Source organism: Bradyrhizobium sp. MOS002 (assembly GCF_003020115.1).
GTDB lineage: Bacteria > Pseudomonadota > Alphaproteobacteria > Rhizobiales > Xanthobacteraceae > Bradyrhizobium.
This window is the reverse complement of record NZ_PYFX01000015.1, coordinates 55,659-138,939: the sequence shown is the minus strand read 5'-3', so window position 1 is coordinate 138,939 and position 83,281 is coordinate 55,659. Positions and strand designations below refer to the sequence as shown.

Genomic DNA, 83,281 nt, shown 5'->3' with positions numbered 1-83,281 from the left:
CGAGCTCGCCTGGCTACTCGCTGCCCATCTGAGGCTCTTAACTCGCCGCTTGGCCAGACCTTGAAGACGTCTACGCTTTTTGAGTCAGGCTCTGAGGAGCGCTCGAAGAGCGCGTCTCGAAGGATGCAGGCCAAGATGCGAGAGCCGGGCCTTCATGGTTCGCCCGGCGATGCGTAGCATCGTCCGGAGACGCCACTTCGTGGCTCCTCACCATGAGGGTCTGTACGGGAAGGACAACAAGAAAATGCCACTCTCAGGTAAAGGCATGCTGCTGACGTCGATGAATGTCGACGTCTCAGATGAGGCCGATTTCAATCGCTGGTACGATCGCGAGCATCTGGAAGAGCGCGTTGCGATCGAGGGCTTTCTGGAGGCGCGGCGCTATGTCGCGCACGCCGCCAATCCCAAATATCTCTCGCTGTATTCGACCGCGACGCTCGACGTGCTCGACAGCCCCGCCTACCGGGCGCGGCTCGCCAATCAGACCGAATGGTCGCGGCGGAGCATGGCGCATTTCAAGGACATGCTGCGGGTGGTCGCCCGCATCACGATCAGCAATGGTACTGGCCGCGGCGCGGCGCTCGGGCTCGTACGGCTGCGGCCGACGCCGGACAATGCAGCCGCGTGGCGTGACGCACTGCAAGAAAGGCTGATGCCGGAAAAACACGACGGTATCATCTCGATGCATCTGCTCGAGAGCGAGCCGGAATTGTCAGGCGGGACGGCGGACATTCCGGCGGTGCGCAACGAAGGCGCGCGCGACTGGTTCGTGCTGATCGACGGCACGCAAGTCGGTGCGGTCTCGGCCGTGATCGCCGAGCGCTTCACCGGTCCTGCCGCCGCGCCATTCCCGCCACCCGTCAGCGTCGGCACGTATACGCTGATGTGGGATCTCGCGAAGAGCGATCTCGCACGGGGCTGACGTGGGGACATTGCTGCGCTGCCGCCAAACGCCGTCATTGCGAGCGCAGCGAAGCAATCCAGAGTCTTCCGCGGTGGCAGTCTGGATTGCTTCGTCGCAAGGGCTCCGAGGATAGGGCAAAGTATATATGTTGCATCGCACGCATCTCGCGCGGCCGTTAATGCTGTGTGCGCGTAGCTCCCATGAAAGGGGGGAAGCGGGAAAATTTGCCGTTGTACTTCGGAACGGTTCTAATAAGCTAACCCAATGACGTCATTCAGAAACCAGATCGCCGCGCGTTAGCGTTCGCCAAGCTCAAGAAAAGGCCGCGGGGTCTTTGAGCCTGCGCGGACAGGGTAGGAATGAAACCGACCGATATCGCGGCCCCCGACTACTTTCACAAAGTGGTCGATTGCCAATGGGCCTGTCCTGCGCACACTCCCGTTCCCGAATACATCCGACTGATCGCCCAAGGCCGCTACAGCGACGCCTACATGATCAATTGGAAATCGAACGTGTTTCCCGGAATTCTGGGACGCACCTGCGATCGTCCATGCGAACCGGCGTGCCGCCGCGGACGCGTCGAAGAGACGCCGGTCGCGATCTGCCGCCTGAAGCGCGTCGCCGCCGACTTCAAGGACGACATCACGCAACGCCTGCCGCGGCCCTCGGCCAAGAACGGCAAGCGCGTTGCCTTCGTCGGCGGCGGTCCCGCTTCGTTGACGGTGGCGCGCGATCTCGCGCCGCTCGGCTACCACTGCACCGTGTTCGACGGTGATCCCCGGGCCGGCGGCATGATGCGCTCGCAGATCCCGAAATTCCGCCTGCCCGATTCGGTGATCGACGAGGAGACCGGCTACATCCTGGGTCTCGGCGTCGACTTCAAGGGCGGCCACCGCATCGAGAGCATGAAGGCGCTGCTCGCGGAGAAGTATGACGCGATCTTCGTCGGCTCCGGCGCACCGCGCGGCCGCGAGCTCGACATCCCCGGACGCAAGGAAGCAGCCGCCAACGTCCATATCGGCATCGATTGGCTGTCCTCGGTCTCGTTCGGCCATACCGACAAGATCGGCAAGCGCGTCATCGTGCTCGGCGGCGGCAACACCGCGATGGATTGCTGCCGCACCGCGCGTCGCCTCGGCGGCGAAGAGGTCAAGGTCGTCGTGCGCTCCGGCTTCGAGGAAATGAAGGCCTCGCCCTGGGAGAAGGAAGACGCGCTCCACGAGGACATCCCGATCCTCAATTTCCTCGTGCCGACAGCTTTCGTCCACGACAACGGCAAGCTCACCGGCATCACCTTCCAGAAGGTGAAGGCCGAATACGACGCCAAGGGCCGGCGCAACCTCGTGCCCTCGGGCGAGCCGGACCAGACCATCGAATGCGACGACGTGCTGGTCGCGGTCGGCCAGGAGAACGCCTTCCCCTGGATCGAGCAGGACTGCGGCATCGAGTTCGACAAATGGCACATGCCCAAGGTCGATCCGAAGACGTTCGTATCCACCAATCCAAAAGTGTTCTTCGGCGGCGACGCCGCGTTCGGGCCGAAGAACATCATCTGGGCGGTGGCGCAGGGCCATGACGCCGCGCTGTCGATCCACAAAATGCTCTCGGGCGAGGACATCACCGAGCGGCCATTGCCCGAGGTGTACATCTCCTCGCAAAAGATGGGCATCCACGAATGGAGCTATGACAACGACATCTCCAACGACAAGCGCTACAAGGTGCCGCATCGCGACAAGGTGATCGCGCTGAAGGACATCCGCACCGAGGTCGAACTCGGCTACGACGTCAAGCTCGCGCTCGGCGAAGCGCATCGCTGCCTGAACTGCGACGTCCAGACCGTGTTCTCGACCTCGCTCTGCATCGAGTGCGATGCCTGCGTCGACATCTGTCCGATGGATTGCATCACCTTCACGGAGAATGGCGAGGAAACCGATCTGCGCCAGCGCCTGAAGGCGCCGTCACTGCATCCCGACCAGGACCTCTACGTGTCCTCCGATCTCAAGACCGGGCGCGTGATGGTGAAGGACGAGGACGTCTGCCTGCATTGCGGGCTGTGCGCCGAGCGTTGTCCCACCGGCGCCTGGGACATGCAGAAATATTTGATCGAAATGACTCAAGCGGGTTCGACATGTCCGACAAAAAGCCGATCAGCAGCGTAAACGACTTCGTCGTCCGTTTCGCCAACGTCAACGGCTCGGGCTCGGCCAGCGCCAACGAGATGTTTGCGCGCGCGATCCTGCGCCATGGCGTTCCGGTGAGCCCCCGCAACATTTTCCCCTCGAACATCCAGGGCCTGCCGACCTGGTACGAGGTGCGGGTGACCGAAGACGGCCATCTCGGCGCCCGCGGCGGCGTCGACATGATGGTGGCGATGAACCCGCAGACCTGGGACAAGGACGTCGCCGGCATCGAGCCCGGCGGCTACCTGTTCTACGATTCCACCAAGCCGATGCCGTCGACGAAATTTCGCGACGACATCACCGTGATCGGCGTTCCCCTGACCGCGATCACCAACTCGACCTACACCGATCCGCGCCAGCGCCAGCTGTTCAAGAACATCATCTATCTCGGGGCGCTCTCCGCGCTGCTCGACATGGACCCGAAGCTGATCGAGCAGCTGATCGGCGAGCAGTACAAGGGCAAGGAGAAGCTCCTGTCCTCCAACGTCCACGCGCTGCATCTCGGCCGCGACTGGGCGCTGCAGAACTTGAAATGCCCGACCGGGCTGCGGGTGAAGAAGTCCGACAAGGTCGGCGACCGCATCTTCATCGAGGGCAACAGCGCCGCCGCGCTCGGCGCCGTCTATGGCGGCGCCACGGTGTGCGCCTGGTATCCGATCACGCCGTCCTCGTCGGTGGCGGAGGCTTTCACCGCCCACTGCAAGAAGTACCGGCACGATCCGGAGACCGGCAAGGCGAAGTACGCGATCGTGCAGGGCGAGGACGAACTGGCCTCGATTGGGATCGTGATCGGCGCCTCCTGGAACGGCGCGCGCGCCTTTACCGCGACCTCCGGCCCCGGCATCTCGTTGATGACCGAGTTCATCGGCCTGTCATATTTCGCCGAAATCCCGGCCGTGATCATGAACATCCAGCGCGCCGGTCCCTCGACCGGCATGCCGACCCGTACCCAGCAATGCGACATCATCGCCTGCGCCTATGCTTCTCATGGCGACACCAAGCATGTGCTGCTATTCCCGGAGGATCCCGCCGAGGCGTTCGAGTTCGCGGCCGCGGCTTTCGATCTCGCCGAGCGGCTCCAGACCACCATTTTCCTGATGCTCGACCTCGACATCGGCATGAACCACCGGCTGTGCCGTCCGCTGAAGTGGGACGACGCCCGGCAATATGACCGCGGCAAGATCATGACTGCCGAGATGCTGGACGAAGGCCGCGATTTCGGTCGCTACCTCGACGTCGACGGCGACGGCATCCCCTACCGGACCTATCCCGGCACGCACCCGACCAAGGGCTCCTATTTCACCCGCGGCACGTCGCGTGATCGCTATGCACGTTACTCCGAGGAAGGCTCGGTCTACGCCGACAACATGCAGCGCCTCATGCGCAAGTTCGAGTCCGCGCAGGACATGGTGCCGCGGCCGCTCCAGGCCAATGCGGAACGGCCAACCAAATACGGCGTGATCTATTTCGGCTCGACCTCGCCGGCGATGGACGAGGCGATCGGATTGCTGGATGTGCGCGGGCACCAGCTCGACCGCCTGCGCATCCGCGCCTTCCCGTTTCACTCGAGCGTGGCGAGCTTCCTCGCCGAGCACGATTTCGTCTACGTGGTCGAGCAAAATCGCGACAGCCAGCTGCGCCAGCTCATCGTCAACGAGAACGGCATCGACCCCGTGCGGCTGGTGCCGATCGTGCATTACGACGGCTCGCCGATCACCGCCCGCTTCATCGCAAAAGCCATTGGCGACCACCAGGATCACCTCAAGGTGACCCCGCTCCGCAAGGCCGTGTCATGACCTACATCGCAAAGCCGAAATTTCACCATCCCGGACTGAAGAAGAACGAGCTCGGCTACACCCATCGCGACTACGAGGGCAAGATCTCGACGCTGTGCGCCGGGTGCGGCCATGACTCGATCACGGCCTCGATCATCGAGGCCTGCTATGAGCTCTCGATCGAGCCGCATCGGGTCGCCAAGATCTCCGGCATCGGCTGTTCGTCGAAGACGCCGGACTATTTCCTCGGCAATTCGCACGGCTTCAACTCCGTGCACGGCCGCATGCCGTCGGTCCTCACCGGCGCCAATCTCGCCAATCGCGACCTGATCTATCTCGGCGTCTCCGGCGACGGCGATTCCGCCTCGATCGGCTTCGGCCAGTTCGCGCATTCGATCCGGCGCGGCGTCAACATGACCTATATCGTCGAGAACAACGGCGTCTACGGCCTGACCAAGGGCCAGTTCTCGGCGACCGCCGACCGCGGTTCGAAGTCCAAGAAGGGCGTCACCAACACCGACAACGCCATCGACCTCGTCGCGATCGCGCTTCAACTCGGCGCCACCTTCGTCGCGCGCTCGTTCTCCGGCGACAAGACCCAGCTGGTGCCGCTGATCGCGGCTGCGATCCGTCACAAGGGCGCGTCGTTCATCGACGTCATCAGCCCCTGCATCGCCTTCAACAATCACGCCGGCTCGACCAAGAGCTTCGACTATGTTCGTGAGCACAATGACGCGGTGAACCGGCTCGACGTGCTGGTCGGCCGCGATCCGATTGCGGTGGATTACGCACCGGGCACGGTGCAAATGGTCGAGCAGCATGACGGCAGCAGGATCGCGCTGCGCAAGATCGACGCCGACTACGATCCGCACGACCGGCTCGGCGCCCAGACCTTCCTCGCGAGGCATGCCGCAAAGGGGCAGATCGTCACCGGCCTGCTCTATGTCGATCCCGACGCGGATGATCTGCACGAGCATCTCAACACGGTCGAAACACCGCTCAACACGCTGGAAGCGGACACGCTCTGCCCGGGCTCGGCGGCGCTGGATAAGTTCAACGCCAGCCTGCGGTGATCGCTACCGCGCCGTGGCGGGCGGCCTGACGCGTATGGTGATCTTCTCCGACACGATGGGCGGCTCGAATGGATAGTGCTTGGCATCACCCAGCACGAGTTGAAGCGTGTGCGTCCCGGGCGGAAGCTCGAGCAGCGTTTCGGTCTGCCCTGCCCCGAAATGCAGATGCGACTTGTCCTGCAGGATCGGCTCCTTGGGATCGACGGGGTCGTTGACGTCGATCAGCAGATGATGGTGGCCAGCGTTCTGGTACTCGTCGCCGGCATGGGTCACTCCCATGTTGCGCAAGCCGAACCGGACCCAGAATCCGCCGCGAACCTTCTGCCCGTCATGCGGGGTGATGAAATAGAGCTTTGCGTCCTTGGGCGCTGCCTTGCCTTGCGAAAAGGCCGCGCCCGGAAGCAATGCGAGCGCCGCCGCCAGAGCGACGCAACGAAGCATCTGCATCAAACCAACTCCTCCACTCAAGGGCTGAGCGCCACGCGGAATCCATGCGTCGGATAACGAACATTGGTGTCGTAGCCATCGCGGTTTGACGGCCGCACATATCTCGAATCGTTCTTCCAGGAGCCCGAGCGCAGGACATGAGCACTGCAGTCCCCGCTGCTCCATGCCGAGCCGTCGCCGGGCGCGCCCTGATAGGTCTTGTGCCAGCAGTCCTCGACCCACTGATCGACGCCGCCGCCCATGTCGTGGAGCCCGAACGGATTCGGCCTGAAGCTGCCGATCTTCGCCGGCTGCTCGGCCGCGAGATCACCGCAATCCTTGCAACCGGCCATGCCCGGCTGCAGCTTGTCGCCCCACCAATATTTGGTCTGCGTTCCGCCCCGCGCGGCATACTCCCATTCGGCTTCGCTCGGAAGCCGATAAGTCTTCTTCGTCGTCTGAGCGAGATAGGCCGCATATTGCTGCGCGTCGGTCCAGCTCACATTGCTGACCGGCGCATCGTCCTTGCCGATGGCCGTGAAGCCGCACGCCTTTGCAGCGGCACACTCGTTCCATTCCAGCACGGTCACCGGATATTTGCCGATCGAGAACGGCTTGACCGTCACCTGATGGACAGGACGCTCGGTCGGGTCGTCATTGCTTCCCATCGCAAAGCCGCCGCCGCGAATGGCGACCATCTCGGGTTCGCGGATGGGAACGGCCGGTTGAGTTGACGCCGGAGCGGGCGACGGAGATGACAAAGCCGACGAGGGAGAAGGCTGCGGCGTTTGCGACGCCGCCTCGCGCGGCGGAGGCTGCGGGCTCGGTGATGCGGCAAGAGAAGCGCTGGGAGAAGAGGTGGGAGAAGTGGCAGGAGAAACTGTAGTCATGGCGGCCTGCTCGCTCACCCTGCCCGGCGTCTGAGCCAGCAGATACCAAAGCACGCCGGCGGCCATCACCGACAGCGTGATACCCAGGAGAAAGATCAGGGCATTCTCGCGCCGCCCCCGCGTCCTGCCGACCGCGTCTGCATCCGGCAGCACTTTATAGACACGCACGGGATCGGTGATGTTCTTGACTTTGCGGTCCCCGAGCGACTCGTAGCCGCACACGACCTTGTGCTTGATCTGCTCGTAGATCGCGCCGGAGATAAAGACCTGGCCCGGCTCTGCGATGCCCTCGATGCGCGTTGCGATGTTGACGCCATCGCCGTAGACGTCGTCCGGCTCCACGATGACATCACCGAGATTGACGCCAATCCGGTACTCGATCCGGGTATCTTTCGGAAGCGAGGCGTTGCGGCCGATGAGATTCTGCTGGATGACGATGCTGCATCGGACGGCCTCGACCGGGCTGTCGAAAATCGCGATGAAGCCGTCGCCCGTCGTCTTCACCAGACTTCCGTGGTGCTCGACGATGCTGGGCTGGATAAGATCCCGCTCGATCCGCTTGACGCGGACGTGCGTACCCTCTTCGTCGGCCTGCATCAGGCGGCTGTAGGAAGCGATGTCACCGACAATGATGGCGGCGAGACGACGAGGCATGGGGCCGTGTGAAGGCGGCTCGTCATTCCCGGATCTGAAGTTGCGAATTTCGCCCATTGCGGGGAACTCCACACACTCACGAAGGCAGACCCCAGCCTACGACCGCCAAAGGCGATCGTGTGTGAAGGCTATCACATCGATGAAATCGGGCAATGTCGGAGGAAGCGCAGGCGTCGAGTTCCGAAGGACGAAGGCATCACATCGAATGAACCTTCGTGACGCCACCGATGACTAATGCGCGGCGTGGAACTGATCACCCCGCTCCGCTCGGCGATGATCATGTCAGACGTGCGGACGTTGAACGCGTCGCATCTGGGCCGCGTCTACAGCGTACAGCTTAGCTGCTGCATTCGAGGCCATCATGAAGCTTTCTCTTTTTGCTGCCGTCTTCCTTGCCGCGTTCGCCGGCGCCGCTCACGCCGAGGAGGCCGACGATATCCGCGAGGCCAGCAAGGCCGAAGCCGAGACCTTCAACGCGCGGATGTATGCCGGCGCACCTGGCAACAAGGCCTATGCCTGCTTCGTGCGGCGCTACGATGCCGAGCATCTGGCGCGCCATCCGAAGCAGAAGGTCGCCTCGATGAAGCTGCTGATCTCGGCGGAATTGGACACGGAAGACAAGCAGCTTCACAACTCCTTCCGCCTCGGCTTCAGATATCGTCACCGCTCGGGCGATTTCGATTCCAGCGGCTCCTGTCATCACGCCGTATTCACCAAGGACGGCAGCGAGATCCGCCTCGGCTGCGGCGTCGACTGCGAGGGCGGCGGCATCGGCGTCGCGCTCTCGAAGGACGACAAATCGGCGATCGTGCGGCTCGCGCGGGTCAGGGTCTGGCAGAACAACAAGCCGGATGAGGATGCCGAACTATCGCTGGTCGCCGGGGCCGACGACGGGATTTTCCGCCTGGATCGAACGGACAACAAGGAATGCGCCTCGCTCGTGACCGACCGCAAGGAACTCGCCGCGCTCCGCCCACAAATGATATGTGTCCGGCGCAATCGAGGGAGATCGTCATGAACCGCCGGAACATCTTGTGGAGCACCGTCTCGGCTTTGGGCGCGGCGCTCGGCGCCTCCAGCGCGAAGGCCGCGACGGAAGCCGGTACGGGCGGCAAGCTGAGGGTGGTCTATCACCTGAGCGATGCCGAGAAGGTCAATTTCGTGCTTGGCAACATCCAGAACCACATCGACGGCGTCGGCGGTCCGGACCATGTGACGATCGCACTGGTGATCCACGGGCCGGCGCTGAAGGCGTTTCACTGGGCGCAGGCCAACCCTGACATCAGCAAGCGCATCGGCGATTTCTCCAAGGATGGCGTCGAGCTCGCCGCCTGCGGCAACACGATGAAGGCGCAGAACGTCACGCTCACGGATCTCCTGCCGGGCTTCGTCAGCGCGGAGAAGGGCGGCGTGGTCCGTTTGGCCGAGCTGCAGTCGCAGGGCTATCTCTATCTGCGGCCGTAGGCGCGCGAGAGGCACCGCCACATTCTCCGTCATTGCGAGCGCAGCGAAGCAATCCAGTCCCTCCACGGAGGCAGACTGGATTGCTTCGTCGCAAGGGCTCCTCGCAATGACGGCTAAGCGGGTTGCGCGAGAGAGGGCCACACCCTCGCAACGCGCTTGACTTACCCATAACTCCACGGTTATGAATACATCCATAACTTACAGGTTATGGATTACATGCCCGCCGCCGCTCACGACCTTCTGTTCAGGACGCTCGCCGACCCCACCCGTCGGGCGATCTTCGAGCGATTGTGCCGCGAGGGCGAACAGACGGTCGGGGCCCTGACAGCACTGTCGGGCGTTTCCCAGCCGGCGGTCTCAAAACATCTCGGCGCGCTGAAGCAGGCTGGCCTGGTGCGCGACCGGCATCAAGGACGGCAGACGCATTACAGCGCCCAGCCCGGCGCGCTCAATCCGCTGGTCGACTGGACCAGCCAGATGGCCGGGTTCTGGCAGAACCGGCTCGATGCGCTCGACGATCTCCTGAAGAGGATGGACCAATGAATCAATCCGCAACCGAAACCCGATCTGTCGTCGTCGAGCGCGAATTTGCCTTTCCCGCAGAGCGGATCTGGCGCGCGCTGACGCAGCCGCATCTGATCGAGGAATGGCTGATGAAGAACGACTTCAAGCCGACCGTGGGCCACCGCTTCAACCTGCGCGGCGAATGGGGCGGCGTGCTGGACTGCGAGGTCCTCACCATCGAGCCGCAGAAGACGCTCGCCTACACCTGGAATTTCTCGCATGACGACGCGGCGTTCGACCTCAAGAGCGTCGTGACCTTCACGCTGACGCCGACGGGCGCAGGCACTCATCTGCGTGTCGAGCAAGCGGGCTTCAGCCCGACGCAGAAGCAGGCTTTTGGCGGCGCGCATGCCGGCTGGAAGCAGTTTTTCACCAAGCTGGACGAGCTGCTGGCAAGGGCAGGCTAGCTCGGCCGCCGGCCTTCATTCGATCATCTCAAGAGGAGGTTTCATTGACCGGAGATATGTGGATTCGGCAGATCCATCGCTGGCTGTCGATTGCTTTCACGCTGGCCGTCATCGCCAACATCGTCGCCCTGACGCTGCAAGTCCAGGCGACGTGGATCGGCTTGCTCGCCTTCGTCCCATTGATCCCATTGCTCGCGACCGGGCTCTACATGTTCGCGCTGCCATATCTCGGCCGCCGCCGCGGCGCCCGACAAGAGGCGTGAACATGAAGAAGGCCGTGACCGCGAAAAACAGCAGCACGACGAAGACGGATGGCGCCTCGCCCTCCAGGATGATCGACGGCAGGATCAAGGAGCTCGGCGACTGGCGCGGCGAGACGCTCGGGCGAATCCGCGGCCTGATCAAGGAGGCCGATCCTGATGTCGTCGAGGAATGGAAGTGGCGCGGCGTGCCGGTGTGGGAGCACGACGGCATCATCTGCACCGGCGAGACCTACAAGGCCGTGGTGAAGATGACGTTTGCCAGGGGCGCGGCGCTGGACGATCCCGCGGGCCTGTTCAATTCCAGCCTCGATGGAAATGTGCGGCGTGCGATCGATTTTCGCGAAGGCGAGAAGATCAATGAGAAGGCATTGAAGGCGCTGATCCGCGCAGCGGTGGCGCTGGACGCGTCCAAAGCCAAGAAGAAGCCGGCGAAGAAGCGATCGACTTAGAGCACGATTGGTTCACGTTGATCGCTTTAGCAACCGCGGACTGGCTGCGACCTCTCCCGCTTGCGGGAGAGGTCGGCGCGTAGCGCCGGGTGAGGGCTCCATCCTCTGGGGGAATCCCACTGCGGAGACACCCTCTCCCCACCCCTCCCCGCAAGCGGGGGAGGGAGCGCACCTCCCTGGCGGAAGCCATAAGGCTAATCTCGTCGCGCTCCGGAAGCTGGCCCCGGCCTCAGGCCACCGCCGAGATCGGGCGTGGGCTCACGACATATTCGCGCAGGACCTTGTCGCTGGCGTCGACCTCGATCAGCGCGACGTCGTAGGTCCAGAGATCGGCCAGATGCTGGAGCACGCGCTTGGCGTCGGTCTCGTTGAGCTGTGAGCCCTTGATGACATGGTGATGCAGGATCAGCCGCCGGTCGCCGGAAAGATCGACGTCGATCACCTCGATATTCGCGTCGATGTAGCCGACATCGTGCTGCCGGGCCAGCTCGCGCCGGACGCGGCGGAAGCCGCGCTCGTCGTGAATGGCGTCGACCCGGATGCCGGCGCGTTCCTCGGGATCGTCATGCAAATGGAACATGCGAAGGTGCCGCATCAGCGTCGGACTCAGGAACTGGGCGATAAAACTCTCGTCGCGGTAGTTGGCCCAGACGTCGCGCAGCACGCCCATCACGTCATTCTTGCCGGCGATGTCCGGGAACCACTCGCGGTCCTCGTCTTCCGGCCGGGTGACGATGCGCTCGATGTCCTGCATCATGGCGAAGCCGAGCGCATAGGGATTGAAACCGGAAAAGCGCTGGTCGTCGAATTCGGGCTGGAACACGACGTTGGTGTGCGACTGCAGGAATTCGAGGAAATTGCCGTCGCTGATGCGGCCCTGCTGATGCAGCTTGGTCATGATGCGATAGTGGACGTAGGTCGCCGTCCCCTCGTTCATCACCTTGGTCTGGCTCTGCGGATAGAAATATTGCGCGATGTGGCGGACGATGCGCAACAGCTCGCGCTGCCAGGGCGCCAGCCGCGGCGCGCTCTTCTCGAGGAAATACAGCAGGTTCTCCTGCGGCAGGCCGAGCAGCTTGCGGCGGCGTTCGATGCTGAGCGCGGACCGGGTCTTGCTCTTTCCTGCCGGCACGGTGCGCCAGAGGTCGTTGAAGACCTCCTCCTCGTGCTGGCGGCGGCGCCCTGCCCGCTTCTCTTCGGCGCGGAGGTCAAGCTTCTTCTTGCCGGGATAGCGGTCGATCCCGTGCGACATCAGCGCATGCGCGGCGTCGAGCGTACGTTCGACCTCGACGCGGCCGTAGCGATCCTCGCATTGCATGACGTAGTTCTTGGCGAAATCCAGATAGTCCAGGATGCCGTCGGCGTCGGTCCACTGCTTGAACAGATAGTTGTTCTTGAAGAAGTGATTGTGCCCGAAGGCGGCGTGCGCGATCACCAGGGTCTGCATCGTCGCCGTGTTCTCCTCCATCAGGTAGGAGATGCAGGGCGAGGAGTTGATCACGATCTCATAGGCAAGCCCCATGAGGCCCTTGCGGTATGAGGCCTCGTGATACGCAAAGTGCTTTCCGAACGACCAGTGCTTGTAGAACAGCGGCATGCCGACCGACGAATAGGCGTCCAGCATCTGCTCGGCGGTGATCACCTCGATCTGGTTCGGATAGACGTCGAGCCCGAGATCTTTCGTCGCCACCTCCTCGCAAGCATCGGTGATGCGCTGCAAGGTGTGAAAATCCCAATCGGCGCCTTCGAACAAGCGTTCCGTCATGGAGCGGCTTTCTCCTGGGAAGTTTCGCGGCGCTGGAACAGGTCGTGGAACACCGGAAAGATCTCGCTGCGCTCGCTGACCTTGCGCATCGACAGCGGCGCGCCGCTGTTGCGCAGGCGCTCGTAGAGGGTCCAGAGCGAGGAGTCGGACAGATCGAAGGCGCTGCCGCCGGACTCGCCGACCTCGAGATAGGCGAAGAACTGGCAGACCGGCAGGATCTTGTCGGTCAGCAGCATGCCCGTGAGCTCGCCGTCGGAATAGGAATTGTCGCCGTCGGAGGCTTGTGCGGCATAGATATTCCAGTCCAACGGGCTGAAGCGTTCGCGCACGATCTCGTGCATGGCCTGCAGCGCACTGGAGACCAGCGTGCCGCCGGAAGCCGGGCCGTAGAAGAAGGTCTGCTCGTCCACCTCCTCGGCGCGATCGGTGTGGCGGATGAAGACGATGTCGACATGCTTGTAGCGGCGCTTCAGGAACACGTAGAGCAGCATGTAGAAGCGCTTGGCGAGATCCTTCATGTGCTCGGACATCGAACCCGACACGTCCATCAGGCAGAACATCACGGCCTGGGCAACGGGTTTGGGCACCGCCTCGAAGCGGCGGTAGCGGATGTCGAGCGGATCGATGAAGGGAATGCGCTTGGACTTCGCCTTCAGTTTTTCGAGTTGGGCCATCAGCACCAGACGCTCGTCCTCATCCGCGCATGCGGCGATCGCGGATTCCAGCTCTTCGATCTCCTCCTTGCTGGGACGCTTGAGCGCGATACGGCGCGCCATTGCGCGCCGAACCGTCCGGCTCACCGAGATGTTGGATGGCGAGCCCGACGTGGTGTAGCCGGCGCGCTGAATGCCCTCGCTCTCGGTCTGCGCGATCTTGCGCTTGGCAAGATCGGGCAATTCGAGATCGTCGAGGAAGAGATCGACGAATTCGTCGCGGCTGAGCACGAAGCGGAAGGCGTCCTCGCCGTCGCCTTCGCCCGGACCGGAATCCTTCGCGCTGCCCTGGCCGGAGCGCTGGAGGTAGTCGCCCTCGATGAACTTCTTGTTACCAGGCAACACCATGTCGCGCGTTCCGCCGTCGCGGCGGAAACGCGGCTCGTGCATGCCGTCGAGCGCAATCGTGACCTCGCCACCCTCCAGGACGTCCTTGATGTCGCGTTCCTGCGAGGTCTTCTTGACGGCGCCCTGCACCAGGGATTTGGCCCGACGCAAGAACCGCTGCCGGTTCTCGAGACTCTTGCCGCCTGGATTCAGGCGCCTGTCAATAATGTGAATCGGCACTTTTCCATCCGCCTCAACCGGCCTGCTTCACGCGCATGTACCATTCGACGAGCCGGCGAACCTGACGCTCGGTGTAGCCGCGCTCCACCATGCGTGCGACGAATTCGCCGTGCTTCTTCTCCGTCTCGCCGTCCTTCTTCGACCCGAAGGAGATGACCGGAAGCAGATCCTCGACCTGGGAGAATATCCGCTTTTCGATCACATCGCGAATCTTCTCGTAGGAGATCCAGGTCGGATTCTTTCCGCCGTTCTGGGCGCGCGACCGTAACGAGAATTTGACCACCTCGTTGCGGAAGTCCTTGGGGTTGGCGATGCCCGCCGGCTTCTCGATCTTGGTCAACTCCTGGTTCAAAAGCTCGCGATCAAGCAGCTGACCGGTGTCGGCGTCCTTGAAATCCTGGTCCTCGATCCAGGCATCGGCGTAGTCGACGTAGCGGTCGAACAGGTTCTGGCCGTAATCCGAGTAGGATTCGAGATAAGCCTTCTGGATCTCGTTTCCGATGAACTCGGCATAACGCGGCGCAAGGTCCGCCTTGATGAACTCGAGGTAGCGCTTCTCGACTTCCTCGGGCAGCTGCTCGCGCTTGATCGATTGCTCCAGCGCGTACATCAGATGCACGGCGTCGGCGGCGACTTCCTGCGGATCGTGGTTGAAGGTCGCAGCCAGGATCTTGAAGGCAAAGCGGGTGGAAACACCGTCCATGCCCTCGTCGACGCCGGCGGCATCGCGGTATTCCTGGACGCTGCGTGCCTTCGGATCGGTCTCCTTCAGGCTCTCGCCGTCGTAGACCCTCATCTTGGCGTAGGTCGTGGAATTTTCGTGCTTGCGCAGGCGCGACATCACCGAGAACCGCGCCAGCGTTTCCAGCGTCGAGGGCGCGCAAGGCGCGGCCGCGAGCTCGGAGCCCTGGATCAGCTTCTCGTAGATCTTCTGCTCTTCCGTGATCCGCAGGCAATAGGGCACCTTGATCACGCAGATGCGGTCGATGAAGGCCTCGTTGTTCTTGTTGGCCTTGAAGCTCGACCACTCGGCTTCGTTGGAGTGGGCGAGGATGACGCCGGTGAACGGGATCGCGCCGATGTTCTCGGTGCCGATGTAGTTGCCTTCCTGCGTCGCGGTGAGCAGCGGGTGCAGCATCTTGATCGGCGCCTTGAACATCTCGACGAACTCGAGCACGCCCTGGTTGGCGCGGTTGAGGCCGCCGGAATAGCTGTAGGCGTCGGGATCGTTCTGCGCGTAGGTCTCGAGCTTGCGGATGTCGACCTTGCCGACCAGCGAGGAGATGTCTTGGTTGTTCTCGTCACCCGGTTCGGTCTTGGCGATGCCGATCTGGCGCAGCCGCGACGGCTGGATTTTTGCGACCCGGAACTGGGAAATATCGCCGCCGAAGGCTTCCAGCCGCTTGTAACACCACGGGCTCATCAGGCCGGTGAGACGGCGGCGCGGAATGCCGTACTTCTCTTCCAGCATCGGGCCGAGCTGATCCGGATCGAACAGGCTGAGCGGGCTTTCGAACACGGGCGAGAGTTCATCGCCGGCCTTGAGCACGTAGATCGGGTGCACTTCCATCAGCGACTTGAGCCGCTCGGCGAGGGATGATTTGCCGCCGCCGACCGGACCGAGCAGGTACAGGATCTGCTTGCGCTCTTCGAGGCCCTGCGCCGCGTGACGGAAGAAACCGACGATGCGCTCGATGGTTTCTTCCATGCCGTAGAAGCCGGCGAAGGCTGGATAGGTGCGGATCGTGCGGTTCAAAAAAATACGGCCAAGGCGTGGGTCCTTGGCCGTGTCAATCGTCTGGGGCTCACCGATCGCTGCTAGCAGTCGTTCGGCCGCGTTCGCGTATTTCATGGGATCGCTTCGACACGATTCCAGATATTCCGCCATCGACATGTCGTGCTGGCTTCTCGCCTCGAACGACTTAGCGAAAGCGTTGAATAGCGAATCGTTGTACATGATCCCTCTCCGCGTGAGTTCCGCTACACAATTGAACGAAAGCAGCGATCGGACCGTTCCTTAGCGCCACTCTCGAATCAGCGTGAGCACATGACGATCATTCGACACCCGGGCGCCTTCTCGGCGCAACGCACAACGTAGGCACAGGGTGAGTTACGAACAGGCACCTGCCTGATATTTGAGCGAATCTTTGTCTATATTGGCTCATTTCCAGAAAATGTCACTCGCTCGCAACATCCGGGCATTACCGGGGATGCGTTCATCCGCCGCCGCATCATAGCGGTCCGCCAACGGCGATCTTATGACGCTGGTACGGCGAAGCCTTGGGTGCCGCGTTCATCTTCCTGCTGCAATGCGGTGCGTGGACCGCCGGCGGCGTGACAGTCGCGGCAAGCGCGCAGCAGTGTGTCAAAATCGGTCGCCAGACCCTCCGACCGGATGACGATCCGGTCGCTCTGCCGATCGTCCTGCGCACAACGGGCCAAGCCGCGGGTGGTGCAGCGCTGCCGCTGCAAGGCCGGCGTCGGCGTCAGCACGATCACCTTGCGCCCGCGGCGTTCTTCAGCCGAAATCTCCGCGATCGAGTCCCACAGCAGAAATTCATTGCCGATGCGGAGATCGCGGATGCCGTAGGGGGTGAGGATCACCACCGATCCCCGCTCGGCGGGGAGCATCCAGATCAGCCGAACGGTCATCAGGGCGAACGCCACGACGCCGGCAGAGCCGACCGTCGTGTCGTAATCGCCAAAAGCATTCCACCAGCCCGACGCGAGCGTTGCGCTGAGCAGCGTCATGGCGAAGCCTGCTACCACCAGCAGCCGCGTTTGGGTCGTACATGGACCGATTTCGAGATCGTGGGACGCATCGACGCATCCGGTCGACGTGACCAATTGCGGGCTGTCTGTGACAGCGAGCGCCAAACGGTCATGATGTGCTTGCATGCTTTCCCCCAGCATGGCCATTCGCGACCGAGCCACGATGCATCAGGCGGACCGGAATCCGCTGATGAGTACTCCACGCAGCCACTAGCGGCGAGGCGAGGCAGCTGACGTTGCACAACGAGGCCTGGCCGATTTCTCACGGCCAACGACCTTTTTACGCAACTCGGCTCCCTCTACTCGGATCGCCATGATCGCGACGGAGTTACACTGGAGGATATGACGCCCATACCCTTGATTGGTTCCCTCAAGGAAGCATGTAAGCTAGAGGATAGCGCGTCAGGACCGGCGCGGAAACCCCTCGCCCGCAGGCTTGGAGATAAATTAGCATCATGAATCCCGTCAAAGAACTGGAAAAGCACGGACAGGCCGTCTGGCTGGACTTCCTGGCCCGCGGCTTCATCGCCAAGGGCGACCTGAAGCGGCTGATCGACACCGATGGCGTCAAGGGCGTCACCTCCAATCCCTCGATCTTCGAGAAAGCGATTGGCAGCTCGGACGAGTACGACGCGCCGATCGGCAAGGCGCTGAAGCGCGGCGATCGGTCGGTCGCCGACCTGTTCGAGGCCGTCGCGGTCGAGGACATCCAGAACGCCGCCGACGTGCTGCGCCCGGTCTACGACCGCCTCAAGGGCGGCGACGGCTATGTCAGCCTGGAAGTCTCGCCCTATCTGGCGATGGACACCGCCGGCACGGTCACCGAGGCGCGGCGGCTCTGGAAGGACGTCAACCGCAAGAACCTGATGGTGAAGGTGCCGGCGACGCCGGAAGGCCTGCCGGCGATCAAGCAGCTCATCGGCGACGGCATCAGCATCAACATCACGCTGTTGTTCTCCAGGGATGTCTATCTGCAAGTCGCCGAGGCCTATCTCGCCGGTCTGGAGAAATACGTCGCAGGTGGTGGCAACCCCTCGCACGTGGCCAGCGTGGCGAGCTTTTTCGTCAGCCGCATCGACGCGGTAGTCGACAAGCAGCTCGACGAGAAGATCGCCCGCGCCAACGATCCGAGCGAGAAGGAACGGCTCGCCGCGCTGAAGGGCAAGGTCGCGATCGCCAATGCGAAGGTCGCCTACCAGGATTACAAGCGCCTGTTCTCAGGTCCCCGCTGGGACAAGCTCGCGGCCAAGGGCGCCAAACCGCAGCGCATGCTGTGGGCCTCGACCGGCACCAAGAACAAGGACTACAGCGACGTTCTCTATGTCGAGGAATTGATCGGTCCCGACACCATCAACACCGTGCCTCCGGCAACACTGGATGCGTTCCGCGACCACGGCACGCCGCGCGACAGTCTGGAAGAGAATGTCGACGACGCCAGGCGCGTGCTGGAAGAGCTGGAGCGCTCCGGCGTCTCGCTCGATGCCATCACCGAGGAGCTAGTCAAGGACGGCGTCAAGCAGTTTGCCGACGCCGCCGACAAGCTCTATGGCGCGGTCGCCCATAAGCGCGCCACCGTGCTCGGGCCCGCGATCGACCGCCAGCTCCTCTCGCTCGGCGACGGTCTCGGCAAGGCGGTGGCCAAGAGCACCGAGGAATGGCGCGCGTCGGCAAAGATCCGCCGGCTGTGGCAACGCGACAAATCGGTCTGGACCGGCACCGACGAGGACAAATGGCTCGGCTGGCTCGACAGCGCCGCCAAGGCCGACGTCGCCGACTATGAGGATTATGCCAGCCGTGTGAAGGGCCAGAAATTCTCCGACGCCGTCGTGCTCGGCATGGGCGGATCAAGCCTCGGGCCGGAGGTGCTGGCCGAGACCTTCGGCAAGAAGCCCGGATTCCCGAAGCTGCACGTGCTGGATTCCACGGATCCGGCGCAGGTGCGGGCGATGGAGGCCAGGATCGACATCGCCAACACCGTGTTCATCGTCTCGAGCAAGTCCGGCGGCACCACCGAACCGAATGCGATGAAGGATTATTTCCACGAGCGCGTCGCGCAGGCGGTCGGGCCGAAGGTCAAGACCGGTCATCGCTTCATTGCGGTCACCGATCCCGGGTCATCGCTGGAGAAGGCGGCGAAGACGCTGAACTATGCACGCATCTTCCACGGCGAGCCCTCCATCGGCGGGCGCTATTCGGTGCTCTCGCCGTTCGGCCTGGTGCCGGCGGCAACCGCGGGTATCGATATCAAGACCTTCGTCAAGCACGCGCTTGCGATGGCCCGCTCCTGCGGACCGGACGTGCCGCCAGCCGAGAACCCCGGCGTGCAGCTCGGCCTGGCCATGGGCCATGCAGCGCTCGAAGGCCGCGACAAGGTGACGATCCTGTCGTCGAAGAAGATCGCCGATTTCGGCGCCTGGGCCGAGCAGCTCATCGCGGAATCGACCGGCAAGGACGGCAAGGGTCTGATCCCGATCGACGGCGAGCCGCTGGGCGAGCCCGCGGTCTACGGCAATGACCGGCTCTTCATCGACATCCGTATCGAGGGCGAGGCGGACGCGGCCCATGACTCGCAGCTTGCTGCGATCGAAGCGGCCGGCCATCCCGTCGTGCGTATCGTGATGAAGTCGATCGACCATCTCGGCCAGGAGTTCTTCCGCTTCGAGATGGCAACGGCGGTGGCGGGCAGCATCCTCGGCATCAACCCGTTCGACCAGCCGGACGTGGAAGCGGCCAAGATCAAGACCCGAGAGCTCACCGCCTCGTTCGAAAAGACCGGCGCGCTGCCGGCCGAACGGCCGGTCGTCAGCACCACCGAGGCCGACCTCTACACCGACGAGGCCAACGCTACGGCCCTGCGCGCCGCCGGCGCCAACGGCGACCTCACCTCATGGCTGAAGGCGCATCTGTCGCGCTCCAACCATGGCGATTATGTCGCCCTGCTCGGCTACATCGCCCGCGACAAGGCGACGATCGACGCGCTCCAGACCATGCGGCTCGAAGTGCGCGAGAAGCGACATGTTGCGACCTGCGCCGAGTTCGGACCGCGTTTCCTGCACTCGACCGGACAGGCCTACAAGGGCGGCCCCGACAGCGGCGTATTCCTGCAGATCACCGCCGACGACGCCAAGGACCTGCCGGTGCCGGGCCAGAAGGCCAGCTTCGGCGTCATCAAGGCGGCGCAGGCGCGCGGCGACTTCGACGTGCTCACCGAGCGCGGCCGTCGCGCGTTGCGGGTCCACCTGAAGGGCGGGCTCAAGAAGGGTCTCGCGGCGCTCAATGCGGCGCTGAACGACGCACTGAACTAAGGGAATTCCTCAAATGCAACTCGGCATGATCGGCCTCGGCCGGATGGGCGGCAACATCGTTCGCCGGCTGATGCGCCACGGCCATTCGACCGTGGTCTACGACAAGGACGCCAAGGCAGTCGCGGGCCTTGCCGCAGACGGCGCGACAGGCTCGGCGACGCTCGAAGAGTTCATTGCGAAACTGGAGCGGCCGCGCACGGCCTGGGTGATGCTGCCGGCCGGCCGCATCACCGAGACCACGATCGACACGATCGCGGGGGCAATGCAGGAAGGCGACGTCATCATCGACGGTGGCAACACGTTCTGGCAGGACGACGTCCGTCGCGGCAAGGCGCTGAAGGAGCGCGGCATCCACTATGTCGACGTCGGCACCTCCGGCGGCGTCTGGGGCCTCGACCGCGGCTATTGCATGATGATCGGCGGCGAGAAACAGGTGGTCGATCGGCTCGATCCGATCTTCGCCGCGCTCGCGCCCGGCGCCGGCGACATTCCACGCACGGAGGGACGTGAGGGGCGCGATCCCCGCATCGAGCAAGGCTACATCCATGCCGGCCCGGTCGGCGCCGGGCATTTCGTCAAGATGATCCACAACGGCATCGAATACGGCCTGATGCAGGCCTATGCCGAAGGCTTCGACATCCTCAAGAACGCCAATATCCATGCGCTGCCGTCCGATCATCGCTACGATTTCGACCTCGCCGACATCGCCGAGGTGTGGCGGCGCGGCAGCGTGATCCCGTCCTGGCTGCTCGACCTGACGTCAACCGCGCTCGCGGATAGCCCTACGCTGACGGAGTATTCCGGTTTCGTCGAGGATTCCGGCGAAGGACGCTGGACCGTGAACGCCGCAATCGACGAGGCGGTGCCGGCTGAAGTCCTGACCGCGGCGCTGTTCGCACGTTTCCGTTCCCGCAAGGAACACACCTTCGCCGAGAAAATTCTCTCAGCGATGCGAGCCGGCTTCGGTGGCCACAGGGAGCCGAAGCAGCCGGCTGCTTCGAAGCCCAAATAGCTCGAAGCGGAAGTAAAACGTAACCAAGCGAAGGCCAATAGTTCGTGACAAAAGACCCGCAGCCAAAGCGCAAGCCGGAAAATTGCGCCTTCGTCATCTTTGGCGTGACCGGAGACCTCACCCATCGACTGGTGATGCCCTCGCTCTACAATCTGGCGGCCGAGAAAATGCTGCCGGAGAAATTCTGCGTCGTCGGCGTGGCCCGCAAGGGCCAGTCGGATGACGAGCTACGCGACAGCCTGATGAAGGGCCTGCGCGAGTTCTCGACGAGGCCGGTCGACGACGACGTCGCGAAACAGCTCCTGCAATGCGTGACCTTCGTCGAGGCCGATCCGAAGGATCCGCCGTCGTTCGACCGCCTGCGCGAGCATCTGGATACGCTGGAATGCGCGCAGGACACCGGTGGCAACCGGCTGTTCTACCTTGCGACGCCGCCGGCTGCGTTCGCGCCGACCGCGCGCGAGCTCGGCCGCACCGGCATGATGAAGGAGAACGGCGCGTGGCGGCGGCTGGTGATCGAAAAGCCGTTCGGCACCGACCTCGCCTCGGCGCGCGCGCTGAACACCGAACTCCTGAAGATCATGGACGAGCACCAGATCTACCGGATCGATCACTATCTCGGCAAGGAGACGGTGCAGAACATCCTGGTGCTGCGCTTTGCCAACGGCATGTTCGAGCCGATCTGGAATCGCAACCATATCGACCACATCCAGATCACGGTGGAGGAAAAGCTCGGCGTCGGCCATCGCGGCGGTTTCTACGACGCTACCGGCGCGCTGCGCGACATGGTGCCGAACCATCTATTCCAGCTGATGTCGCTGGTCGCGATGGAGCCGCCGGCGCGTTTCGACGCCCATTCCGTGCGCTCCGAGAAGGCCGAAATTCTGACCTCGATTCAGCGCCCGAGCGAAGCGGAAGCGCTGAAGAGCTCGGTGCGCGCCCAATATCTCTCGGGGCGCATCGGCGACGATGAGATCCCGGACTATCGCAAGACCGAGGACGTCAAACCCGGCAGCACCACCGAGACCTATGTCGCGTTGAAACTGATGATCGACAATTGGCGCTGGGCCGGCGTGCCGTTCTATTTGCGGACCGGCAAGGCGCTCGGCCACAAGCGCACCGAGGTCGCGATCAAGTTCAAGCAGGCGCCGCTGTCGATGTTCTCAGGCACCGCTGTCGATCGCCTCTCCCAGAACTTCCTCACGATCGGCATCGCACCGACCGAAACCATCGAGCTCCAGTTCAACGCCAAGATCCCGGGGCCGAGCGTCACCATCGACGGCGTCGAGATGAAGTTCCGCTATGGCGACTATTTCCGGGCCGATCCCTCGACCGGCTACGAGACGCTGATCTACGACTGCATGATCGGCGACAACATCCTGTTCCAGCGCGCCGACGGCATCGAAGCCGGATGGCAGGCGGTGCAGCCGTTCCTGGACGCCTGGAAGAACGCGGGCAGCAACGGCATCGAGACCTATCAAGCCGGCAGCGACGGCCCCGCCTGCGCCGATGAATTGCTCCGCCGCGATGGCCGAAGCTGGCGTAAGTTTTCGTGACGGCGGCGGCCGGACAGCCGAAGCTGATCGTCGAGGCCGACGCCGAGTCTCTCGCGCGGGCCACGGCCGAACGGGTGATGGCGCGAATCGCGGCCAATCCCGGGCGCATTGCGATCTGCCTGACCGGCGGCTCCAGCCCAAAGAGGCTCTACCAGCTGCTGGGCAGCGACGCCTGGCGCGAAAAAATCCCGTGGGAGCGCGTGCACTGGTTCATCGGTGACGAGCGCTTCGTGCCCGAAAGCGACCCCCTCAACAACATGGCGGTCGCGCGCGCGACCTTTCTCGATCGCAACGCGCCCTCCGGCCATGTTCACCCGATCCCGACGACGGTCGACAACCCGGATCAGGGCGCCGAGGCCTATGCGCGCGAGCTGCAGTCCTTCTACGGCGCTAAAAGCCTCGATGCGGCACGGCCGCTGTTCGACATGGTTTTGATGGGCGCAGGCCCGGACGGCCACACCGCTTCGCTATTCCCGGGCTACCCCGCGATCGAGGAAACGGGACGCTGGGTGGTCGGCGTCCCCAAGGCCAATGTTGCCCCCTTCGTGCCTCGGGTCTCGCTCACCCTGCCCGCGCTGGCGTCATGCCGCGAAATGCTGTTCGAGATTGCCGGGCACGACAAGAAGCCGATCTTGACGCGCCTGCTCAATGGCGAGACTCTGCCGGCTGTACGCGCGCGCTCGAATGGCGAGACCGTCTGGCTGGTCGACCAGGCCGCGCTTCCGGAGGGAATACGTGGCGGGCGTTGAAGCACCTTGTGCATTGATCGTGATGGGCGTGTCGGGCTCGGGCAAGAGCACGGTTGCAAAAGCGCTGGGCGAGCGCCTCGGCTGGCGGTTCGAGGACGGAGACAGCTTTCATCCCGCCAGCAATGTCGAGAAGATGCGGGCCGGCCATCCCCTCACCGACGAGGACCGCTGGCCCTGGCTCAACGCCATTGCCGACGAGATCGCGCGGGTCTGTGACAAGGGCGAGCACGTCATCATCGCCTGCTCGGCGCTGAAGCACACTTATCGTGACGTGCTCCTGCGCGGACGCGACGACGTCCGCTTCGTCTTCCTGAGGGGCACGAAGGAGCTGATCGCCGCTCGCCTCGCGCAACGCAAAGGGCACTTCATGCCGCCCGGCCTGTTGACGAGCCAGTTCAACACGCTGGAGCCGCCGGAGGCTGGCGAACACGTGATCACCGTCTCGATCGACGAATCCGTGGAAGCGATCGTGGACGGCGCGGTGCGGCAGTTGAAGCTGGGCGGCGCGAAACGCTGAGGGCAAACACCCAAGAAACACCCAAGGGACCGCCATGACAAAAATCTCGCTCGTCGTCTCCGACGTCGACGGTACGCTGCTGACCAAGGACAAGACGCTGACCGACCGCGCGAGGTCCGCGGTGCAGCGCCTGCACCAGGCCGGCATCGGTTTCACGATTACGTCGAGCCGCCCCGCAATCGGCATGCGCTTCCTGATCGAGCCGCTGGCGCTCTGGCTGCCGGTCGGCCCGTTCAACGGCTCCTCGATCGTCGATCCCGAGATGAATCCGGTCGAGCAGCATCTCATCCCGGCCGGCGCGGCCGAGCGAGCCTTGCAAATTCTCCGGGACTTCGGCGCCGACATCTGGTTGTTCACTACCGACAAATGGCTAATCGACAAGCCTGATGGCCAATACGTCGCCCATGAGCAGCATACGATCCGCTCCGACCCGACCATTGTGACGGATTTTTCGCCCTACCTTGCAAGCGCCTGCAAGATCGTCGGCGCCAGCGCCGATGCAGCCGGCCTCGAAGCTTGCGAGAAGGCGATGCAGAAGGCGCTCGGCAGCGAGGCGACCGCGGTGCGTTCGCAAACCTATTATCTCGACATCACCCCACCCGGCTTTGACAAGGGGACGTTCGTGCAAGCCATGGCCAAGCGCCTCGGCATTTCGACGGACGCAGTCGCCACCATCGGCGACATGCAGAACGACCTCGCGATGTTCCGCGTCAGCGGCACCTCGATCGCCATGGGCAACGCGACCGACAACGTCAAGGACCAGGCCACCCACGTCACCGCGAGCAACGAGCAGGACGGTTTTGCGGAGGCGATGGAGATGATTTTGAAGCGGAACGAGGTCGCCTAGGTCACTGCTTCGACCGCTGCATCGCGGGCTTCTCGCTGCCATGCCTTGCCGCCGAAAGATTATGTGCGGTGTTGACCAGCGCGATATGCGTCAGCGCCTGGGGGAAATTGCCGGTCTGACGCTTGGCGCCTGAATCATATTCCTCGGCCAGCAGCCCGACATCATTGGCGATACCGACCACGCGATCGAACAGGATCTGCGCCTTGTCGAGATCGCCCGACAGCACATGGGCATCGGCCAGCCACAGAGTGCAGGCGAGGAAGGCTCCCTCGATCGGCTGCTTCTCCTCGGACACTTCGCGCGGATCGTGCCGCAGCACAAAGCCGTCAGGCATCATGTGTTTTTCCATCGCCGCTATGGTGCCGCGGATGCGCGGGTCTTCCGCCGGCAGGAAGCCGACGGCCGGCAGCAGCAGCACGCTGGCATCGAGCAGCTTCGAGCCGTAGGATTCGACGAAGGCATTCTCCTCCGCGTCGAAGCCGTTGTTGCAGACGTCGCGATGAATGGCGTCGCGCAAGGCGCGCCAATGCAAGAGCGGCGCCTTGAAGCCGAAGGTCTCGGCGCTCTTGATGCCGCGGTCAAAGGCGACCCAGGTCATGACCTTGGAGAAGACATAGTGCTTCGGCTGTCCACGCCGCTCCCAGATGCCATGATCGGGCTGGTCCCAGACCTCGGCGAGATGCTTGAGCACGGCGCATTCCAGCGCCCAGGTCGTCTCGTCGTCGAGCTTGAGCTTGGCCATGCGCGACTGGTGGAAGGCGTCGATCAACTCGCCGTAGACGTCGAGCTGTAGCTGCGCATGCGCGGCGTTGCCGACGCGCACCGGCTGCGCGCCCTCATAGCCGTCGAGCCAACCGGCCTCCCATTCCAGCAGCCGCCGCTGGCCCCAGATGCCGTACATGATCTGCATGTTCGCCGGCGACCCGGCAGCCGCACGCAACAGCCAATTGTGCCAGGCCAGGGCTTCCTCGGTATAGCCCGAATTCATCAGCGCCAGCAGCGTGAAGGTGGCATCGCGCAGCCAGCAGAAGCGGTAGTCCCAATTCCTGGCGCCGCCGAGCTTCTCCGGCAAGGAGGTGGTGGGCGCCGCGACGATGCCGCCGGTCGGACCGAAGGTCAGCGCCTTGAGCGTGATCAGCGAGCGCACGATCAGGTCGCGATAGTCGCCATCGCGATTACAGTGGCCGCACCAGTCCTGCCAGAATTTTTCCGTCTCCTGGAGCGCGAGCTCCGGGTCGATCGGCGCGGGTGGCTCCAGATGCGAGGGGCCGTAGGTCAGCACGAACGGCACGGTCTCGCCGGCCCTCACCTCGAAATCGGAAACCGTGGTCAGATCCTCGCCGCGGGTCTTCGCCGGCGTCCGCAGCACGGTCATGTCCTGCCCGGCGACCGCCAGCAGGGAATGGTCGATCCGCCGCACCCAGGGGATGTCGACGCCGAAGCCGAAGCGGATGACGAGCTCCATCCGCATCTTCACCATGCCGCTGACCCCGCGGACCAGCCGCACGATGTCGGAGGCCTTGCCGCGCGGCGGCATGAAGTCGATCAGCGCAACCGTGCCACTCTCCGTCTCAAAGCGCGTTTCGAGGATAAGGGTGTCGCCGAGATAGCGGCGCGACGTCGCGGTGACGTCCTCGCTCGGCGCGATCAGCCAGCGGCCGTTCTTGTGCGTGCCGAGGAGCGCGGCAAAGCAGGCATCGGAATCGAAGGCCGGCCAGCACAGCCAGTCGATCGAGCCGTTGCGGCCGACCAGCGCCGCGGTCTCGCAGTCGCCGATAAGCGCGTAGTCCTCGATCCTCTGAGACAATGTCGTGCGAGCCTCGAAACGGCGTCCTGGAAGACCCCGGCGATCAACGCCCGCCGGGCAACGAGCGTTCCCGCGTTGCGGCCTTCAAGGCTGCGAGATCGACCTTCGAGGCGATCTTGTCGAGCGTCACGGGCAGGCGCTGGCGCCAGTTCGGATGCTCGTCGATTGTGCCGGGAATGTTGGGCTGGTCGATCACGCCGAGCAGATCCTCCAGCGACACCGCAAGCAGCCGCGAGGGCGTGCGCGACAGGAAGGCGAGCACCGAATAGAGGTCGTTTGCACGAATGCCATTCTGGCGCAGGATCTCGTCGAGCTGGCCCAGCGCATCCCAGCGGGCCTGGTCGTTCTCGCCGGGATCGAGCCCGAGCGAGCGCTTCATCCTGAGATCGCTGAAGGAGCGCCAGCCGGCATAGGTCGACAAATCATGCGTGTTCAGCGTCACCAGCGCGTTGGGCCGGTAGTGATCGACGGCGCGGAAATGGCCGGCATCGTCGCGCTCGAACATCATGACGAGGTAGGACCAGATGCCGAAATCCTGCATGGTCTCGCGGAAACCTTCCGGCACCGTGCCGAGGTCCTCGCCGATCACGATGCACTTATGGGCCGCGCTCTCGCGCGCCACGGTGGCCAGCAGCGCCTCGAACGGCATCTGCACATAGGCGCCGTTGTCGGGCTTGAAGCCGCGCGGCACCAGATACAGCCGCTTCAAGCCCAGCACGTGATCGAGACGGATGGCCCCGGAATGGCGCATCGAAGCTGCGAGCATATCGGCAAACGGCACGAAGGATTGCGCCTCCAGGCCGCCGGCATTGAAGCCGGCGAGGCCCCAATCCTGGCCGATAGTGTTGAGCACGTCCGGCGGCGCGCCGACGGCGAGATGACGGGAGATCGCCCCCTGCTCGTTCCAGGCATCGAAGCCGTTCGACTGCACGCCGACGGCGACGTCGAGATAGAGCCCGACCCGCATGCCGAGCTGACTGGCCAGCTCCTTGGCGGCATGCAACTGGCTGTCGGCCGTCCATTGCACGAATTCGACGAACTCGACCTCGTGCTTGTCGGGCCCATTGCGCAGCTCGGCGCATTTCGTCGCGTCCGGCTGCTGCCATTGCTTCGGCCATTCCCACCACGGCGCCGCGAAGCGATGGCGGAGCACCTCAAAGCAGGCAAAACGGGACAACAGCGGCGCGCGAGCCGCGCGGAAAGCGTCGAACTCGTTGCGGCGGACACCGCTCGCGGTTTTCACGAAGCTGTCGAAGGCGGCACGCAAGGCCAGCCATTTCAAGGCCGCCATGTCCGGATAGGGCACACGATCGCCCTTACGGAGCCGCGCGGCGGTCACGGCCGCGTCGGGGACGAGGTCGGGGGAAAATTCCGGAATCGCCTCGACGTCGATGTAGAGCGGATTGAGAAACAGCCGGCTGTTCGGCGAATAGGGGCTGCAGTCGGCCGGATGGTCGTCGAACAACACATGCAGGGGATTGAGCCCGACGCCGTCGGCCCCCAATTGCTTGGCCAGCCGAACGAGACCGGCGAGGTCGGTGAAATCGCCGATGCCCCAATTACGGTCCGAGCGGACGCTGTAGAGCTGCACGGCAAGCAGCCAGCCGCGGTCGAAATCGCCGCCAAAGGCCCGCTCCGGCGCCACGATCATCGGCACCTCTTCGGTCACACCTTCGGCATCGGTCAGCGTCAGCCGGTGATAGCCGAGCGGCAGGCCGGCGGGCCAGGCGATCACGGGTTCGCGCGTCTCACCCTGCGCGATCACGTTGCCGTTGCCGGTCATCTTCCATTTGAGCGGCGGCGCACCGATCGTCGCCAATTCGGTGCGCGGATGTCCCAGGGCGCGTACCACCACGGGCCCGCTGACGAAGCGATAAACCCGCTTCTCCGGCAGGGCGTCGAGGATGGATTTGAGGGCCACGGGATCCGTGATCCGCAGCTTTCCGAGGGCATCGACGAATTCAGACTGAACGCCCTTGATACGGGCTTGAGCTAAAAGATCCATTCGGCACGCAGCTTGCAAGCCATTCTCTGGCCGGGGGAATTGATTTTAACGAGGTGACGGAAGAGGTTAGTCTGGGTTAACTCGCGAACCGCGCCTGCCGTTCCCCAGGGAACCAATGACACACAAGCGGCTTTCTATATAGGTATCAAGCGTAGGTTCCCGGCAAGGGAAACGGGCTCCTGCTTTCTTGTCAATGGCATCACCGTGAACAAGACAATTCAAACTGTCGAGAGTGCCGCAGCCGGCAGCACTTTCCTCATCGAAGACGTCTATCCCCTGATCGACGGCGGGCGCTTCGCCGTGAAGCGGATCGCGCGCGAACGGGTCGAGGTCTGGGCCGACATCTACCGCGACGGCGACGCAGTGATCGGCGCAGCGCTGATCTGGCGACAAGAACAGGACCGCGAATGGCAGAGCGAGCCGATGATCCCTCACGGCAATGACCGCTGGTCCGGCGCGTTCACACCCGTCGAGCCCGGCAAATATGTCTATGCGATCGAAGCCTGGACCGACGAGTTCGCCACCTGGTCGCACGCCATCACGCGCAAGCAGCGCTCCGGTGCCGACGTCACCCTCGATGCGATCGAGGGCGCCGGCCTTCTGACCAAGGCGCATGGCGCGCAGCAGGACGCCGCCGCCGTCATCGTCAGGCAATGCGAGGACTATCTTCAGACCGGCGACGTTGCCCCGCTGCTGGCAACCGAGCTCGGCGCAGCCATGGCCGAGAGCCAGTCGCGGCCGGACCTCACGCGCTCGGCGCTATTCCCGCTGTTCGTCGACCGCGACAAGGCGCGCTTCGGCGCCTGGTATCAGATGATGCCGCGCAGCCAGAGCATGGTGGCAGGACAGCATGGCACGCTCCGCGACTGCATCGTGCGCGTGCCCGACATCGCCGCGATGGGCTTCGACGTGCTCTACTTCACGCCCATTCATCCCATTGGCCGCACCCGGCGCAAGGGCCGCAACAACACGCCGGTAGCGAGCGAAGGCGATCCCGGCTCGCCTTATGCGATCGGCGCCATTGAAGGCGGGCACGACGCGCTGCATCCCGAACTCGGCACGATTGAGGATTTTCGCGCGCTGGTCGCGACCTGCCTGGAATACGGGCTCGAGCTCGCGCTCGACTTCGCCGTGCAATGCTCGCCGGACCACCCGTGGCTGACACAGCATCCGGAATGGTTCAAATGGCGCCCGGACCGCTCGGTGCGGACGGCTGAGGGCCCCTATTCCGACATCGTCATCCCCGATTTCACGTCCGTCGACCGGGCTGGACTGTGGAACGCATTTCGCGACGCCATGCTGTTCTGGATCGACCACGGCGTCACCATCTTCGCCATCGACAATCACGACACCGCGCCGCTCGCCTTCTGGGAATGGCTGATCCGTGACATCCGCCGCCGGCATCCCGAGGTAATCCTGTTCTCCAAGACGTTTGCGCGCCCGAAGCTGATGAAGGGGCTCGCCAAGCTCGGCTTTGCACAATCGTTCAGCTATTTCCCCTGGCGCACGGCGAAGTGGGAGCTGCAGCAATATCTCGGTGAGCTGACGCGTTATCCGGAACGTGACTTCTATCGGCCGAACCTGTTCGTGAACACGCCCGATCTTTTGCCCTATCATCTCCAAGGCGGGGAGACATGGGCGTTCAGATCGCGCGTCGCGCTCGCCGCGACGTTGTCCGGCAATTACGGCGTCTACAGCGGGTTCGAGTTGCTGGAGCACGACGCGATCCCCGGCCGCGAGGAGTATCTCGACTCCGAGAAATACCAGATCAAGCAGCGCGACTGGGACAAGCCCGGCACCATCAAGGCCTATATCACGGAGCTCAATCGCATCCGCAACGAGAATGCCGCGCTTCGGCAGACGGCGAACCTGCGCTTCCTCGGCATCGAAGACGACGAGACGATTGCCTTCGTCAAGGAAGCGACCGACCCGGCCAACATCGTCGTGGCCGTGGTCGCGCTCTCGCGCCACGTACGCGAATTCTGGTTGCCGCTCGGCGACATCACGGTTGACGCCGGCGGGCAGCGACACCACGTGTCGGCACTCGAAAACCTCCTCACCGGCGAACAGGCCCGCATCGAATGGGGCGGGATCAGGTTGCGTATCGATCCCGACCGCGATCCGGCGCTGCTGTTCCGCTGCCTGGCGTAGGGGCGCACGCCATGAACGTATTGCCTTCCGTCGACACCAAGAAAGCCGAGGCTGCCGAGATCGTGGATGAACTCTGGTACAAGGACGCCATCATCTATCAGCTCCACGTCAAGGCGTTTGCCGATAGCAATCATGATGGCATCGGCGATTTCGCAGGGCTGACCGAGAAGCTGCCTTATCTCCAGGAGCTCGGCGTGACCGCGCTGTGGCTGTTGCCGTTCTATCCCTCGCCCGGCCGCGACGACGGCTACGACATCGGCGACTACGGCGCGGTCAATCCCGATTTCGGAACGATGAAGGACTTCAAGCGCTTCATCCAGGAAGCGCAGAAGCGCGGCCTGCGCGTCATCACCGAGCTGGTCGTCAACCACACCTCGGACCAGCACAATTGGTTCAAGCGCGCGCGCCGCAGTCCTGCAGGCTCGAGCGCCCGCAACTGGTATGTCTGGAGCGACACCGACCAGAAATACCAGGGCACGCGGATCATCTTCACCGACACGGAGAAATCGAACTGGACCTGGGATCACGAGGCCGGCGCGTTCTACTGGCATCGCTTCTTCTCGCACCAGCCGGACCTCAATTTCGACAATCCGCGCGTCGTCAGCGCGCTGATCCAGGTGATGAAGCGCTGGCTGGATGCCGGCGTCGACGGCTTCCGGCTCGATGCCATTCCCTATCTCTGCGAGCGCGAGGGCACCTCGAACGAGAACCTTCCCGAGACGCATGCGATCATCAAGCGGCTGCGCCAGGAACTGGATTCCTATTCCAAGGGAAAGCTGCTGCTGGCCGAGGCCAATCAATGGCCGGAGGACGTGCAGGAATATTTCGGCCGCGGCGACGAATGCCACATGGCCTACCATTTCCCGCTGATGCCGCGCATCTACATGGCGATCGCGCAGGAGGACCGCTTCCCGATCACCGACATTTTGCGCCAGACGCCGGACATTCCGGCAAGCTGCCAATGGGCGCTGTTCCTGCGCAACCATGACGAGCTGACGCTGGAGATGGTCACGGACGTCGAGCGGGACTATCTCTGGACCACCTACGCCAACGATCCGCGCGCCCGCATCAATGTCGGCATCCGCCGGCGCCTCGCGCCGCTGATGGACAACGACCGGCGCAAGATCGAGCTGATGAACTCGCTGCTGCTGTCCTTCCCCGGCACGCCGATCATCTATTACGGCGACGAGATCGGGATGGGCGACAACATCTATCTCGGCGACCGCAACGGCGTGCGCACGCCGATGCAGTGGAGCCCGGACCGCAACGGCGGCTTCTCGCGCTGCGACCCGGCCCGCCTCTATGCGCCTCTGATCATGGATCCCGTCTACGGCTACGAATCGGTGAACGTGGAGGCACAGTCGCGCAGCCTGTCCTCGCTGCTCAGCGCGACCAAGCGCCTGATCTCGGTGCGCAAATCGACGCTCGCCTTCGGCCGTGGTACCATGACGTTCATCCGTCCCGCCAATCGCGCCGTGCTGGCCTATGTCCGCCAGTACCGCGACGAGGTGATCCTCTGCGTCGCCAATCTGTCGCGCGCGGCCCAGGCGACCGAGCTCGATCTGTCGCCATGGAAGGACCGCATCCCGCAGGAGATGCTCGGCCGCACGCGGTTTCCGCCGATCGGCGAGCTACCCTACATGGTCACGCTGGGGCCCTATGGCTTCTACTGGTTCCAGCTCACCGAGCGCGACAAGTCCGAGCCGGTGACGCCGCGCGCAGTGCCGGAATTCGAGACGCTGGTGGTGCCCGTGAACTCGACCTGGGTGTCGCTGGCGCGCGAGCGCGGCGTGTTCGAGCATGAGGTGCTGCCGGGATTCCTGTCGCGCACGCGCTGGTATCCGGAGCACAATCCCAAGCACATCAAGCCGACGCTGACCTCGGCGGTGCCGTTCTGCGATATCGGCGACAACAGGCCCTGGATCGCGTTCTTCGAGGCGGCGCAGGGCGACGTCACCACGCGCTACGTGCTGCCGATGCAGATCGAATGGGTGCGCTTCGACCGTGAACGCTTCAATCCCAGGGCGCTCGCCGCCGTGCGCCAGGGCGCCCGCGAAGGGACGCTGCTGGATGTGGCGACCGAGCAGATCTTCATTGGCCTGTTCCTGCGCAATCTGTCGCAGAACCTGGTGGTGGAAGAAAACAATCTGCGGCTGGAGTTCAAGGCGACCAGCCGGTTTGCCGAGTACACCATCAAGGAGCCCGAACGCATCCGCGCGATCGAGCAGTCGAACAGCACAGCGCTGGTCGACAACCAGTATGTCGCCAAGATCTATCGCCAGCTCGAAGGCGGCATCAATCCCGAGATCGAGATCGGCTCCTACCTCACCGAAATCGCCCGCTTTGCCAATACGCCTGCACTGCTCGGCAGCGTCGAGCTGGTCGAAGACGACAGTCGCAGCGCAGTCGGCGTGCTGCACGCCTATGTCGAGAACCAGGGCGACGGCTGGGCTGTCACCGCGGGCTATCTCGACCGCTATATCGACGAGCAGCGGGTGCTGCCCCCGGGCGAGATGCCCCGGGAGACCCAGGAGCAAGCGCCCTATCTGCACTTCATCGCGCAGATCGGCCGGCGGCTCGCCGAGCTGCATGTGGCTCTGGCCGCCGCAAAGCCAGGCGATCTCGCGCCGGAGCCTATCGGCTCTGCACACGTCAAGCGCTGGTCATCCGAGCTCAAGGCACGGGCCGAGCGCGTTTTCGAGCGCCTGGCCGCCAGCAGCGACGGCCTGCGGGAGGTGGACCGACCGCTGGCCAATCAGCTCACCGCGGCGCGCGCGTCCCTGTCCGGCCGGCTCAACGCGCTGTTGCCTTCCGCGATCGGCGGGTTGAACATCCGTCATCATGGCGACTTCCGCCTCGGGCAAACTCTGATCGTGAAGGACGATATCTTCATCATCGACTTCGACGGAGATCCGCGTTTGCCGCAGGCCGACAAGCGGCGCAAGTTGCCCGCGGCGCGCGACGTTGCCGGTCTGATCCGCTCGATTGATCTTTCGGTTAACGCGGCGCTTCACCGCGCGCTCACGGGCGCCTCCGACGAACAGGGCCGGCTTACGGCTGCGCTTGGCGAATGGCGCGAGCGCGCCACCGCGACGTTCCTCACCGCCTACCGCGAAGCCATGACCGATCGGCGGCTGTGGCCGGAGGATCGGCAATCCGCGACCGGCCTGTTAACGTTTTTCCTGCTTGATCAAGCGTTTAAGGAAGTAGAGTACGAGCTGTCCCACCGGCCTGAGGGGCTCCATGCGCCGCTGTCCGGACTGCTTCGCATTCTGTCCAGTATCGAGAGCGAAGCCCATGCCTAAACTCCCTGCCGAGGCCTATGCGATCATCGAGGGTCGCCACTCCGATCCTTTCCACTATCTCGGGCTGCATCCCGAGGGCGACAAGAGCGTGGTGCGCGCATTTCTTCCCGATGCGTCCAACGTCGAAGCGGTGGGCGAGCACGGCGAGGTGGCGAAGCTCGATCGCGTCCATGCTTCCGGCCTGTTCATAGGCGCTCTTCCGAACGGCGCGAAGCACTACCAGCTCCGCGCGAAGTTCGGCGACAACGTCATCGAATTCGAGGACACCTATCGCTTTCCGCCGATCCTGACCGATTTCGATCTCTATCTGCTCGGCGAAGGCACCCACCAGCGCCTTTACGACAAGCTCGGCGCGCATCCGATGCGGCTCGAAGGCATCGATGGCATCGGCTTCGTGGTGCTGGCGCCCAACGCCCGGCGTGTCTCCGTGGTCGGCGACTTCAACTTCTGGGACGGGCGGCGCCATCCGATGCGGGTGCGCGGCGCGGGCTATTGGGAATTGTTCATCCCGCACGCCAAGGCCGGCGACCACTACAAGTTCGAAATTATCGGACCGCATGGCCATCTGCTTCCGCTGAAGTCCGATCCGATGGCCTTTGCAAGCGAGGTGCGGCCGAAGACCGCTTCCATCGTGTTCGACGAAGCGCATCTGCCGCGGCCGCGACCGGCGCCCGACGGCATCAACGCGTTGTCCGCGCCGATGTCGATCTACGAGGTCCATCTCGGCTCATGGCGTCGCAAGAACGGTGATGAATGGCTCACCTATCGCGAGCTGGCCGAGCAACTGCCGGCCTACGCCCGCGACATGGGCTTCACCCATCTCGAATTCCTCCCCGTCAGCGAGCATCCTTTCGACGGCTCATGGGGCTATCAGCCGACCGGCCTGTATGCGCCAACCAGCCGTTTCGGCACACCGGAGGATTTTGCCGCGCTCATCGATGCCTGCCACCGCGAAGGCGTCGGCGTGCTGCTCGACTGGGTACCCGGCCACTTCCCGGACGATCCGCACGGGCTCGGCAGCTTCGACGGCACCGCGCTTTACGAGCACGCCAATCCGCTCCAGGGCCGGCACCTCGATTGGGGCACGTTGATCTACAATTACGGCCGCACCGAAGTAACGAACTTCCTGGTCTCGAACGCGCTGTTCTGGCTCGAGCGCTACGCGATCGACGGACTGCGGGTCGATGCCGTCGCGTCCATGCTCTACCTCGACTACAGCCGTCCGCCCGGCGCGTGGATTCCCAACCAGCATGGCGGCCGGGAGAACATCGAAGCGATCGCTTTCTTGCGTCGCGTCAACACCGAGCTGTTCGCGCGTTTCCCGCAGGCGACCACGGCCGCCGAAGAGTCCACCGCCTGGCCGCAGGTTTCGCGTCCGGTCGAATTCGGCGGGCTCGGCTTCGGCTACAAATGGAACATGGGCTGGATGCACGACACGCTGAACTACATCAGCAAGGACCCGATCCACCGCAAGCATCATCACGGCGACATCCTGTTCGGCCTGCACTACGCCTTCTCGGAGAACTTCGTCCTGCCCCTGTCGCATGACGAGGTCGTGCACGGCAAGCGCTCGATCCTGGGGCGCATGCCCGGCGACGAATGGCAGCGCTTCGCGAATTTGCGCGCCTATTACAGCTTCATGTTCGGCCATCCCGGCAAGAAGCTGCTGTTCATGGGCGCCGAGATCGCGCAAAGCCGCGAATGGAATCACGACCAGTCGCTCGACTGGCACTTGCTCGACTACAAGCCACATTCAGGCATCCAGGCGCTGATCCGCGATCTCAACCGGCTCTATCGCGCGGTGCCCGCCCTGCACGAGATGGATTGCGAGCAGGCCGGCTTCGAATGGCTGATCACCGACGACGCCAACCGCAACGTGTTCGCCTGGCTGCGCAAGGGATTTGACGAGCATGCCCGGTGCATGGTGATCGTCAATTTCTCGCCTAACGTCTATCGCAACTACCGCGTTCGCGCGCCCCTCGGCGGCAAGTGGAAGGAAGTGTTCAACTCGGACTCCGCCCATTACGGCGGCAGCAATGTCGGCAATATCGGCGAAGTCCACGCCGTCAATGGCGAGCTACGTCTCACCATTCCGCCGCTCGCCGCGATCTTCCTCGTTCCGGAAAGCTGAATGATGCGCCTGACTGCTGGATCGCCCGCACGCCTCGGCGCAAGCTGGGACGGACGCGGCACCAATTTCGCGCTGTTCTCCGCCAACGCGCAGAAGGTCGAGCTATGCCTGTTCGACATGCAGGGCCGCCGCGAACTCGAGCGCGTCGAGCTGCCGGAGCGCACCGAGGATGTCTGGCACGGCTATCTCAACGACGTCTCGCCCGGCCAGCTCTACGGCTACCGCGTGCATGGCCCCTACGAGCCCGAACACGGCCATCGTTTCAACGCCAACAAGCTGCTGCTCGACCCCTATGCCAAGCGGCTTTCCGGGCGGCTGGTCTGGAGCGACGCGCATTTCGCCTACCGCACCGGAAGCCCGCGCGAGGACCTGTCGTTCGACAGGCGCGACAACGCGCGCGGCATGCCCAAGGCCGTCGTCGTCGACGAGACCTTCAACTGGGGCCGCCGCGAGATCCGGCCCAACATTCCCTGGGAAGACACCATCATCTACGAGGCCCACATCAAGGGACTGACGCAGAAGCGCGACGACGTGCCGCCGAATTTGCGCGGCACCTATGGCGGCCTGTCCTCGCCGGCCATGATCGAGCACCTGAAGAAGCTCGGCGTCACCACGGTGGAGCTTCTGCCGGTGCACAGCTTCGTCGATGACCGCATTCTGGTGGAGAAGAAGCTCGTCAATTACTGGGGCTACAACACCTTGTCCTTCTTCGCGCCCGAGCAGCGCTACGCCCAGGACAACGCCCTCGATTCCTTTCGCACTACGGTCGCCCGTCTGCACGATGCCGGCATCGAGGTGATGCTCGACGTCGTCTACAACCACACCGCCGAGGGCAATCACCTCGGTCCGACGCTGTGCTACCGCGGCATCGACAACGCCTCCTATTACTGGCTGAACCGCGAGAACCCGCGCTATTACGACGACTTCACCGGCTGCGGCTCGTCGGTGAACCTCACCCACCCGCGCGTGCTGCAGATGGTGATGGATTCCCTGCGCTACTGGGTCGAAGTCTGCCACGTCGACGGCTTCCGTTTCGACCTCGCCACCACGCTGGCGCGCGGGCCGAACGGCTATGATCGCGGCAGCTCGTTCCTGACCGCGATCCGCCAGGACCCGGTGCTGGCGAGCGTCAAGCTCGTCGCCGAACCCTGGGACCTCGGCCTCGGCGGCTATCAGGTGGGCGCATTTCCCTCGCAATGGTCGGAGTGGAACGACCGTTACCGCAGCGCCATGCGCCGCTACTGGAGCGGCGAAGGCAGCCTGATCGGCGACATCTCCAGCCGCATGACGGCGTCCTCCGACCTGTTCAACCACGACGGACGGCGGCCGCGCGCCAGCGTCAACCACATCACAGTGCATGACGGGTTCACCCTCGCCGATCTCTTCAGCTACAACGAGAAGCACAACGAGGCCAATGGCGAGGACAATCGTGACGGCTCCAGCGACAACCACAGCAACAATTGCGGTGTCGAGGGCCCGACCGACGATCCCCAAATCGTCAGCTTGCGCCGGCAACTTCGCAAGAACGTGCTGGCCTGCCTCATGCTGGCGCAGGGCATTCCGCTGATCCTCGCCGGCGACGAGGTCGGCAATACGCAATCAGGCAACAACAACGCCTATTGCCAAGACAACGAGGTTGGCTGGGTCGGCTGGGACAATCTCGGCAAGGACGGCGACGACATGGTCGATTTCGTCGCCGAGCTCGCCGATATCCGCCGCCGGTTCTCGCAGCTCCGCAGCCATCGCTGGCTCGACGGCCGCCCCAAGGACGGCATCTCCTACGGCGCGCTGTGGCTGACGCCGGCCGGCGACGAAATGACGGAAAATGACTGGAAATTCCCGGAAGGGCGGTTTCTCTCCTATGTGATGGGGCCGATGGAACCGGGCAGCGCCGCGATCTTTATCGTACTGAACGCAGCCCCCGAAGAGATCGCATTCAAATTGCCAAAATTGACCGAATACAAGAGCTGGCAGCAAATCCTCAACACGACCGACGCCAAGCTGAACACGGTCGACTTCCTGCCCGGAAGCGACAGCAAGGCGCCGCCGCGCTCCGTGCTCGCTTTCGCGGGGGCGCTATGAGGCCATCCTTCGGGGCGAGGCCGACGAAGGACGGCGTGTCGTTCCGGCTGTGGGCGCCTGCCGCGCGCCGTGTCGATCTCCTGCTCGACAGACGACACGCGATGCAGCGCCGGCAGGATGGCTGGTATGTCGCCGACATTGCCAATCTGCCCGTCGGCAGCAACTACAAATTCAGGATCGACGACGAGGTGGACGTGCCCGATCCGGCGTCTGCATTCCAGCCCGACGACGTGTTCGGCCCGAGCGAGGTGATCGATCACGACGCCTTCGCCTGGCGCGCATCCGATTGGCGCGGCCGTTCCTGGGAAGAAACGGTGCTGATCGAGACGCATGTCGGCACCTTCACTGCGGAAGGCACCTATCGTGCCATGATCGACAAGCTCGATCATCTCGTCGCGACCGGCATCACCGCGGTCGAACTGATGCCGCTGGCCGACTTTGCCGGTCGTCGCGGCTGGGGTTATGATGGCGTGCTGTGGTACGCACCCGACAGCGCCTATGGCCGTCCCGATGATCTGAAGACGCTGATCGACGAAGCACATCTGCGCGGGCTGATGGTATTCCTCGACGTCGTCTACAATCATTTCGGCCCCGAGGGAAATTACCTCGGCCGCTACGCGCCGGCCTTCTTCACCGACGCGCACACGCCATGGGGCAGTGCGATCGATTATCGCGTGCCGCAGGTTCGCGCTTTTGCCGTCGAGAACGCGCTGTCGTGGCTCAGTGACTATCGCTTCGACGGCCTGAGGCTCGATGCCGCCAACCACATCATGGCGAGCCCCGGCGAGCAATCGATGCTGCAAGACCTCAGCGTCGCCGCGGGCGAGCTTGCCAAGGCGACGGGGCGGCATATCCATCTCGTGCTGGAGAACGGCGACAATCGCGCGAGCCTGCTCGACGCCGCGCAGGAGCCCCCGAACGGCAAATATCGCGCGCAGTGGAACGACGACTACCACCACGTCTGGCACGTGATGCTGACCGGCGAGCTCGCCGGCTATTACGCGGACTATCAGACACCGCGCCTCGATCTCGCACGCGCGCTCGCCTCCGGCTTCGTCTATCAGGGCGAGATCTCGGAATTCTGGGGCAAGAAGCAGCGCGGCGAGAACAGCGGCGAGCTGCCGCCGGCAACCTTCGTCAATTTCCTGCAAAACCACGACCAGATCGGCAACCGGCCGCTCGGCGACCGGCTCGAAAGCCTGGCACCGCCCAAGCAGATCGAAGCCGCGCTTGCGGTGACCCTGCTCGCGCCGATGGTGCCGATGCTGTTCCAGGGCGAGGAGTGGGGCTCTAGCGCGCCCTTCCCGTTCTTCTGCGACTTCCAGGGCGGACTGGCTGATGCCGTCCGCAAAGGGCGAAAGCAGGAATACGCCTGGGCCTATGAGACATATGGCGACGAGGTGCCGGACCCGCTCGATCCGGCAACGCTGCAATCGGCCGTGCTCGACTGGACCGGCCGCACGCCGGAGCAGGATGCACGTCTCGCGCTGGTGCGGGAGCTGCTTGCGCTCCGCCATAAAGAGATCGCGCCACGACTGAAAGGTGCGCGCTTCGGTGATGCCGCCGTGGCCGATAGCGGCCTGCTCACCGCACATTGGCGCATGGGAGATGGCGCGACGTTGCGCCTCGTCGCCAATCTCTCCGACAAGGACACTGCATATTCCGACAGCGGTGTGGGGACCTCGATCTGGGGCGCGACTGGCGACCGGCTTGCGCCCTGGTCGGTGGTCTGGCGCCTCGGAGGTTGACATGCCTCCAGCCATTCCTCTCGCAACCTACCGGCTTCAGCTCACCGCGGATTTCGACTTCGACAAGGCCGCCGCGGTGGTGCCCTATCTGAAGGCGCTGGGAATCACGCATCTCTACACCTCGCCGGTGATGAAGGCCCGCAAGGGCTCGACCCACGGCTATGACACCGTCGATCACAGCCAGTTCAATCCGGAGCTCGGCGGCGAGGCCGGCTTCGCGCGGTTGAGCGAAGCGCTGACGCGACACGACCTCGGCCTCATCATCGATTTCGTGCCGAACCATGTCGGCGTGCACTTTGCCGATAACCCCTGGTGGCTGGACGTGCTGGAATGGGGCCAGGCCTCGCCGCACGCCGTCTCTTTCGATATCGACTGGGATCAACTGGCTTTCCGCGCCCGTGGCGGCGTGCTGCTGCCGATCCTCGGAGCGTCCTATGGCGAAGCGCTCGAGAGCGGCGATATCGAGCTGCGCTACGATGCCAACGAAGGTAGTTTTTCCGCCTGGTATTTCGAGCATCGATTGCCGATCGCGCCGGAGCGCTACGGCGAGATGCTGCGGATGATCGTGAAGGAAGCCGACGCCGCCGAAACCGAGGCCGGCAAGCGCCTGCTGTCGCTCACGGCCCGCTACACGGGACTGCGCCGTCCCAACCGCAAGGAAGCGCCCGGCTTCAAGGCGGAGCTCAAGGAGATCGCAGGCAGCGCCGATATCATCGCGCGCGGCCTCGGCGCCTATCGCGCCGCCAAGGACCGCCCCGCGCAGACGCTGGCGCTGCATCATTTGCTGGAGCGCCAGCACTACAAGCTCGGGCACTGGCGGCTTGCCTCCAGCGACATCAACTATCGCCGCTTCTTCGACGTCAACGGGCTCGCCGGCATGCGCGTCGAGGATCCCGGCACGTTCGCCGCCACGCACCGGCTGGTGAAGCAACTCATTGCCGACGGCAGACTGCAAGGCATCCGGCTCGATCATATCGACGGCTTGCGCGATCCCGCGCAATATTGCCAGCGGCTGCGCCGGCTGGTGCGCGACGCACAGGGCACCACAAAGCCGTTCTATACGGTGATCGAGAAAATCCTGTGCGAGCACGAGCGCCTGCCTCATTTCGCCGGCGTCCAGGGCACCACCGGCTATGAGTGGATGAATGCCATCACTCACGTTCTGGTCGACGCCAAGGGGCTGGAGGCCCTGGACGAGCCCTGGCGGCAGATCAGCAACCGGCCGCCGCGGCTCGCGCCTTACGTCAAGGACGCCAAACGGCGCGTGCTGGAGACGCTGCTGACCAGCGAATTCACGGTTCTAACGCGCCTGCTTGCGCGCATCGCCAACGGGCACTACTCGACCCGCGACTTTTCCGCCGACAGCCTGCGGCAGGCGCTTGAGCTCTACGTGCTGCATTTCCCGGTGTACCGCACCTATTTGACGACAGGCACGCCAACGGCGAACGATCGCAAGCTGATCGACGACACCATCGAGCAGGCGCGCCGGGAATGGTTCGCCGCTGACGAAGGCATTTTCGACTTCCTGCGCGACGCGCTCACCATGGACCTGCTCAAGCCAGGCCGTCCCCCGCACAGCGCCCCGCGGGTGCGCCGCTTTGCGCTGAAGGTGCAGCAATTCACCGGGCCGATGATGGCGAAGTCGCTGGAGGACACCGCTTTCTATCAATTCCACCGGCTGCTCGCCCTGAACGAAGTCGGCGGCGATCCCGCGAGCAAGGGTCTCACCATTGCCGCTTTCCACGACACCATGCAGGCCCGCGCCAGGGAATGGCCGCAAGGGATGACGGCGACCGCCACGCACGACACCAAACGCGGCGAGGACGCCCGGGCGCGGATCGCGGCCTTAAGTGAAATTTCCGGCGAATGGACCAGTGCCGTGTCACGCTGGAAAGTCCTCAATGCCCCGCACCTCGCGCTCGACGGCAATCTGCGCGCTCCGTCGGCGACGTTCGAATACATGCTCTACCAGACGCTGCTCGGCGCCTGGTTCCTCCAGGAGACGGCCGATGCCGGTTTCGTCGAACGTATCCAGGCCTATGCGCTCAAGGCCGCGCGCGAGGGCAAGGAGGAGACCAGCTGGCTCAACCCGCACGAGGCCTATGAGAACGGCGTCAAGAGCTTCATCGCGAAGATTCTCGATCCCGCGCACTCAGGCGAATTCCTGGAGGCGCTGCAAACCCTGGCTCGCCGCGTCGCGTTGCTCGGCGCGCTGAACGCTCTGAGCCAGCTCACTCTCAAGGCGACACTGCCGGGCGTGCCCGACTTCTACCAGGGCACCGAATTCTGGGACCTGTCGCTGGTCGATCCCGACAACCGCCGTCCGGTGGATTTCTCCGCGCGACACGCGGCGCTGGGCACGCTGGACAATCCGGATTGGAATCATCTGATCAAGAGCTGGCCGGACGGCCAGCTCAAGCTGGCCTGGACGCGGCATCTGCTCAAGCTGCGCAACGAGCTGCCCGACGTCTTCGCGCGGGGCGACTACCAGCCGCTTCCGGTGCGGGGCGCACATGCCGACCATGTCGTGGCCTTTGCCCGCCGCCACGGCCGCGCCGCGGCCATCGTCGTGGTCGGGCGCCACTTCGCACCTTTCACGCAAGCAGGACGCGAATGGCCGGCGCTCGATGGGGCCGACGCCACCATCGACGTCACGGGCTACAACGTGCCGGGTTTCGCAGGCAACGATCTGCCGCTCGCGCAGGCGCTTCGCGGCTTTCCCGCCTCCGTCATCCCGGCGCGCCCCGCGGGTGCGGCGAAGCCGGTGCGACAGCGCAACCGCGCTTGAACGCTAGCTCTTCCCGTCTTTGCCCAACAGCAGCTGGCCGCGCTTGCGGATGGTGGCCTGCGCCATCTCGGCAAAGCGCTGCAACAGCCAGGGCAGCACCACCTGCACCTTGACATGATCGTCGGCGACGTCGACCTGCCCCGTCGCGATCTGCCCGAGCGCGCGGATGCGGAAATTCATGCTGTCGCCGCTCCAGCGCTCCTCCTCGACCTGCATCACGGGAATGCTGGCCGCAGCACGGCCGAGCCCGGTCTTGAGCCGGCGCACCGCCTCCTCGCGGCCGAGGCGGTGGGGAATTGAGACGACAAGCGGTGCTGACATGGCTCTGCCCCAGTTAGTGATTGAACCTCACATAATCATGCCCCGCGGGGTCACAAAGGTTCCATGCAAGTTGAGCGTGCAACCGGTGTTTCATTGGCGGAACTTTAGAACCTGCGGCAAGTTGCCCTCGCACAACGGGACAGGTTGCATGAGCCCCTTCCAACGAAGGGCTGGAGGAGATTTCGCATGTCTATCGGTACGATCATTCTGATCATTCTTGTCATCGCGCTGCTCGGCGGCTTCAGCGGCATCGGCGGCGGTCCGTTCTACGGCACCGGCTATTACGGCGGCGGCGGCCTCGGGCTCATCATCGTCATTCTGTTGATATTGCTGCTGCTGGGACGGATCTAGCCGATGAATCGTAGGGTGGGTTAGCCGCAAGGCGTGACCCACCTCTTTACGTGCTGCGGAGAAGAAGTGGTGGGTTACGCTTCGCTAACCCACCCTACTTCACTTTACCCGCGAGCTTCTTGATCGCGGCCTTGATCGACGCGGCTGCATCGTCGTAGCCATCCCACGCCTTCGATCGCGCCAGCAAGCCGGGCACCGTCCGCACCGTGTACCGCTTCGGATCGAGGTCGCTCTTCACCTGCGCCCAGGTGACGGGCATCGACACAGTCGCACCATCTCGCGCGCGGGGGGATAGCGGCGCCACCGCCGTCGACATCCGATCATTGCGCAGATAGTCCAGAAAGATCTTCCCGTTGCGCAGCTTCTTCGACATGTTGAGCAGGTAGCGCTCGGGATCGTCGTCCGCCATCCATTGGCAGACCCCTTGCGCGAAGGCTTTCGCCTCCTTCCAGCTCACCTTGTCCCGCGCGCCGTGGAGCAGCGGCACCACCACGTGCAGGCCCTTGCCGCCGGTGGTCTTGCAAAAACTCTCCATGCCGACATCGGCCAGGCGCTGCCGCATCTCCTTGGCTGCATCGACGACCTCGGGAAAATCGACGTCCGGCGCGGGATCGAGATCGAACACCAGCCGGCCCGGCGTGTCATAAGCGCCGGGCGCGCAATTCCAGGGATGCAGCTCGACGCCGCCGATCTGCGCCACGGCCGCGAGCCCCTCGACACGATCGATCTGCAAATAGGGCTTGCGATCGCCCGAGACCTTGGCGAGCTCGATCAGGTTCGAGGTGCCCTGCATCGCGTGGCGCTGGAAGAATTTCTCACCACCGATGCCATCAGGCGCACGCACGATCGAGCAGGGACGACCCTTGATATGCTCGATCATCCAGCCACCGACCGCTTCGAAATAGCGCGCAAGATCGAGTTTTGTCACGCCGTCGTCCGGCCAAAGCGCCTTGTCCGGCTTGGAGAGCACGACACCCATCACTTCGGCGCCGCCGCCTGCCTTCGGCCGGGCCGCAGGCTTGGGCTTGGACTTGGGCGTGGCCTTGGCCCGGGAGCTGGTGGAAGGCTCGGCCAGCTCGGTATCCACCGGCGTTTCCGCCTCGACCTCCTCCGCCGGCTTGTCCTGCCGCAGACCCTTGAATGCGGCCTGGCGGATATTGCCGTCAGCGGTGAAGCCGGCGAACTCGATCTCCGCCACGAGCTCCGGCTTCAGCCAGTGCACCTCGCGCGCCTTTTTCGGTGCGTTCTTGCCGCCGAAGGGGCTTTGCTTGGCCTCCATGGCCTTCAAGGACGGCATGATGCGCTTGACCGTGTCGGCGCCGAACCCGGTACCGACCATGCCGACGAAGGCGAGATGATCCCCGCGATGCACGCCGGCCATCAGCGAGCGGAATTTGCCGTTGGTGGTCTTGTAGCCGCCGATCACGACCTCATGGCCAGCGCGGCATTTGGCCTTGGTCCAGCTTTCCGTCCGCCCCGAACGATAAGGCGCGTCCAGCTTCTTCGACACCACGCCCTCAAGCTCGAGCTTGCAGGCCGATTGCAGCACGGCGTCGCCGCCGCTTTCGAAATGCTCGACATAGCGAATCCGGCTCGATTTCTTCTTACGTGCCTCCAACAGCTCCTTGAGGCGGTCCTTGCGCTCCGCGAGCGGCAGCCGCCGCAAATCGAGGCCTTCGACGAACAGGAGGTCGAAGGCGAAGAAGATGAGCTCTTCGGTCTTGCTATCCGAGAGCGCCGCCTGGAGCGACGAAAAGTTCGGTGCCCCGTTGTGGTCCAGCGCGACGATCTCGCCGTCGATCATCACATCCGGCAACGCGTCCGCTTCCTTCGCGATGCTTGCGAATTTCTCGGTCCAGTCGAGGCCTTTGCGCGTCTTCAACGTCGCCTTGCCGTCCTCGACTCGCAGCTGCACGCGGTAGCCGTCGAACTTGATCTCGTGGCACCAACCATCGCCACCCGGCGGGCGCTCGACCGGGGTGCAGAGCTGCGGTGCGACGAAATCCGGCATCTCCGCCGCCTTCTTCGCGGTCGTCGCGGTCGTGGCTTTCTTCTTTGCCGTCTTGCCGGTTTTCAACGCCGCGCGGGGCGCCGGCTTGACCGTGCGCCCTTTCGCTTCTTCGGCCCGATTGGACTGCCAGACCGCGTCGGCCTTGGCCTTCGCGCCCTTGGCGCCCTTCGCCAGCATGAACGGTTTTGGCGCGCGTCCCTTGCCTCCGGCGATCTGATCCATCGCGCGGCCGGAGGCGACCGACTTGTCCTCTTCGAGAATGTCGTTGTCTGCGCCCTCGCGGACATGTTCGTCGCGGTGCTTGATCAAGAGCCAATTGGTGCGCTTGCCGCCGGTACGGTCGTTGCGCATGCGCACCAGGACCCAGCTGCCGTGCAGCTTCTCGCCATGCAGGGTGAACTTCAGATCGCCCTTCTTGAAACCGCGTTCCGGATCCTCGGAGTCCCAGGTGCCGCGGTCCCACAGCATGACCGTACCGCCGCCGTACTGGCCTTCCGGGATCGTGCCCTCGAAGTCGCCATAGTCGAGCGGGTGGTCCTCGACCTCGACGGCCAGCCGCTTGTCGTGCGGATCGAGCGAGGGCCCTTTCGTCACCGCCCAGGACTTGAAGACGCCGTCGAATTCGAGCCGCAGATCGTAGTGCAGCCGCGTGGCGTCATGCTTCTGGATCACGAATCGCCGCTGCTTCGATGGGACCACCGCCGTCTTGCCCGACGGCTCCGGCGTCTTCTCGAAATCACGTTTCTGTCGATACTTGGAGAGCTTTTGCAGCACGACTGGTCCCGGATTCTCTTCGGCATGAAAGCCTATCACGGCCCGCATCCCACCCGGAACCAAAACCCCGCGGGACGGTTGGGGTTCCAAACTCGAAGACGCTGGAGAACGGAATGGCACCGCGCGCCTATTGGAAGGGAACGTTGAGGCTCTCGCTGGTCAGTTGCCCCGTTGTGCTTTATCCGGCGACCACCGCGGCCGAGAAGACGCGGTTTCACATGATCAACCGCGAGACCGGCAACCGATTGAAGCAGCAGATGATCGACGCCGAGACCGGCGATGTCGTCGAGAGCGACCAGAAGGGACGCGGCTACGAGCTGCGCAAGGGCAAATATGTCGAGATCGAGCCGGAGGAGCTCGAAGCGGTCCAGATCGAGAGCAACCACACCATCGACATCGAGAGCTTTGTGCCGAGCGACGAGATCGACCAGCGCTATCTCAACCATCCCTACTACATCGCGCCCGACGGCAAGGCCGCGGTCGATGCTTTTGCCGTGATCCGCGACGCGATGAAGGACCAGGATCGCGTCGCGCTCGCCAAGATCGTGCTCACCAACCGCGAGCACATCATCGCGATCGAGCCGCTCGGCAAGGGTCTGCTCGGCACCACGCTGCGCTTCCCCTACGAACTGCGCGACGAGGACCAGTTCTTCGACGACATCAAGAGCCCGAAGATCACCAAGGACATGGTTGAGCTCGCCGGCCATATCCTCCAGACCAAGGCTTCCCATTTCGATCCCAGCAAGTTCAAGGACGACTACGAGAACGCGCTGAAAGCACTGGTGAAGCGCAAGGCCAGTGGCAAAAAGATCGACCTGCCGGAGCCCGAGGAGCGGCCGAGCAATGTGGTCAGCCTGATGGATGCGCTGAAGCAGAGCTTGAAGGGCCGCGGCGGGAAGAAGACGGCGGCGAAGTCCCATTCGCGCCGGGCATCGGGGCGACAGCGCGCCGCGAAGAAGACGCACCGGTCGACGGCGCGGCAGAGGAAGGCGGGTTAGCTCTCCGCCGCGCACACCGCTCTCTTCCCTCATGGTGAGGAGGCGCGAAGCGCCGCCTCGAACCATGTAGGCCCCCGCTGCAGCAGTCGGGCCTTCATCCTTCGAGACGCGCGTTCCGCGCTCTTCAGGATGAGGGATGCAACGTCAATCCCCCGCCTTCAGCCGGTACCCGATCCCCGTCTCCGTCAGCACAAATTGCGGCCGTTCCGGATCGGCTTCGATCTTCTGCCGGAGCTGGCGGACATAGACGCGCAGATATTGCGCGTCAGTCAGCTCGTCCCAGAGCTCCCTGAGCAGGAAGCGATGGGTGAGCACCTTGCCGGCGTGCTGCACCAGCACACGCAGGAGGTCATACTCCTTCGGCGACAGTTTGACATCACGCTCGCCGACCTTGACGATCCGGCGCACCAGATCGACCGAGAGATCGCCGGCACGAAACACCGGGCGTTCGCCCTGGATCTGAAGCTGGTGCCGCAGCGCGGCGCGCAGGCGCGCCAGCAACTCGTCCATGCCGAACGGCTTTGTCAGATAATCGTCGGCACCGAGATCGAGCGCCTGCACCTTGCCGGCCTCGTCGCCACGGCTCGACAGCACAACGATCGGAACCGCTTCATTGCGGGCGCGGATGGTGCGCAACAACTCATGGCCCTGGATGTCGGGCAGGCCGAGATCGAGGATGATCAGCGCGGGATCCTCGCTGAGCTTCTCCAGCGCGGTCTTGCCGTTCGACGCCTCCAGGATCTCATAGCCTTGCGTCGAGAGCCCCATCCGCAGCAATTTGCGGATCGGCGGCTCGTCGTCGATGACCAGAACCTTGATCGGGGGGGCGCTCATGCGGCGGTATCCAATGCGTGGGTCCGGGCCGGAATGGGGAGGCGGATGGTCAGTACCGCGCCGCTCCGGTCGCTGCGATTCGCGGCCGAGATCGTGCCACGCATCGCCTCGACGAAGCCGCGTGAGATGGCAAGCCCGAGGCCAGTGCCGGGACGGACATGATCGCCCTTCTGCACGCGATAAAACTTGTCGAACACGCTCTCGAGCTCCTCGGACGGAATGCCGTCGCCCTCGTCCGCAATCTGGAGCACCACATGATCGCTGTCGCGCCGGCTGCGAATCGAGACCGTCGCTTGGGGCGGCGAATATTTGGCGGCGTTGTCGAGCAGATTGAACAGCACCTGCTCGAACAGCACCGCATCGAGCTGGAGCATAGGAAGGTCTGCGGCCAACTCCAGCTCCACCTTGTGAGCGGTGAGGATCTTGGCTGCGCGCCGGAGCGCGCTCCCGACGATCTCTCCGAGATCGTGAAACGCAGCGTTGGGCACGATGGCGCCGGATTCGAGCTTGGTCATGTCGAGCAGATTGGCAATGAAGCGGTTGAGCCGTTCGGATTCGTCGATCACGGTCGCGAGCAGGTCGCGCTTCTCGGTGTCGGAGAGCGCGCTGGCGAGGTCGCGCATGGTCGAGGCCGCACCCAGCACAGATGCGAGCGGCGTCTTCAGATCGTGTGAAATCGAGGTCAACAATGCGGAACGCAACCGCTCGGATTCGACGGAGCGCTTGACGCGATCGACGTCCTCGACCAGCAGCACACGCTCGATCGCCAGCGCGCCCTGATCGACCAGCGCGTCGAGCAGCCGGCGCTGGTCCGGCGTCAGCAAGGGGCCGGTGCGGTCGTCGTCGATGCCGATGACGCCGATCGGGCCACGCCCGGTGCGCATCGGCAGGAACAGCCGTTTTGCGCCCGGCAACGTGTCCGAGCCGCGGCCTGCAGGTCGGTCATTGCTCCAGGTCCAGTTGGCGGCGGCAAGGTCAGCCTGATCGAGATCGTCCTCGGGGGGATAGCCCGACTTCACCGTGAGCAGACCCTCGTCCGGCAACAGCAGCACCACGCGGACTTTCAGCATCAGCGCGATCTGGTAGGCGGTCGCCCACAGCACGTCGTCGAGCGTGCCGGTGCCGGCGAGCTTGCGGCTGAAAGCATAGAGCTGCTCCGTGGTCCGGATGCGACCGATCGCAGCATCAGCCTGGGTGCGGACCCGCCCCGCGACGTTCGACACCACGAACGCAATCAGCATGAAGAAAAAGAACGCCGCGACATTGGTCGGATCGGTGATGGTGAAGGTATAGACCGGCGGCAGAAAGAAGAAATTGTAGGCGAGCGACGCCGCGACACTCGCAAGCAACGACGGCCACAATCCGTAGCGCACGGCAACCGTCACCACGGCGGTCAGAAACATCAGGTCGACGTTCTCAATGCCGAAATACGGCTTGATGGCCACGGCGGCAGCGAGGCCAAGCCCGGTGATCCCGAGCGCTTTCAGATAGGGCCGCGCATCGAACGGGTCCGATCGCGTTGCGGTCTGCACCGCCGTCTTAGGCGCCGGCTCGCTGGTGAGTTCGTCGCCCGGGATGACATGCACGCTGATATTGCCGGCACGGCGCACCAGATCGTGCACGACGGAGCCGCGCGTCATCTCGAACCAGAGCGAACGCGTCGACTTGCCGATCACGATCTGGGTGACGTTGTTGCCTTGCGCGAAGTTGACGACGTCGTCGGCGAGGCGCCGGCCGACGCCCGGAATCGTCAGCGCCTCACCGCCGAGCGATTCCGCGAGCCGCAGCGTATCGGCCAGCCGGTCGCGCTCCTCATCAGACATTTGCAGGGACCGCCGCGTCTCGATCGACACCGCAGTGAACGGCGCATGCAGCCGGTCGGCCAGCCGCTTGGTGTAGCGCACGAGGCTGGCCGCGCGCGGATCTTCGCTGACACAGACGAGGATGCGCTCGCCTGCGGCCCAGGGACCGGCGATCGCGTTCGCCTGCATGTGGGTGAGCAGCTGTTCGTCGACCCGTTCCGCCGTGCGCCGCAGCGCCAGCTCGCGCAGCGCGGTGAGGTTGCCCGGCGAGAAATAATGTTCCAGCGCCCGCTCGGCCTGCTTGGGGACGTAGACCTTGCCCTCCTTCAGCCGCTGAATCAGATCGTCGGGCGTGAGGTCGATCAGCTCAATCGCATCCGCGCGGTCAAACACCGAATCCGGCACGGTCTCGCGCACCCGCACATGGGTGATCTGGGCGACGACGTCGTTCAGGCTCTCGATGTGCTGAATGTTGACGGCGGTATAGACGTCGATGCCGTGGGAGAGCAGCTCCTCGACGTCGAGATAGCGCTTGGGATGGCGGCTGCCGACCGCGTTGGTGTGGGCGAGTTCGTCGACCAGAGCGATTTTCGGGCGGCGCGCGATCACGGCGTCGAGGTCCATCTCCTCGACAATCTGGCCGCGGTGATCCAGCTTCTTGCGTGGGATGATTTCGAGCCCGCGCACCAGTGCCTCGGTCTCCGCGCGGCCATGGGTCTCGACGAATCCGACCACGACATCGATGCCGGCCTTGCGCTTGGCATGGGCGCTTTGCAGCATCTCGTAGGTCTTGCCGACGCCGGGAGCGGCGCCGACGAAGATTTTCAGCTTGCCGCTCACGCCCTCCTCCCGACGCGCGGCTTCCAGCAGCGCCTCGGGCGACGGACGTTGTTCGGGATCGCGGCGCTCTCGGACCATCAAATCAATATAATCATCCGCACGCGCCTAGCCTAGACTACTTCGTGGCACGATCGAGCGCGAGATTCAGAGCCAGCACGTTGACCCGGGGCTCGCCGATCAGGCCGAGCAGGCGGCCCTGGGTGTTGGAAGCTACCAGTTGCTTGACCTGATCCTCCGGCACGTTTCGCGCCTTCGCTACGCGCGGCACCTGGAATTGCGCCGCTTCCGGCGAGATATCCGGATCGAGGCCGCTGGCTGAGGTCGTCACGAGGTCGACCGGCACGGCGGCATTCGGGTTCTCGCCCCTGAGCTTGTCCACATCTTCCTTCAGCCGGTCGGCCAGCGCCTTGCTGGTCGGGCCGAGATTGGAGCCGCCCGAATTGGCGGCGTTGTAGGGCGCCGGCACCGTCTTGGTCGAATCGTTCGGGTCCGGCGCGACTGTCGCCGACGGACGGCCGTGGAAATATTTGTCGTCCTTAAACTCCTGCCCGATCAGGGCGGAGCCGACCACCTTGCCGTCCTTCTCGATCAGGCTGCCCTGCGCCTGCGCGGGGAAGATCGCGCCGGCAATAGCGGTCATCGCGAGGGGATAGGCAAGTCCGGTGATGGCGGTAAGCACCAGCAGCAGGACGATGGCGGGGCGGATTTCTCTGAGCATGTGTTTCTCCTATTTCTTTCGTCATTGCGAGGAGCGAAGCGACGAAGCAATCCAGGCTTTCAACCGCGGAAGAATCTCTGGATTGCTTCGCTTCGCTCGCAATGACGGGGTTAGGCCAGGTGCAAGGCAACGACGACGAGGTCGATCGCCTTGATGCCGATGAAGGGAATGACGATGCCGCCGAGGCCGTAGATCAGCAAATTGCGCCGCAGCAGTGCGCCGGCCCCGACCGCGCGATAGGCGACGCCCTTCAGCGCCAGCGGGATCAACGCGATGATAACAAGCGCGTTGAAGATGATCGCCGACAGGATGGCGCTCTGCGGGCTCGACAGGTTCATGACGTTGAGCACGTTGAGCTGGGGGTAGAACGCCAGGAACATCGCCGGGATGATCGCGAAATACTTCGCGACGTCGTTGGCGATCGAGAAGGTGGTCAGCGCGCCGCGCGTCATCAGCAGCTGCTTGCCGATCTCGACCACCTCGATCAGCTTGGTCGGGTTGGAGTCGAGGTCGACCATGTTGCCGGCCTCGCGCGCCGCCTGCGTGCCGGTGTTCATGGCGACACCGACGTCTGCCTGCGCGAGTGCCGGGGCGTCGTTGGTGCCGTCGCCGCACATCGCCACCAGCTTGCCCTTGGCCTGCTCGTCGCGGATCAGCTTGAGCTTGTCCTCGGGGGTTGCCTGCGCCAGGAAGTCGTCGACGCCGGCTTCCGCTGCGATCGCGGCGGCCGTCATGGGATTATCGCCGGTAATCATGACGGTGCGGATGCCCATGCGCCGCAGCTCGGCAAAGCGCTCGCGGATGCCGCCCTTGACGATGTCCTTGAGCTGGATGACGCCCAGCAGCTTGCCGTCCCTGGCGACCGCCAGCGGCGTGCCGCCGGCTTTCGATATGTCGTCGGCAATGGTCTGGATTTCGCGGCCGACGTCCGAGAGCCCGGCGGGCTGGATGGAACGAGCCGTGTTGCCTGAGGCGACCACCAGCGGTGCACCGCCACCGACATAGTTGAGGATCGCATCGACCGCGCCCTTGCGCACAGACGCGCCGCCGGCGTCGACACCGCTCATGCGGGTCTGCGCCGTGAACGGGATGAAGGTGGCCCCCAACTCGGCCATGTCGCGGCCACGGATGCCGTATTTCTCCTTGGCCAGCACCACGATCGAACGGCCCTCCGGGGTCTCGTCGGCGAGCGAGGCGAGCTGGGCCGCGTCCGCGAGCTCCTGCTCGGTGACACCGCGCACCGGGCGGAAGGAGGTCGCCTGCCGGTTGCCAAGCGTGATCGTTCCGGTCTTGTCGAGCAGCAGCGTGTCGACGTCGCCGGCGGCCTCGACCGCGCGGCCGGACATCGCCAACACGTTGAAGCGGACCAGGCGGTCCATGCCGGCGATGCCGATCGCCGACAGCAGCGCACCGATCGTGGTCGGGATCAGCGTCACGAACAGCGCGACCAGCACAACCACCGAGATCGAGCCGCCGGCATAGGCCGCGTAGCTCGGAATGGTGACGGTGGCAAACACGAAGATGATGGTGAGGCCGGCCAGCAGGATATTGAGCGCGATCTCGTTCGGGGTCTTCGCCCGCTCGGCGCCCTCGACCAGCTTGATCATGCGATCGATGAAGGTCGAGCCCTGCGCTGCCGTAATCCGCACGCGGATCCAGTCGGACAGCACCTGGGTGCCGCCGGTCACCGCCGAACGGTCGCCGCCGGATTCGCGGATCACGGGCGCGGACTCGCCGGTGATGGCGGCCTCGTTGACGGACGCGACGCCCTCGATCACCTCGCCATCGGAGGGAATGGTATCGCCGGCCTCGACCAGAACGAGGTCCCCCACCTTGAGGCTGGTGCCCGGCACCAACTTGAAGGTGCGGTCAGAGCCGGTCAGCAGCTTGGCCTGGCTCTCGGTGCGGGTCTTGCGCAGCGATTCGGCTTGCGCCTTGCCGCGGCCTTCGGCCACGGCTTCGGCAAGATTGGCAAACAGCACCGTGAACCAGAGCCAGACGATGATCTGGAAGGTAAAGCCGAGATTCCCGCCGCCCGTAACGAGGTCGCGCAGGAAGATCACAGTGGTGAGCGCGGCCACGATCTCGACCACGAACATCACCGGATTCTTGATCATCAAGCGCGGATCGAGCTTGGTGAAGGACGCGCGGATCGCGGGCACGACGATCTTGGGGTCGAGCATCGCCGAGACGGACGCGCGTTTTTGTAGTTTCATGGTATCCATGGAGGTCACTCCAAACAATCAGAAGGCTGTCGATCAGAACACTTGCTGTTCAGAACACTGCTGTTCAAAACACTTGGCCGGCGTTCATCGCGAGATGCTCGACGATGGGGCCGAGGGCGAGGGCCGGGAAGAAGGTCAGGCCGCCGATGATCAGGATCACGCCGACGACCAGGCCGACGAACAACCCGCCCGTGGTCGGGAGGGTGCCCGCGGACGGCGGGATCGATTTCTTGGCGGCCAGCGAACCCGCAATCGCCATCGCCGGGATGATCATGAAGAAGCGGCCGACGAACATCGCGCTTGCAAGCGTGAGGTTGTAGAAGAAGGTGTTGCCGGTGAGGCCCGCGAAGGCCGAGCCGTTGTTGCCGGTCGCCGAGGTGAAGGCGTAGAGCACCTCGGTGAAGCCATGCGGTCCGGCATTCGCCATCGAGGCGACCGCCGCCGGATAGACCACGCCGACCGCGGTCCATCCGAGATACATCAGCGGCAGCACCAGGATCGCGAGCATCGCCATCTTCACTTCGCGCGCCTCGATCTTCTTGCCGACATACTCCGGCGTGCGGCCGACCATCAGGCCTGCCACGAAGATCGCGAGCACGACGAACAGCAGCATGCCATAGAGGCCGGCGCCGACGCCGCCGACGATGATTTCGCCGAGCTGCATATTGATCAGGGGAATCATGCCGCCGAGCGCGGTGAAGCTGTCATGCATGGCGTTGACCGCGCCGCAGGAGGCGGCCGTCGTGATCACGGCGAACAGGGAGGACGCAACAATGCCGAAGCGCAACTCCTTGCCCTCCATGTTGCCGCCGGTCAGGCCGAGCGCATGCAGGGTCGAGGTACCGTTGGCCTCCGCCCAATAGGTGATGGCGACACCGGCGAGGAACAGCACGCCCATCACGGACAGGATTGCCCAGCCCTGGCGCTGGTTGCCGACCATCCGACCGAACACGTTTGTGAGCGCGGCGCCAAGCGCGAAGATCGACAGCATCTGCACGAAGTTCGACAGCGCGGTCGGGTTCTCGAACGGGTGCGCCGCATTGGCGTTGAAGAAGCCGCCGCCATTGGTGCCGAGCATCTTGATCGCGACCTGCGAGGCGACCGGGCCGACCGCGATGGTTTGCTTGGCACCCTCGAGCGTGGTGGCCTCGACATAGTCGCCGAGCGTCTGCGGGATGCCCTGCCAGACCAGGAACAGCGTGTAGACGACGCAGATCGGCAGCAGGACGTAGAGCGTACAGCGGGTAACGTCGACCCAGAAATTGCCGACCGTGCGCATCGAGGCGCGCGAGAAGCCGCGGATCAGCGCCACTGCGAGCGCAATGCCGGTTGCCGCCGACAGGAAGTTCTGGTGCGTCAGGCCGAGCATCTGCACGAGATAGGATATCGTGCTCTCGCCGCCGTAGTTCTGCCAGTTGGTGTTGGTGATGAAGGAGATCGCGGTGTTGAAGGAAAGATCCGCTGCGACCGCCGACTGCCCGGCCGGATTGAACGGCAGTACATCCTGTAGCCGCATCACGCCGTAGATGATGAGGAAGCCGCCGACATGGAACAGCAGCATGGCGACCGTGTAGGTCAGCCAATGCTGCTCGCGCTTCTCGTCGACCCCGGAGAACCAGTAGATGCCGGCCTCGATCGGACGAAGCACCGGCGACATGAAGGTCCGCTCGCCGTTGAACACGCGCGTCATATACCAGCCGAGCGGCTTCGCCAGCGCGACGATGATGACGCAGTATAGGATGATCTGGAGCCAACCGATCATGGTCATGGATTTAACCCTTTAGATCTTGTGTCCTGCGCAGGAGCGGCAGGATCAGCGCGAGCAGGCAGGCGACGAGCGCGGCGTCCGCCAGCAGCAGTTTGAGAAGCAGGTGCACGGTCAGAATCGCTCGGGCCGCAGCAACGCGTAAGTGAGGTAGAACAGGAGGCCGAGCGAGACGACGCCGGCGAGCGAATAATCGAAGATCATGGTCTGCTCCCTCAGAGCCGTTCGCAGGCGTAGGTGTAACCGATCGCAAGGGCGAAAAAGCCGAAGCCCAGTGCCAGCATCAGAATGTCCATCATGGAGATACTCCTCGTTGCGCCCTTGGCTTCGGTGCAACATTTCTCGGGAGACCTGGTGAGTGAGTGGAAGGAAGCGCAGTCCATTTCCACAACGCCAACCAGGACTTTTGACCGTGCTGAAGTGCCACCACGGGCATAAGTTTTCGAGACGAGGGCCATGGCGAAGTTATAGGAATCTCATAAAAGGCCGGGACGACGGCGGAGAATGGCGCGTCACCGCCCCATCCCACACTTATGAAATCCCTATATCTGCCGCTCCCTCCCCATCTCGTTTTCAAATGCCGCTTTGGCCATCTTGGAGACGCCGGCCGACTGACCGACGCCACCTCCAGGAGGCCTGACATGACCACCGCCGCTCTCCGACACTACGATCCCCTGTCACTTGGCAACCGCTTGCGCAATGCGCAGGTGATGACGCAACCGTTGATGCTCGAGATCATCGACAAGGCCTGCCGGCGCTTCCCTTCACTCGGCCGAAGCGAGCGCACGGCACGTATCATGCGCCTGATCGATGCCGAGGCCTGGGCCGATGCGGCGCTGGCATTGATGGAGCTCGAGCTGCCGATGTGGCAGGTCCGCCGCCTCGCCTATGACGAGGGCGAATGGCACTGCGCGCTCTCGCGCGAGCGCGAACTGCCGGACTGGCTCGACGCCGCGATCGAAGGATGCCATGGCGACCTCGCGATCGCCCTGCTGTCGGCGTTCGTCGAGGTCCAGGCACTCGCCGCGGAAGCGTCGCGGCCGAGCGTTCCCTCCGTTCGTCCTGTACTTGATCCGCTTTACGAACCGCTCGCCTGCGACAATTTCGGCTAGCGGCCTGACGGATTCACGCCGTGTCGCAAGCCCCCGACATGTCGCACACGCTGAGCCCGGCGCGCGTGATCGCACGCTTCGCCGTTCGCGTCGTGCTGCTCGTTGTCTTTGCCGCATTCGGCAGCGTCGGTTTTGGCCGAAGCCTCGCCGTCCTGCTCTGGATGTCGATCATCCTATGCGCGCTCGCCGGCCTCGTCAGGCGCGAACCGCTGTTCAGCCCTACCCTCAACCATTGGGACGAAGCTGTCGCCTTCGGCGCATTGTTCGCGCTGGTCCACATCGCCAATGATGTGGCCTGAGCGACCGGCTTTATGACCTTCCTATGAGATCGCCGCGCAGGCGCCCTCGAAATCATATTCGCAAGACAGGATATTGAGCGCGCAGGCAGGGACATGCCTCCCGCGCCGGCGTTGTTCAGAAGGAATACATCCGTGAAACTCGTCGAACCTCCCTCGTGCAGCTTCCTCTCGACCATTGTTTTCATCGGCCGCAACCATAGGGGACAATGGGTCGCGCAGGAGCAGAACGGCCTCTATGGCGGCCTGTTCGTCAGCCGCGCCCAGGCCGTCAAATATGCGCTGTTCGAGAACGGACAGCATCCGGAAACCATCGTCGAGCTGCCGCGCGAGATCGAGCTCGACATGGGCAAGAACCCCAACACCATCGTCTCGCAGCGCGCAGCCTGAGCCGGCGCTTTTCCGCGGGAAAGCCATGTTCATTCCTCCCTCTGCCTGGTTCACCGGCTTCATTCCGGATCTGCCGACGCCGTTCGACGCGGCTGACGCCATCGATCTCAAGGCGTTCGCAGCGCTCTGCGAGCGCCAAGTCGCGGCGGGCGTCCCCGCCATCGTGGTCTGCGAGACCGCCGGCGAGGCACCGACGCTCTCGCCGGCCGAGCAGGAGCTCGTGATTCGCACCGCGGCCGATGTCGCTCGCGGCCGCATGCGGATCATCGCCGGCGCGCTGTCGAATTCGACCGGCCATGCCATCGAACTTGCCCGCCGCGCCGAGGCCGCCGGCGCCGATGCCGTGATGGCGGTGGTGCCGGCCTACAACAAGCCGATGCAGGAGGGGATGCTCGCGCACTTCCGCGCCATTGCCGGTGCGACCGGTTTGTCCGTGATCCTGCACGACATTCCCTCCCGTACGCTGCGCCCACTCGCCGACGAGACGCTTCTGCGCCTCGTCGAATCCCGTCAGTTCGTGGGCCTGCGCGACGCAAGCGGTGACATCACCCGCCCGATGCGCCTCGCCCGGCTGCTGCCATCCGGCTTTCGCCTGCTCTCCGGCGACGACGTCACCGCCTTCGGCTATATCGCGAGCGGCGGCGACGGCGCGATCTCGGAAGTCGCCAACATCGCGCCGGATCTGTGCCGAACGATCTTTTCCCAGGTCAGGCAAGGCCGCCTGCAATCCGCCCGCTACCTGCACAAGCGCCTGATCCCGCTCATCGCCTGCCTCGCCAAGGACAGCCCGGCGGCGCTCAAGAGCGCACTGAGCGTGCAGGGTCTGATGTCGCCGGCCACAAGGCTGCCGATCGTGCCGCTGGACGCGGCCGCGCAGCGGGAGGTGGTACGCGCCTTCGCGGCGCTCGCCGACGAGGAGCTGACCGACAGCGTCGGGGCCTGACGCCTCGCGTAACGTTGCGGATATCGCATGCAGCCAAGGAGCAACCGCCGGCGTCTTTATGACATTCCTATGCGGCGGCCCCGGCGGTCATCTCGCAATCTTACGCGGCGATGGCCATCATGAGAGGCAGATTGGAGCGGCCGTCTCGCCGCACCACAGACAAGGACTTCCAAGATGTCGATGCTGACACATAGCCTTGACCGGCCCTTCGATGAAGCCGATCGCCCGTCGTGGATCTCGACGGCGCGCAAGGCGCAGCTCAAGCGCGTCGCCCTGCAGGGGTTCGCCCTGCTCTCGATGGGCAGCGTGCTCACTGCGCTGATCGCACTGAGGACCACAATCTATGTCTGGCACATGCACGGTTGACCCGCAGGGAGGCCCCCTATGACCTTGCAGATGTGTGAAGAGGCCGCCATGACCGCAATCGCCCTTCAGGCTTCCCGTCGCCGAGCTGACGCCAAGCAGGCGGCAACGCTCAGGCCGCTCGATCCGGATGTCGTCAGCACCGCCATTCCCGCCTTCTTCATTGGGCGCAACAGCGCCGGCCTCTGGGTCGCGCGCGAAGCGAATGAACGTGTCGGCGGTCTGTTCCTGTTCAAGAGCTCGGCGGTGGATTTTGCCAACCGTCAGAGCCCACCGGCGCACTGCGCCCTGGTGTTCCCCACCGACACCTTCGAACTCGACGTCGAGAACCGCGGCAATTTCCTGATCGTGCTGGCGCAGCGAGCCAGGCAGATTCTTGCGCGCGTGGCGGCAAGGCTGTGGCCGTGATCGAGCTCAAGATCGCCATCCTGGTCGCATTGCTGGGTGCGTTGCTACTCGGCACGCGCATCGGCGCTGCGCCTGCCCCGGACAGGTAACGTGCACCTCCTCAAGGGAAATCTCGAGCACGCGGTCACCACGACGATCCTGACCATGACGCTGAGTCTGGTCTGGGGCGCGGTCCTGACGATCGTGATCACGCTCGTCGCGCGCGGTCTCGGGGTCTAGGATTTCCGCGCGGCGATCGACCGCCAATTGACCATGGCTGCCTACGAGGCAAGCAGCCGGGCGCGCAGCGCGGTCGCGGTGCCCGCCTGAGGCCACGTATCCCGCGGAAAATACCCGGCCGATCTGGCGAAATTTCATGGAACCGTGTAGATCGGTTTCATGAGCATCAGCAACGTCAACGTGGTCGCCCATCCCCTGGTCCAGCACAAGCTCTCCCTGATGCGGGAGAAGGACCGCTCGACCAAGAGCTTTCGCGAGATCCTGAACGAGATCGGGATGCTGCTCGGCTACGAGGTGACGCGCGACCTGCCGCTTGAGCTGGTCGATATCGAGACGCCGATCTCGCCGATGCGGGCGCCCAAGATCGCCGGCAAGAAGCTTACGCTGGCGCCGATCCTGCGCGCCGGCGTCGGCTTCCTCGACGGCATGCTGGCGCTGATGCCCTCGGCGCGCATCGCCCATATCGGGCTCTACCGCGACCCTGAAACATTGCAGGCCGTCGAATATTACTTCAAGGCGCCGCAGGACCTGTCGGACCGCACCGTGATCCTGATGGACCCGATGCTCGCGACCGGCAACTCGGCCTGCGCCGGCGCCTCGCTGCTGAAGGCGCGCGGCGCCCGCGACATCCGCTTCGTCTGCCTCCTGGCCGCGCCTGAAGGCATCGCGCAGTTCCAGAGCGAGCATCCGGACGTTCCGGTCTGGACCGCCGCGATCGACGAGTGCCTCAACGATCACGGCTACATCGTGCCGGGGCTGGGCGACGCCGGCGACCGGATGTTCGGCACCAAGTAGACAGGTTCGCGCGATCGGGTTAGTCCGGTTGCCATGAGCGCCAACGTATTTTCGCTGCTATCGCTGATCCGGACCGGGGCCGCCGCCGATCCGGCCTTCGTGTTCGACGGCACGCCGGTGTCGCGCGCGGAATTCTCGGAAAAGATCGAGCAGACCGCCGCCTGGCTTGCCGCGCACAGTATCGGCAAGGGCGATGTCGTCGCGGTCTGGCTGGTCAACCGGCTCGAATGGATCGCCCTGCTGTTCGCCGCCGCCCGGCGTGGGGCAATCGTCGCCGCCGTCAATACACGCTACCGCAGCGCGGAGGTCGCGCATCTCCTGAAGCTGTCCGGCGCCCGACTGATGGTGATCGAAGCCGCGTTCCGCTCGATCGACTTTGCCGCTATTCTCGCCGACGTTGGCAAGGACGAGGTGCCTGCGCTGCGAGAGCTTGCAGTTGTGGGCCCGGATGAGATTCCCGCCCAATGGCCATGCGTGCGCTTCGACGCCTTCGACAAGTTCTATCCGCCGGCTTCGCCGGAGGAGGAGGACGTCGATCTGCCTTTGCTGCTCTACACGACATCGGGCACCACCAAGGGACCGAAGCTTGTCGCGCATTCGCAGCGAACGTTGGCCACGCACGCCGCCTCCGTCGCCGAAGCGCTAAAACTCTCGCCGCAACGCCATTCGCTGCTAGCCATGCTGCCGTTCTGCGGCACCTTCGGCATGACGAGCCTGCTTGGCTTCATCGCAGCGGGCGCGACCGTTCATGCGCTCGACGCTTTCGAAGCGGCGCCGGCACTGGAGATTCTCCGCGAGTGCGAGATCACGCACGCCTTTGGCTCGGACGAGATGTTCCGCCGCATCCTCGCGCTCACCGACGCACCGCGTCCGTTTCCGCATCTCGAGGTCTGCGGCTTTGCCGCGTTCCAGCCCGGCTGGCGCGAGCTCGCTACGGAGGCCGAGGCGCGCGCCATGCCGTTGCACGGTCTCTACGGTTCGAGCGAGGTGCAGGCACTGTTCTCGATCGCACGCTCGAGTGACGCCTTCACCGATCGCATCGAGGGCGGCGGTTGGCCGATGTCGCCGGAGGCCAAGGTCCGCGTGCGCGACACCGAGACCGGCGAACTCGCGGCTCGCGGCGTCTCCGGCGAGATCGAGATCCGCGTGCCGTCACGCTTCCTCGGCTACTACAACAATCCCGAGGCCACGCGCGACGCCATCACCGCGGACGGCTTTTTCCGCACCGGCGATATCGGCCGGCTGCGCGGCGACGGCTCCTTCGTCTACGAGACCCGCGCGGGCGACGCCATGCGGCTCGGCGGCTTCCTCGTCGCGCCCGGCGAGATCGAGGACGAGCTCAAATCGTGCGCGGGTGTGGCCGACGCCCAGGTCGTCGCGGTCGATCTGAAGGGAAACGCCCGCTGCGTCGCCTTCGTGATCCTCGCCCAGGAACTCCACGAGCCACCGCGGCAGGACGCGTTGATCGCGCGCCTGCGCGAGCGGCTCGCCGGCTACAAGGTCCCGGCGCGGATCTATGTTGTGGAGGCCTTCCCAGTCACCGACAGTGCCAACGGCGTCAAGATCCAGCGCGCCCGGCTTCGGGCCATGGCGATGGACCGGATCGCTGCCGAATAACGTCTACGAGCTTCGCTTCATTGACGAAACTACGCCGATAGCGCGTCGCGATGCTACGGCGCGACTATCGCAGGGTCCCGCAACGGTGCGGTCGAGCCTAGTATGACTTGGCCAGTCCAAGTACCTTTTCCGCAATGAAGCTGAGTGCAAGCTGCGGGCTGACCGGTGCGATGCGCGGGATCAGGACTTCGCGCAAGTAACGCTCGACGTGGAACTCCTTGGCATATCCGAAGCCGCCATGGGTCATCACCGCTTGCTCGCAGGCATGATATCCGGCTTCACCCGCAATGTATTTCGCGGCATTGGCGGCGCCGCCGCAAGGCATGCCCTTGTCGTATTGCCAGGCCGCCGACATCACCATCAACCAGGCCGCCTCGAGCTCAACCCAGTTTACGGCCAGCGGATGCTGAATGCCCTGGTTCTTGCCGATGGGCCGGTTGAACACCACGCGGGTCTTGGCGTATTCGGTCGCGCGCGACAACGCGAGCTTACCGAGGCCGACGGCTTCCGCTGCGATCAGAATGCGCTCCGGGTTCATGCCTTCGAGAATATACTGGAAGCCTTTGCCTTCTTCGCCGATCCGGTCTTCCATCGGGATCTCGAAATCCTCGAAGAACAGCTCGTTGGAATCGACGGCCTTGCGGCCCATCTTCTCGATCTCGTGGACTTTGATCTTGTTGCGATCGAAGTCGGTGTAGAACAGGCTCAGCCCATGCGTCGGCGAGCGCACGTCCTCCAGCGGCGTGGTGCGCGCCAAAAGCAAAATCTTGTGCGCGACCTGCGCGGTCGAGATCCACACCTTCTGGCCGTTGACGATGTACCGGTCGTTCTTGGCCACCGCGCGGGTCTTGAGCTGGGTGGTGTTGAGGCCGGTGTTGGGCTCGGTGACGGCAAAGCACGCCTTCTCGCGGCCCTCGACCATCGGCGGCAGCATGCGCTTGCGCTGTTCTTCAGTGCCGAACACGACAACGGGATTGAGGCCGAACACGTTGATGTGCACTGCGGAGGCGCCGGACATGCCAGCGCCGGATTCCGCGATGGTGCGCATCATGATCGTGGCTTCGGTGATGCCGAGCCCGGAGCCGCCGTAGGCTTCGGGCACGCAGATGCCGAGCCAGCCGGCATCTGCCAGCGCCTTGTGGAAGTCGTGCGGAAAGCCGCCGTCGTGGTCCTTTTCTAGCCAATAGGCATCGTCAAAGCCTTCGCAGATCTTTGCGATGGCATCACGAATGGCTTCCTGCTGATCGGTGAGCGCAAAATCCATTTCGTGATCTCCTTGTTGGGAGCCGGGACAACCAATCTCCCATCTCTCCGCGTTTCCCACGCGACGGCCGTGGCTGATTGCTGTGCCCGGACGTGCTCCGCTTGCGTTCTTTAGCTCGAAAAGCCGGATACAGGTACGTGAATTTGCCTGCCAAATGTGTGTACCATGCATAGGATCATGCGGCGCGACGGTATGAGCGCGCGGTTATTTCGCAGGGAGGAAGACCGCAATGGCCGGACTTTATTTCGAAGATTTTTCCGTGGGCCAGGAATTCAGGCATCCCCTGACCCGGACCGTCACGGAGATGGACAACACCATGTTCAGCCTGCTGACGCTCAATCCGCAGCCGCTGCACATCGACGCACATTTTTCGGCCCAGACCGAGTTCGGCCAGCGCATTTTCAACAGCCTTTACACCCTCGGCATCATGATCGGCATGACGGTCTATGATACGACCATGGGGACCACCGTTGCCAATCTCGGCATGACCGACGTCATTTTTCCGAAACCGGTCTTCCATGGCGACACGTTGCGGGCGACGACGAAGGTGCTTTCGTTGAGAGAATCCAAATCGCGCCCCAAGGCGGGCATCGTCGAGTTCGAGCACCATGCTCTCAACCAGAACGACGAGATCGTCGGAAAATGCCGCCGCATGGCGATGATGCACAAGAGGCCGGTCTGATGCGTTCGATGCTATTCGTGCCGGGCGACTCCCCGCGCAAATTCGAGAAGGCCAGCGAAGGCAACGCCGACGCGCTGATCATCGATCTCGAGGATTCCGTCGTCACCGACAAGAAGCCGGAGGCGCGCGGGTTGACGCTGGCGATGCTGAAGGGCCGCAACAAGCCCCATCAGCTCTATGTCCGCGTCAACGCGCTCGACACCGGCATGACGCTCGGTGACCTCGCCGCGGTGATTCCAGGCAGGCCCGACGGCATCGTGCTGCCGAAATCGCAGGGCGGCGACGACGTGCGGCAGGTCGCGACCTGGCTCGAAGCTTTGGAAGCTGCGGCTGGTATCGCCATCGGCTCAACACGCATCGTCTGCGTCGCGACCGAAACCGCAGGATCGATCTTCGGGCTCGGCAGCTACAAGGGCTGCTCCCCTCGCCTCGCGGGCCTGATGTGGGGCGCGGAAGATCTCTCGGCCTCGCTCGGCGCCACCGAAAAGGCGTCAGGCGGCGTGTTCCACAGCCCTTATCGTCTGGCCCGCGATCTCTGCCTGATGGCAGCCGCCGCGGCCGAGGTCGCGCCGATCGACACTGTCTATACCGATATCGACAATCTCACCGGGCTCGAACAGGAAACGCGCGCGGCGCGGCGCGACGGTTTTTCGGCGAAAGCGCTGATCCATCCCAAACACGTCGACGTGGTCAACGCGGCGTTCGAACCGACCGAGGCCGAGCGCAATTGGGCGGAGAAGGTGATCGCCGCGTTCGCGAGCAATCCGAAGTCCGGCACGCTGCGCCTCGACGGCCAGATGATCGACAAGCCGCATCTTCGCGCCGCGAAGAAGATCCTCGGCCAGCCCTAGATCGGAGCAGCATCGGTCCGACGGTGCGGGAGGTGGCCGCTGATCGCACGGACCGTCGATCGATTGCGGCCGAAGACCACCGCGGCGTAAGGGCCACGGTGGCGGTGCGCAAGCGAAAGACAATCAGACGATCTTGATCGACATGTCCGGCAAGCCGTCGAGCTTACACAAGAGCACGTCGCCCTTCACGACCGGACCGACGTTCTCCGGCGTACCGGAATAGATGATGTCGCCGGCCTTCAGCTCGAACGCTTCCGACAGTTTTGCGATCTGCTCGGCCACGCTCCAGATCATCTTGCTGAGATCCGAACTCTGCTTCACCGTCCCGTTGATCGCCAGCGAAATGGCGCCCTTGTCGAAATGACCGGTCTTGCTGGCCGGGAGGATCGGGCCGATCACCGCGGCGTGGTCAAAGCTCTTGCCGATCTCCCAAGGCTTCTTCTCCGCGGCCATCCCGTTCTGGAGATCGCGCCGGGTCATGTCCAGGCCAAGCGCATAGCCATAGACATGGTCAAGCGCCTTCTCTGCCGGGATGTTGCTGCCACCGGATTTCAGCGCGGCGACCAGCTCGACCTCGTGGTGATAGTTCTTGGTCAGCGACGGGTAGGGATGATCGGCAACCTCGCCCACAGCGACGTTCTGGATTGCGTCGGTCGGCTTCTGGAAGAAGAACGGCGGCTCGCGGTTCGGGTCCGAGCCGCGCTCGATCGCGTGCGCCGCATAGTTGCGCCCGATGCAGTAGATGCGACGGACCTGGAACACCTGGGCTTCGCCGACGATCGGGATGGTGACCATCGGCACCGGAAAGATCGGTTTCGGCCCGGCCTGCGCCGCAGCCGGCGCAACTTCCGCGATTGACGCAGCACTTGCCGCCGCCGCAATTGCGAGCAACTCCCGTCGCGTAGGTGAGATCTTCTTCATGTTTTGCGCTCCCTTTTCTGTTCCTTGGGCAGCTTCATGCGCGCCGGATCGGCTGATAATCGATATTCCGTGTGCCGGCAATGCTGGACGGGCGCGACGCGGCATCGTTTTATCGATGAGAGCCAGCTACCTGTTGCCGTGGCCCGCTCGCGCGGCAGACCTGACGAAGGCGATCCTCAGAACCTGAGCTGGTCCCGCGCCGTCTCCGGCGCCATCAGCGTCGCGATGATGGTGACGATCGACAGTGCGATGATGTAGACCGACACGGCCCAATAAGAACCGGCCCATGCCAGCAGTGCCGTCGCAATCAGCGGCGAGAAGCCGCCGCTCAGCGCGGCGGCAACGTTGGCTCCCAGCGATGCGCCGCTGTAGCGCACCTGGGTGCGGAACAGCTCCGGCATGAAGGCCGCCTTCGGCCCGAACAGCAGCGCATGCGTCAGTGTCATCGTGACGACGAGCGCGAGCGTGATCAGCGCCGGCTCCCTGGTGTCGAGGAACCAGAACAACGGAAACGCCAGCGCCACCGAGAACACGCCGCCGGCGAGATACAGCGCTTTGCGGCCGAAGATGTCGGACAGCCAGCCGGCGAGGGGCAGCGTCGCGAGCTCGACGAGCGCGGCATAGACCACCGCGTTCAGGATCACCTGCCGCGGCAGGCCGAGCTGTGTCGTGGCATAGACCACGGTGAAAACAGTGAGGAGATAAGCGAGCCCGACTTCGGACACAGTGATGCCGATCGCCAGCAGGAAGCTGTGCCAGTCGCGGCGCAAGACTTCCAGCGCCGGCTGCGCCAGGACCTCCTTGCGCTCGAGCACCTCCTTGAAGTGCGGCGTCTCCGCGAGTTTCAGCCGCACGATGAAGCCGACGCCGACGAGCAGGATGCTGATCAGAAACGGCACGCGCCAGCCCCAGCTCAGGAAGTCCGCTTCGGGCAGCTGCGTCATCAGACCAAAAATGCCGGTGGACGCCGCGACGCCGACGGGGAAGCCGATCTGCACCAGGCTGCCGTAGAAACCGCGACGGTTGCCGGCATGCTCGGCCACCATGACCACGGCGCCGCTCCACTCGCCACCGAGCCCGATGCCCTGGACGAAGCGCAAAATGACGAGGAAGATCGGCGCCCAGACGCCGATCTGGCTGTAGGTCGGCAGGCAACCGATCAGGAACGTGCCCAGTCCCATTGCGATCATGGTCGCGACCAGCATCTTCTTGCGGCCGAGCCGGTCGCCATAATGTCCGATGATCGCGCCGCCGATCGGCCGCGCGACGAAGCCGACCGCATAGGTCGAGAACGCCGCCAGCGTGCCGACGAAGGGATCGAAGCTCGGGAAGAACAGCTTGTTGAATACGAGTGCGGCGGCCGTGCCGTAGATCAAGAAGTCGTACCACTCGATCGCGGTCCCGAGCGCGCTCGCCCACACCACATGCGCCGTCGTCGATTTCTCCGCCGCCGTGGAGACTCCCGCTGCTGCCGTCATGCCATGCCCCAAGATTCCTGGGTGGCATCATGGCCAATCGTTGTGGCGGTTGCAACTTGCGGGCGTGTTAGTTCTCCCCAAGATCACGATACGAGATTTTCGCGCCACTGCCTCCTCACCGTCATCCCGGCGAAGGCCGGGACCCATAACCACAGGGAGGAGTTTGGCGAAGACTCGTGCTCCGGTACTGCGACCGCCCGGCATCGCGAGATCGCGCGGTATGGGTCCCGGCCTTCGCCGGAACGACGGGGAGCTTTTATTCGCTATTGACAAACTTATTAGCTAATATCTAATTTAATGCCACAACGACCAGCCGCGCCAAGCGGCCCATAAACAAGAGGGAACGACGATGAGAGGGCTTTTGGCCTGCGCCATGCTCGCGGCCATGACTTCGGCTGCCATGACCACCGTTGCGAACGCGCAGATCTCCGACGACGCCGTGCGGATCGGCGTGCTGACGGATCTGTCGAGCTGGGGCCGCGACAACAGCGGGCCGGGCTCCGTGGAAGCCGCGAAAATGGCGGTGGAGGAATTCGGGCCCACTGTGCTCGGCAAGCCGATCGAGATCATCAGTGCCGACCACCAGATGAAGACCGACGTCGGCGTGCAGATCGTGCGGGGCTGGTTCGACAACGGCAAGGTCGATGCCGTCGTCGACATCCCCAATTCCGGCATCGCGATCGCCGTGCACAACATGGTGCGCGAGCGCAACAAGATCGCGCTGCTCTCCGGCCCCGGCGCGAGTTCGCTGACTGACGAGCTTTGCAGCCCGAACACCGTGCATTTCACCTACGATACCTACGCGCTGTCGAAGGTGACGGCCTCCGCCGTGATCAAGGAAGGCGGAAAATCCTGGTACTTCATCACCGCCGACTACGCCTTCGGCCAGCAGCTCGAGAAGGACGCTACGCGCTTCATCAACGAGATGGGTGGCAAGGTTTTGGGGGGCGTGAAACACCCGACCAACACGGCCGATTTCTCCTCCTTTGCACTCCAGGCGCAGAGCTCGAAATCGGACGTCGTCGCTTTCGCCAATGCCGGCCAGGACACGGACAATGCGATCAAGCAGTCCGGCGAGTTCGGCCTGGTCCAAGGCGGCCAGAAGCTGGTCGGCCTCCTGATGTTCGACACCGATGTGCACGCGATCGGCCTCAAATCGGCGCAGGGCACCTACATGACCACGGCGTCGTATTGGAACATGGACGAGGCAACCCGTGCATGGTCGCGGAAATTCTACGAGCGCACCAAGGTGATGCCAACCATGATCCAGACCGGCGTTTACGGCTCGGTGTTGCATTATCTCAAGGCCATCAAGGCCGCCGGCACCGACGAGCCCGCCAAGGCGATGGCCAAGATGCGCGAGCTGCCAATCGAGGATACATTCGTTCATGGTGGACGCTTGCGCGAGGACGGCCGCGTCGTTCGCGACATGTATCTCGCCAAGGTGAAAACACCCGAGCAGTCCAAGGAACCGTGGGATTACCTAGAGATCATCAAGACGGTGAAGGGCGAGGACGCCTTCCGCCCGGTCTCCGAATCCAAATGTCCGCTGCTCAAGAAGTGAGGCCTGCATGACCAGCAACGAGCGCAACGCAATTGAGACTTACGAGTGCGATGTGCTCGTGGCCGGATCGGGCTGCTCCGGCATGTCGGCCGCGATCACCGCACGCTATCGCGGCCTCGACGTCCTGATCGTCGAGAAGGAGCCGCGATTCGGCGGCACCACCGCCCGCTCCGGCGGCTGGTTGTGGATTCCCGGCACGTCGCTGGCGAAGGCTTACGGCATCGAGGAGACGCCCGAGCAGGCGCGGACTTACCTGCGGCACGAAGCCGGCAACAATTACGACGCCGCGCGCGTCGATGCATTCCTGAGCGCCGGGCCCGAGGCGGTCGATTTCTTCACCAGCAAGACGGCGCTTCGTTTCGACATGCCGCTGGTGTTCCCGGACTACCACGCCGAGGCGCCCGGCGGCGCCCAGGGTGGTCGTTCGATGGTGGCACGCCCGTTCGACGGCCGCGAACTCGGCGACCAGATCAAGACCCTCGGCATGCCCCTGCCCGAGCTGACCGTATTCGGCATGATGCTCGGATCCGGCAAGGACATCGTCCATTTCATGCGCGCGACGAAGTCGCTGACCTCGGCGGTCTATGTCGCAAAGCGCCTGTCACGGCATCTGATGGACGTGCTGCGCTACGGCCGCGGCATGACGCTGACCAACGGCAATGCGCTCGCCGGGCGCCTGGCAAAATCCGCGCAGGATCTGAAGATTCCGATGTGGCTGTCCGCGCCGATGCGCGAGCTGACCGTCGAGAACGGCACTGTCACCGGCGCGATCGTCGCCCGCGAGGGACGCGACGTCCGCATTCGTGCAAGACAAGGCGTCGTGCTCGCCTGCGGCGGTTTCCCGCATGATATCGAACGGCGCAAGAAGATGTTCCCACACGCGCCGACCGGGAACGAGCATTTTTCGCCGGGACCGACCGGCAACACCGGCGACGGACTGCGGCTTGCGGAAAGCGCCGGCGGACATGTCGAGGACAGGCTGCCGAACGCGGCAGCCTGGGTCCCGGTCTCGGTCACCAAGCGCAAGGACGGCTCACACGGCGTGATGCCGCATTTCATCGACCGCGCCAAACCCGGCGTGATCGCGGTGATGCGCGACGGCAAGCGCTTCGCCAACGAGGGCAATTCCTATCACGACTTCGTCCAGGCCATGGTCAAGGCGGCGAAGCCCGGCGAGGAGATCGCAGCGTATCTGGTCTGCGATCACCAGACCCTGCGCAAATACGGCCTCGGCTGCGTGCCGCCATTCCCGATGCCGCTGGGTCATCACCTCAAGACCGGCTATCTCATGCGCGGCGAGACGCTGGAGGCGCTCGCGGCAAAGGCGGGCATCGACACCATGGCATTCGTCGAGACCGTCAAGCAGTTCAATGCGACCGCACTGCAGGGTCACGACGCTGCCTTCGGCAAGGGCTCGAAGGCCTATAACCGCTATCAGGGCGATGCGCTGCACGGCCCGAACCCCTGCGTCGCGCCGATCGAGAACGGCCCGTTCTACGCCATCAAGATGGTGGTCGGCGATCTCGGCACCTATGCGGGCATCGTCACCGACGGGAACGCCCGGGCGCTCGATGCGGAAGGACGGGTGATTCTCGGGCTCTATGCCGCCGGCAACGACATGGCGAGCATCATGGGTGGCAATTATCCCGGCGCAGGCATCACGCTTGGGCCGGCGCTGACCTTCGGCTACATTGCCGGCCGTCATCTCGCCGACAGCGCGGCCAAGCGCAACGCGGCGTAAGCGAGCCGCACGCCAGGAGGCGCATGAAAAGAGAGAGCCGCGGCATCCAGTCGATCGAGGTCGGCGGAGAATTGCTCCGCGCGCTTGCGAGATGCGGCGAGCCCATGATGCTGCGCGATCTCGCGCGCGAGGCCGGCATGACGCCGGCCAAGGCGCATCCCTATCTCGCCAGCTTCTCCCGCATCGGTCTGATCGAGCAGGACGAGACCACTGGCCGTTACGAGATCGGCGCGCTGGCGCTGGAGCTCGGCCTGATCAGCCTGCGTCGCCTGTCCGGCGTACGTATCGCGGGACCGAAGATCGCGGTCCTCGCAAGTCAGATCGGACATGCGGTCTCGCTCGCGGTCTGGGGGACGCACGGTCCGACCGTGGTGCAGCTGGAAGAACCCGGCCAGCCCGTTCACATCGTGATGCGCGCCGGCTCGGTGATGGCGCTGCTGGAGACCGCCACGGGCCGGGCCTTTGCTGCCTTCTTGCCGGAGAAGACGATCAACGCCGCACTCGAAAGCGGCCTCGATCGTCACGGCGTCGGCTACAATCCGAAGCGCGCGGTGAAAGGCGCGAAGGTCACAGACATGCTCACCGAGGTCCGCAAGCACGGCCTCGCCCGCGCGCTCGGCGATCCCCTGCCCGGCGTCAACGCATTCTCTGCGCCGGTGTTCGACCATTCCGGCCATCTCGCGCTGGTGATCACCGCGATGGGGCCGGAAGGCACTTTTGACGCGCGGTGGGACAGCCCGATCGCCCATGCTTTGCGCGACTGCGCGGGCGGCATTTCGAAACGGCTGGGTCACGGGATGACGGTTGCGGCGGAGTGAGCGGCTGGCTGCCCGCACAACTACGGCTGTCATGCCCCGCGAAGGCGGGGCATCCAGTACGCCGCAGCCCCATCGCCTCCATCACTGCTGTCTCGGAGTACTGGATCGCCCGGTCGAGCCGGGCGATGACAGCCAGCGTGGGGCAACCTTGCCCCCTATTTCTCCTTCACCGGCACCGTGTAATTCAGAATCAGCCGACCGCCGTCTGGGTAGATGGTCTGCCCAGTGATGTAGGACGCATCATCGCTCGCAAGAAACGCCACGACAGAGGCAACCTCGCTCGGCTCGCCGCCGCGGCCGGCCGGCGTGCGTGACATCACGGTCTTGCGGGCATCCTCCGAGGTGTAGATGGACGATGCCACCATGTCGGTCAGAATCGTGCCCGGCCCGACCGCGACCACGCGAATATTGTGCGGAGCGAGCGCGACGGCTGCGACCGAGGTGAGCTGCTTCATGCCGCCCTTGGACATGGCATAGGTGGCAAGCGCCGGGATTGCCAGCAGTGCATTGACCGAGGACATGTTGATGATGACCCCGCCGCCACTACCTTGCGCAATCATCTGCTTGGCGGCCGCCTGCACACCGAAGAACGCGCCCTTCAGATTGATGCCGATGATCTCGTCGAATTCTTCTTCGGAGATCTTCAGGAGGTCCCGGTTGCGGGCGACGCCGGCGTTGTTGACCATGATGTCGAGCCGGCCGAACTCCTTCACGGCCGTTGCGACCAGCTGGTCGACGTCGGCACGTTTGGCGACGTTGCCGATGACGGTGCGCAAGGCGTCCGGCCGCCCGAGTTCGGCGGCCGTTGCGGCCAAGCCGTCGGCATCGACATCCGAGATGACGACCTTGACGCCATCGTCCAGGAATCGTTTCGCACAGGCCTTGCCGATGCCGCGCGCCGCGCCAGTGATGGCGGCGACCTTGCCGGTTAGTTTCATGGTCTCACTCCAGGATAGCTGCTCGGGGCAGGCTGTCGCCGGGAGAGAAACCCGGCTCAGGCCGCCGCGAAGCCGAGATGAGCACGGAACCGGTTCTTGATAAAGACAGCATCGCGCGAGGGCAGCGAGCGCGGCGGATTTTCGGCCAGAACCTTGATGACAAAAAGCCGCGGGCCATCGACCGTCTCGTCGAGCTGCGTCGCCAGACGTTCCACTTCCTCGAGCGTCCGCACTGTCCCGGTCGCAACAAAGCCGCACGCCATGGCGATGGCGGTGAGGTCGACCCCGCGCCCGGTGTGGCTGGCCTGCATACCGGTCTCGCCAAAATGCTGGTTGTCGATCACGACGATGTCGAGATTGCGCGGGCGTGCGACGCCGATGGTGGCGATGCCGCCGAGGCCCATCAACTGCTCGCCATCCCCGGTCAAAGCGAGGACACGCTTTCCCGGCTGGGCTTGCGCAAGGCCAAGCCCGATCAGCGCGGCGCCGCCCATGGCGCCCCAGAGATAGAAATTGCCGTCGTGGTCGCCGACCGAATGAAGGTCATAGGTCGGCGAGCCGAGGCCGGAGACGACCAGCGTGTCCTTGCGATTCTTCAGGAGCGCGGCGACGGCGGCGCGGCGGTCGAGTTGAGCTTGCATTGGCATCACCATTTCTTCTTGCCGATCAGGCGCTGCCCGATCAGCACCGCGATCTGTTGATCGGAATCGTAGGCGAGCGCTGCAGCCGATTCCACGGTCTCGACCAGATCCTCCGCCGACTCCGCGCGCATCACCTTCAGACCGATGGCCTCCAGCGAGGGCTGCGTCGCCCGGCTCATCGGCACCTGCCAGGGATTGAACTCGGCCCATTCGCCGCGCATCGTCACCAGCATCAGCAGTGGAAATCGTCCGATCGCCGACAGCGACAGCATGTTGATGCAATTGCCGACACCGCTCGACTGCATCAGCAGCACGCTGCGCTGGCCGCCGAGCCAGGCGCCGGCGGCGATGGCGACGCCCTCCTCTTCCGTCGTCAGCACGTTGGTGGTGACGTCGCGGTCTGCCGAGAACAGGCGGATGAGCTGGCTGTGGCCGGCATCAGGGACGTAGGACATCTGCCGCACGTCGGCGGCTTTCAGGATGCGGTAGAGCTCGGACGGCCAATCGTCTGCGCGCATGTCGGGATTGGGTTGAAGGCTGTGCACCGCGTGTCTCCGTGGATTTCGAGCGGCACTCTAGCGATGTTCAGGCGCGAAAGCTCTGACCGTCTGGCGCGATCAGGTATCGAGAGATTGTATAGCTGCCTCTTCCGCTGCCGGTGGGACAGCGCACGATGCGCATGGCTGCGCCATAGGCGGTTTCTCGACCTCTAGCCAAACTGACGCGGCCGCAGTCCGGCATGAAACCACGTAATCATGGAATAGATATCATAGACGGGCAATCCGACCTCGGCCTGAAGCGCCGCTGCATAAGGTGGCATGTTGGTGCATTCCAGCACGATCGCGCCGACATCCGGGTTCCTGGCGACCAGCTCCTTGCCGGCCTCGACCACGTCACGTTCGGCCTGCGCGATGTCCATGTCGTCCTTCTCGGCCTTGATCAGGACACGGAAGAATTCCTTGCCGTGCTCGGTGCCGACCAGCGGCGTATCGAGCGGCACGCCGGCACCTGCGAGGTGGGCCGGCGTCAAGGTCGAACCGGACACCGTGACGAGGCCGACGCGCTTGCCCGGCGGCAAGGTCGCCTGCACCCACGGCACCTGCATCAGTGACGAGGTCGCGACGGGAACGCCGACCGCGGCCGCGATCTCTTTCTGGAACAGCGAGAGGAAGCCGCAATTGGTGGTGATGGCTTCGGCCCCGAGCCGCACCAGATCCTTCGCGGCATCGATGAAGTCGGGCAGCAGACCGGCCGCCCCGTTCAGCACCACCTTCTCCGGCGAAGCACCGCTCACCACGCGGTAGAGCACGGGAAACGGCCAGGTGGTGCCGTTGCCCATGTCGCCGGGAATGCGGGGAAAGCGCGCCTCCAACATCAGGATGCCGAGCGGCGCCCCATAGATGGCCTTGCCGCCGCGGGCGATTCGGGATGACGAGTTGGCTGGAGCGGTCATGGTGCGATCTCAGAGAAAACGATCTGGCGAAAACGGCGCTAGCGAAATTTCCGGCGACTTGCCGCTCAGGAGCTGGGCGACGAGACGACCGGTGCGGGCCGAGCCGACCAGGCCGATATGGCCGTGGCCGAAGGCATAGACGATATCGCGCGAGGCCCGCGCGTAACCGATGCAGGGACGTCCGTCCGGCATGCTCGGCCGATGGCCGAACCAGGTCTTGATACGCGAAGCCGGAATGTCCGTCGGCAGTTTCGGGAACATGCTAAAGAGGTAGTTGCGCAAAATCTCGGCGCGTTTCCAGTTCGGCGCGGCCTCGAGGCCTGCGATCTCGACCGTGCCGGCGGCGCGCAAACCCTTGTCGGTCCAGTTCACTACCATCTTCGCGTCCGAGGCCATCATCGAGCTGCGTGGCCCCGTTTCCGGATTCTCGATCATGACGTGATAGCCGCGCTCGGTCTCCAGCGGCAGCGGATCGCCGACGGATGCGGTGAGCCGCTTCGAATGCGCGCCGGCGGCAACCACCGCGGCATCGCACGCGATCTCGCCGGTCTCGGTGAGGACGGCGACAAGCTTGTTACCGGAGAGCTTGAATCCCGTCGCTTTGGCGCGCACGAGCTCGGCGCCGCTTGCCAGCGCATGTTGCGCGAGGGCCGCGACATAGGCTCCGGGGTCGCGGCAGCGACCGGCTTCCTCCACCACCACGCCGAAAGTGTAGCGTGGATGCAAATCGGGCTCGCGTTGACGCATTTCGTCGGCCGAAAGCTCCAGCCATTCGACACCGACGCGCTTGCGCAGGCGCCAGCCGAGATCGTTGTCAAAATTGCCGCGCGACGGGAAAACATGCATCACGCCGTTGCGCTCGACCAGCTCAGGAACGCCGGCTTCTTCCGCGAGCTTCCTGTGCAGCAGCGGTGCGTCCTTCAGGAGGTCGCGCAGCGCAAAGGCCGTCCTCTCGACCCGCGCCTCGGTCCAGCCCGAGAGCAGATATTTGATCAGCCAGGGCAGCGCCTTCGGCAGATAAGACCAGCGGATCGCGAGCGGTCCGAGCGGATCCATCAGATAGCCCGGCACCTTCTTCCAGACGCCGGGCTCGGCCGGCGGGATCACCGAATGCGAGGAGAGCCAGCCGGCATTGCCGTAGCTCGCCGCCTGTTCGCCACCGGGCTTGCCCGGATCGATCAGCGTGACGCGATGTCCCTCGCGCAGCGCCTCGATGGCACTGATCACGCCGACCGCGCCGGCACCGATGATGGCGACGTGGCGGCCCTGCGACATCGCTTAAGCCTTCACCGCAGGAGCAAAGTCCTTACTGACCGACATCGCGCGCGGATCGATGATGCAGTGGAGGATCGACGGCTTGCCCGAGGCGAGCGCACGCTCGAACGCCGGCGCGAACTCTTCGGTGCGCTCGACGCGCTCGCCATGGCCGCCGAATGCTTTTGCGTACATCGCAAAATCCGGGTTCTTGAGCTGGGTGCCGACCACGCGTCCGGGATAGTCGCGCTCCTGGTGCATGCGGATGGTACCGTATTGCGCATTGTCGACGACGATGACGACGAGCGGCGCATCGTATTGCACGGCGGTCGCGAATTCCTGCCCGTTCATCAGGAAGCAGCCGTCGCCGGCGAAGGCTATGACGGTACGGTCCGGATATTGCCGCTTCGCGAGCACCGCCGCCGGCACGCCGTAGCCCATCGAGCCCGACGTCGGCGCAAGCTGCGTTGCAAAGCTGTGGAAGCGGTGGTGGCGATGGATCCAGCCCGCATAATTGCCGGCGCCATTGCAGACGATCGCGTCCTTGGGCAGGCGATCGCGCAGCCAGGTCATGACCTGGCCATACTGGAACGTGCCCGGCAGCTCGCGCGCCTTCTCGGTCCAGGCGAGATAATCGGCATGCGCCTTGGCGGCCTCGCCTTTCCAGGCAACCGCGCCGGAAGGCTTCAGCGCCTCAACGGCGGCGGCGAAGGCGGCGGGCGTCGCCTGGATCGCGAGCTCCGGCTGATAGACGCGGCCGAGCTCTTCCGAACCCGGATGCACATGGATCAGCTTCTGCCGCGGCGTCGGAATATCGAACAGCGTGTAGGACGAGGACGGCATTTCGGACAGGGGGCGCCGACGAGCAGGATGACATCGGCGCCGTCGATGCGCGCCTTCAGGCCCGGGCTCGGCCCGATGCCGAGATCGCCGGCATAGTGCGAATGATCGGCGTCGATCAGCGAGGCCCGGCGGAACGAGGTCGCGACCGGCAGGTCGAACCGCTCGGCGAAGCGTGCGATGCTCTTGGTGGCGTTATCGGTCCAGCGCGAGCCGCCGAGAATCACGAGCGGCGCTTTTGCGCTCGCTAGCATGGCGCCGACGCGCTCGATATCGGCAGGCGCCGGCCAGCTCACCGCCGGCTCGATCCGCATGGCGTCCGCAACGGCGGCAGTCTCAGTCAGCATGTTCTCGGGCAGCGAGATCACCACAGGACCCGGACGGCCCTGCATGGCGACGCGGAAGGCGCGCGCGACCAGCTCCGGAATGCGGTCGGGACGATCGATCTCGACCACCCATTTCGCTATGGTGCCGAACACCGCCTTGTAGTCGAGCTCCTGGAACGCCTCGCGCTCGCGCATGCCGGTGTCGACCTGACCGACGAACAGGATCATCGGCGTGGAATCCTGCATCGCGATGTGGACGCCGTGACTGGCATTGGTGGCGCCGGGGCCGCGGGTGACGAAGCAGACACCTGGGCGGCCGGTGAGCTTCCCATAGGCCTCCGCCATCATCGCAGCCCCCCCTTCGGCGCGGCAGATCATGACGTCGATCGGGCTGTCGTGCAGCGCGTCCAGCGCCGCAAGGTAGCTCTCTCCCGGCACGCAGGTGACGCGCTCGACGCCTTGCGCGACCAGCTGATCGATCAGGATCTGGCCCCCCGTGCGGGTGTTGCGGATGGTCATGACGGCTCCCTCAAGGCTTTGGCGATGCGTTTCGCAGCTTCGCGAAACTTTTGCTCGGGCTGGCGTAGGACAGGCCGACAGGGCGCGCAAGATCGAAAGGCTTCTCGGACCCTGCGCAGGCGTCATGCCCGCCCCTGCTGGTTGCACTGCAGCCCATGAGGCCGGAATGCCGGCAAACAGCAGGACAGAGATCGTGGAGATGATTTTGGCGTGGCTGGCGGCGGAGGCGTGAGGGGGCGAGGTTCGCGCCAAGCATTCGGTGTCGTCCTGGCGAAGGCCAGGACGACGAACAACAATCACCCGCCCTTTTTCTGCCGCGCGCTGGCCACCAGCACCAGCATGAACGAGGCGGCCGTCATCAGCGTCGAGATCGCGGCGATGGTCGGGTCGATCTCGTCGCGGAGCGCGGTGAACATGCGCTTGGTCAGCGGCTGATACTGGCCGCCGGAGATGAACAGCGCGACGATGGTCTCGTCCATCGCCGAGATAAAGGCGAAGATGCCGCCGGCGACCACGCTGGACTTGATCTGCGGCAAGGTCACCGCGAAGAAGCTGCGCAGGCGGTTCATGCCGAGGCTGCGTGCGACCATCTCCTGCGCCTGATCGAAGCTCTGCAAACCCGCCAGCACCGAGATGATGACGTATGGCAGGCCCAACATGACGTTCGCCAGTACCAGGCCCGGCAGGGTCGCGACCAGGCCGACTTTGGCATAGAGGAAGAAGATGCCCACCGCGGTGATGATGATCGGCACCACCAGCGGCAACAGCAGCATCATGTGGATGAGCCGCATGATGCGCAGCTTCGACTGGCTGATGGCATAGGCGGCGGAGACGCCGAGCGGCGTCGCGATAACCACGGTCAGGAGCGCGACCGTCAGCGTCACCCGCGTTGCCTGCATCCAGGCCGCGTTGGAGAAATACTGCTGATACCAGCGCAGCGAGAACGACGGCGGCGGGAAGGTCAGGAAGCGCGCGCTGGAGAAGGAGATCGGCGCGATGATCAGCACCGGCAGGATCAGGTAGATCAGCACCAGCGCGCTGATCACATAGAGGGCGATCCTGGCGGGCGACAATCGCGTCATTTCTGCCCCAATATGCGATCGAGCGAGATGAAGCGGCTGACGACGAAGAAGATCGCGAGCACGCTTAAGAGCAGGACGACAGCGACCGCGCTCGCGGCGCCGAACTGGTTGTAGAGTTCGACATTGCGGCTCACCAGCATCGACACCATCACCGTCCGGCCGCCGCCGAGCAGTTCCGGCGTGATATAGAAGCCGAGGCAAAGCACGAACACCATGGTGCAGCCCGCGAGCACGCCCGGCAGTGACAGCGGCAGGAAGACGCGGACGAAGGTGAGCGACGGGCTCGCCCCCAGGCTGGCGCCGGCCTGCATCAGGTCGCTCGGAATCTTCTGCATGGTGGCGTAGAGCGGCAGCACCATGAACGGCAACAGGATGTGTACCGTCGCAACCACCGTGCCGAAGGTGTTGTGCACCAGCGCGAGCGGTTCGCTCGTCACGTCGAGGTAACGCAAAAGCTGGTTGATCACGCCGGTGCGCTGGAGCAGCGCCAGCCAGGCATAGGCACGCACCAGCACGCTGGTCCAGAACGGCAGCACGACCAGCGACAGAATGAGAATGCTCCATCCTTTCGGCACCGAATTGGCGAGGTAGGCCACGGGATAGCCAAGCAGCAGCGCGATTCCCGTGACCGCGAGGCTGATCTCGAAGGTCAGCGCAAAACTGCGCCAGTAGATGTCTTCGGTGAAGACGCGGCGATAGTTCTCCAGCGTGAAGCCGTCATGGTAGATCGACTGCCAGGCGAGCCAGCCGACCGGCAGCACGATCAGAGCCAAGATCACCAGCAGCGCCGGCGACACCAATGCCAGCATCAGGCCGTGTTCGCGGCGCTGATGCTTTTGCGATGGATCTGGCACGGATGTCGTCAACACGGCCTCGCTTCGCTTACTTCTGCATGAACGACGCCCAACGCTTCTCGGCCGCTTCGCCCGCCGGCGAGGACCACCAGGCGTAGGACATCAGCGCCTGCTTGGCCGCATTGGCCGGCTCGCTCGGCAATTGCGCGGCGCGCTCGGGCTTGATCACGCCGGTATCGAACGCCTTGGGATTGCCCGGGCCGTAATCGATATTGAGCGGCAGATTGGCCTGGTGCACGGGATCGACGGCCTCGTTGAGGAATTTGACTGCCGTGTCGAGATTCGGCGCGCCCTTGAGGATGCAGAGCGAGGTGCTCTGGAGGATACCCTGATTGTAGGTGAACGCGACCTTGGCGCCTTCCTTCGCGACCGCGCTGACGCGGCCGTTCCAGGCCATCTCCATGTCGACCTCGCCGTCGTTGAGGAGCTGCGCCGACTGCGCGCCGGAGGTCCACCACACCGTGATGTGCGGCTTGATCTCTTCCAGCTTCTTGAAGGCCCGGTCGACATCGAGCGGATAGAGCTTGTCGGGCGCGACGCCGTCGGCCATCAGCGCCGCCTCGAGCGTGGCGATCGGATGGTTGCGCAGCGCACGGCGGCCGGGGAATTTCTTCACGTCCCAGAAATCCACCCAGCTGTTCGGCGCGTCTTTCGGGAAGGTCTTCTGACTGAAGGCCAGCACGCTGGAATAGAACTCGTACGACACCGAATAGGGATTGCGATACGCCTCCGGCATCGCCGCGGCGTTCGGAATCTTGGAGAAGTCGAGCTTCTCGATCAGCCCCTGCTCGCCGCCGCGCAGGCAATAGCCGGTTGGCGTATCCACGACGTCCCAGATCGGCTTGCCGCTGCCGACTTGCGTCTTGATCGCGGGCCAGGCATCGGGAATGGAGTCCTGGTTGATGGTGATGCCGAGCTTCTTGGCGGCGGGATCGAGGATCGCCACCGTCTGCGCCTGCTGGTAAGCGCCGCCCTGCGAGACGAAGGTGATCTGTTCGGCAGCGGCGGCGATGCCGGTTGCTGCGAACAACCCGAGCGATCCGCCCAAAAACGCGTAGCCAAATCGAATATCTCGTTTCGTCATCCTCGCCTCCTCTGTCACCAATTAAATGTCACTGTCCGATCGCATCGAGAAACTGGTACCAGCCGGCGACCATGCGTACGGCGGGCTCGCGCAACGGATAGAATGGAATGGCTTTCATGCGTCGCGCATCAAGCAGCCCGACCTCGGGCGTCTCGCCGCGCACGAAGGCGGCCAGATAGCGGCCCATCAGGCTCGACATCGCCACGCCCGCGCCGTTGTAGCCCATCGAGAACAGCGTGCGGTCGTCGAGCCGGCCGATATGCGGCACCGAGTCCAGCGTCATCCCGACCAAGCCGGACCATTTGTAGGCGAGCGGCACATCGGCGAGATCCGGGAAGATGCCGACCATTGCCTTGCGCAAGGCGTCGAAGGCTGTTTCCGAATCCTGCTTGCCGAACGCGCCGCGGCCGCCAAAAATCACGCGGTTGTCGACCATCCGGAACCAGCGCATCATGCGCTTGGTCTCGGTGTAGGTGCGCCCGGTCGGCATCAGGCTTCCCGCGAGGTTGCGCGGCAGCTTGTCGGTCGCGATGATGGCGCTGCGGAACGGGATCAGCGTGCGCTGCATGTTCGCGGTCGCGCCGGTGAGGTCGGAATAGCTGTTGGTGGCGATGATCGCCTGCTTCGCGCGCACCGCGCCCTGCGGCGTTTCGGCGACGACGAGGCCGTTGTCGCGCCGGAGCCTTACGACCGGCGACTCCTGGAAAACGGGGATGCCGCGGCGCGCCACGCCATCGGCGAGGCCGCGCAGATAATTCAGCGGATGAATGCCGCCCGAGCCGGGATTGAGCACGCCGCCGACGAAGATGTCGGAGCCGGTCTCGTCGCGCACTTGCCCCTTGTCGAGGATGCGGACCTCCGCATCGCCCATCTCGCGCTTCATCCAGTCGGCCTCGTCGATCGCGGCCTTCAGGGTCGTCTCGTTGTGGGCGGCCTTGACCTGGCCGGTGCGCGTCAACGCGGCACTGGCGATGCCAAACTCGGAGACCAGCTCCTCGACGATATCAGTGGATTCATGCGCGATCCCGTACATTCGCTGCGCCATGGCGCGGCCGTGCACGGCATCGATCTCGCGGAACGACAGCCGAAATTTTGCGGTGATCACGCCGCCATTGCGGCCACTCGCGCCCCAGCCCGGGCGGTTGGCCTCGAGCATGATCGGCGAAAGGCCGCTCTTGGCGATGTGGTGCGCCGCGGACAGGCCCGTGTAGCCCGCACCGATGATCACCACATCCGCCTGATGCTCGCCCGACAGGACCGGAAACTCGCGCGCGGGCTCGGCCGTGGCTGCCCACAGCGAGTTGGCCGATGGCAGCGCGCTCCAGTCCCGTGTCATGCCACCGCTCATGCCTTACGCCGCCGGCCCGATGGCCGCGTCGGCAAGCGCCTTCAAGGTCGGAAAATGGAAGTCCGGCTTGGTCAGCGTCTCAACGGCCGGTGTGCCTCCGAAGCCGGCCATGCCCTGGCGGCGCTCGATCCAGCACACCTTGTAACCGAGCTTCCGCGCGATCCCGATGTCGTGATACTGGCTCTGCGCGACGTGCAGGATATCGGACTGCTTGTAGCCGAAAGCGGACTGGCGGCCCTTGTTGTACGCGAAGAACTCCGGATCGGGTTTCGCAACGCCAGTCTCGTCGGCGCACACGGTATCGTCGAAGGGATTGCCGAGCGCATGCGCGTAACAGGAGAGCGCGACGCGGTCGGCATTGGTCATCGCGACCAGGCGGAATTTCGTGCGCAGGCGCTTCAGGGCCTCGACCGAGTCCGGGAACGGTCCCCAGCGCAGCACCGCGAGCTGGAAGACGTCGCAGGAGGCGTCATCGGCCTGCAGCCCGAGCTCCTTGGCGAGATAGCGATAGACATGGAACATCACTTCGCTGGAACGCTCGTGGTGCTTGTCGCGACCACGCTTGTAGGATTCGAAGATCTTGTCGTCGCTGAGCTCGGCCGGCGACTTGCCCGAGATCCTGCGCACCGCGGAGAGCACGCCGGTCTCGAAATCGATCAAGGTGCCGACGACGTCGAAGGTGAGAACCTTGAAATTGCTGAACGAGGCTGCTGACGACATTTTTGCTTCTTCTCTCGGTTGGACTAGGCTTGGGTTCAGTCCCTCACCCTGGGCACGACGATGGTGTCCTCGGGGTGAAGGGTCACGGTGAGGCTGCCGCCGAGCGGCGGGATGCGGCCGTAGGCCTGGTGATAGCTCGCCTGGCGCAGGCTGAGCACGATGCCATCGGCGAGCGCCAGGAAGATGCGCAGGCTCTCGCCCTGATAGACGATGTCGGTGACCGTGCCGGTGAGCCGATTGCAGGCGATGTCCTGCGCGCCGTCGTCAATCAGCAGCTTTTCGCTGTGCACGGCGAGCATCAGCGCGTCTCCGTCGGGAATGGCGCGGGCGCTGCGCAGAAGGACATTGCCGAGCGCGACGCCGGAGGCATCGACGCGACGCACGGGAAGCATCGTGGCCTCGCCAATGAAACTCGCGACGAAGGAATCCGCGGGATGATCGTGCAGGCGCTCGGGCGCGTCGATCTGGATCAGCCTGCCGTCCTTCATCACGGCGACGCGGTCGCTCATGGTCAGCGCTTCGCGCTGATCGTGGGTGACGTAGATGATGGTGGCGCCGATGCGCTTGTGCAGCGTGCGCAGCTCGATCTGCATGGATTCGCGCAGCTGCTTGTCGAGCGCGGACAGCGGCTCGTCCATCAGGATCAGCCGCGGCTCGAAGATCATGGCGCGTGCGAGCGCCACGCGCTGGCGCTGGCCGCCGGAGAGTTGCGCGATACCGCGCTCTTCGTAGCCGGCAAGGCCGACCATCGAAAGCGCCGCGCGCACCTTGTCCGGCCAGGCCGCCTTCGGCAGCCGTCGCGCGCGCAAGGGAAAGGCGACATTCTCGCCGACGCTCATATGCGGGAACAGCGCGTAGTTCTGGAACACGACGCCGATGTCGCGCTTGTGCGGCGGCATCCAGGTGACGTCGCGGCCGCCGAACAGGATCGTTCCGCTCGATGGCAGGATGAAGCCGCCGAGGATGCCGAGCAACGTGGTCTTGCCGGAACCGGAGGGGCCCAGCAGCGAGACGAACTCACCGGCCGCGACATTGAGGGACACGTCGTCGAGGGCGCGAACGGCGCCATAGGCCTTGCTCGCGGATTTGATCTCGACGCTTTCCGCTCGTTTGTCCAACGATCGACCTCGCCATGTCCTGAGCCGGCGTGCCTCACTGCGCGCCATAAGCCTGCTTTATAGACAGGAAATTTGAACACTTACGATCGAAGCGTGCACCGCACCAACATCTTCACTCGCAAGCCCTGCCTTTA

69 protein-coding genes and 1 pseudogene are annotated in these 83,281 nt (G+C 64.2%); 38 read left to right on the top strand and 32 right to left on the bottom strand.

Going from position 1 to position 83,281, the window contains the following annotated elements:
• Positions 1-244: 244 nt before the first annotated feature.
• From C7G41_RS29790 to C7G41_RS29775, 4 genes are all read left to right on the top strand, one after another.
• Positions 245-922: a DUF4286 family protein gene (locus C7G41_RS29790; RefSeq protein ID WP_106945872.1), complete on the top strand. Its 678-nt coding sequence runs from the start codon at positions 245-247 to the stop codon at positions 920-922.
• 341 nt (positions 923-1,263) lie between these two features.
• Positions 1,264-3,063 (top strand): FAD-dependent oxidoreductase, encoded by a 1,800-nt coding sequence (locus C7G41_RS29785; protein ID WP_106945871.1) that lies wholly within the window; start codon positions 1,264-1,266, stop codon positions 3,061-3,063.
• A complete protein-coding gene (locus C7G41_RS29780; protein WP_199198681.1) occupies positions 3,033-4,880 on the top strand; it encodes a 2-oxoacid:acceptor oxidoreductase subunit alpha in 1,848 nt (615 codons plus the stop codon). Before C7G41_RS29785 ends, C7G41_RS29780 begins: the two co-directional genes overlap by 31 nt.
• Complete coding sequence (locus C7G41_RS29775; RefSeq protein ID WP_106945869.1) at positions 4,877-5,932, top strand: 2-oxoacid:ferredoxin oxidoreductase subunit beta; 1,056 nt, start codon at positions 4,877-4,879, stop codon at positions 5,930-5,932. The genes C7G41_RS29780 and C7G41_RS29775 overlap by 4 nt, the downstream gene beginning before the upstream one ends.
• Positions 5,933-5,935: 3 nt before the next feature.
• On the opposite strand, the gene C7G41_RS29770 is transcribed toward C7G41_RS29775, so the two are convergent.
• The gene (locus C7G41_RS29770) at positions 5,936-6,379 is read right to left on the bottom strand and encodes a DUF4399 domain-containing protein (RefSeq protein ID WP_106945868.1); all 444 of its coding nucleotides are present in this window, start codon (positions 6,377-6,379) and stop codon (positions 5,936-5,938) included.
• Positions 6,380-6,396: 17 nt separating this feature from the next.
• Positions 6,397-7,959 carry an SUMF1/EgtB/PvdO family nonheme iron enzyme gene (locus C7G41_RS29765; RefSeq protein ID WP_106945867.1) on the bottom strand — a complete coding sequence of 521 codons (1,563 nt, stop codon included), beginning with the start codon at positions 7,957-7,959 and terminating at the stop codon, positions 6,397-6,399.
• Positions 7,960-8,263: 304 nt separating this feature from the next.
• Here C7G41_RS29765 and C7G41_RS29760 point away from each other — a divergent pair, with 304 nt between their 5' ends.
• From C7G41_RS29760 to C7G41_RS29735, 6 genes are all read left to right on the top strand, one after another.
• The gene (locus C7G41_RS29760; RefSeq protein ID WP_106945866.1) at positions 8,264-8,920 is read left to right on the top strand and encodes a hypothetical protein; all 657 of its coding nucleotides are present in this window, start codon (positions 8,264-8,266) and stop codon (positions 8,918-8,920) included.
• Positions 8,917-9,366, top strand: a complete 450-nt coding sequence (locus tag C7G41_RS29755; protein ID WP_199198680.1) for a DsrE family protein — start codon at positions 8,917-8,919, stop codon at positions 9,364-9,366. Before C7G41_RS29760 ends, C7G41_RS29755 begins: the two co-directional genes overlap by 4 nt.
• 216 nt (positions 9,367-9,582) lie before the next feature.
• Positions 9,583-9,909, top strand: a complete 327-nt coding sequence (locus tag C7G41_RS29750) for a helix-turn-helix transcriptional regulator (protein ID WP_106945877.1) — start codon at positions 9,583-9,585, stop codon at positions 9,907-9,909.
• Positions 9,906-10,337 carry an SRPBCC domain-containing protein gene (locus tag C7G41_RS29745; RefSeq protein ID WP_106945864.1) on the top strand — a complete coding sequence of 144 codons (432 nt, stop codon included), beginning with the start codon at positions 9,906-9,908 and terminating at the stop codon, positions 10,335-10,337. Before C7G41_RS29750 ends, C7G41_RS29745 begins: the two co-directional genes overlap by 4 nt.
• Before the next feature lie 56 nt (positions 10,338-10,393).
• Positions 10,394-10,600 carry a hypothetical protein gene (locus tag C7G41_RS29740; RefSeq protein WP_106945863.1) on the top strand — a complete coding sequence of 69 codons (207 nt, stop codon included), beginning with the start codon at positions 10,394-10,396 and terminating at the stop codon, positions 10,598-10,600.
• 2 nt (positions 10,601-10,602) lie between these two features.
• Positions 10,603-11,049 carry a DUF1801 domain-containing protein gene (locus C7G41_RS29735; RefSeq protein WP_106945862.1) on the top strand — a complete coding sequence of 149 codons (447 nt, stop codon included), beginning with the start codon at positions 10,603-10,605 and terminating at the stop codon, positions 11,047-11,049.
• A 229-nt stretch (positions 11,050-11,278) separates the two neighbouring features.
• Here C7G41_RS29735 and C7G41_RS29730 read toward each other — a convergent pair whose 3' ends face one another.
• The 4 genes from C7G41_RS29730 to C7G41_RS29715 form a co-directional block, all read right to left on the bottom strand.
• Positions 11,279-12,814 (bottom strand): SpoVR family protein, encoded by a 1,536-nt coding sequence (locus tag C7G41_RS29730; RefSeq protein WP_106945861.1) that lies wholly within the window; start codon positions 12,812-12,814, stop codon positions 11,279-11,281.
• Positions 12,811-14,088: a YeaH/YhbH family protein gene (locus C7G41_RS29725; RefSeq protein WP_199198683.1), complete on the bottom strand. Its 1,278-nt coding sequence runs from the start codon at positions 14,086-14,088 to the stop codon at positions 12,811-12,813. Before C7G41_RS29725 ends, C7G41_RS29730 begins: the two co-directional genes overlap by 4 nt.
• A gap of 19 nt (positions 14,089-14,107) precedes the next feature.
• Positions 14,108-16,051 carry a PrkA family serine protein kinase gene (locus C7G41_RS29720; RefSeq protein WP_106945859.1) on the bottom strand — a complete coding sequence of 648 codons (1,944 nt, stop codon included), beginning with the start codon at positions 16,049-16,051 and terminating at the stop codon, positions 14,108-14,110.
• A gap of 299 nt (positions 16,052-16,350) precedes the next feature.
• Positions 16,351-17,013: a hypothetical protein gene (locus tag C7G41_RS29715; protein WP_106945858.1), complete on the bottom strand. Its 663-nt coding sequence runs from the start codon at positions 17,011-17,013 to the stop codon at positions 16,351-16,353.
• Between the two features lie 308 nt (positions 17,014-17,321).
• Here C7G41_RS29715 and C7G41_RS29710 point away from each other — a divergent pair, with 308 nt between their 5' ends.
• From C7G41_RS29710 to C7G41_RS29685, 6 genes are read left to right on the top strand one after another with little or no spacing between them, the layout of a single operon-like run.
• Complete coding sequence (locus tag C7G41_RS29710; RefSeq protein ID WP_106945857.1) at positions 17,322-20,171, top strand: bifunctional transaldolase/phosoglucose isomerase; 2,850 nt, start codon at positions 17,322-17,324, stop codon at positions 20,169-20,171.
• A gap of 13 nt (positions 20,172-20,184) precedes the next feature.
• Positions 20,185-21,183: a phosphogluconate dehydrogenase (NAD(+)-dependent, decarboxylating) gene (gnd, locus tag C7G41_RS29705; protein ID WP_106945856.1), complete on the top strand. Its 999-nt coding sequence runs from the start codon at positions 20,185-20,187 to the stop codon at positions 21,181-21,183.
• A gap of 44 nt (positions 21,184-21,227) precedes the next feature.
• Positions 21,228-22,739, top strand: coding sequence for a glucose-6-phosphate dehydrogenase (zwf, locus tag C7G41_RS29700; RefSeq protein ID WP_106945855.1), 1,512 nt, complete (start codon positions 21,228-21,230; stop codon positions 22,737-22,739).
• Positions 22,736-23,488, top strand: a complete 753-nt coding sequence (pgl, locus tag C7G41_RS29695; protein ID WP_106945854.1) for a 6-phosphogluconolactonase — start codon at positions 22,736-22,738, stop codon at positions 23,486-23,488. Before zwf ends, pgl begins: the two co-directional genes overlap by 4 nt.
• Entirely contained in the window at positions 23,475-24,005 is a 531-nt protein-coding gene (locus C7G41_RS29690; protein ID WP_106945853.1) for a gluconokinase, read from the top strand. The genes pgl and C7G41_RS29690 overlap by 14 nt, the downstream gene beginning before the upstream one ends.
• 34 nt (positions 24,006-24,039) lie before the next feature.
• Entirely contained in the window at positions 24,040-24,852 is an 813-nt protein-coding gene (locus tag C7G41_RS29685) for an HAD family hydrolase (protein WP_106945852.1), read from the top strand.
• 1 nt (position 24,853) lies between these two features.
• On the opposite strand, the gene C7G41_RS29680 is transcribed toward C7G41_RS29685, so the two are convergent.
• Positions 24,854-26,659 carry a glycoside hydrolase family 15 protein gene (locus tag C7G41_RS29680; protein WP_106945851.1) on the bottom strand — a complete coding sequence of 602 codons (1,806 nt, stop codon included), beginning with the start codon at positions 26,657-26,659 and terminating at the stop codon, positions 24,854-24,856.
• A 43-nt stretch (positions 26,660-26,702) separates the two neighbouring features.
• Positions 26,703-28,664, bottom strand: coding sequence for a 4-alpha-glucanotransferase (malQ, locus tag C7G41_RS29675; protein WP_106945850.1), 1,962 nt, complete (start codon positions 28,662-28,664; stop codon positions 26,703-26,705).
• A 204-nt stretch (positions 28,665-28,868) separates the two neighbouring features.
• On the opposite strand from malQ, the gene C7G41_RS29670 reads away from it, so the two are divergent.
• From C7G41_RS29670 to treY, 6 genes are read left to right on the top strand one after another with little or no spacing between them, the layout of a single operon-like run.
• Positions 28,869-30,815: a maltotransferase domain-containing protein gene (locus tag C7G41_RS29670; protein WP_106945849.1), complete on the top strand. Its 1,947-nt coding sequence runs from the start codon at positions 28,869-28,871 to the stop codon at positions 30,813-30,815.
• A gap of 11 nt (positions 30,816-30,826) precedes the next feature.
• Positions 30,827-34,120 carry a maltose alpha-D-glucosyltransferase gene (gene treS / locus C7G41_RS29665; protein ID WP_106945848.1) on the top strand — a complete coding sequence of 1,098 codons (3,294 nt, stop codon included), beginning with the start codon at positions 30,827-30,829 and terminating at the stop codon, positions 34,118-34,120.
• Positions 34,113-36,251: a 1,4-alpha-glucan branching protein GlgB gene (glgB, locus tag C7G41_RS29660; RefSeq protein WP_106945847.1), complete on the top strand. Its 2,139-nt coding sequence runs from the start codon at positions 34,113-34,115 to the stop codon at positions 36,249-36,251. The genes treS and glgB overlap by 8 nt, the downstream gene beginning before the upstream one ends.
• Before the next feature lie 3 nt (positions 36,252-36,254).
• Positions 36,255-38,333 (top strand): glycogen debranching protein GlgX, encoded by a 2,079-nt coding sequence (gene glgX, locus C7G41_RS29655; RefSeq protein WP_106945876.1) that lies wholly within the window; start codon positions 36,255-36,257, stop codon positions 38,331-38,333.
• Entirely contained in the window at positions 38,330-40,081 is a 1,752-nt protein-coding gene (gene treZ, locus C7G41_RS29650) for a malto-oligosyltrehalose trehalohydrolase (RefSeq protein ID WP_106945846.1), read from the top strand. Before glgX ends, treZ begins: the two co-directional genes overlap by 4 nt.
• A 1-nt stretch (position 40,082) precedes the next feature.
• Complete coding sequence (gene treY, locus C7G41_RS29645; RefSeq protein WP_106945845.1) at positions 40,083-42,869, top strand: malto-oligosyltrehalose synthase; 2,787 nt, start codon at positions 40,083-40,085, stop codon at positions 42,867-42,869.
• Positions 42,870-42,872: 3 nt separating this feature from the next.
• Here treY and C7G41_RS29640 read toward each other — a convergent pair whose 3' ends face one another.
• Complete coding sequence (locus tag C7G41_RS29640; RefSeq protein WP_106945844.1) at positions 42,873-43,190, bottom strand: polyhydroxyalkanoic acid system family protein; 318 nt, start codon at positions 43,188-43,190, stop codon at positions 42,873-42,875.
• A 186-nt stretch (positions 43,191-43,376) separates the two neighbouring features.
• Between C7G41_RS29640 and C7G41_RS29635 the strand changes: the two genes are divergently transcribed.
• Positions 43,377-43,541 carry a DUF3309 family protein gene (locus C7G41_RS29635; protein WP_106945843.1) on the top strand — a complete coding sequence of 55 codons (165 nt, stop codon included), beginning with the start codon at positions 43,377-43,379 and terminating at the stop codon, positions 43,539-43,541.
• 94 nt (positions 43,542-43,635) lie between these two features.
• Here C7G41_RS29635 and ligD read toward each other — a convergent pair whose 3' ends face one another.
• The gene (gene ligD / locus C7G41_RS29630; protein ID WP_106945875.1) at positions 43,636-46,326 is read right to left on the bottom strand and encodes a DNA ligase D; all 2,691 of its coding nucleotides are present in this window, start codon (positions 46,324-46,326) and stop codon (positions 43,636-43,638) included.
• Positions 46,327-46,439: 113 nt separating this feature from the next.
• On the opposite strand from ligD, the gene C7G41_RS29625 reads away from it, so the two are divergent.
• Complete coding sequence (locus tag C7G41_RS29625) at positions 46,440-47,324, top strand: Ku protein (RefSeq protein WP_106945842.1); 885 nt, start codon at positions 46,440-46,442, stop codon at positions 47,322-47,324.
• Between the two features lie 144 nt (positions 47,325-47,468).
• Here the strand turns inward: C7G41_RS29625 and C7G41_RS29620 are convergent, their stop codons facing one another.
• The 7 genes from C7G41_RS29620 to C7G41_RS37095 all read right to left on the bottom strand — a co-directional run bounded on the left by C7G41_RS29620 (position 47,469) and on the right by C7G41_RS37095 (position 55,966).
• Positions 47,469-48,158, bottom strand: coding sequence for a response regulator (locus C7G41_RS29620; RefSeq protein WP_106945841.1), 690 nt, complete (start codon positions 48,156-48,158; stop codon positions 47,469-47,471).
• A complete protein-coding gene (locus C7G41_RS29615; RefSeq protein ID WP_106945840.1) occupies positions 48,155-50,878 on the bottom strand; it encodes a sensor histidine kinase KdpD in 2,724 nt (907 codons plus the stop codon). The genes C7G41_RS29620 and C7G41_RS29615 overlap by 4 nt, the downstream gene beginning before the upstream one ends.
• A gap of 37 nt (positions 50,879-50,915) precedes the next feature.
• Positions 50,916-51,518 carry a K(+)-transporting ATPase subunit C gene (locus tag C7G41_RS29610; RefSeq protein WP_106945839.1) on the bottom strand — a complete coding sequence of 201 codons (603 nt, stop codon included), beginning with the start codon at positions 51,516-51,518 and terminating at the stop codon, positions 50,916-50,918.
• A gap of 110 nt (positions 51,519-51,628) precedes the next feature.
• Positions 51,629-53,743 (bottom strand): potassium-transporting ATPase subunit KdpB, encoded by a 2,115-nt coding sequence (gene kdpB / locus C7G41_RS29605; protein WP_106945838.1) that lies wholly within the window; start codon positions 53,741-53,743, stop codon positions 51,629-51,631.
• A 64-nt stretch (positions 53,744-53,807) separates the two neighbouring features.
• Positions 53,808-55,511, bottom strand: coding sequence for a potassium-transporting ATPase subunit KdpA (gene kdpA / locus C7G41_RS29600; protein WP_106945837.1), 1,704 nt, complete (start codon positions 55,509-55,511; stop codon positions 53,808-53,810).
• 111 nt (positions 55,512-55,622) lie between these two features.
• Entirely contained in the window at positions 55,623-55,712 is a 90-nt protein-coding gene (locus C7G41_RS29595) for a K(+)-transporting ATPase subunit F (RefSeq protein ID WP_007595755.1), read from the bottom strand.
• 11 nt (positions 55,713-55,723) lie between these two features.
• Positions 55,724-55,966 (bottom strand): hypothetical protein, encoded by a 243-nt coding sequence (locus C7G41_RS37095; RefSeq protein ID WP_146159825.1) that lies wholly within the window; start codon positions 55,964-55,966, stop codon positions 55,724-55,726.
• Between the two features lie 183 nt (positions 55,967-56,149).
• On the opposite strand from C7G41_RS37095, the gene C7G41_RS29590 reads away from it, so the two are divergent.
• The 9 genes from C7G41_RS29590 to C7G41_RS29550 all read left to right on the top strand — a co-directional run bounded on the left by C7G41_RS29590 (position 56,150) and on the right by C7G41_RS29550 (position 61,651).
• Complete coding sequence (locus C7G41_RS29590) at positions 56,150-56,620, top strand: hypothetical protein (protein ID WP_199198678.1); 471 nt, start codon at positions 56,150-56,152, stop codon at positions 56,618-56,620.
• A 20-nt stretch (positions 56,621-56,640) separates the two neighbouring features.
• A complete protein-coding gene (locus C7G41_RS29585; RefSeq protein ID WP_373681169.1) occupies positions 56,641-56,919 on the top strand; it encodes a hypothetical protein in 279 nt (92 codons plus the stop codon).
• Between the two features lie 132 nt (positions 56,920-57,051).
• Complete coding sequence (locus C7G41_RS29580) at positions 57,052-57,306, top strand: hypothetical protein (RefSeq protein ID WP_199198677.1); 255 nt, start codon at positions 57,052-57,054, stop codon at positions 57,304-57,306.
• 25 nt (positions 57,307-57,331) lie between these two features.
• Complete coding sequence (dapA, locus tag C7G41_RS29575; RefSeq protein ID WP_106945833.1) at positions 57,332-58,249, top strand: 4-hydroxy-tetrahydrodipicolinate synthase; 918 nt, start codon at positions 57,332-57,334, stop codon at positions 58,247-58,249.
• 174 nt (positions 58,250-58,423) lie between these two features.
• Entirely contained in the window at positions 58,424-58,615 is a 192-nt protein-coding gene (locus tag C7G41_RS29570; protein WP_106945832.1) for a hypothetical protein, read from the top strand.
• Between the two features lie 18 nt (positions 58,616-58,633).
• Positions 58,634-59,020: a hypothetical protein gene (locus tag C7G41_RS29565; RefSeq protein ID WP_106945831.1), complete on the top strand. Its 387-nt coding sequence runs from the start codon at positions 58,634-58,636 to the stop codon at positions 59,018-59,020.
• Between the two features lie 90 nt (positions 59,021-59,110).
• On the top strand, positions 59,111-59,239 hold the full coding sequence (locus C7G41_RS38850) for a hypothetical protein (RefSeq protein ID WP_306768065.1): 129 nt from the start codon (positions 59,111-59,113) through the stop codon (positions 59,237-59,239).
• A 159-nt stretch (positions 59,240-59,398) separates the two neighbouring features.
• Positions 59,399-60,034, top strand: coding sequence for a uracil phosphoribosyltransferase (gene upp / locus C7G41_RS29555; protein ID WP_106945830.1), 636 nt, complete (start codon positions 59,399-59,401; stop codon positions 60,032-60,034).
• A gap of 33 nt (positions 60,035-60,067) precedes the next feature.
• The gene (locus C7G41_RS29550) at positions 60,068-61,651 is read left to right on the top strand and encodes an AMP-binding protein (RefSeq protein WP_106945829.1); all 1,584 of its coding nucleotides are present in this window, start codon (positions 60,068-60,070) and stop codon (positions 61,649-61,651) included.
• Positions 61,652-61,748: 97 nt separating this feature from the next.
• Here C7G41_RS29550 and C7G41_RS29545 read toward each other — a convergent pair whose 3' ends face one another.
• Positions 61,749-62,915: an acyl-CoA dehydrogenase family protein gene (locus C7G41_RS29545; RefSeq protein WP_106945828.1), complete on the bottom strand. Its 1,167-nt coding sequence runs from the start codon at positions 62,913-62,915 to the stop codon at positions 61,749-61,751.
• Between the two features lie 229 nt (positions 62,916-63,144).
• Between C7G41_RS29545 and C7G41_RS29540 the strand changes: the two genes are divergently transcribed.
• The gene (locus tag C7G41_RS29540; protein WP_106945827.1) at positions 63,145-63,597 is read left to right on the top strand and encodes a MaoC family dehydratase; all 453 of its coding nucleotides are present in this window, start codon (positions 63,145-63,147) and stop codon (positions 63,595-63,597) included.
• Positions 63,597-64,448 (top strand): CoA ester lyase, encoded by an 852-nt coding sequence (locus tag C7G41_RS29535; protein ID WP_199198676.1) that lies wholly within the window; start codon positions 63,597-63,599, stop codon positions 64,446-64,448. Before C7G41_RS29540 ends, C7G41_RS29535 begins: the two co-directional genes overlap by 1 nt.
• A gap of 123 nt (positions 64,449-64,571) precedes the next feature.
• On the opposite strand, the gene C7G41_RS29530 is transcribed toward C7G41_RS29535, so the two are convergent.
• Together C7G41_RS29530 and C7G41_RS29525 are read right to left on the bottom strand one after the other, a co-directional pair.
• Complete coding sequence (locus C7G41_RS29530) at positions 64,572-65,369, bottom strand: fumarylacetoacetate hydrolase family protein (protein ID WP_106945825.1); 798 nt, start codon at positions 65,367-65,369, stop codon at positions 64,572-64,574.
• Positions 65,370-65,545: 176 nt separating this feature from the next.
• Complete coding sequence (locus C7G41_RS29525; RefSeq protein ID WP_106945824.1) at positions 65,546-66,847, bottom strand: MFS transporter; 1,302 nt, start codon at positions 66,845-66,847, stop codon at positions 65,546-65,548.
• 349 nt (positions 66,848-67,196) lie between these two features.
• Here C7G41_RS29525 and C7G41_RS29520 point away from each other — a divergent pair, with 349 nt between their 5' ends.
• The 3 genes from C7G41_RS29520 to C7G41_RS29510 are packed head-to-tail and all read left to right on the top strand — an operon-like array spanning position 67,197 to position 70,970.
• Positions 67,197-68,411 (top strand): ABC transporter substrate-binding protein, encoded by a 1,215-nt coding sequence (locus tag C7G41_RS29520; protein ID WP_106945823.1) that lies wholly within the window; start codon positions 67,197-67,199, stop codon positions 68,409-68,411.
• Between the two features lie 7 nt (positions 68,412-68,418).
• Positions 68,419-70,152: an FAD-dependent oxidoreductase gene (locus C7G41_RS29515; protein ID WP_106945822.1), complete on the top strand. Its 1,734-nt coding sequence runs from the start codon at positions 68,419-68,421 to the stop codon at positions 70,150-70,152.
• 23 nt (positions 70,153-70,175) lie between these two features.
• Positions 70,176-70,970, top strand: coding sequence for an IclR family transcriptional regulator (locus C7G41_RS29510; RefSeq protein WP_106945821.1), 795 nt, complete (start codon positions 70,176-70,178; stop codon positions 70,968-70,970).
• A gap of 155 nt (positions 70,971-71,125) precedes the next feature.
• Here the strand turns inward: C7G41_RS29510 and C7G41_RS29505 are convergent, their stop codons facing one another.
• The 12 genes and pseudogenes from C7G41_RS29505 to C7G41_RS29450 all read right to left on the bottom strand — a co-directional run bounded on the left by C7G41_RS29505 (position 71,126) and on the right by C7G41_RS29450 (position 83,147).
• Positions 71,126-71,908, bottom strand: coding sequence for an SDR family NAD(P)-dependent oxidoreductase (locus tag C7G41_RS29505; protein ID WP_106945820.1), 783 nt, complete (start codon positions 71,906-71,908; stop codon positions 71,126-71,128).
• Between the two features lie 56 nt (positions 71,909-71,964).
• On the bottom strand, positions 71,965-72,555 hold the full coding sequence (locus C7G41_RS29500) for a thiamine pyrophosphate-dependent enzyme (RefSeq protein WP_106945819.1): 591 nt from the start codon (positions 72,553-72,555) through the stop codon (positions 71,965-71,967).
• On the bottom strand, positions 72,555-73,094 hold the full coding sequence (locus C7G41_RS29495) for a thiamine pyrophosphate-binding protein (RefSeq protein WP_106945818.1): 540 nt from the start codon (positions 73,092-73,094) through the stop codon (positions 72,555-72,557). The genes C7G41_RS29500 and C7G41_RS29495 overlap by 1 nt, the downstream gene beginning before the upstream one ends.
• 164 nt (positions 73,095-73,258) lie before the next feature.
• Complete coding sequence (locus C7G41_RS29490) at positions 73,259-74,002, bottom strand: aspartate/glutamate racemase family protein (protein WP_106945817.1); 744 nt, start codon at positions 74,000-74,002, stop codon at positions 73,259-73,261.
• A 9-nt stretch (positions 74,003-74,011) separates the two neighbouring features.
• Positions 74,012-75,277 carry an FAD-binding oxidoreductase gene (locus C7G41_RS29485; RefSeq protein WP_106945816.1) on the bottom strand — a complete coding sequence of 422 codons (1,266 nt, stop codon included), beginning with the start codon at positions 75,275-75,277 and terminating at the stop codon, positions 74,012-74,014.
• A gap of 3 nt (positions 75,278-75,280) precedes the next feature.
• Positions 75,281-76,941 (bottom strand): annotated as a pseudogene (locus C7G41_RS29480) (thiamine pyrophosphate-binding protein).
• A 296-nt stretch (positions 76,942-77,237) separates the two neighbouring features.
• Positions 77,238-78,023 carry an ABC transporter permease gene (locus C7G41_RS29475; RefSeq protein ID WP_106945815.1) on the bottom strand — a complete coding sequence of 262 codons (786 nt, stop codon included), beginning with the start codon at positions 78,021-78,023 and terminating at the stop codon, positions 77,238-77,240.
• Positions 78,020-78,832, bottom strand: coding sequence for an ABC transporter permease (locus tag C7G41_RS29470; protein WP_106945814.1), 813 nt, complete (start codon positions 78,830-78,832; stop codon positions 78,020-78,022). Before C7G41_RS29470 ends, C7G41_RS29475 begins: the two co-directional genes overlap by 4 nt.
• Positions 78,833-78,905: 73 nt before the next feature.
• Positions 78,906-79,961, bottom strand: coding sequence for an ABC transporter substrate-binding protein (locus C7G41_RS29465; RefSeq protein WP_106945813.1), 1,056 nt, complete (start codon positions 79,959-79,961; stop codon positions 78,906-78,908).
• Positions 79,962-79,989: 28 nt separating this feature from the next.
• Positions 79,990-81,297, bottom strand: coding sequence for an FAD-binding oxidoreductase (locus tag C7G41_RS29460; protein WP_245446766.1), 1,308 nt, complete (start codon positions 81,295-81,297; stop codon positions 79,990-79,992).
• Between the two features lie 15 nt (positions 81,298-81,312).
• Positions 81,313-82,029: an HAD family hydrolase gene (locus C7G41_RS29455; RefSeq protein ID WP_018454007.1), complete on the bottom strand. Its 717-nt coding sequence runs from the start codon at positions 82,027-82,029 to the stop codon at positions 81,313-81,315.
• Positions 82,030-82,064: 35 nt separating this feature from the next.
• Positions 82,065-83,147: an ABC transporter ATP-binding protein gene (locus C7G41_RS29450; protein ID WP_199198675.1), complete on the bottom strand. Its 1,083-nt coding sequence runs from the start codon at positions 83,145-83,147 to the stop codon at positions 82,065-82,067.
• Positions 83,148-83,281: the final 134 nt, after the last annotated feature.

Coding starts and splice junctions, on each gene's coding strand:
- C7G41_RS29790 (WP_106945872.1), top strand. CDS start 245: ATGCCACTCTCAGGTAAAGGCATGCTGCTGACGTCGATGAATGTCGAC.
- C7G41_RS29785 (WP_106945871.1), top strand. CDS start 1,264: ATGAAACCGACCGATATCGCGGCCCCCGACTACTTTCACAAAGTGGTC.
- C7G41_RS29780 (WP_199198681.1), top strand. CDS start 3,033: ATGTCCGACAAAAAGCCGATCAGCAGCGTAAACGACTTCGTCGTCCGT.
- C7G41_RS29775 (WP_106945869.1), top strand. CDS start 4,877: ATGACCTACATCGCAAAGCCGAAATTTCACCATCCCGGACTGAAGAAG.
- C7G41_RS29770 (WP_106945868.1), bottom strand. CDS start 6,379: ATGCAGATGCTTCGTTGCGTCGCTCTGGCGGCGGCGCTCGCATTGCTT.
- C7G41_RS29765 (WP_106945867.1), bottom strand. CDS start 7,959: ATGGGCGAAATTCGCAACTTCAGATCCGGGAATGACGAGCCGCCTTCA.
- C7G41_RS29760 (WP_106945866.1), top strand. CDS start 8,264: ATGAAGCTTTCTCTTTTTGCTGCCGTCTTCCTTGCCGCGTTCGCCGGC.
- C7G41_RS29755 (WP_199198680.1), top strand. CDS start 8,917: ATGAACCGCCGGAACATCTTGTGGAGCACCGTCTCGGCTTTGGGCGCG.
- C7G41_RS29750 (WP_106945877.1), top strand. CDS start 9,583: ATGCCCGCCGCCGCTCACGACCTTCTGTTCAGGACGCTCGCCGACCCC.
- C7G41_RS29745 (WP_106945864.1), top strand. CDS start 9,906: ATGAATCAATCCGCAACCGAAACCCGATCTGTCGTCGTCGAGCGCGAA.
- C7G41_RS29740 (WP_106945863.1), top strand. CDS start 10,394: ATGTGGATTCGGCAGATCCATCGCTGGCTGTCGATTGCTTTCACGCTG.
- C7G41_RS29735 (WP_106945862.1), top strand. CDS start 10,603: ATGAAGAAGGCCGTGACCGCGAAAAACAGCAGCACGACGAAGACGGAT.
- C7G41_RS29730 (WP_106945861.1), bottom strand. CDS start 12,814: ATGACGGAACGCTTGTTCGAAGGCGCCGATTGGGATTTTCACACCTTG.
- C7G41_RS29720 (WP_106945859.1), bottom strand. CDS start 16,051: ATGTACAACGATTCGCTATTCAACGCTTTCGCTAAGTCGTTCGAGGCG.
- C7G41_RS29715 (WP_106945858.1), bottom strand. CDS start 17,013: ATGGCCATGCTGGGGGAAAGCATGCAAGCACATCATGACCGTTTGGCG.
- C7G41_RS29710 (WP_106945857.1), top strand. CDS start 17,322: ATGAATCCCGTCAAAGAACTGGAAAAGCACGGACAGGCCGTCTGGCTG.
- gnd (WP_106945856.1), top strand. CDS start 20,185: ATGCAACTCGGCATGATCGGCCTCGGCCGGATGGGCGGCAACATCGTT.
- C7G41_RS29685 (WP_106945852.1), top strand. CDS start 24,040: ATGACAAAAATCTCGCTCGTCGTCTCCGACGTCGACGGTACGCTGCTG.
- malQ (WP_106945850.1), bottom strand. CDS start 28,664: ATGGATCTTTTAGCTCAAGCCCGTATCAAGGGCGTTCAGTCTGAATTC.
- treS (WP_106945848.1), top strand. CDS start 30,827: ATGAACGTATTGCCTTCCGTCGACACCAAGAAAGCCGAGGCTGCCGAG.
- glgB (WP_106945847.1), top strand. CDS start 34,113: ATGCCTAAACTCCCTGCCGAGGCCTATGCGATCATCGAGGGTCGCCAC.
- glgX (WP_106945876.1), top strand. CDS start 36,255: ATGCGCCTGACTGCTGGATCGCCCGCACGCCTCGGCGCAAGCTGGGAC.
- treZ (WP_106945846.1), top strand. CDS start 38,330: ATGAGGCCATCCTTCGGGGCGAGGCCGACGAAGGACGGCGTGTCGTTC.
- treY (WP_106945845.1), top strand. CDS start 40,083: ATGCCTCCAGCCATTCCTCTCGCAACCTACCGGCTTCAGCTCACCGCG.
- C7G41_RS29640 (WP_106945844.1), bottom strand. CDS start 43,190: ATGTCAGCACCGCTTGTCGTCTCAATTCCCCACCGCCTCGGCCGCGAG.
- C7G41_RS29635 (WP_106945843.1), top strand. CDS start 43,377: ATGTCTATCGGTACGATCATTCTGATCATTCTTGTCATCGCGCTGCTC.
- C7G41_RS29625 (WP_106945842.1), top strand. CDS start 46,440: ATGGCACCGCGCGCCTATTGGAAGGGAACGTTGAGGCTCTCGCTGGTC.
- C7G41_RS29620 (WP_106945841.1), bottom strand. CDS start 48,158: ATGAGCGCCCCCCCGATCAAGGTTCTGGTCATCGACGACGAGCCGCCG.
- C7G41_RS29615 (WP_106945840.1), bottom strand. CDS start 50,878: ATGGTCCGAGAGCGCCGCGATCCCGAACAACGTCCGTCGCCCGAGGCG.
- C7G41_RS29610 (WP_106945839.1), bottom strand. CDS start 51,518: ATGCTCAGAGAAATCCGCCCCGCCATCGTCCTGCTGCTGGTGCTTACC.
- kdpB (WP_106945838.1), bottom strand. CDS start 53,743: ATGGATACCATGAAACTACAAAAACGCGCGTCCGTCTCGGCGATGCTC.
- kdpA (WP_106945837.1), bottom strand. CDS start 55,511: ATGACCATGATCGGTTGGCTCCAGATCATCCTATACTGCGTCATCATC.
- C7G41_RS29595 (WP_007595755.1), bottom strand. CDS start 55,712: ATGATCTTCGATTATTCGCTCGCCGGCGTCGTCTCGCTCGGCCTCCTG.
- C7G41_RS37095 (WP_146159825.1), bottom strand. CDS start 55,966: ATGGCCCTCGTCTCGAAAACTTATGCCCGTGGTGGCACTTCAGCACGG.
- C7G41_RS29590 (WP_199198678.1), top strand. CDS start 56,150: ATGACCACCGCCGCTCTCCGACACTACGATCCCCTGTCACTTGGCAAC.
- dapA (WP_106945833.1), top strand. CDS start 57,332: ATGTTCATTCCTCCCTCTGCCTGGTTCACCGGCTTCATTCCGGATCTG.
- C7G41_RS29570 (WP_106945832.1), top strand. CDS start 58,424: ATGTCGATGCTGACACATAGCCTTGACCGGCCCTTCGATGAAGCCGAT.
- C7G41_RS29565 (WP_106945831.1), top strand. CDS start 58,634: ATGACCTTGCAGATGTGTGAAGAGGCCGCCATGACCGCAATCGCCCTT.
- upp (WP_106945830.1), top strand. CDS start 59,399: ATGAGCATCAGCAACGTCAACGTGGTCGCCCATCCCCTGGTCCAGCAC.
- C7G41_RS29550 (WP_106945829.1), top strand. CDS start 60,068: ATGAGCGCCAACGTATTTTCGCTGCTATCGCTGATCCGGACCGGGGCC.
- C7G41_RS29545 (WP_106945828.1), bottom strand. CDS start 62,915: ATGGATTTTGCGCTCACCGATCAGCAGGAAGCCATTCGTGATGCCATC.
- C7G41_RS29540 (WP_106945827.1), top strand. CDS start 63,145: ATGGCCGGACTTTATTTCGAAGATTTTTCCGTGGGCCAGGAATTCAGG.
- C7G41_RS29535 (WP_199198676.1), top strand. CDS start 63,597: ATGCGTTCGATGCTATTCGTGCCGGGCGACTCCCCGCGCAAATTCGAG.
- C7G41_RS29530 (WP_106945825.1), bottom strand. CDS start 65,369: ATGAAGAAGATCTCACCTACGCGACGGGAGTTGCTCGCAATTGCGGCG.
- C7G41_RS29525 (WP_106945824.1), bottom strand. CDS start 66,847: ATGACGGCAGCAGCGGGAGTCTCCACGGCGGCGGAGAAATCGACGACG.
- C7G41_RS29520 (WP_106945823.1), top strand. CDS start 67,197: ATGAGAGGGCTTTTGGCCTGCGCCATGCTCGCGGCCATGACTTCGGCT.
- C7G41_RS29515 (WP_106945822.1), top strand. CDS start 68,419: ATGACCAGCAACGAGCGCAACGCAATTGAGACTTACGAGTGCGATGTG.
- C7G41_RS29510 (WP_106945821.1), top strand. CDS start 70,176: ATGAAAAGAGAGAGCCGCGGCATCCAGTCGATCGAGGTCGGCGGAGAA.
- C7G41_RS29505 (WP_106945820.1), bottom strand. CDS start 71,908: ATGAAACTAACCGGCAAGGTCGCCGCCATCACTGGCGCGGCGCGCGGC.
- C7G41_RS29500 (WP_106945819.1), bottom strand. CDS start 72,555: ATGCCAATGCAAGCTCAACTCGACCGCCGCGCCGCCGTCGCCGCGCTC.
- C7G41_RS29490 (WP_106945817.1), bottom strand. CDS start 74,002: ATGACCGCTCCAGCCAACTCGTCATCCCGAATCGCCCGCGGCGGCAAG.
- C7G41_RS29485 (WP_106945816.1), bottom strand. CDS start 75,277: ATGTCGCAGGGCCGCCACGTCGCCATCATCGGTGCCGGCGCGGTCGGC.
- C7G41_RS29475 (WP_106945815.1), bottom strand. CDS start 78,023: ATGACGCGATTGTCGCCCGCCAGGATCGCCCTCTATGTGATCAGCGCG.
- C7G41_RS29470 (WP_106945814.1), bottom strand. CDS start 78,832: ATGCTGGCATTGGTGTCGCCGGCGCTGCTGGTGATCTTGGCTCTGATC.
- C7G41_RS29465 (WP_106945813.1), bottom strand. CDS start 79,961: ATGACGAAACGAGATATTCGATTTGGCTACGCGTTTTTGGGCGGATCG.
- C7G41_RS29460 (WP_245446766.1), bottom strand. CDS start 81,297: ATGACACGGGACTGGAGCGCGCTGCCATCGGCCAACTCGCTGTGGGCA.
- C7G41_RS29455 (WP_018454007.1), bottom strand. CDS start 82,029: ATGTCGTCAGCAGCCTCGTTCAGCAATTTCAAGGTTCTCACCTTCGAC.